99 protein-coding genes, 3 tRNA genes and 1 other RNA gene (1 of these 103 running past the window's edge) are annotated in these 115,343 nt (G+C 71.2%); 74 read left to right on the plus strand and 29 right to left on the minus strand.

Annotated elements, in window-relative coordinates; all coding sequences use genetic code 11:
* Positions 1-261: 261 nt before the first annotated feature.
* Genes lepA through hemW form a run of 3 tightly spaced genes read left to right on the plus strand, consistent with a single transcriptional unit; the run spans position 262 to position 4,120 of the window.
* Positions 262-2,112, plus strand: a complete 1,851-nt coding sequence (lepA, locus tag SZ60_RS00005) for a translation elongation factor 4 (RefSeq protein WP_043592550.1) — start codon at positions 262-264, stop codon at positions 2,110-2,112.
* Positions 2,113-2,117: 5 nt separating this feature from the next.
* Entirely contained in the window at positions 2,118-2,891 is a 774-nt protein-coding gene (locus SZ60_RS00010; protein ID WP_082059736.1) for a DUF1990 family protein, read from the plus strand.
* 2 nt (positions 2,892-2,893) lie between these two features.
* Positions 2,894-4,120, plus strand: a complete 1,227-nt coding sequence (hemW, locus tag SZ60_RS00015; protein WP_043592552.1) for a radical SAM family heme chaperone HemW — start codon at positions 2,894-2,896, stop codon at positions 4,118-4,120.
* A gap of 154 nt (positions 4,121-4,274) precedes the next feature.
* Here the strand turns inward: hemW and SZ60_RS00020 are convergent, their stop codons facing one another.
* On the minus strand, positions 4,275-4,766 hold the full coding sequence (locus SZ60_RS00020; RefSeq protein ID WP_231567002.1) for a DUF4870 domain-containing protein: 492 nt from the start codon (positions 4,764-4,766) through the stop codon (positions 4,275-4,277).
* A gap of 178 nt (positions 4,767-4,944) precedes the next feature.
* Between SZ60_RS00020 and hrcA the strand changes: the two genes are divergently transcribed.
* From hrcA to leuA, 13 genes are all read left to right on the plus strand, one after another.
* Positions 4,945-5,967 (plus strand): heat-inducible transcriptional repressor HrcA, encoded by a 1,023-nt coding sequence (gene hrcA / locus SZ60_RS00025; RefSeq protein ID WP_043592554.1) that lies wholly within the window; start codon positions 4,945-4,947, stop codon positions 5,965-5,967.
* A 107-nt stretch (positions 5,968-6,074) separates the two neighbouring features.
* Positions 6,075-7,190, plus strand: coding sequence for a molecular chaperone DnaJ (gene dnaJ / locus SZ60_RS00030; protein ID WP_043592555.1), 1,116 nt, complete (start codon positions 6,075-6,077; stop codon positions 7,188-7,190).
* A gap of 2 nt (positions 7,191-7,192) precedes the next feature.
* Entirely contained in the window at positions 7,193-7,936 is a 744-nt protein-coding gene (locus SZ60_RS00035; RefSeq protein WP_043592557.1) for a 16S rRNA (uracil(1498)-N(3))-methyltransferase, read from the plus strand.
* Between the two features lie 50 nt (positions 7,937-7,986).
* Positions 7,987-8,364: a histidine triad nucleotide-binding protein gene (locus SZ60_RS00040; protein WP_043592817.1), complete on the plus strand. Its 378-nt coding sequence runs from the start codon at positions 7,987-7,989 to the stop codon at positions 8,362-8,364.
* On the plus strand, positions 8,354-9,469 hold the full coding sequence (locus SZ60_RS00045; protein ID WP_043592558.1) for a PhoH family protein: 1,116 nt from the start codon (positions 8,354-8,356) through the stop codon (positions 9,467-9,469). Before SZ60_RS00040 ends, SZ60_RS00045 begins: the two co-directional genes overlap by 11 nt.
* Complete coding sequence (gene ybeY / locus SZ60_RS00050; protein WP_043592560.1) at positions 9,466-9,927, plus strand: rRNA maturation RNase YbeY; 462 nt, start codon at positions 9,466-9,468, stop codon at positions 9,925-9,927. Before SZ60_RS00045 ends, ybeY begins: the two co-directional genes overlap by 4 nt.
* Positions 9,928-9,934: 7 nt before the next feature.
* Positions 9,935-11,233, plus strand: a complete 1,299-nt coding sequence (locus SZ60_RS00055; protein WP_052505052.1) for a hemolysin family protein — start codon at positions 9,935-9,937, stop codon at positions 11,231-11,233.
* Positions 11,234-11,294: 61 nt separating this feature from the next.
* The gene (gene era / locus SZ60_RS00060) at positions 11,295-12,233 is read left to right on the plus strand and encodes a GTPase Era (protein ID WP_043592564.1); all 939 of its coding nucleotides are present in this window, start codon (positions 11,295-11,297) and stop codon (positions 12,231-12,233) included.
* A 135-nt stretch (positions 12,234-12,368) separates the two neighbouring features.
* Positions 12,369-13,631 (plus strand): sensor histidine kinase, encoded by a 1,263-nt coding sequence (locus SZ60_RS00065; protein ID WP_052505053.1) that lies wholly within the window; start codon positions 12,369-12,371, stop codon positions 13,629-13,631.
* The gene (locus tag SZ60_RS00070) at positions 13,628-14,320 is read left to right on the plus strand and encodes a response regulator (protein WP_369700673.1); all 693 of its coding nucleotides are present in this window, start codon (positions 13,628-13,630) and stop codon (positions 14,318-14,320) included. The genes SZ60_RS00065 and SZ60_RS00070 overlap by 4 nt, the downstream gene beginning before the upstream one ends.
* Before the next feature lie 238 nt (positions 14,321-14,558).
* A complete protein-coding gene (locus SZ60_RS00075) occupies positions 14,559-15,890 on the plus strand; it encodes an esterase family protein (protein WP_043592565.1) in 1,332 nt (443 codons plus the stop codon).
* Positions 15,887-18,487 (plus strand): DUF2156 domain-containing protein, encoded by a 2,601-nt coding sequence (locus tag SZ60_RS00080; RefSeq protein WP_052505054.1) that lies wholly within the window; start codon positions 15,887-15,889, stop codon positions 18,485-18,487. Before SZ60_RS00075 ends, SZ60_RS00080 begins: the two co-directional genes overlap by 4 nt.
* Before the next feature lie 207 nt (positions 18,488-18,694).
* Complete coding sequence (gene leuA, locus SZ60_RS00085) at positions 18,695-20,455, plus strand: 2-isopropylmalate synthase (protein ID WP_043592567.1); 1,761 nt, start codon at positions 18,695-18,697, stop codon at positions 20,453-20,455.
* 372 nt (positions 20,456-20,827) lie between these two features.
* Here leuA and SZ60_RS00090 read toward each other — a convergent pair whose 3' ends face one another.
* The gene (locus SZ60_RS00090; protein WP_043592569.1) at positions 20,828-21,490 is read right to left on the minus strand and encodes a trimeric intracellular cation channel family protein; all 663 of its coding nucleotides are present in this window, start codon (positions 21,488-21,490) and stop codon (positions 20,828-20,830) included.
* Between the two features lie 34 nt (positions 21,491-21,524).
* On the opposite strand from SZ60_RS00090, the gene recO reads away from it, so the two are divergent.
* Together recO and SZ60_RS00100 are read left to right on the plus strand one after the other, a co-directional pair.
* Positions 21,525-22,268 carry a DNA repair protein RecO gene (gene recO / locus SZ60_RS00095; RefSeq protein ID WP_043592571.1) on the plus strand — a complete coding sequence of 248 codons (744 nt, stop codon included), beginning with the start codon at positions 21,525-21,527 and terminating at the stop codon, positions 22,266-22,268.
* Positions 22,265-23,062: an isoprenyl transferase gene (locus tag SZ60_RS00100; protein ID WP_043592573.1), complete on the plus strand. Its 798-nt coding sequence runs from the start codon at positions 22,265-22,267 to the stop codon at positions 23,060-23,062. The genes recO and SZ60_RS00100 overlap by 4 nt, the downstream gene beginning before the upstream one ends.
* Before the next feature lie 11 nt (positions 23,063-23,073).
* Here the strand turns inward: SZ60_RS00100 and SZ60_RS00105 are convergent, their stop codons facing one another.
* Positions 23,074-23,745 (minus strand): hypothetical protein, encoded by a 672-nt coding sequence (locus SZ60_RS00105; protein ID WP_156155426.1) that lies wholly within the window; start codon positions 23,743-23,745, stop codon positions 23,074-23,076.
* 32 nt (positions 23,746-23,777) lie between these two features.
* Positions 23,778-24,734 (minus strand): LysR family transcriptional regulator, encoded by a 957-nt coding sequence (locus SZ60_RS00110; protein WP_043592577.1) that lies wholly within the window; start codon positions 24,732-24,734, stop codon positions 23,778-23,780.
* Positions 24,735-24,815: 81 nt separating this feature from the next.
* On the opposite strand from SZ60_RS00110, the gene SZ60_RS00115 reads away from it, so the two are divergent.
* The 5 genes from SZ60_RS00115 to SZ60_RS00135 all read left to right on the plus strand — a co-directional run bounded on the left by SZ60_RS00115 (position 24,816) and on the right by SZ60_RS00135 (position 29,455).
* Positions 24,816-25,856, plus strand: coding sequence for an aminotransferase class V-fold PLP-dependent enzyme (locus SZ60_RS00115; RefSeq protein WP_043592578.1), 1,041 nt, complete (start codon positions 24,816-24,818; stop codon positions 25,854-25,856).
* 78 nt (positions 25,857-25,934) lie between these two features.
* Complete coding sequence (locus SZ60_RS00120; protein WP_043592579.1) at positions 25,935-27,320, plus strand: glycine--tRNA ligase; 1,386 nt, start codon at positions 25,935-25,937, stop codon at positions 27,318-27,320.
* A gap of 245 nt (positions 27,321-27,565) precedes the next feature.
* Positions 27,566-28,525 carry a hypothetical protein gene (locus tag SZ60_RS00125; protein ID WP_052505055.1) on the plus strand — a complete coding sequence of 320 codons (960 nt, stop codon included), beginning with the start codon at positions 27,566-27,568 and terminating at the stop codon, positions 28,523-28,525.
* 85 nt (positions 28,526-28,610) lie between these two features.
* The gene (locus SZ60_RS00130; protein ID WP_043592581.1) at positions 28,611-29,279 is read left to right on the plus strand and encodes a DsbA family protein; all 669 of its coding nucleotides are present in this window, start codon (positions 28,611-28,613) and stop codon (positions 29,277-29,279) included.
* The gene (locus SZ60_RS00135) at positions 29,276-29,455 is read left to right on the plus strand and encodes a hypothetical protein (RefSeq protein ID WP_043592583.1); all 180 of its coding nucleotides are present in this window, start codon (positions 29,276-29,278) and stop codon (positions 29,453-29,455) included. Before SZ60_RS00130 ends, SZ60_RS00135 begins: the two co-directional genes overlap by 4 nt.
* Here SZ60_RS00135 and SZ60_RS00140 read toward each other — a convergent pair.
* The gene (locus SZ60_RS00140; protein ID WP_082059737.1) at positions 29,445-29,978 is read right to left on the minus strand and encodes an aminoacyl-tRNA deacylase; all 534 of its coding nucleotides are present in this window, start codon (positions 29,976-29,978) and stop codon (positions 29,445-29,447) included. The genes SZ60_RS00135 and SZ60_RS00140 overlap by 11 nt on opposite strands.
* A gap of 15 nt (positions 29,979-29,993) precedes the next feature.
* On the opposite strand from SZ60_RS00140, the gene dusB reads away from it, so the two are divergent.
* The 10 genes from dusB to SZ60_RS00190 all read left to right on the plus strand — a co-directional run bounded on the left by dusB (position 29,994) and on the right by SZ60_RS00190 (position 42,511).
* Positions 29,994-31,151, plus strand: a complete 1,158-nt coding sequence (dusB, locus tag SZ60_RS00145; protein ID WP_043592585.1) for a tRNA dihydrouridine synthase DusB — start codon at positions 29,994-29,996, stop codon at positions 31,149-31,151.
* A 47-nt stretch (positions 31,152-31,198) separates the two neighbouring features.
* Positions 31,199-32,470 (plus strand): deoxyguanosinetriphosphate triphosphohydrolase, encoded by a 1,272-nt coding sequence (locus tag SZ60_RS00150; protein ID WP_231567003.1) that lies wholly within the window; start codon positions 31,199-31,201, stop codon positions 32,468-32,470.
* Between the two features lie 112 nt (positions 32,471-32,582).
* Complete coding sequence (gene dnaG / locus SZ60_RS00155; RefSeq protein WP_043592586.1) at positions 32,583-34,490, plus strand: DNA primase; 1,908 nt, start codon at positions 32,583-32,585, stop codon at positions 34,488-34,490.
* A 228-nt stretch (positions 34,491-34,718) separates the two neighbouring features.
* Complete coding sequence (locus tag SZ60_RS00160) at positions 34,719-36,341, plus strand: ABC transporter substrate-binding protein (RefSeq protein WP_043592588.1); 1,623 nt, start codon at positions 34,719-34,721, stop codon at positions 36,339-36,341.
* A 158-nt stretch (positions 36,342-36,499) separates the two neighbouring features.
* On the plus strand, positions 36,500-37,594 hold the full coding sequence (locus tag SZ60_RS00165) for an ABC transporter permease (protein WP_043592590.1): 1,095 nt from the start codon (positions 36,500-36,502) through the stop codon (positions 37,592-37,594).
* A 2-nt stretch (positions 37,595-37,596) separates the two neighbouring features.
* Entirely contained in the window at positions 37,597-38,610 is a 1,014-nt protein-coding gene (locus tag SZ60_RS00170) for an ABC transporter permease (RefSeq protein ID WP_043592591.1), read from the plus strand.
* A complete protein-coding gene (locus tag SZ60_RS00175) occupies positions 38,607-40,349 on the plus strand; it encodes an ABC transporter ATP-binding protein (RefSeq protein WP_082059738.1) in 1,743 nt (580 codons plus the stop codon). Before SZ60_RS00170 ends, SZ60_RS00175 begins: the two co-directional genes overlap by 4 nt.
* Before the next feature lie 2 nt (positions 40,350-40,351).
* Positions 40,352-41,251, plus strand: coding sequence for an ATP-binding cassette domain-containing protein (locus tag SZ60_RS00180; protein WP_082452288.1), 900 nt, complete (start codon positions 40,352-40,354; stop codon positions 41,249-41,251).
* Positions 41,252-41,412: 161 nt separating this feature from the next.
* Positions 41,413-42,324, plus strand: coding sequence for an NAD(P)-dependent oxidoreductase (locus SZ60_RS00185; protein WP_231567013.1), 912 nt, complete (start codon positions 41,413-41,415; stop codon positions 42,322-42,324).
* Positions 42,325-42,438: 114 nt separating this feature from the next.
* Positions 42,439-42,511, plus strand: a tRNA-Asn gene (locus SZ60_RS00190).
* A gap of 157 nt (positions 42,512-42,668) precedes the next feature.
* Here the strand turns inward: SZ60_RS00190 and def are convergent.
* The gene (gene def / locus SZ60_RS00195; RefSeq protein WP_043592595.1) at positions 42,669-43,235 is read right to left on the minus strand and encodes a peptide deformylase; all 567 of its coding nucleotides are present in this window, start codon (positions 43,233-43,235) and stop codon (positions 42,669-42,671) included.
* 41 nt (positions 43,236-43,276) lie between these two features.
* On the opposite strand from def, the gene SZ60_RS00200 reads away from it, so the two are divergent.
* The 9 genes from SZ60_RS00200 to SZ60_RS00240 all read left to right on the plus strand — a co-directional run bounded on the left by SZ60_RS00200 (position 43,277) and on the right by SZ60_RS00240 (position 51,689).
* Positions 43,277-44,191: a DMT family transporter gene (locus SZ60_RS00200; protein ID WP_043592833.1), complete on the plus strand. Its 915-nt coding sequence runs from the start codon at positions 43,277-43,279 to the stop codon at positions 44,189-44,191.
* A 95-nt stretch (positions 44,192-44,286) separates the two neighbouring features.
* On the plus strand, positions 44,287-45,570 hold the full coding sequence (locus SZ60_RS00205) for a glycosyltransferase (protein WP_231567004.1): 1,284 nt from the start codon (positions 44,287-44,289) through the stop codon (positions 45,568-45,570).
* Positions 45,571-45,626: 56 nt separating this feature from the next.
* Positions 45,627-45,700 (plus strand) — tRNA-Ile (locus tag SZ60_RS00210).
* A gap of 112 nt (positions 45,701-45,812) precedes the next feature.
* On the plus strand, positions 45,813-46,154 hold the full coding sequence (locus SZ60_RS00215) for a hypothetical protein (protein WP_156155427.1): 342 nt from the start codon (positions 45,813-45,815) through the stop codon (positions 46,152-46,154).
* A 370-nt stretch (positions 46,155-46,524) separates the two neighbouring features.
* The gene (locus SZ60_RS00220) at positions 46,525-47,661 is read left to right on the plus strand and encodes an LLM class flavin-dependent oxidoreductase (RefSeq protein WP_043592598.1); all 1,137 of its coding nucleotides are present in this window, start codon (positions 46,525-46,527) and stop codon (positions 47,659-47,661) included.
* A 19-nt stretch (positions 47,662-47,680) separates the two neighbouring features.
* Positions 47,681-48,322: an FMN reductase gene (locus SZ60_RS00225; protein ID WP_043592600.1), complete on the plus strand. Its 642-nt coding sequence runs from the start codon at positions 47,681-47,683 to the stop codon at positions 48,320-48,322.
* Positions 48,323-48,427: 105 nt separating this feature from the next.
* Complete coding sequence (locus SZ60_RS00230; protein WP_043592602.1) at positions 48,428-49,285, plus strand: DUF1684 domain-containing protein; 858 nt, start codon at positions 48,428-48,430, stop codon at positions 49,283-49,285.
* Between the two features lie 42 nt (positions 49,286-49,327).
* A complete protein-coding gene (locus tag SZ60_RS00235) occupies positions 49,328-50,989 on the plus strand; it encodes a bifunctional 3'-5' exonuclease/DNA polymerase (RefSeq protein ID WP_043592604.1) in 1,662 nt (553 codons plus the stop codon).
* A 196-nt stretch (positions 50,990-51,185) separates the two neighbouring features.
* Positions 51,186-51,689 (plus strand): DUF3145 domain-containing protein, encoded by a 504-nt coding sequence (locus SZ60_RS00240; RefSeq protein WP_043592605.1) that lies wholly within the window; start codon positions 51,186-51,188, stop codon positions 51,687-51,689.
* Between the two features lie 102 nt (positions 51,690-51,791).
* Here the strand turns inward: SZ60_RS00240 and SZ60_RS00245 are convergent, their stop codons facing one another.
* From SZ60_RS00245 to aceE, 6 genes are all read right to left on the minus strand, one after another.
* Positions 51,792-53,030, minus strand: a complete 1,239-nt coding sequence (locus SZ60_RS00245) for a beta-ketoacyl synthase (protein WP_043592607.1) — start codon at positions 53,028-53,030, stop codon at positions 51,792-51,794.
* Between the two features lie 156 nt (positions 53,031-53,186).
* Complete coding sequence (locus SZ60_RS00250; RefSeq protein ID WP_043592609.1) at positions 53,187-53,435, minus strand: acyl carrier protein; 249 nt, start codon at positions 53,433-53,435, stop codon at positions 53,187-53,189.
* An 81-nt stretch (positions 53,436-53,516) separates the two neighbouring features.
* Positions 53,517-54,527, minus strand: coding sequence for a beta-ketoacyl-ACP synthase III (locus SZ60_RS00255; RefSeq protein WP_043592610.1), 1,011 nt, complete (start codon positions 54,525-54,527; stop codon positions 53,517-53,519).
* The gene (locus SZ60_RS00260) at positions 54,524-55,444 is read right to left on the minus strand and encodes an ACP S-malonyltransferase (protein ID WP_043592612.1); all 921 of its coding nucleotides are present in this window, start codon (positions 55,442-55,444) and stop codon (positions 54,524-54,526) included. The genes SZ60_RS00255 and SZ60_RS00260 overlap by 4 nt, the downstream gene beginning before the upstream one ends.
* Positions 55,445-55,550: 106 nt before the next feature.
* A complete protein-coding gene (locus tag SZ60_RS00265; protein ID WP_043592836.1) occupies positions 55,551-56,762 on the minus strand; it encodes a CdaR family transcriptional regulator in 1,212 nt (403 codons plus the stop codon).
* Between the two features lie 22 nt (positions 56,763-56,784).
* Positions 56,785-59,529: a pyruvate dehydrogenase (acetyl-transferring), homodimeric type gene (gene aceE, locus SZ60_RS00270; protein WP_043592614.1), complete on the minus strand. Its 2,745-nt coding sequence runs from the start codon at positions 59,527-59,529 to the stop codon at positions 56,785-56,787.
* A 264-nt stretch (positions 59,530-59,793) separates the two neighbouring features.
* On the opposite strand from aceE, the gene SZ60_RS00275 reads away from it, so the two are divergent.
* The 5 genes from SZ60_RS00275 to SZ60_RS00295 all read left to right on the plus strand — a co-directional run bounded on the left by SZ60_RS00275 (position 59,794) and on the right by SZ60_RS00295 (position 63,801).
* Entirely contained in the window at positions 59,794-60,267 is a 474-nt protein-coding gene (locus SZ60_RS00275) for a peroxiredoxin (protein ID WP_043592615.1), read from the plus strand.
* 84 nt (positions 60,268-60,351) lie between these two features.
* A tRNA-Val gene (locus SZ60_RS00280) sits at positions 60,352-60,424 on the plus strand.
* Positions 60,425-60,513: 89 nt separating this feature from the next.
* Positions 60,514-61,719: a hypothetical protein gene (locus SZ60_RS00285; RefSeq protein WP_156155428.1), complete on the plus strand. Its 1,206-nt coding sequence runs from the start codon at positions 60,514-60,516 to the stop codon at positions 61,717-61,719.
* Positions 61,720-61,898: 179 nt separating this feature from the next.
* Positions 61,899-62,759, plus strand: coding sequence for a hypothetical protein (locus SZ60_RS00290; protein ID WP_043592620.1), 861 nt, complete (start codon positions 61,899-61,901; stop codon positions 62,757-62,759).
* A 73-nt stretch (positions 62,760-62,832) separates the two neighbouring features.
* Positions 62,833-63,801, plus strand: coding sequence for an alpha/beta hydrolase fold domain-containing protein (locus SZ60_RS00295; RefSeq protein ID WP_231567005.1), 969 nt, complete (start codon positions 62,833-62,835; stop codon positions 63,799-63,801).
* Positions 63,802-63,909: 108 nt separating this feature from the next.
* Here the strand turns inward: SZ60_RS00295 and SZ60_RS00300 are convergent, their stop codons facing one another.
* The gene (locus SZ60_RS00300; RefSeq protein WP_043592839.1) at positions 63,910-64,191 is read right to left on the minus strand and encodes a GlsB/YeaQ/YmgE family stress response membrane protein; all 282 of its coding nucleotides are present in this window, start codon (positions 64,189-64,191) and stop codon (positions 63,910-63,912) included.
* 119 nt (positions 64,192-64,310) lie between these two features.
* Here SZ60_RS00300 and SZ60_RS00305 point away from each other — a divergent pair, with 119 nt between their 5' ends.
* On the plus strand, positions 64,311-64,979 hold the full coding sequence (locus SZ60_RS00305; RefSeq protein WP_043592622.1) for a DNA-binding response regulator: 669 nt from the start codon (positions 64,311-64,313) through the stop codon (positions 64,977-64,979).
* A gap of 35 nt (positions 64,980-65,014) precedes the next feature.
* Here SZ60_RS00305 and SZ60_RS00310 read toward each other — a convergent pair whose 3' ends face one another.
* On the minus strand, positions 65,015-65,656 hold the full coding sequence (locus SZ60_RS00310; RefSeq protein ID WP_197073468.1) for a histidine phosphatase family protein: 642 nt from the start codon (positions 65,654-65,656) through the stop codon (positions 65,015-65,017).
* A gap of 30 nt (positions 65,657-65,686) precedes the next feature.
* Positions 65,687-67,069, minus strand: a complete 1,383-nt coding sequence (locus tag SZ60_RS00315; RefSeq protein WP_043592626.1) for an NAD(P)/FAD-dependent oxidoreductase — start codon at positions 67,067-67,069, stop codon at positions 65,687-65,689.
* Positions 67,070-67,358: 289 nt separating this feature from the next.
* On the opposite strand from SZ60_RS00315, the gene SZ60_RS00320 reads away from it, so the two are divergent.
* Genes SZ60_RS00320 through SZ60_RS00340 form a run of 5 tightly spaced genes read left to right on the plus strand, consistent with a single transcriptional unit; the run spans position 67,359 to position 73,900 of the window.
* Positions 67,359-69,026, plus strand: coding sequence for an ABC transporter substrate-binding protein (locus tag SZ60_RS00320; protein WP_043592628.1), 1,668 nt, complete (start codon positions 67,359-67,361; stop codon positions 69,024-69,026).
* A complete protein-coding gene (locus tag SZ60_RS00325; RefSeq protein WP_043592630.1) occupies positions 69,023-69,970 on the plus strand; it encodes an ABC transporter permease in 948 nt (315 codons plus the stop codon). The genes SZ60_RS00320 and SZ60_RS00325 overlap by 4 nt, the downstream gene beginning before the upstream one ends.
* Positions 69,967-70,935, plus strand: a complete 969-nt coding sequence (locus SZ60_RS00330; protein WP_082059741.1) for an ABC transporter permease — start codon at positions 69,967-69,969, stop codon at positions 70,933-70,935. Before SZ60_RS00325 ends, SZ60_RS00330 begins: the two co-directional genes overlap by 4 nt.
* A complete protein-coding gene (locus tag SZ60_RS00335) occupies positions 70,932-72,677 on the plus strand; it encodes an ABC transporter ATP-binding protein (protein ID WP_043592631.1) in 1,746 nt (581 codons plus the stop codon). The genes SZ60_RS00330 and SZ60_RS00335 overlap by 4 nt, the downstream gene beginning before the upstream one ends.
* A complete protein-coding gene (locus SZ60_RS00340; protein WP_043592633.1) occupies positions 72,674-73,900 on the plus strand; it encodes an acyl-CoA dehydrogenase family protein in 1,227 nt (408 codons plus the stop codon). The genes SZ60_RS00335 and SZ60_RS00340 overlap by 4 nt, the downstream gene beginning before the upstream one ends.
* 40 nt (positions 73,901-73,940) lie before the next feature.
* On the opposite strand, the gene SZ60_RS00345 is transcribed toward SZ60_RS00340, so the two are convergent.
* Positions 73,941-74,309: a helix-turn-helix domain-containing protein gene (locus SZ60_RS00345; protein WP_082059742.1), complete on the minus strand. Its 369-nt coding sequence runs from the start codon at positions 74,307-74,309 to the stop codon at positions 73,941-73,943.
* A 91-nt stretch (positions 74,310-74,400) separates the two neighbouring features.
* Between SZ60_RS00345 and SZ60_RS00350 the strand changes: the two genes are divergently transcribed.
* The 4 genes from SZ60_RS00350 (at position 74,401) to SZ60_RS00365 (ending at position 77,503) form a co-directional block, all read left to right on the plus strand.
* Positions 74,401-75,258 (plus strand): NAD(P)H-binding protein, encoded by an 858-nt coding sequence (locus tag SZ60_RS00350; RefSeq protein ID WP_043592635.1) that lies wholly within the window; start codon positions 74,401-74,403, stop codon positions 75,256-75,258.
* Positions 75,259-75,392: 134 nt separating this feature from the next.
* Entirely contained in the window at positions 75,393-76,115 is a 723-nt protein-coding gene (locus SZ60_RS00355) for a histidine phosphatase family protein (RefSeq protein WP_043592637.1), read from the plus strand.
* A gap of 33 nt (positions 76,116-76,148) precedes the next feature.
* Positions 76,149-76,700, plus strand: coding sequence for a DUF3090 domain-containing protein (locus SZ60_RS00360; protein ID WP_043592638.1), 552 nt, complete (start codon positions 76,149-76,151; stop codon positions 76,698-76,700).
* A complete protein-coding gene (locus tag SZ60_RS00365; RefSeq protein WP_156155429.1) occupies positions 76,700-77,503 on the plus strand; it encodes an SCO1664 family protein in 804 nt (267 codons plus the stop codon). The genes SZ60_RS00360 and SZ60_RS00365 overlap by 1 nt, the downstream gene beginning before the upstream one ends.
* Here the strand turns inward: SZ60_RS00365 and SZ60_RS00370 are convergent.
* From SZ60_RS00370 to SZ60_RS16220, 5 genes are all read right to left on the minus strand, one after another.
* Positions 77,472-79,469, minus strand: coding sequence for a VWA domain-containing protein (locus SZ60_RS00370; protein WP_043592640.1), 1,998 nt, complete (start codon positions 79,467-79,469; stop codon positions 77,472-77,474). The two genes, SZ60_RS00365 and SZ60_RS00370, sit on opposite strands and share 32 nt — an antisense overlap.
* An 8-nt stretch (positions 79,470-79,477) precedes the next feature.
* Positions 79,478-80,863, minus strand: coding sequence for a magnesium chelatase (locus SZ60_RS00375; protein WP_043592641.1), 1,386 nt, complete (start codon positions 80,861-80,863; stop codon positions 79,478-79,480).
* Positions 80,864-80,962: 99 nt separating this feature from the next.
* Positions 80,963-81,541 carry a DinB family protein gene (locus tag SZ60_RS00380; protein WP_043592643.1) on the minus strand — a complete coding sequence of 193 codons (579 nt, stop codon included), beginning with the start codon at positions 81,539-81,541 and terminating at the stop codon, positions 80,963-80,965.
* A 75-nt stretch (positions 81,542-81,616) separates the two neighbouring features.
* Complete coding sequence (cls, locus tag SZ60_RS00385) at positions 81,617-83,086, minus strand: cardiolipin synthase (protein WP_043592645.1); 1,470 nt, start codon at positions 83,084-83,086, stop codon at positions 81,617-81,619.
* 75 nt (positions 83,087-83,161) lie between these two features.
* A complete protein-coding gene (locus SZ60_RS16220; protein ID WP_197073469.1) occupies positions 83,162-84,106 on the minus strand; it encodes a septum formation family protein in 945 nt (314 codons plus the stop codon).
* A gap of 168 nt (positions 84,107-84,274) precedes the next feature.
* On the opposite strand from SZ60_RS16220, the gene SZ60_RS00395 reads away from it, so the two are divergent.
* From SZ60_RS00395 to rnpB, 6 genes are all read left to right on the plus strand, one after another.
* Positions 84,275-85,414: an FAD-dependent oxidoreductase gene (locus SZ60_RS00395; RefSeq protein WP_043592647.1), complete on the plus strand. Its 1,140-nt coding sequence runs from the start codon at positions 84,275-84,277 to the stop codon at positions 85,412-85,414.
* Positions 85,411-86,217: an alpha/beta fold hydrolase gene (locus SZ60_RS00400; RefSeq protein ID WP_043592649.1), complete on the plus strand. Its 807-nt coding sequence runs from the start codon at positions 85,411-85,413 to the stop codon at positions 86,215-86,217. The genes SZ60_RS00395 and SZ60_RS00400 overlap by 4 nt, the downstream gene beginning before the upstream one ends.
* A 115-nt stretch (positions 86,218-86,332) precedes the next feature.
* Complete coding sequence (locus tag SZ60_RS00405; protein ID WP_043592652.1) at positions 86,333-87,724, plus strand: hypothetical protein; 1,392 nt, start codon at positions 86,333-86,335, stop codon at positions 87,722-87,724.
* Between the two features lie 9 nt (positions 87,725-87,733).
* Positions 87,734-88,549 carry a Nif3-like dinuclear metal center hexameric protein gene (locus SZ60_RS00410; protein ID WP_043592653.1) on the plus strand — a complete coding sequence of 272 codons (816 nt, stop codon included), beginning with the start codon at positions 87,734-87,736 and terminating at the stop codon, positions 88,547-88,549.
* Positions 88,550-88,661: 112 nt separating this feature from the next.
* Positions 88,662-89,405, plus strand: a complete 744-nt coding sequence (locus SZ60_RS00415; RefSeq protein ID WP_231567006.1) for a zinc ribbon domain-containing protein — start codon at positions 88,662-88,664, stop codon at positions 89,403-89,405.
* A gap of 71 nt (positions 89,406-89,476) precedes the next feature.
* An RNA gene (rnpB, locus tag SZ60_RS16225) (RNase P RNA component class A) lies at positions 89,477-89,857 on the plus strand.
* Between the two features lie 76 nt (positions 89,858-89,933).
* Here rnpB and ppgK read toward each other — a convergent pair.
* Together ppgK and map are read right to left on the minus strand one after the other, a co-directional pair.
* A complete protein-coding gene (gene ppgK / locus SZ60_RS00420; RefSeq protein WP_043592655.1) occupies positions 89,934-90,695 on the minus strand; it encodes a polyphosphate--glucose phosphotransferase in 762 nt (253 codons plus the stop codon).
* 13 nt (positions 90,696-90,708) lie between these two features.
* On the minus strand, positions 90,709-91,572 hold the full coding sequence (gene map / locus SZ60_RS00425; protein WP_043592656.1) for a type I methionyl aminopeptidase: 864 nt from the start codon (positions 91,570-91,572) through the stop codon (positions 90,709-90,711).
* A gap of 66 nt (positions 91,573-91,638) precedes the next feature.
* On the opposite strand from map, the gene SZ60_RS17015 reads away from it, so the two are divergent.
* A complete protein-coding gene (locus SZ60_RS17015) occupies positions 91,639-91,809 on the plus strand; it encodes an SPOR domain-containing protein (RefSeq protein ID WP_123570143.1) in 171 nt (56 codons plus the stop codon).
* Between the two features lie 47 nt (positions 91,810-91,856).
* Here the strand turns inward: SZ60_RS17015 and SZ60_RS00430 are convergent, their stop codons facing one another.
* The gene (locus SZ60_RS00430; protein WP_043592658.1) at positions 91,857-93,638 is read right to left on the minus strand and encodes an NAD+ synthase; all 1,782 of its coding nucleotides are present in this window, start codon (positions 93,636-93,638) and stop codon (positions 91,857-91,859) included.
* A 37-nt stretch (positions 93,639-93,675) separates the two neighbouring features.
* On the opposite strand from SZ60_RS00430, the gene SZ60_RS00435 reads away from it, so the two are divergent.
* The 5 genes from SZ60_RS00435 to SZ60_RS00455 all read left to right on the plus strand — a co-directional run bounded on the left by SZ60_RS00435 (position 93,676) and on the right by SZ60_RS00455 (position 103,141).
* Complete coding sequence (locus SZ60_RS00435; RefSeq protein ID WP_043592660.1) at positions 93,676-95,013, plus strand: glutamine synthetase family protein; 1,338 nt, start codon at positions 93,676-93,678, stop codon at positions 95,011-95,013.
* A 21-nt stretch (positions 95,014-95,034) separates the two neighbouring features.
* Positions 95,035-97,980 (plus strand): bifunctional [glutamine synthetase] adenylyltransferase/[glutamine synthetase]-adenylyl-L-tyrosine phosphorylase, encoded by a 2,946-nt coding sequence (locus SZ60_RS00440; RefSeq protein ID WP_043592661.1) that lies wholly within the window; start codon positions 95,035-95,037, stop codon positions 97,978-97,980.
* A 506-nt stretch (positions 97,981-98,486) separates the two neighbouring features.
* Positions 98,487-100,073, plus strand: coding sequence for a glycosyltransferase family 2 protein (locus tag SZ60_RS00445; protein WP_156155431.1), 1,587 nt, complete (start codon positions 98,487-98,489; stop codon positions 100,071-100,073).
* Positions 100,066-101,655: a glycoside hydrolase family 26 protein gene (locus SZ60_RS00450; protein WP_231567007.1), complete on the plus strand. Its 1,590-nt coding sequence runs from the start codon at positions 100,066-100,068 to the stop codon at positions 101,653-101,655. Before SZ60_RS00445 ends, SZ60_RS00450 begins: the two co-directional genes overlap by 8 nt.
* Positions 101,656-101,710: 55 nt before the next feature.
* Complete coding sequence (locus SZ60_RS00455; RefSeq protein ID WP_082059743.1) at positions 101,711-103,141, plus strand: UDP-glucose/GDP-mannose dehydrogenase family protein; 1,431 nt, start codon at positions 101,711-101,713, stop codon at positions 103,139-103,141.
* A gap of 187 nt (positions 103,142-103,328) precedes the next feature.
* Here the strand turns inward: SZ60_RS00455 and glnA are convergent, their stop codons facing one another.
* On the minus strand, positions 103,329-104,753 hold the full coding sequence (gene glnA / locus SZ60_RS00460) for a type I glutamate--ammonia ligase (RefSeq protein ID WP_043592663.1): 1,425 nt from the start codon (positions 104,751-104,753) through the stop codon (positions 103,329-103,331).
* A 138-nt stretch (positions 104,754-104,891) separates the two neighbouring features.
* On the opposite strand from glnA, the gene SZ60_RS00465 reads away from it, so the two are divergent.
* A complete protein-coding gene (locus SZ60_RS00465; RefSeq protein WP_043592664.1) occupies positions 104,892-105,335 on the plus strand; it encodes an RDD family protein in 444 nt (147 codons plus the stop codon).
* A 72-nt stretch (positions 105,336-105,407) separates the two neighbouring features.
* Here the strand turns inward: SZ60_RS00465 and SZ60_RS00470 are convergent, their stop codons facing one another.
* Complete coding sequence (locus tag SZ60_RS00470; RefSeq protein ID WP_043592665.1) at positions 105,408-106,130, minus strand: DUF4191 domain-containing protein; 723 nt, start codon at positions 106,128-106,130, stop codon at positions 105,408-105,410.
* Between the two features lie 122 nt (positions 106,131-106,252).
* Between SZ60_RS00470 and SZ60_RS00475 the strand changes: the two genes are divergently transcribed.
* A complete protein-coding gene (locus SZ60_RS00475) occupies positions 106,253-107,614 on the plus strand; it encodes a hypothetical protein (protein WP_043592666.1) in 1,362 nt (453 codons plus the stop codon).
* A gap of 23 nt (positions 107,615-107,637) precedes the next feature.
* Here the strand turns inward: SZ60_RS00475 and sucB are convergent, their stop codons facing one another.
* From sucB to SZ60_RS00490, 3 genes are all read right to left on the minus strand, one after another.
* Positions 107,638-109,113: a 2-oxoglutarate dehydrogenase, E2 component, dihydrolipoamide succinyltransferase gene (gene sucB / locus SZ60_RS00480; protein WP_043592667.1), complete on the minus strand. Its 1,476-nt coding sequence runs from the start codon at positions 109,111-109,113 to the stop codon at positions 107,638-107,640.
* Positions 109,114-109,204: 91 nt separating this feature from the next.
* Positions 109,205-110,578 carry a dihydrolipoyl dehydrogenase gene (gene lpdA, locus SZ60_RS00485; protein WP_043592668.1) on the minus strand — a complete coding sequence of 458 codons (1,374 nt, stop codon included), beginning with the start codon at positions 110,576-110,578 and terminating at the stop codon, positions 109,205-109,207.
* Positions 110,579-110,752: 174 nt separating this feature from the next.
* Positions 110,753-112,231 (minus strand): leucyl aminopeptidase, encoded by a 1,479-nt coding sequence (locus tag SZ60_RS00490; RefSeq protein ID WP_043592670.1) that lies wholly within the window; start codon positions 112,229-112,231, stop codon positions 110,753-110,755.
* Positions 112,232-112,316: 85 nt separating this feature from the next.
* Between SZ60_RS00490 and SZ60_RS00495 the strand changes: the two genes are divergently transcribed.
* The 3 genes from SZ60_RS00495 to SZ60_RS00505 all read left to right on the plus strand — a co-directional run.
* Positions 112,317-113,243 (plus strand): proteasome assembly chaperone family protein, encoded by a 927-nt coding sequence (locus SZ60_RS00495; protein ID WP_043592852.1) that lies wholly within the window; start codon positions 112,317-112,319, stop codon positions 113,241-113,243.
* 88 nt (positions 113,244-113,331) lie between these two features.
* Positions 113,332-114,687, plus strand: a complete 1,356-nt coding sequence (locus SZ60_RS00500; RefSeq protein WP_043592672.1) for a nitrate/nitrite transporter — start codon at positions 113,332-113,334, stop codon at positions 114,685-114,687.
* 240 nt (positions 114,688-114,927) lie between these two features.
* Positions 114,928-115,343, plus strand: partial view of an RNA polymerase sigma factor gene (locus tag SZ60_RS00505; RefSeq protein ID WP_043592854.1) — the 5' end (the start) only. It continues 844 nt past the right edge of the window; 416 of the gene's 1,260 nt are visible here — the first part of the coding sequence; it begins with the start codon at positions 114,928-114,930; its stop codon lies off the right edge, out of view.

A 115,343-nucleotide genomic window follows, 5' to 3' on the forward strand; every position in this document is an offset into this window, starting at 1 on the left:
GGCCGGCCCGCCCGGCCCGCCCGCCCGGCCCGCCCCGCCCGTCCCGCATCTCCCCACGTGCCCGCCTCCAGTCCCGGCCCCCGCGTCGGCAACTCCTGTCTGCCGTCGTGGCGCGAGCCGGAGATCGATGAGGTGCGGTGCCGTCCGTGGCACCGGGCAGGAGTCGTCGACGGGCGGGCCCCTCGCGGCTCGACGCCCGATCCGTCGCCCGGGCGTGGGAGAATCGTGCGGTACCCCCGCCCACCACCCCCAGAGGATCGTGTGAGTCCCCAAGCAACCCGCGCACTCGAGCCGGCGTCGACCGAGCCCGAGTCCCTCCGCAACTTCTGCATCATCGCGCACATCGACCACGGCAAGTCGACCCTGGCCGACCGCATGCTCGGCATCACCGGCGTCGTCGAGTCGCGCGCGATGCGTGCCCAGTACCTCGACCGCATGGACATCGAGCGCGAGCGCGGCATCACGATCAAGAGCCAGGCCGTCCGCATGCCGTGGGAGCGCAACGGCGAGACGTTCGCGCTCAACATGATCGACACCCCGGGCCACGTCGACTTCAGCTACGAGGTCTCCCGTTCGTTGGCCGCCTGCGAGGGCGCGATCCTGCTGGTCGACGCGGCCCAGGGCATCGAGGCCCAGACCCTGGCGAACCTCTACCTGGCACTCGAGAACGACCTCGAGATCATCCCGGTGCTCAACAAGATCGACCTGCCGGCGGCCGACCCCGACAAGTACGCCGCCGAGTTGGCCGGCCTGATCGGCGGCGACCCCGCCGACGTGCTGCGCGTCAGCGGCAAGACCGGCATGGGCGTCGAAGAACTCCTCGACCGCGTGGTCGACCGCATCCCCTCGCCCGTCGGCGTCAAGGACGCACCGCCCCGCGCGATGATCTTCGACTCGGTCTACGACAGCTACCGCGGCGTCGTCACGTACATCCGCATGATCGACGGCACCCTGCACCCGCGCGAGAAGGTGCAGATGATGTCGACGAAGTCGACGCACGACATCCTCGAGATCGGCGTCTCGTCGCCCGAGCCCGTCCCCAGCCAGGGGCTGTCGGTCGGCGAGGTCGGCTACCTCATCACCGGCGTGAAGGACGTCCGCCTCTCGAAGGTGGGCGACACCGTCACGACGGCGGCCAAGCCCGCGACCGAGGCCCTCAGCGGCTACACCGAGCCGCTGCCCATGGTCTTCTCGGGGCTCTACCCGATCGACGGCAGCGACTACCCCATCCTGCGCGAGGCCCTCGACAAGCTCAAGCTGTCGGACGCCGCGCTGGTGTACGAACCCGAGACCTCCGTGGCCCTGGGGTTCGGCTTCCGCTGCGGGTTCCTCGGCCTGCTGCACCTCGAGATCGTCACCGAGCGCCTCGAGCGTGAGTTCGGCCTCGACCTCATCACGACGGCGCCGAGCGTCATCTACGAGGTCACGACCGAAGACAAGCAGACCGTCACCGTCACCAACCCGAGCGAATTCCCGGGCGGCAAGATCACCAGCGTCAGCGAGCCCATGGTCAAGGCGGGCATCCTCGCGCCGAAGGACTACGTCGGCGTCATCATGGAGCTCTGCCAGCAGCGCCGCGGCACCCTGCTCGGCATGGAGTACCTCGGCGAGGACAGGGTCGAGATCCGTTACGCGATGCCCCTCGGCGAGATCGTGTTCGACTTCTTCGACAGCCTCAAGTCGAAGACGGCGGGCTACGCCAGCCTCGACTACGAACCCATAGGCGACCAAGAGGCCGACCTGGTCAAGGTCGACATCCTGCTGCAGGGCGAACAGGTCGACGCGTTCAGCGCGATCGTGCACCGCGACAAGGCCTACGCCTACGGGGTCCTCATGACGGGCCGGTTGCGCGAGCTCATCCCGAGGCAGCAGTTCGAGGTGCCCATCCAGGCCGCCATCGGTGCCCGGATCATCGCCCGCGAGAGCATCCGCGCCATGCGCAAGGACGTCCTGGCCAAGTGTTACGGCGGTGACATCTCGCGCAAGCGCAAGCTGCTCGAGAAGCAGAAAGAGGGCAAGAAGCGCATGAAGACCATCGGTCGGGTCGACGTGCCCCAAGAGGCCTTCATCGCCGCCCTCAGCGGTGACGTCGAGAAGAAAGACAAGAAGTAGGGCGCATGCGTCGAGCCACCCACACCGAGACCCGCACGACCTACGGCGAGGTCGGGGCGACGCAGGCCCCCGACCTCATGCAGTACCCGCCGAAGGGCTTCAAGCCGGCCGAGTACCGGGCGCGCGTCGGCCACGGCGACGCCCGCTTCGCCGCGGCCTGGATCGCCACGATGACCTGGCAGATCCAGGAACGCAGCGGCATCCGCGTCCGGGTCGACAGCGTGCCGCCGGCCGACGAGAGCGAGTACACGCCCGTCCAGTTCGACGAGCACGGGCAACCGGTCGACGCGGCCGAGTGGACGACCGCGCGCGACGAGTCGCGGTACTCGCCCGACGGCACACCCCTCCTCACGGCGGGCACGACGGCCACGCTCAGCATCGAGGCCTACGGGCGCACGGTCGAGGCGCCGGTCCGCGTCGTCTACGTCATCGACGAACCGAAGCGCAAGGGCTTCGCGTACGGAACCCTCGACGGCCACCCCGAGAGCGGCGAGGAATCCTGGATCGTCGACCAGACCGACGACGGTTCGGTCTGGCTGTCCATCAGGTCGTTCTCCAAGCCGTCGAGCGCGAAATGGCGCCTCGTGGCACCTTTCCTGCGACGCACGCAGGCGCAGTACACGAAGCGGTACCTGCGGGCCCTGAGCCTCAACGAGAAGGGCGAGCAGACCGACGAGGTCGTCGTCGTGGAGGACACCGAGGCCGGGGTCGGCGATCCCCGCGGCGACGACCGGCCCCCGACCGGTCCGCGCGGCGACGCCTCGGGAACCGGCGCCTGACGGTGCCCGGAGCCCTTCCCCTCGGCGATCCCGCCCCCGTCGACGGACGCCTGCCCGAGACCGTCGCGGTCGGCGCGGACGACCGCAACTTCGGGGTCTACCTGCACGTCCCGTTCTGCCGCGTGCGCTGCGGGTACTGCGACTTCAACACGTACACCGGCGACGAACTGCGGGGCGCACGCCGGGACGACTACGCCGGGCAGGCCGTCGCCGAGATCGAGCTCGGGGGACGTGTGCTGCGCGAGGCGGGTCTGCCGCCGCGCCGCGCCTCCTCGGTGTTCTTCGGCGGGGGCACCCCGACGATGCTGCCCGCGGGCGACCTGACGTCGATGCTGCACGCGATGGTCGACACCTGGGGTCTCGAGCCCGGCGCCGAGGTGACGACCGAGGCGAACCCCGACTCGGTCGACGCCGCGTACCTGCAGCAGCTCGCCGACGCCGGGTTCACGCGCGTCAGCTTCGGCATGCAGTCGGCCGTGCCGAGCGTGCTCGCCACCCTCGAGCGCACGCACGATCCCGAGCGCATCCCGTTCGTGGTGCGCTGGGCGCGTGACGCCGGGCTCGACGTCAGCCTCGACCTCATCTACGGCACGCCCGGCGAGACCCTCGACGACTGGAGGCGTTCTCTCGACGTCGCCCTCGAGCAGCAGCCCGACCACCTCTCCGCCTACTCGTTGATCGTCGAGGACGGCACGAAGCTCGCCCGCCAGATCAAGCGCGGCGAGGTCCCGATGCCCGACGACGACACCGCGGCCGACATGTACGAGATCGCTGACGACCGGCTCGCCGCGGCCGGGTACGACTGGTACGAGGTCAGCAACTGGTCGCGTGGCGTCGAGCACCGCTCCCGCCACAACCTGGCCTACTGGCAGGGCCACGACTGGTGGGGCGTCGGCCCGGGCGCGCACAGCCACGTCGGCGGCGTCCGGTGGTGGAACGTCAAGCATCCGGCTGCCTACCAACAACGCATGGCCGCGGGCGAGTCACCGGCCGCGGGGCGCGAGACCCTCGACGACGAGACCCGTCGGGTCGAGCGCGTCCTGCTCGGGGTGCGCATCCGCGAGGGGCTGCCGACCTCCGAGCTCGACGACGACGGGCGCCAGGCGGTCGCCGGCCTCATCGCCGACGGCTGGGTCGAGGGGCGCCCGGCCCTGCAGGGTCGCGTGGTGCTCACCCGTGAGGGTCGCCTCATGGCCGACTCCGTCGTGCGGCGCCTGCTGCCCGACTGACCCGGCGTGCCCGGATCGAGTCACGTTCTCGGTCGGCGCCCCGAGGCGACGGACCCGGAGGCACGGGCCCGGGAGGCACGGGCCCGGAACGCAGGAGGCGCGGCTCCCGGGGGAGTCGCGCCTCGCGTCGTGCCCGTCCGGGCCGGTCGACCGCCTACTTGATGAACTCGATGGTCAGCGGGTACTTGTACCACTGGCCCTTGTTGGCCGCGACGGCGGCGATGATCGAGAAGATGATGACGAGGATGCCGGCGACGAGTGCGAGCACGCCTCCGATGACGATGATCGACAGGATCGCCGAGATCACGTAGACGATGGCCATCGTGATCTGGAAGTTCAGCGCGGTCTTGGTGTGTTCCCGGATGAACGGGCCACGGTCCTTCAACACGAGGTAGCCGACGAGAGCCGGGACGAACGCGAAGATGATGCCGCCGAGGTGGATGAGCGTCGACCACAGCTTCTCGTCCTCGGGGCGCATCGGCTGGACGGGCTGCGGCTGGTAGCCGGGCTGCTGGCCGTAGCCGGCGCCGGGCTGCTGGCCCTGACCGGGCTGCTGGCCGTGGCCGTAGGGCTGGCCGGGCTGCCCGTTCTGGCCGGGTCGCCCGTTCTGCGGGCCGTTCGGCTGGGCGGGAGGGTTCTCGGTCATGGCTGCACCTGTTCGTGAGTGTCCTGCGGATGTCCCCGCCACCCTAGGGCAGCCGGGCGCGGCGCGAGTAGGCCTCGCGACGGAGGTGTCGTACGATTGGCAGTCCGGCACGACGAGTGCCAGGACCGGTCGCCCGGCGGGCGGACGACCCGGGGCGTCGAGCGAGGAGAGGTGCGTCATGGTCTCCGAACGCGGTCTCGAAGTCCTGCGCGTCATCGTGCACGACTACGTCGCGTCCCGTGAGCCCGTGGGCTCCAAGTCCATCGTCGAGCGACACCAGTTCGGCGTCTCGGCGGCGACGATCCGCAACGACATGGCGCTGCTCGAAGAAGAAGAGCTCATCGCGGCCCCGCACACCTCGTCGGGTCGGGTGCCGACCGACAAGGGCTATCGGCTCTTCGTCAACCAGCTCGCCGACCTGAGACCCCTCAGCGCCGCCCAGCGTCAGGCCATCGAGACCTTCCTCGGCGACTCCACCGACCTCGACGAGGTGCTCGGGCGGACGGTCCGTCTGCTGTCGCAGCTCACGAACCAGGTGGCGCTGGTGCAGTACCCCACCTTCTCCCGGGCCCGCGTGCGTCACGTCGAACTGGTCAGCCTGGGCGACGGCCGCGTCATGACGGTGCTCATCACCGACAGCGGCCAGGTCGAGCAGCGGGTCGTCGACATCCGCACGGCCGTCGACGAGTCCTTCCTGTCCGAACTGCGGGCCGCCATCAACGCCGCGGTCGGCGGACGGCCCCTCGGTGAGGCCTCCACGGCCCTCACCGACCTGCCGACGCGCTTCCGCCCCGATCTCGCGGCGGTCGTCGGCGTCGTCGTCGCGAGCCTCACCGAGCAGATCGCCGCCGGACGCCAGGACCGCCTCGTCATGGCCGGTGCGGCGAACCTGGTGCGCACGGGCGACGACTTCAGCGGTGACCTCTTCCCGGTGCTCGAGGCGATCGAAGAACAGGTCGCCCTGCTGCGGTTGTTCGGCGAGATGCAGCTCGACGCCGTCGACGTGGCCGCGAGCATCGGACGGGAGAACGCCTCGTTCGGGTTGTCGCAGGCGTCGGTGCTGGCCAGCGGGTACTCGACGCAGGGCAGCGAGATCGCGAGGCTCGGCGTCCTCGGGCCCATGCGCATGGACTACTCGACCAACATGGCGGCGGTGCGTGCCGTCGCCCGTTACCTGTCGTCGCTGCTCGCCGAGCGGTAGCCGACGCCGACGGCCCCGGCCGTCCCACGACCCCATCCCGTCCCGGTCCGCCGGGCCCGGCCCCGCCGGGAAGACCACCACACCACACCAGAGGCAGACGAGAACCAGTGGCAGATCATTACGACGTCCTCGGAGTCGACCGTCAGGCGACCCCGGAAGAGATCAAGAAGGCGTACCGCAAGCTCGCTCGCGAGCTGCACCCCGACGTCAATCCCAGCCCCGACGCGTCCGAACGGTTCAAGGACGTCACGCACGCCTACGACGTGCTCAGCGACCCGCAGCAACGCGAACGCTACGACCTGGGTCCGCAGCCCGGCTTCGGCGGCGGTGGCGGTGGCGGGGCCGCCGGCTTCGGCGACATCTTCGACGCGTTCTTCGGCGGTGGTGGTCAGGGCCAACGTCAGGGGCCGCGGTCCCGGCGCGAACGCGGGCAGGACGCGCTCCTGCGCCTCGAGGTCGACCTCGAGGACATCGTCTTCGGCACGCAGCGCGACATCGAGGTCGACACGGCCGTCCTCTGCGACACGTGCAGCGGCTCGTGCTGTGCACCCGGCACCTCGCCCCAGACCTGCGACATCTGCGGTGGCTCCGGGCAGATCCAGCGCACCGTGCGCTCGCTGCTCGGCAACGTCATGACGTCGAGCCCGTGCGGAACCTGCCGTGGGTACGGCACCGTCATCCCCAACCCCTGCCCGACGTGCCAGGGCCAGGGGCGCGTCCGGGCCCGGCGTTCGATCCCCATCGACATCCCCGCGGGCGTCGACACCGGGCTCAGGCTCCAGTTGCCCGGTCAGGGCGAGGTCGGCCAGGCCGGCGGCCCGAACGGCGACCTCTACCTCGAGGTCAAGGTGCGGCACCACGACACCTACAGCCGCAACGGCGACGACCTGCTGGCGACGCTCGAGGTGCAGATGACCGACGCCATCCTCGGCACGACGACGACGCTCACCGGGCTCGACGGCGAGATCGAGGTCGAGATCAGGCCCGGCACCCAGAGTGCCGACATCCTCACCGTGAAGGACCGCGGCATCACCCGACTGCGCGGAACGGGTCGCGGCGATCTCAAGATCGGCGTCCAGGTGGTCACCCCGACCAAGCTCAGCCACAAAGAGCGCGAGTTGATGGAGAAGTTCGCCTCGGGTCGGCGCTCTGCGGCTCCCGAGCTGTCGCACTTCCAGCAGGGCCTCTTCGGCAAGTTGCGCGACCGCTTCCTCAACTTCTGATCGTGGCGCACTTCTACCTGGTCGACGACCTGGTCGCCGCCGAGGTCGGTTCGACCGTCGAGCTGACCGGTTCCGAGGCGCGGCACGCGGTGACGGTCAGCCGTGTCCGGGTGGGCGAAGCGCTCACCCTCGGCAACGGTCGGGGCTTGGTGGTCCAGGGCGAGGTGAGCGAGGCGGCGCCCGAGCGGCTGGTGCTGCTCGCGACGCGGGTGGTGCGGCACGAGGCGCCGACGACGCGGCTGGTCCTCGCCCAGGCCCTCGCCAAGGGCGACCGCGACGAGCTCGCGGTACAGGCCGCGACCGAGCTCGGCGTCGACGAGATCGTCCCGTGGGCCGCGGCCCGCAGCATCTCCCGTTGGGAGGGTCCCAAGGTCGCCAAGGGGCTCACCCGCTGGTCGTCGATCGTGCGCGAGGCGACCAAGCAGTCGATCCGTCCGTGGGCGCCCGAGGTGTCCGGGCTCGCGACGACGCGGCAGCTGGCCGAGCGCGCCTCCCGCGATCTCGTCCTCGTGCTCGAGCCGTCGGCCGAGCAGGCGCTCACGGCGGTCGACCTCACCGCAGGAGGCGCGGTGCCCGACCGCGTCGTCGTGGTCGTCGGTCCCGAGGGCGGGGTGTCGCCCGCCGAGCTGCAGCAGCTAGCCGAGGCCGGTGCCCGCGCCGTGCGCCTCGGGGACGCCGTCCTGCGTACCTCCACGGCCGGTCCGGCCGCCCTGTCCGTGCTGAGCGTGCGTCTCGGCCGCTGGTGACCGCCACGCCCCCGGGGGTCGTGTCGGTGGTCGTCGCTACGATGGGCAGCATGTCCGAGACCTCCGACGAGCCCACCGTCTTCAGCCGCGTCGTCGCGCGCGAGATCCCCGCCGACATCGTGTTCGAGAGCGACACGGTCATCGCGTTCCGCGACATCGCGCCCCGGGCACCCGTCCACCTGCTCGTGGTGCCCAAGACCCAGGCGTACCGCGACGTCGTCGAACTCGCCGAGGGCGACCCCGCGCTGCTCGCCGAGCTTGTGGCGACCGCCTCCCGGCTCGCGGCCGACCCGGCGGCGTTCGGGGAACACTCCGGGTCCGAGTTCCGTTTGATCTTCAACACCGGCGCATCCGCCGGGCAGACCGTGTTCCACGTGCACGCCCATGTGCTCGGCGGACCCCTGGAGGAAGGCACCCTTGCCCACTAGCGACACGAACGCCACCGGCCCCTCGACACCGACGACGGGCGACGACGTCCGGCGCGTCGACGTCACCGTCGACGGCGTCGCCATGGTCCAGCTGCTGGGCCCGCAAGACCGCCTGCTGCGTGCGGTCGAGAAGCAGTACCCCGAGGTCCGCGTGCTCGTGCGCGGCAACGAGGTCACCCTCGAGGGGCCCTCGTCCGCGGTCGGCCGGGCCGAGGGGCTCGTCGACGAGCTCGTCTCGATGGTCCGCGGCGGCCACGACCTCGGCCCGGCCGAGGTCGCGACGTCGGCCCGTCTGCTCGACTCGGGGCAGGGCAGCCCGTCCGAGGTCTTCGGGCAGCCCATCGTCACCAGCCGCGGCAAGGGCGTGCGGGCGAAGACACCGGGTCAGAAAGAGTACGTCGACGCGATCGACCAGCACACCATCACGTTCGGCATCGGCCCGGCCGGTACGGGCAAGACCTACCTGGCCATGGCCAAGGCCGTCCAGGCACTGCAGCGCCGCGAGGTCCAGCGGATCATCCTGACGCGCCCCGCGGTCGAGGCCGGCGAGCGGTTGGGCTTCCTGCCCGGCACCCTCACCGACAAGATCGACCCGTACCTCCGACCGCTCTACGACGCGCTCAACGAGATGATGGACCCCGAGATCGTGCCCAAGCTGCTCGCGGCCGGCACCGTCGAGGTGGCCCCTCTGGCCTACATGCGCGGTCGGACGCTCAACGACGCGTTCGTCGTCCTCGACGAGGCGCAGAACACGACGCCCGAGCAGATGAAGATGTTCCTCACCCGGCTCGGCTTCGGCTCGCGCATGGTCGTCACGGGCGACGTCACCCAGGTCGACCTGCCCACGGGGGCCAGCGGGCTCCAGCTCGTCACGACGGTGCTCGACGGCATCGACGACATCCATTTCGCCCGCCTCACCAGCGACGACGTGGTGCGGCACACGCTCGTGGGCCGCATCGTCGACGCGTACACGACCTACGACGCCGAACGTCAGGCCCAGCAGCACCGCCGTCACGAAGCGGCGAACGACCAGGTCGAAGCGGGCAACCGCTCCGAGCGCCGGGCCGACGCCCGCGACCGCCTGCCGAAGAAGGGAACCCGGTGAGCATCGAGGTCGCCAACGAATCCGCCGTCGAGGTCGACGAGGCCACGATCCAGCGCCTGGCCACCTTCGCGCTCGACCAGATGCACGTGCATCCCGAGGCCGAGCTCGCGATCGTGTTCGTCGACGAGGCCGCGATGGAGCAACTCCACGTCCAGTGGATGGACGAACCCGGCCCGACCGACGTGCTGAGCTTCCCGATGGACGAGCTGCGTCCGGGCACCGAGGACGAGCCGACGCCGGCCGGCCTGCTCGGCGACATCGTCGTGTGTCCGCAGGTGGCCGTCGCACAGGCCGCCACGGCGGGGCACAGCCCCCTCGACGAGATGCTGCTGCTCACCTGTCACGGCGTCCTGCACCTCCTCGGGTTCGACCACGCGGAGCCCGACGACGAGCGCGAGATGTTCGGTCTGCAGCGCGAGATCCTCGCGGCCTTCGCCGCGGCCGACACGAGTCGGTGACGCCGTGATGGTCACGGTCTTCGTCGTCGTGGCGGTCTTCCTGGTGGTCTTCGGTGGCCTGTTGGCCGCGGCCGACTCGGCCCTCGGCGTGCTCAGCCGCCAGGACCTCCTCGACGAGGCCGACGACGATCCGCGCCACGCGACGGCGTTGACCGCCATCGCCGCCGACGTCGGGGCGCACGTCAACGCCGTCAACTTCGTGCGCATCCTGGCCGAGACGTCGGCGGCCGTCCTCGTGTCGCTGTCGTTCGCGTTCTCGGTCGAGCCCTGGTGGTTGGCCCTCCTGCTCTCGGCGCTCATCATGACGGTCGTGTCGTTCGTCCTCGTCGGCTCCAGCCCGCGCAGCGTCGGTCGCGCCCACGCTCGTGGTCTCGTGCGGCTCACCTCGGGGCTGGTGCGGTTCGTCCGGGTCGTCCTCGGGCCCCTGGCCGACGCCCTGGTGGCCGTCGGCAACCGGGTGACCCCCGGTCGTCCGCGCAGCGCGTCGTTCTCGTCCGAAGAGCAGTTGCTCAGCATGGTCGACGAGGCGACCGAGCTCGACGTCCTCGAAGAGGACGACCGCGAGCTCATCCACTCGATCTTCGAGTTCAGCGACACCGTGGTCCGCGAGGTCATGGTGCCCCGCACCGACATGGTCACCCTCGACGCCACCGCCTCCGTCGGATCGGCGATGAGCCTCTTCCTCGGCCGAGGCGTGTCCCGCGTGCCCGTCGTCGGCCGCGATTCCGACGACGTCGTCGGCATCGTCTACCTGCGCGACCTCGCCCGACGATTGCACGAGCACAGCGGCGACGACTCGGCTCCCGTCACGACCCTCGCCCGTCCGGCGGTCTTCGTGCCCGAGTCCAAGAAGGCCGACGACGCCCTCCGGCAGATGCAGCTCGACAAGAACCATCTCGCGATGGTCGTGGACGAGTACGGCGGCATCGCCGGCCTGGTCACGCTCGAGGACCTCATCGAAGAACTCGTCGGCGACATCAGCGACGAGTACGACCGCGAGGTCGCTCCGCAACGCGAGGTCTCCGCGGGGGTGTTCCGGGTGAGTGCCCGTCTCCCCGTCGACGAGCTCGGCGATCTCTTCGGCCTCGAACTCGACGACGACGACGTGGACTCGGTGGGAGGGCTGCTCACCAAGGTCCTGGGACGCCTGCCCGAGCAGGGCTCGGTCGTCCGCGTGTCGGGCCTCGTCCTCACGGCCGACCGAACCGAAGGGCGTCGGCACGACCTGCAGACCGTGCTCGTCGAGCGCGATCCCGACCTCGCGGACGCCCAGGCCGCGTTCGCCGACGCCGCTCGCGACGACTGAGCGTCCGGTCGTCGCGACCCTCCACCTCCCACCCGTTCCCGCACGTTCACGAAAGGCCCCCATGTCGACCACCGGAGACGACCTCACCCCCTCGGCCGCGCCTCCTCGGGGGTCGACCTACCGCGCGGGGTTCGTCTCGTTCGTCGGGCGGCCCAACGTCGGCAAGTCGACGCTGACCAACGCCCTCGTGGGGCAGAAGGTGGCCATCACCTCGTCGAAGCCGCAGACGACTCGACGAGCGATCCGCGGCATCGTGCACCAGGCGACCGGCCAGCTCGTCCTGGTCGACACCCCGGGCATGCACCGTCCGCGCACGCTGCTCGGCGAGCGGCTCAACGACATCGTCCAGACCACGCTCGGCGACGTCGACGTCATCGGGTTCTGCGTGCCGGCTGACGAGAAGCTGGGCCCGGGCGACCGGTTCATCAACGAGCAGCTCGACCAGTACCCGAGGGCCAAGAAGGTCGCGATCGTCACCAAGACCGACGCGACGTCGCGGCCGGCGGTCGCCGAGCAGTTGCTGGCGGTCAGCCGGCTGCGCGACTGGGAGGCCATCATCCCGTTGTCCGCCGTCAGTGACGTGCAGCTCGACGTCCTCACCGCCGAACTCATCAAACTCATGCCGGTGTCGCAGCCGCTCTACCCGTCCGACGCGGTGACCGAAGAGGGCCTGACCGACCGGGTGGCCGAGTACGTGCGTGAGGCCGCCCTCGAGGGCGTGCAGGACGAGCTGCCGCACTCGCTCGCCGTGACGATCGACGACATGGTCGAACGTGACGACAAGGACCTCCTCGAGATCTACGCGAACCTCTTCGTCGAGCGCGACAGCCAGAAGGCCATCGTCATCGGCAAGGGGGGTCAACGCCTGCGCGAGGTGGGTGAGCGTGCTCGGGCGCAGATCGAGCCGCTCATCGGCAAGCAGGTCTTCCTGTCGATCCGCGTGAAGGTCGCGAAAGACTGGCAGCGCGACCCGAAGCAGCTCGGTCGGCTGGGGTTCTGACACCCTCTCCCGGTCGCTCGGCGCGTCCCGGGCGGGCGGTTGGCCCTCGTCCCTGCGGATGATCGTGATGGTCCCGAGGTCGTTCACGCACGGCGGCCGGCCCGGACGGGCCACCGCAGGTCGTACGGTGGTCGGGTGATCTTCCGACGCCTCGCTCCCTACCAGGTCGCCGTCGACCTGTCGGCGGCGTTCCTGCTCGGCGTGGTCGGCCTGGTCTTGTCGGACGGCGTCGTGACGACCCCGTTCGTCGTGCTGGGCATGACGGTCACCTTCGCCCTGAGGCGGCTGTCGCCCGGGCTCGCCCTCACTCTTGCCTGGCTGGTCGCCGCGTCCCAGATGGTCACGGGCAGCACGCCCGGTGTCACGAACCTCGCGATCTGCGCGGTGCTGTACTCCACGGCCGCGTACGGCACCGACCGGGTCAAGTGGTCGGGCCTGGTCTCCGTGGGCGTGGGCGCCCTCCTGGGCACGTTCTACCTCTCGTTCGTGCAGCAGAGCCTGTTCGGCGTCGACTACGACATCTACGCGGTGACCGACGTCGTCCGCATCCTCCTGCAGCTGGGGATCAGCCTCCTCGGATTCCTCGCCCTGCTCGGTCTGCCCTGGGCCGGCGGGCTGCTGGCCCGGGCGAGATGGTCCGAGCGGCTCAGCCGTGAGGCGCGGCTCGTCGCCGAGCGCGAGACCGCCCGTGCCGAGAACGACGCCGCCCGGGCCGAGCGCGAGGCCGCCCGAGCCGAGCGGGACATCGCCGTCGAGCAAGAACGCAACCGGATCGCCCGGGACATGCACGACGTCGTCGCCCACTCGCTGGCCGTCGTGATCGCCCAGGCCGACGGGGCCCGTTACGCCGCCCGGGTCGACCCGACCTCGGTGGACGGGGCGCTCACCACCATCGCCACGACGGCTCGGGAGGCCCTCGGCGACGTCCGCGTGCTCCTCGGTCAACTGCGGCACAGCCAGGGAGAGGCGCCGCAGCCCGCCCTCGGCGATCTCGACCGGCTGCTCGACCAGATGCGCGGCTCGGGCCTCACGGTCGACCTGCGCGTGACGGGCGAACCCCAGGTGCTCGGGACCAACCGGCAGCTCGCCGTGTTCCGCATCGTGCAGGAGAGCCTGACCAACGTCCTCCGGCACGGTGCCGTCGACCAGCCCGTCGGCCTGCACTTCGACTGGCGCTACGAGGCCCTGCACCTGGTGGTCTCGAACGTCGTGCGACCGCCGACACGTCCGGTCGACACGACCGGCGACGAGCGGCGGGGCGGCCACGGGCTCGACGGCATGCGAGAGCGTGCCACCCTGGCGGGCGGCTCGCTCACCACCCAGAACGCCGACGGACGCTTCGTCGTCCACGCCATCGTGCCGACCCTGGCACTGACCCAAGAGGTACGCATCCGATGATCGACATGCCCGGCCGCTCGACGGCACCCATCCGCGTCGCGCTGGTCGACGACCAGGCACTGTTCCGTGCGGGCATCAAGATGCTGGTCGGCTCGCAACCCGACCTGAAGTTCGTGGGCGAGGCCAGCAACGGCGACGAGGGCGTGGCGATGGTCGCGCGCGCCACCCCCGACGTCGTCCTCATGGACATCCGCATGCCCGTCATGGACGGCATCGCCGCCACCACCGCCGTCCTGGCGCAGGCCGAGGCCGCCTCGCGCCGTCCGCCGCGCATCATCGTGCTGACGACGTTCGACCTCGACGAGGCCGCCACCCGCGCCATCCGCGGAGGCGCGAGCGGTTTCGTCCTCAAGGACGCCGACCCCGAGTTCCTGCTCGCCGCGATCCGCACCGTGCACGCGGGCAACGCCGTGATCGCGGCGTCCGCCACGCGAGAGCTCTTCGAGCACTTCGACGGGCGTGCCTCACGCGCCCGGGCCGTGCCCGAGTCGTTCGGCACCCTCACCACCCGGGAGCGGGACATCTTCGACCTCGCGGCGCGGGGCCTCAGCAACTCCGAGATCGCGTCGCGGGAGTTCCTCAGCGAGGCGACCGTCAAGACCCACATCAGCCGTGTGCTGTCGAAGCTGTCCCTGCGTGACCGGGTGCAGCTCGTGGTCTACGCGTACGAACACGGGCTCGCCGAGTAAGTCCGAGCGCGGGGCGAGTCCCTGGCCGACGTCGACAGGACGCCGGTCGGGCGCCGTGCCAGGGCCTTCACGCGTACCGGCGCCGGCACCGGCGCCGGCACCGGCACCGTGCAGAGACTGACCGCAACTGATGAGGATGCTGTGACCGAGCGGCGTGGCTCGTGTCGGCTCGCTCCGTGGCGGCAGAGTGTCACCTGGGTGGTCATCACCCCGATCCTCCGCCGAAAGAAGCTCTCGAATGAACTGGTTGCTGTCGGTCCCGTTGTTGTCGTCGACGTCGCTGCTGGTGGTGGACGTGGTCGCCGTCCTGATCGCGATCGCGCTCCTCGTCCGTCCGCGGACCCGACGGACGTGGTGGCGGTGGATCGCCCTCGCGGTCCTCGCCGGGGCCGGCCTGGGCGCCGTCGTCACCTGGTGGCTCGGCGACGTGCGCGACGTGCTGGGACTGTCGCCCACCTGGGTGGACCGTTTCTGGGTCGCCGCGGTGGTCGCCGGCCTCGGGGTGGTCGTCGTCAACCTCATCCGCACCCGGTGGTGGCGCAAGGTCGTGGCCGTCGTGGCGGTCCTGGTGTTCGCCCTGGCCGGCGGACTGGCGCTGAACCGGGACGGCAGCGTGTACCAGAACCTGTCGCAGGCGCTCGGCCTGGACGAGGTGCCGGCTCTTCCGGCGACCGCCACCGCGCCTCCGTCCGCGGCCTCCGCGTCGACGGAGTTCGACCCGACCCTCTGGTCGACCTGGAAGGCCCCGTCCGACCTGCCCGCCACGGGCCGGTACGGCAGCGTGTCCATCCCCGGCACGGTCTCGCACTTCCCGGCACGCGACGCCGTCGTCTACCTGCCTCCGGCGGCCCTCGTGGCGAACGCCCCCGCCCTCCCCGTGATGATCATGATGTCGGGGCAACCGGCCGAACCGAGCTCGGTGGTCACGGCCGGCCACCTCGTCGAGACGCTCGACGCCTTCGCGGCGAAGAACCATGGTCTCGCACCGATCGTCGTCGTCCCCGACCAGTTGAGTGCCGACGCGCACAACCCGATGTGCGTCGACGGCGTCCTGGGCAACAGCGCCACCTACATCACCACCGACGTGGTCGACTACATGACGAGCCACTTCCACGTGGCCTCCGGCCCGAGGGCGTGGGCGGTCGGCGGGTTCTCGCAGGGCGGTACCTGCTCGATCCAGTTCGCCGCGTCGCGACCCGACCTGTTCTCGACCTTCATCGACGTGTCGGGTGAACTCGGCCCGTCGATCGGCGACGAGAAGACCACGATCGACCAGGGCTTCGCCGGGAACCGAGCGGCCTACGAGGCGGCCCAACCGCAAGCGATCATGGCGAAGCACGGGCCCTACGCGGACACCGCGGCGTTCTTCGCCGTCGGTGCGACCGACGGCCCGTACGGTCAGATCATGACGGTGAACTCGGCGGCGGCGGCGAAGGCGGGCATGGCGGTGACGCGCTACGTCTCACCGGGCAGCGGACACGACTGGACGACCGCGACCAACGGCTTCGCCCACGGCATCGGGCAGTTCTACCCGCGCCTCGGCCTGAGCGCGGCGGTGCAGACCCCGTGAGCGCCGACGTGACCGAGGCCGGCCCGGACGCACCGACACCGCCCGATCCCCACGAGCCCGTGCCCCACGAGCCGGGGCGGGTGCGACAGGTCGCAGAGGGCATCGGCACCCGTGTGGTGGCGTTCGCCCGCGTCCGTCCCGTGAGTCTCGCGCTCGCGCTGCTGCTCGTCGTGCTGGCTCTCGCCTCGGGCAGCCTCACGCACGCTCCGAGCGAGCGGCTGCGGGAACTCGTCGGCGCGGGGCTCGACCCCTTCGAGGACCGCACCTCATGGCTGCTCGTCTTCGGGTCGGTGTTCTTCGCCGGCGGTCCCGCCCAACTCGTCCTGGCCGTGGTCGGCGTCCTCGTGCTCGTGGGCGCCGCCGAGCGCCGCATGGGCCCGCGCCGCACGGTCGCGGCCTACCTCGTGACGGCCGTCGTGGCGACCGGCGTCGGCGTCGCGGTCCAGGCCCTGGGGCAGGCGCTCGGCGAGACCTGGGCCGTCGAGGTGGCCGCCGAGTCCACCCTCCACCCGCTCACGCCGGCCCTCGGCACGATCATGACCGCCAGCGCGTTCTCCGGACCGCTCTGGCGACGCCGCATCCGGCTGGTCGGCTTCTCGTTCGTGTTCGCCTTCGTGCTGTACGACGGGCATCCCTCGGGTCTCTACGCGCTCCTCGGCGCCCTGGTCGGGCTCGCGTTCGGGGTGGTCCTGGCCGGCCGTCCCGCCGAGCGCGGATGGCTGCGCAGCTCGCACCACGAGGTGCGACGCCTCGCCTCGACCATAGTCGCCGTGACGGCCCTCGGTCCCGTCCTGACCCTGCTCACCCGCAGCCCCATCGGGGCGCTCTCGCCCCTCGGCATGCTGTTCCGTGACGTCCTGCCGGGGCGGTCGCTCTCGGCCGCCTGCGCGGCGGCGGGACAGGGCGCACCCGACCGGCACGCGCCCCCGATCGGGGCCTGCGCGCGGGCCGCGGCCCTCGCGGGCATCGACACCGTGCCGACGGTCCTGCTCAGCCTCCTCCCGCTGGCGGTGCTGCTCGTGTGCGCCTGGTACCTGCGGCGTGGTCGTCGCCTGGCCCTCGACGTGGCCGTCGCGGTCAACGGGCTGCTCGCCGTCTTCGCCGGTCTCTACTACGTGGTGCTCCCCGTCACGACCGATCCGGTCGTCGACCAGCCCCGCCACGTGGTCGAGAGGGGCGTGCTCGCCGTGCTGGCGGTCGCCGTGCCGGCCGCGGTCGCCGTCGGACTGTTCCTCCTCCGTCGTCACTTCGGCATCGGGGCCGAGGGGACGCGACGGCCGCGGTTCGCCCTCGTCGTCGTGCTGTCGGGTGTCGTGCTGGCGGTGACGTTCGCCGTCCTCGCGTGGCTGGGGCGCGCCTCCTTCGTGCCGACGATCGAACCGTGGACGCTGCTGCTCGACGTGCCCGAACGCTTCGTGCCGGTCGGTTTCGTCGGGCTCACCCGCATCGGGCCGGTGCCCGACGGCGGCGTCGTCCGGGCCGCGTTCGAGTGGGTGGGGCCGCTCTGGTGGCTCGTCGTGCTGGTCGGGCTCGTGGTGGGTGCGACACGGCCGGGGGACGTCCGTCCCGACGCGGCGCGTGCCCAGGTGCGCGAGATCGTCCACCGGGGTACGCCGGGCACGTTGTCGCACATGGCCTTGTGGGAGGGCAACCGGTACTGGTTCACGGCCGACGCTCGCGCGGCCGTCGCCTATCGCGTCGTCGCGGGGATCGCGGTCACCACGGGTGAGCCCTTGTGCCCGGCCGACCGGCTCCCCGAGGTCACGCGTGAGTTCGCGCGCTGGTGCGACGACCAGGGGCTCACCCCGGTCTTCTACAGCGTGAGGGGCGAACTCTCGCCCCTCTTCGCCGACATGGGCTGGTCGACGCTGCCCGTCGGCGAAGAGACCGTGCTCCACCCGGCCACCTTCGCCATGACCGGCAAGAAGTGGCAGGACGTCCGGTCGAGCATCAACCGCGCGACCAAGAACGGGGTCCGGGCCGAGTGGACCCGCTACGCGGAGCTCCGGCCCGCGGTCGCCCGCCAGATCGGCGAGATCAGCGAGCAGTGGGTCGCCGAGAAGAACCTGCCCGAGATGGGCTTCACACTCGGCGGCGTGGACGAGTTGCGTGACCCCGACGTGGCGCTGATGCTCGCACTGGACGAGGACGACTCGGTCCAGGCCGTGACGAGCTGGTTGCCCTCCTGGCGCGACGGAGAGGTCGTCGGCTGGACGCTCGACTTCATGCGACGCCGACCCGACAGCATGAACGGCGTGATGGAGTTCGTCATCGCCTCGTCGGCACTGGCCATGAAAGAGCAGGGGGTCGAGTTCCTCAGCCTGTCGGCGGCACCGCTCGCGACGAGCGCGTCCTCCGACGGCCCGGCGTCACAGACCGAACGTGTGCTCACCTTCCTCGGACGGGTGCTCGAACCGGCCTACGGCTTCCGGACCCTGCTGACCTTCAAGAAGAAGTTCCAGCCCGAGTTCGTGCCCCTCGTCATGGCCTTCCCCGATCCCGTGCAGCTGCCGGCCATCGGCACGGCCCTCGGTCGCGCCTACCTGCCCGACCTCTCGGTCGGTGCCGTCGTGCGGCTCGTCCGCACGGTGGTCTGATCGCGCGGGGGAGCCGAGGAGGCGCGGTGCCCGTCCGCGACGACCCGCGCCTCCTCGGTCGGTGCTAGCCTCGTCACGTGTTCACCGGCCTGCTCCTTCTTAGCTGCCGCGGCGAGTCCTGACCCAGGCCCCCCTCGTCGCGGAGTTCGTCGTCGGCCGACACCCCCGCGAAGAGCAGCCCCTCGAGGGCGAGAGAGACCACAGGACATGAAGAACGCACAGCAGCCGTCGGCCATGCCGATCCACAAGTACCGGCCCTTCCACGAGCAGATCGCCGTCGACCTGCCCGACCGCACCTGGCCCTCGAAGCGCATCACCGAGGCGCCGCGCTGGTGCGCCGTCGACCTCCGCGACGGCAACCAGGCCCTGATCGACCCGATGAGCCCCGAGCGCAAGCGCATCATGTTCGACCTGCTGGTCGGCATGGGCTACAAAGAGATCGAGGTCGGTTTCCCGAGCGCCTCGCAGACCGACTTCGACTTCGTGCGCAGCCTCATCGACGAGGGCGCCATCCCCGACGACGTGACGATCCAGGTGCTGACCCAGGCGCGCGAGCACCTGATCGCCCGCACCTACGAGTCGATCGCCGGCGCCAAGCAGGCCATCGTCCACCTGTACAACTCGACGAGCGTGCTGCAGCGCGACGTCGTGTTCCGCACCGACCGTCAGGGCATCGTCGACATCGCGCTCGAGGGCGTCCGGCTGTGCCTCGAGGCCGAGAAGACCATCCCCGAGACGGCCGTCTTCTACGAGTACTCGCCCGAGAGCTACACCGGCACCGAGCTCGACTTCGCGCTCGACATCTGCAACCAGGTGATCGAGGCCTTCGACGCGACGCCCGCGCGTCCCGTGATCGTCAACCTGCCGGCGACCGTCGAGATGGCGACCCCCAACGTCTACGCCGACTCGATCGAGTGGATGCACCGCCACCTGGCCCGTCGCGACAGCGTCATCCTGTCGCTGCACCCGCACAACGATCGGGGCACCGGCATCGCCGCCGCCGAGCTGGGTTACCTGGCCGGGGCCGACCGCATCGAGGGCTGCCTCTTCGGCAACGGCGAGCGGACCGGCAACGTCGACCTCGTCGCGCTGGGCATCAACCTGTTCACCCAGGGCATCGACCCGCAGATCGACTTCAGCGACCTCGACATGGTCAAGCGCACCGCCGAGCACTGCAACCAGCTGCCCGTGCACGAACGCAGCCCGTGGGCCGGCGACCTCGTCTACACGGCGTTCTCCGGCTCGCACCAGGACGCCATCAAGAAGGGCTTCGAGGCCATGGCCGCCACCGCGGCGTCCCGCGGGGTCGACGTCGACGAGCTGGAATGGGCCGTGCCGTACCTGCCGGTCGACCCCAAAGACCTGGGACGCAGCTACGAGGCGGTCATCCGCGTCAACTCGCAGTCGGGCAAGGGCGGCGTGGCCTACCTGCTCAAGGCCGACCACGCCATCGACCTGCCCCGCAAGCTGCAGATCGAGTTCAGCGGCGTCGTCCAGTCACGCACCGACGAAGAGGGCGGCGAGATGACGAGCGCCCACATCTGGTCGATCTTCCAGGACGAGTACCTGCCCGCCGACGAGGCCGACGACAAGTGGGGCCGCTTCGAGCTGACCCGCACGAGCACCGCGAGCGACATGTCGGGCGAGACCGTGCTCGACGTCGACCTGCGGGTCGGCGAGACGGTCGAGTCGACGTCGGCCCGTGGCACGGGGCCCATCGCGGCGTTCATCGCCGTCCTCGCCGAGCAGGGCGTCCAGGTCAAGCTGTACGACTACGTCGAGCACACCCTCAGCGCATCGGGCGACGCTCAGGCCGCTGCCTACGTCGAGCTCGACGTCGACGGCACCCGGCTCTGGGGCGTCGGCATCGACGCCGACATCTCGACGGCCTCGCTCAAGGCCATCGTCTCGGCCGTCAACCGCGCCATCCGCTCGACGACCGACGTGCTCGAGCTCGCCTCGGTCTAGGCGGCCCGCTCCGTCCCGACCCGCCCCCGGTGCCCTCGGCGCCGGGGGCGTCGTCGTGTGGCCGGAGGTGTCGTGCGGCCGGACGTGTCGTGTGGCCGCAGGTGTCGGCAACTCCTGGCTGGTGTCGCGCGCGGGTGCGGTTCTGCGGCGTGTCGGGGTCCGCTGGCGCAGGGTGCAGGAGTTGCCGACGGGGGCGGGCAACTCCGGGCTGGGGTCGCGCGCGGGTGCGGTTCTGCGGCGTGTCGGGGTCCGCTGGCGCAGGGTGCAGGAGTTGCCGACGAGAGCGGGCAACTCCTGCCTGGTGTCGCGCGCGGGTGCGGCGGCGCGGCCGGCGGCGTGCCGGTACAGAGAGCCGAGCGCCGGCGGCCGGGGTCAGCGGGGCCGGCGCCAGCGGGGGAGCCGGCTGAGGGCGCGCTGCTCGGGCAGGGTCCAGCCGAACCGCACGGCCAGCATCCGGATGACCAGCGTGATCGACGTGCCCGCGATGGCGGACACGGCCACGGGTGCGCCGAGCGACACCGCCACGACCAGCACGATGGTCCCTCCGGCCGCCGCGACGGCGTAGAGCGAACCGACGTGCATCATCGCGATGGTGAGGTTCATCAGCAGGTCGCGCAGCACCGAACCGCCGACGGCGGCGATGACCCCGACGAACACGGCAGGGATCTCCGGCAGTCCGAGCGAGAGTGCCTTGGTCGACCCGATCGCACCGAGCAGTCCGATCGTCAGGGCGTCGAGCACGGTGATGACTCCGGCCAGCCGGGTGAACACCCGCTGCAGCGCCATGCCGACGATCGCGGCCGCGACGGCGACGAGCAGGTACCAGTTGCTCGTCATGGCCCGTGGCACCTCGCCGAGCAGGACGTCGCGCAGCACGCCGCCGCCGAGACCGGTGGCGATGCCGATGATGGCGATGCCGAGCAGGTCGAGACGACGGTCCTTGTACTCGGACGCGAACATCGCCCCCTGCAGGCTGCCGATGCCGACGGCGAGGAGGTCCACCCACAGGGGTACGGCGAAGGCTGTGGCGTGCACCTGACGTTTGTACCACGCGTGCGATGCTTGGTCGGTGCCCGTCTACCGTGATGAATGCGTCGTGTTGCGCACCCACAAGCTGGGTGAGGCCGACCGCATCCTCACGATGCTCAGCCGCAACCACGGCAAGATCCGGGCCGTGGCCAAGGGCGTCCGGCGGACGGCCTCGAAGTTCGGCGCGCGCCTCGAGCCGATGATGGTCGCCGACCTCCAGCTGTACGAAGGCCGCTCGCTCGACATCGTGCAGCAGGCCGAGTCGCTCGGCTCGTACGGCGCCGTGATCGCGGCCGACTACGAGAGCTACACGGCCGGCAGCGTCATGGTCGAGACGGCCGACAAACTGACCGAGGCCGAGGCGGGTCTGCAGCAGTACCTCCTGCTCGTCGGGGCCCTCCGTTCGCTTGCGCGGCACGAGCACGCCCCCCAGCTCACGCTCGACTCGTACCTCCTGCGTGCGCTCAGCATCGCGGGCTGGTCGCCGAGCTTCGGCGACTGTGCCGTGACCGGTGCCCCCGGGCCGCACTCGGCCTTCGTCGTCCAGCTCGGTGGCGTGGTGACCGACTCGCACGCGCCTCCGGGCGCTCCGCGGTTGACGCAGGAGGCGCTGGCCCTGTTGGGCGCGCTGCTCACGGGGGACTGGGACCACGCCGAAGACGCGCCCGACGCGACCCGCAACCAGGCGAGCGGCGTCGTCGCCGCCTACACGCAGTGGCACCTCGAACGGGGACTGCGATCGCTGCAGCACGTCGACCGGGTGCCCGGAAGGGAGAGACAGTGAAGAAGACCCACCGCGACGCCGCCGACTTCCGCCCCCTCGACTGGACCGGCGTCCACCCGCCGGCGATGCCGCGGGGCGCCGTGCCCGAGCACGTCGCGATCGTCATGGACGGCAACGGCCGCTGGGCGAACGGGCGGGGGCTCACCCGCGTCGAAGGGCACAAGGCCGGCGAGATGTCGCTGCTCGACGTGGTCGCCGGGGCGATCCAGATCGGCGTGAAGCACCTCAGCGTCTACGCGTTCTCGACCGAGAACTGGAAGCGCTCACCCGACGAGGTGCGCTTCCTGATGGGGTTCAACCGCGACGTCCTGCACCGTCGACGCGACCAGCTGAACGCCTGGGGAGTGAGGGTCCGCTGGGCCGGGCGGAAACCGCGGCTGTGGGGGTCGGTGATCAAAGAACTGCAGTTCGCCGAAGAGCTGACCAAGGGCAACGACGTCCTGACGCTGACGATGTGCGTCAACTACGGCGGGCGGACCGAGATCGCCGACGCGGTGCGCTCCATCGCCGACGACGTCGCTGCCGGGCGGCTCAAGCCCTCGGCCGTCGGCGAGAAGCTGATCCAAAAGCGGCTCTACGCGCCCGAACTGCCCGACGTCGACCTGTTCGTGCGCAGCTCGGGCGAGCAGCGCACGAGCAACTTCATGCTCTGGCAGTCCGCCTACGCCGAGATGGTGTTCCTCGACCGACTGTGGCCCGACTTCACCCGCACCGACCTGTGGCAGGCCGTCGAGACGTACGCCTCGCGCACCCGACGGTTCGGGGGAGCGGTGGACGCCCCCAGCCCGGCCTGACCGGACGTCCGTCAGAACTGGATGTTCGCGCCCAGGAAGATCCGCTCGGCCGGCCACAGGAACTGCAGGGTCAGCGGTCCGTCGCTCGCCCGGTGGAACCAGGCGTTGGCGAAGACCGTGGACTCGCCGGGCAGCAGGTACCAGTTCGCGCTGTCGGCCGGGAACTTCGACTCGAGCGAGGTCTCGTAGCCCATCTCGGTCAAAAGGTCCTGCCCGGCGAAGACGTCCTGCGTGGCGAGGTCGTTGCCGTACGACGAGTAGTCGGCGCTCAGGTCGGTCAGGTCGAGCCGACGCTGCGAGTTGTTCGTCAGGACGTATGCCGTGACCTGGACGTCGGTGCCCGCCGGGTAGGGGTCGGTGCCGTCGGGGCGGGCGTAGATCGAGGGTGCCGAGGTCGTCAGCTCGCCGACGCCGTAGACGTAGATCGTGAGGTCCTTGTAGTTGACCTGGCCGAGCAGCGTGCCGCCGGGGGCGAGGGCGTCGGGTTGCGACCCCGAGCCGCCTCCGGTGCCGGGGGCGCCGGTCACCTGGGGCTGCGGCGCGCCGGTGGCACCCGGGCCCGAGGTCGGCGCCGACCCGCCTGCGCCGACGGGCGTCAGGTCGTCGAGGCTCGGGAAGCAGCCGGTCAGCCCGACGAGGGCCAGCACCGAGACGGCGATGCCGACGGTCAGTCTTCTGCGCACGACCTGCACCTCTCCTGGTTCGTCGGGCCAGCCTAACCCGGCGCCGTCGACGGCTCGCCCCGACGGACCGGCACGAGGCCCAGCGCGTCGCCGTCCACCTGCTCGAAGGCGTCGAGGACCGCCCGCACGCTCGGCACCCGGTCACCCCCGCGCCCGTGGACGACGTGCACCACCCGGGCGAGACCCTCGTCCAGTCCGACCACGCGCACGCCGGGAGGCACGGCGGCGGACACCAACGACAGCCCCGGCAGCAGGGCGACGCCGAGCCCCGCCGCGACGAGACCGAGCACGGCGAGGGCGTTGTCCGTCTCGAGCACGATCTCGGGCTCGAACCCCGACGCGGCACAGGTGGCGAGCAGATGGCCTCGGCAGCGGGGACAGCCGCCGATCCACCTCTCGTGCGCCAGACCCGCGAAGGCGTCGCCCCGGGCGAACGGGTGCGCCGTCGGCAGGGCCAGCACCGTGCGGTCGACGAAGGAGGCGCGGTGCAGCAGCCCGTCGAGGTCGCGTTCGCCCCCGGCGTCACCCCCGTGGCGGAAGGTGATCGCGACGTCCGCCGAGCCGTCCCGCAGTCGTGCCAGCGCCTCCGGCGGTTCCGCCTCGACGTAGTCGACCGTGAGGCCGGGGTGCCGGTCGCGCAGGCGCGACAGCACGTCGGGGACGATCGTGGACGACGCGCTGGGGAAGCCTGCCAGCGTGACGCGACCCGTGGCGACGCCGCCCAGGGCGTCGAGGTCCTGCCGCGCGGCGTCGAGGGCCGCCTGCACGTGGACGGCGTGGGCCGCGAGCCTCCGTCCGGCGTCGGTGAGCGCGACACCGCGTCCTGCCCGCAGCACGAGCGGCTGACCGACCTGGCGTTCGGCCCGCCGGAGCTGCTGGCTGACGGCGGGTTGGCTGTAGCCGAGCAGGGCGGCGGCCGCCGTGATCGTGCCGGTGTCCGCGACGGCGCGGACGACGCGCAGCGACGCGAGGTCGAGATCGTCGGTCATGCTCGAATCATAAGTCGTCGTGATGGATGACCTCAGACACTGGCGGTTGTCCTGCGATCTCGACGAGAGGAGCCTGAGGACATGACCGAGCCCCGTCCCGACCTCTTCGCCCCTGCCCCGGGCTACCTCGCGGCCTGCACCATGGGCCTGCCGATGCGGTCGACGGTCGAGGCGTTGCGGGCCGACCTCGACCGGTGGTCGTCCGGTCGGGCCGGTCCCGTCGCCTACGGCGCCGTCGTCGAGGAGGCGCGCGCGGCCTTCGCCCGGCTGGCCCGGGTCGACGTCGGCCGCGTCGCCATCGCGTCCCAGACGTCGGCGATGGTCGCGGTGGTCGCGGCCTCGGTGCCGGACGGTGCCGAGGTGCTCGTGCCCACGGGCGACTTCAGCTCGATCGTCTACCCCTTCGTGGTGCAGGAGGCGCGAGGCGTCCGGGTGCGGAGCGTGCCGCTCGACGAGCTGGCCGGCTCCGTCGGGCCCGACACGCACCTCGTGGCCTGGTCGGCCGTCCAGTCCGCCACGGGCGAGGTCGCCGACGACGCGGCCGTCGTCGCCGCGGCGGCCCGCCACGGGGCGCTGACGCTGTGCGACCTGACCCAGGCCGCCGGCGTGCGACCCGTCGACGCCTCACGGTACGACGCCAGCGTCACGCACGCCTACAAGTGGTTGTGCTGCCCGCGCGGGGTGGCGTTCCTCACCCTGGGGGAGCGGCTGCAGCGCATGACGGTGCCGGCGCAGGCCGGTTGGTACGCGGGCGACGACGTGTGGGGCTCGTGCTACGGCCCCGAGATGCGGCTCGCCGCGGACGCCCGGGCGTTCGACGTCTCGCCCGCCTGGCAGGCCTGGGCCGGAGCGCTTCCCGCGCTCCGCACGTTCGCCGGGCTCGACGCCGACGAGACCTGGGCGCACGCCGCCGGGACGGGCGACGCGCTCTGCGCGCGGCTCGGGATCGAGGCGCAGGGCCGAGCGATCGTGACCTGGGCCGATCCCGACGGACGCGACCAGCGCCTCCTCGGCGACGCCGGTCTCGTGGTCTCGGCACGCGCCGGTCGCGTCCGCGTGGCGTTCCACCTCTGGAACGACGAGAGCGACGTCGAGGCCGTCGCCGCCGCGCTCGGCCGGTGACGCTCCGCCGCTAGAGTTGCCGGGTACCTCGACCGACCGGGCACCCAGCTCGCGCCTCAACTCATCGGAGCATCACACGTGGCAGCACCCAACCGTCTCGATTCCGTCATCGCCCTGGCCAAGCGCCGCGGCTTCGTCTTCCAGTCGGGAGAGATCTACGGCGGTTCGCGCTCGGCCTGGGACTACGGGCCCCTCGGCGTCGCTCTGAAGGAGAACATCAAGCGCCAGTGGTGGCAGACCATGGTGCAGGGCCGCGACGACGTCGTCGGCCTGGACTCGGCGGTCATCCTGCCGCGTCAGGTGTGGGAGGCCTCGGGTCACGTCGAGGTCTTCAGCGACCCGCTGGTCGAGTCGCTGCACACCCACAAGCGCTACCGCGCCGACCACCTGCTCGAGGCGTACGAGGCCAAGCACGGCCACCCGCCCGAGAACGGCCTGGCCGACGTCCGCGACCCCGACACCGGGCAGCCCGGCTCGTGGACCGAACCGCAGAACTTCTCGGGCCTGCTCAAGACCTTCCTCGGTCCGGTCGACAACGAGCAGGGCATGGCCTACCTGCGACCCGAGACCGCGCAGGGCATCTTCACCAACTTCGACAACATCCTGCAGTCGTCGCGCATCAAGCCGCCGTTCGGCATCGGCCAGATCGGCAAGAGCTTCCGCAACGAGATCACGCCCGGCAACTTCATCTTCCGCACGCGCGAGTTCGAGCAGATGGAGATGGAGTTCTTCGTCGAACCCGGCAGCGACGAAGAGTGGCACCAGTACTGGATCGACCAGCGGTTCCAGTGGTACGTCGACCTCGGCATCGACCCCGAGAACCTCCGCCTCTACGAGCACGCCGCCGAGAAGCTCTCGCACTACTCGAAGCGCACCGTCGACATCGAGTACCGCTTCCGGTTCGCCGGCGGCGAGTTCGGCGAGCTCGAGGGCATCGCGAACCGCACCGACTACGACCTCAAGACCCACGCCGCCGCCTCGGGCAAGGACCTGACCTACTTCGACCAGGCCAAGAACGAACGCTGGACGCCCTACGTCATCGAGCCCGCGGCCGGTCTGACCCGCTCGCTCATGGCCTTCCTCGTCGACGCGTACACCGAGGACGAGGCGCCGAACGCGAAGGGCGGCGTCGACAAGCGCACCGTCCTGAAGCTCGACCGGCGCCTGGCCCCGATCAAGGTCGCCGTCCTGCCGCTCAGCCGCAACGAGCAGCTGTCGCCCATGGCCCGCGGGCTCGCCGCCGACCTCCGCAAGTACTGGAACATCGACTTCGACGACGCGGGAGCCATCGGCCGCCGCTACCGCCGGCAGGACGAGATCGGCACGCCGTTCTGCGTCACCGTCGACTTCGACTCGCTCGACGACGACGCGGTGACCGTGCGCGAGCGCGACACCATGGCCCAGCAGCGCATCCCGCTGGCCGGATTGCGGGCCTACCTGGCCGAGCAGCTGCTCGGCGCGTAGCCGCCCGCGTCGTGTACCCGCCGGGCGTCGCACCGACCTTCGTCGGCAACTCCTGCCTGCTGCTGCGACCTGACCCCAGCACGCGGCGTGTCGTCCGTCGACGACGCACGAGGCAGGAGTTGCCCGCGCCCGACTGGCGCTCCGTGCGACGAGGACTCGCCCCCAGGGTTCCCGGGCGAGGCCGCCGTCCCCATGCCGCCCGTACTGCCCACGGCCGGCGGGCACCGCTCGGGACGCTGTGGGGCATGACCACGATCTCCGAACTCGTCTCCGACGCCGGTGGCTTGCTGCACAAGCGTGATCTCGTCGCGCTGGGTGCGACGGACCGCCATCTGACCGTCGCCGTCCGCTCCCGCGCGGTCCGTCGCCCGCGACGCGGCTGGTACTCGACGTGGCCGCGCCATGATCCGCGTTTCGTGGCCGTCGCGGTGGGGGGACGCCTCACCGGTGCCGCCGCCCTGCACCAGCTCGGGGCGTGGTCGTGGCGACGTCCGCCGATCACGGTCTCGGTGCCCGAGACCGCGTCCCGCCTCCGACGGCGACGGGGCGTCCGCATCGTCTGGGACTCCGTCGAGCTCGGGTCCCGTGGCTCGACCTGGGCGGTGGACCCGCGAGTCGCCCTCGCCCGCGCGGTGGTCGAAGCGGAGTCCCTCGAGGACGCGGTCATCTTGGTCGACTGGGCACGGAGCGTCGGTGTCGTGACCGACGACGAGGACGCCGCCGAGGTCCTGGCGCGGAAACGCGCCGACGCTGCTGGGCTGGTGGCCTGGAGCGACGGGGGAGCCGAGAGCATCCTCGAGTCGACGGCCGGGACGAGGCTCCGTCGGGCCGGGCACCACGTCGTGCGACAGGTGCCCGTCGGCACCACGGGCAAGATCCTCGACATGCTCGTCGACGGTGTCGTCGGTCTCGAGACCGACGGTCGCGTGCACCACGAGAGCCGCTTCGACCGGGACCGCCTCAAGGACGCCGACATCGCCCTCGACGGACATGTTCCGTTCCGGGCGGGGACGATCATGGTGCGTGACCTGTGGGTCCGCACGTCGGCCGCGATCGAGGCCCTGATCACCACGGCGGGCGGCCCGAGACCGCCGTCACGTGTCGGCAACTCCTGCCTCCCGCGAGTGCTCGGGCCCCGAGGCCGCAGGAACTGGCGGCTCGCGCCACCGGGCCGACGCAGGGGGCAGGAGTTGCCGACAGGGTGAGGCGGGTGAGGGCGAGGCGCGACGGGGCGATGGAAGTGCCGAGGGCGCGGGGAATGGGGAGGGCCCGGCACGAGTTGGGCCTGCCGTGACCGTAGACTCCGCCACCCCGTCCGCGACCGTCAAGGTCGACATCTGGTCCGACATCGCCTGCCCCTGGTGCTTCATCGGCAAGCGCAAGTTCGAGGAGGCCGTGCGACGCTTCGGCGGCCCCGTCGAGGTCGAGTACCACTCGTTCGAGCTCTCTCCCGACACCCCGGTCGACTTCGAGGGCGACGAGGTCGACTTCCTCTCGAAGCACAAGGGCATGCCCGCCGACCAGGTCCGCGGGATGCTCGACACCGTGGCCGGCATCGCGTCCGAGGTCGGCCTCGCCTACGACTTCGAGCACCTGCAGCACACCAACACGGTCAAGGCGCACGAGCTCCTGCACTTCGCCAAGGCGAACGGTCGTCAGACCGAGATGAAGGAACGCCTGCTCCACGCCTACTTCGAGGAGGGCCGACACGTGGGCCGCGTCGACGATCTCGTCGCGCTGGCCGTCGAGGTCGGCCTGGACGAGCAGGAGGCGCGCGAGGCACTCGAGACCGGGCGTCACCTCGACGACGTGCGGGCCGACCAGGCCCAGGCGCAGGCCTTCGGCATCACCGGAGTCCCGTTCTTCGTCCTCGACGGCAAGTACGGCATCTCGGGCGCCCAGGCTCCCGAGACCTTCGTCCAGGCCCTTGAGCAGGTCGCCTCCGAGGTGGCCCGATGAGAGAGCCCGTCGGGGTCGAGGTCGATACGCCGACCACGACGTTCACCATGCTCGGCTCACCGGACGCCGCCGCCTGCGAGGGGGACTCCTGCCTCGTCGTCCCGCCCGGCATCGCCGACACGTCCGTCGACCGGACCTCGGACGACGAGCCCGGGAGGCGCGGCGTCAGTCGGTGATGTCGGCCACGGTCGCGTCATACCCGGCGACCAGGTCGTCGGCGTCGACGAAGGCGCTGAAGCCGTGGGCTCCGGCACCCAGGGCGACGCGCCTCCCCACGATGCGGGAGTCCGCGACCACCGGCCAGGCTGTCGAGCTGCCCAGGGGAGTGATCGTGCCCCGTTCGTACCCGGTGACCTCGAGGGCGACGTCGGCGCTCGGCATCGACAGCTTGTTGACGCCGACGACCGCTCGGAGCTTCGCCCACGAGATCTGCCGGTCGCCCGGGACGAGCGCGAACAGGAACGACCCGTCGTGTCGCTTGACGACGAGGCTCTTGACGATGTCGGAGGACCGCAGTCCGAGCAGCGCGGCAGCGGCCTCGAGCGAGTCGGCCGCAGGACGCGCCACGATCTCGACGGCGAGACCGCGGGCGGCGGCGTCCGTGCGCACCCGCCCCGTGCCGTCGACCGACCTCGGGGCGCCCCCGGCACCCCCGACGTCCGCGTCGTCCACACCACTCGTCAGCCCGCCGTCGCTCATGGGAGAATCGTAACGATGTCCACCACCACCCTGCCCTCGCGCGGCCTCTCGATCGGACCGATCGACGTGGCCTCGCCCGTCGTGCTCGCCCCCATGGCCGGCATCACCAACACGGCCTACCGCCGCCTGTGTCGCGAGTACGGCGCCGGTCTCTACGTGAGCGAGATGATCACGAGTCGGGCTCTGGTCGAGCGCACGCCCGAGTCGATGCGCCTCATCCAGCACCACGAGTCCGAGACCCCCCGCAGCATCCAGCTCTACGGCGTCGAGCCCAACACGGTGGCCGAGGCGGTCACGATGCTCGTCGCCGAGGACCGCGCCGACCACATCGACCTCAACTTCGGCTGTCCGGTCCCCAAGGTCACCCGCAAGGGCGGCGGCTCGGCCCTGCCCTGGAAGATCGGCCTCTTCCGCGAGATCGTCGAGGGTGCGGTCAAGGCCGCCGGTGACATCCCGGTGACCGTCAAGATGCGCAAGGGCATCGACGACGACCACCTCACCTACCTCGAGGCCGGTCGAGCCGCGCAGGGCGCTGGTGTGGCGAGCATCGCGTTGCACGCGCGCACGGCGGCCGACTTCTACTCGGGCACGGCCGACTGGTCGGCCATCGCGACCCTGAAGCAGACGATCACCGACGTGCCGGTCCTCGGCAACGGCGACATCTGGTCGGCGACCGACGCCCTGCGCATGGTCGACGAGACCGGCTGCGACGGTGTGGTCGTCGGCCGGGGCTGCCTCGGCCGCCCGTGGCTGTTCGGTGACCTCGCCGCGGCCTTCCGCGGCGAAGACCTGAAGGCCGAGCCGACCCTCGGCGAGGTGGGTCGGGCCTTCCGGCGTCACGCCGAGCTCATGGTCGAGTTCTGGTCGGGCGACGAGGGGCGGGCCTGCCGTGACATGCGCAAGCACGTCGCCTGGTACTTCAAGGGTTACCCCGTGGGCGGCGAGGTCCGGGCGGCTCTCGCCCTGGCCGACTCGCTGCAGCAGATCGACGACCTGCTCGCCACGATGGACCCCGACGAGCAGTACCCCGGCGAGGCGGCCGAGGGGCCGCGGGGGCGCGCAGGCAGCCCCAAACGTCCTGCTCTTCCCGACCGGTGGCTCGAGAGCCGCGACCTCGACGATGCCTTCAAGGCCGAGCTCGCCGCCGCCGAGCTGCACCACAGCGGCGGCTAGGCACACCCGTCCCCGACATCCCTTCCCGTCCCGACCGAGAGGCCCCGGTGTCCACCGAAGCCCTGCCGAGTGCTGCCCCCGGGTACGACCCCGCCGACTCCGAGCGCTGGTTGCCCGAGCAGCACTCCAACCGGCGCAGCGACTTCGCCCGCGACCGGGCCCGTCTGCTGCACTCGAGCGCGCTGCGCCGCTTGGCGGCCAAGACGCAGGTGCTCAGCCCCACCGCCGGCCTCGATTTCGCCCGCAACCGGTTGACGCACTCGCTCGAGGTCGCGCAGGTCGGTCGTGAGCTCGCGACGAGCCTCGGCCTCGACCCCGACGTCGTCGACACGGCCTGCCTCGCGCACGACCTCGGCCACCCGCCGTTCGGGCACAACGGTGAGCGAGCCCTGAACGAGTGGTCGTCCGACATCGGGGGCTTCGAGGGCAACGCGCAGACCCTGCGGCTGCTGACCCGCATCGAACCCAAGGTGATCGACGCGACCGGGCGGAGTTTCGGGTTGAACCTGACCCGCGCGAGCCTCGACGCCAGTTGCAAGTACCCGTGGCCGGCAGCGCAGGGCATCCCCGACCCGGGCGGTCGCATGAAGTTCGGCTTCTACGACGACGACACGGCCGCCTTCGAGTGGCTGCGCCGGGGCGCCCCGCGTCGGCGACGGTGCGTCGAGGCCCAGGTGATGGACCTCAGCGACGACATCGCGTACTCCGTGCACGACTTCGAGGACGCCGTCGTCAACGGGTACGTCGACGTCGCGGCCCTGGGGGCCCGGGTCGACCACGACTCGCTCGTCACGGCCATGCACGCGTGGGTCGGCGGCGAGCTCAGCCGCGACGAGCTGACCGAGGCCTTCGACCGGTTGCAGGCACTGCCGTTCTGGCTCGAGTCGTACGACGGCAGCCGGTTCGCGCAGGCCCGCCTCAAGAACCTCACGAGCCAGCTGATCGGCCGGTTCGCCGGTTCGGCCACGCAGGCGACCCGCGACTCGTATCCCGGTGACGCCCTGATGCGCTTCGGTGCCTCGGTCGTCGTGGCCCCCGACGTGATCGGCGAGATCGCCGTGCTCAAGGGCATCGTCGCGGCGTTCGTCATGACGAGCGACGACCGGCAGCCGATCTACCTGCGGCAGCGCGAGGTGCTCACCGGCCTCGCCGACGCCCTCTGGCAGGCGGGCCCTTCCGAACTCGACCGGGGGTTCGCGGCCGACTGGGCCTCGGCCGACGACGACGCCGCGAGGCGTCGCGTCGTGGTCGACCAGGTCGCCTCCCTGACCGACCAGAGCGCCACGGCCTGGCACGACCGGCTGACCGCCGACCGCTGAGGCGACCCCCCAGGAGGCGCGGGTCCTCCCCAGCCCCGCCGCGCCTCCTCGTCCTCCCGCGGTCGGCCCTCCCGGGGTCGGTGCGGTCGGTGGCGCGACCTAGAATCGACAGGTGCCCGGCCTGATCAAACGCAACGACATCGACGAGGTCCGGTCGCGCACCAACATCGCCGACATCGTGGGCGACCACGTCACGCTCAAGGGCGCGGGCGTGGGGTCGCTCAAGGGCCTCTGCCCGTTCCACGACGAGCGCAGCCCGAGCTTCCACGTGCGGCCCCAGGTGGGTCGGTACCACTGCTTCGGTTGCGGCGAGGACGGCGACGTCTTCAGCTTCGTGATGAAGACCGACCACACGACCTTCCAAGAGGCGGTCGAGCGCATGGCCGCGCGCATCGGCTTCGAGCTGCACTACGAAGACGGCGGTCAGGCCAGCGACCACGGCAACCGGGCGCGGCTGATCTCGGCGAACGAGGCGGCTCGAGAGTTCTTCGTGGACCACCTGACGGCCGCCGACGCCGAGCCCGCCCGGCGGTTCCTCGGCGAGCGGGGTTTCGACCCGGCCGCGGCCGAGCGGTTCGGCGTCGGCTTCGCCCCCAAGTCGTTCGACGCCCTGCGGTCGCACCTCAAGGGGCTCGGCTACCGCGACGACGAACTCGTCACCGCGGGGCTGTTGAGCCAGGGCGACCGCAGCCCCTACGACCGCTTCCGGGGGCGGCTGGTGTGGCCGATCCGCGACGTCACGGGGTCGACCATCGGGTTCGGCGCCCGTCGGTTGCTCGAGGACGACAAGGGGCCGAAGTACCTCAACACCCCCGAGACGCCGATCTACCACAAGTCCCAGGTGCTCTACGGGCTCGACCTCGCCCGCCGGGACATCTCGAAGGGCAAGCAGGTCGTCATCGTCGAGGGCTACACCGACGTCATGGCCTGCCACCTGGCCGGGGTCACGACGGCCGTGGCGACCTGCGGCACCTCGTTCGGCGTCGACCACATCAAGGTGCTGCGTCCCATGCTCGGCGACGTCAGCGGGGCCGACACGTCGACCGGCGGCGAGGTCGTCTTCACCTTCGACCCCGACGAGGCGGGCCAGAAGGCGGCGTCCCGCGCGTTCGCCGAAGAGCAGCGGTTCGCCGCACAGACCTTCGTCGCCGTCGCACCCGACGGGCTCGACCCGTGCGACCTGAGGCTGAACCGCGGCGACGACGCCGTGCGCCGCCTCATCTCGACCAAGCGGCCGATGTTCGAGTTCATGATCCGTCGACTGATCGACGGGCACGACCTCGAGACCGTCGAGGGCCGGGTGTCGGCGCTCCGGGCGGCCTCCCCGGTGGTGGCCGGCATCCGTGACCGGTCGATGACGCAGGGCTACGTGCGGTCGCTGGCGGGTTGGCTGGGGCTCGACCCGGCGGACGTGGCGCGGTCCGTCGACGACGCGGGTCGCGCCTCCTCGGCCCAGAACGCGCTCGAACGGTCACAGCCGAAGAGCGTCTCCGACGGTCGGCAGTCGATCACGAGCCTGCCCCCGGTGCCCGACGAGCCGGCCGGTCCGAGCCTGTTGACGCTGCCGGCCGACCTGACGACCCGTACCGAGCGCGACGCGCTCATGGCGATGCTCCAGCACCCGGCGACGGTCGGCTTCGAGCTCATGCAGCGTGCGGCCCGGGCGCGCATCGAGAACAGCGCCCTGGCGGTCGTCCGGGACGCGATCGGGGCGAGCCTCGACCGCTTCGACTCGGCCGACTGGCTCGACGTCGTGCTCGGCCAGACCCCGTCGCCGTTCGACACCCTCGCCAAAGAGCTCGCCGTCGCCCCGATCCCCGAGCGCGAGGGGCGCGAGATCACGACCTACTGTCGGGGCATCGTCGTCTCGATCGTCGAACGCGACCTGATCCGCGAGAAGTCCGAACTGCTCGGGCAGTCGTTCCGCACCGACATGAAGACCGAACCCGAACGCTGGCGCGAGATCCAGGTGCGCATCGCCGCGGTCGAGGCCGAGCGCCGGTCCGTCCGACAAGAGTGAGGTCGGCGGCCGTCACGTGGTGCCCGGGCCTGAACGCGCATACATCGCGACGATGCGCCGCCGGCCCCGAGACGACCAGTTGGCAAGGGTTCGTTGCGGGCCTGTAAACAGTTGCGCGATGAGCCCGTCTCAGGCTCACGTGTGTGTTACCAATGGACGTTCCCTGAAACGGCCGCGTCCACAGCACGGCCCGGGGCCCCTTGCACACAGAGAAAGAGGTAACCGGATATGACATCCGACTCCACGCTCGCCCGACGCGCCCTCGCCGTCGTCGGTGGCGCCGCTGCCACCGCACTCGTCCTCTCGGGCTGCGCCTCCGGTGGTGACGCGACCGACGCCCTCGACGGTCTCAGCATCGGCACGACCGACGTCATCACGTCGCTCGACCCGGCCGGTTCGTACGACAACGGCTCGTTCGCCGTCCAGAACCAGGTGTTCGGGTTCCTGACGAACGCCCCGTACGGCAGCCCCGACGTCGAGCCCGACCTGGCCGAGTCCGCCGACTTCACCAGCCCGACCGAGTACACGGTCACGCTGAAGGACGGACTGACCTTCGCGAACGGCAACGCGCTCACCTCGAGCGACGTCAAGTTCAGCTTCGACCGCCAGCTGGCCATCGCCGACCCCAACGGCCCGTCGTCGTTGCTCGGCAACCTGGCCAGCACCGACGCGCCGGACGACACGACCGTCGTCTTCACGCTCAAGTCGGCCGACCAGACCTGGCCCCAGGTGCTCTCGAGCCCCGCCGGCCCGATCGTCGACGAGGACGTCTTCTCGGCCACCGGGCTGACCGACGCCGACGACATCGTCAAGGGCAACGCCTTCTCGGGTCAGTACACGATCACCGACTACTCGCAAAACGAGACGATCGCCTACGCGGCGAACGACGCCTACGACGGCGTGCTCGGTGCTCCGAAGACCGACTCGGTCACGGCGACGTACTACACCGAAGAGACCGACCTGAAGCTCGCCGTCCAGAACGGCGACGTCGACGTCGCGAACCGCAGCCTGAGCCCGACCGACCTGGCCGACCTGGCGAAGGACGACGCGCTCACGGTGCACAACGGCCCCGGCGGCGAGATCCGCTACCTGGTGTTCAACTTCAACACCATGCCCTACGGCGCCACGCAGCCCGACGCCGACCCGGCCAAGGCCCTGGCCGTCCGTCAGTCGGTGGCAGACACGGTCGACCGTGCCGCCCTCGCCAAGGACGTCTACAACGACACCTACACGCCGCTCTACTCGGTCGTCCCCGACGGCCTGACCGGTGCGACCAAGCCCCTCGAGAGCCTCTACGGCGACGGCCAGGGCGGCCCCGACGTCGACAAGGCCGCCGCGGCCCTGTCGGCCGCCGGCGTCAGCACCCCGGTGTCGATCGACCTGCAGTACAGCCCCGACCACTACGGGGCGTCGAGCGACGAAGAGTACGCCCTGATCAAGTCGCAGCTCGAGGCGAGCGGCCTGTTCACCGTGAACCTGCAGTCGACCCTGTGGGACACCTACAGCACCGAGCGCCGCGAGGACGCCTACCCCGTGTACCAGCTGGGTTGGTTCCCCGACTTCTCGGACGCCGACAACTACCTGACGCCGTTCTTCAGCGCGGACAACTTCGTCGGCAACCACTACGACAGCCCGACCGTCCAGGGTCTGCTGACGCAGGAGATCGGTGAGCAGGACGCCTCGGCCCGCGAGGCGACCATCGGCCAGATCCAGGACGCCGTCGCGGCCGACCTGCCCACGCTGCCGCTCTTGCAGGGCACGCAGGTCGTCGTCTCGCAGTCCGACGTGAAGGGCGTGGACGACACGCTCGACGCGTCGTTCAAGTTCCGTTACGGTGCGCTGAGCCGCTGACGCGCCTCCCTGGTCCCTGAGCCCCGCCGGTCCGCCGGCCGGGCTCGGGGGCCGGGGGACTCCGCACCACGGCCGCACGCCGAGGGGGCGACCCGCGACACCGCGGGGCGCCCCCTCCGGCCTGCGACCGGCACCACACCATCGAAAGGCCCAACGACGTGACCCTGATCACCGACGGCTCCCTCACGGCGCCGCCCACCTCCAGCCCCGGGAAGTCCCGAAGTTCCGGGGGCGGCGGCCTCGGACGCTACATCGTGATCCGCGCGATCCTGATCGTGCCCACCGTGTTCATCCTCGTCACGCTCGTGTTCTTCCTGATGCGCGTGGTCGGCAACCCGATCACCGCCTCCGTCGGCGGCCGTCTCACCGAGGCCCAGCTGCAAGAGCGTCTCGCCGCCGCCGGCTACGACCGACCCGTGATCGTCCAGTACCTCGAGTACCTCGGCCAGATCGTCCGGGGCGACTTCGGCACCACCGCCACCGACAACCGCGAGATCAGCGGCATCCTGCTCCAGTACGGCAGTGCCACCATCGAACTCGTCTTCTACGCGCTGATCGTCGCGCTCGTGCTGGGCATCCCGCTGGGCATGCTCGCCGCCTACGTCCGTGACCGCTGGCCCGACGCGATCCTGCGCGTGCTCGCGATCCTCGCCTACGCCACCCCGGTGTTCTTCGCCGGCCTGCTGCTCAAGCTCACCTTCTCGGTCTGGCTCGGCTGGCTGCCCCTCGGCGGTCGTGCCAGCACTCGGGTCGCCATCGCCCTGGGGCGCATCGACCACCCCACGGGCATCTACATCGTCGATGCCCTGCGCACCGGCAACTCGACGATCATCGTCGACGTCCTCTCGCACGCCGTGCTGCCCGCCCTCGCGCTCGGCGTCCTGACCGCCGGCATCTTCCTGCGACTCGTGCGCACCAACGTCATCGGCACGCTCGGGTCCGAGTACGTCGACGCGGCCCGCTCGCGGGGCGTCAGCGAGTTCCGGCTCGTCCGGGCGCACGCGCTCAAGCCCGCCCTCATCCCGATCATCACCGTCATGGGCCTCCAGATCGCGATGCTGCTCGGCGGCTCGGTGCTCACCGAGACGACCTTCGGCTGGCGGGGGCTCGGCTTCCAGTTGCAGCAGTACCTGTCGGCCCGCGACTTCATCGCCGTGCAGGGCATCGTCGCCGTGCTCGCCGTCATCGTCGCCGTGACCAACTTCGTGGTCGACGTGATCGCCGCCCTGATCGACCCCCGCGTGAGGTACTGACCATGACCGATGCAGCCGTCGCGGCCGACCGCCGCGAACCCCTCTACAAGCGCCTTCCCGTCGTCGCCCAGATCCGCCGCTCGGTGGGACTGCAGCGCGGCATGTTGCTGACCGGCGTCGTCATCGTCGCCGTGTTCGTGCTGCTGGCGATCTTCGCCCCGCTCATCGCGCCCTACGGCTTCGGCCAGCTGCGCGGTGCCACCGAGGCCTTCCCGCGCCAGGCGCCGCCCTCGGCCGAGCACCTGTGGGGCACCACGGTCGGCGGCTACGACGTGTTCAGCCGCGTCATGTGGGGCACCCGCACCGCCGTGGCCGTGGTCATCGTGGCCGTCGTGCTGTCGATCACGATCGGCGTGACGCTCGGCCTGATCTCGGGCTACCTCGGCGGGTGGCTCGACCGGGTGCTCGTCGTCATCGCCGACGCGGTCTACGCGTTCCCGTCGCTGTTGCTCGCCATCGTCGTCTCGATCGTCATCAGCGGGGGCCAGTCCAGCCTCTGGGGTGGCATCGTCTCGGCGGGCATCTCGATCACCGTGGTCTACGTCCCGCAGTACTTCCGGGTCGTCCGTGCCGAGGCCACGAGGCTCAAGGCCGAGGCGTTCGTCGAGTCGGCGAAGGTGAACGGCAGCAGCACGGGCCGCATCATGTTCAAGCACGTCCTGCGCAACGCCACGCGCAGCCTGCCCCTGATCCTCACGCTGAACGCGTCCGAGGCGATCCTGACCCTGGCGGCCCTCGGCTTCCTCGGCTTCGGCATCGGCCCGACCGCGGCGGCCGAGTGGGGCTACGACCTGAACCGCGCCCTGTCCGACACGGCCAGCGGCATCTGGTGGACCGGCGTCTTCCCCGGCGCGGCGATCGTCCTGATGGTGCTCGGCATCACGTTGATGGGCGAGAGCCTGAACGACCTGGCCGACCCGCGCCTCCGGACCCGCCGTCGCGCGAAGCGCAAGACGAAGGCCGGCCGCGGTGCCGAGCAGGCACCGACCACGACGAACGACGAGGTGACCGCATGAGCGCCGACACGACCACGACCGGCCGACCGGCGGCCCCGCGCGACGAGCGCCCCGTCGCCGTCGGCATCACCGACCTCGAGGTCACCTTCGCGACGGACGGCGGTGACGTCGCCGCCGTGCAGGGCGTGACGCTCGACGTCCGCGCGGGCGAGGTGCTGGCGATCGTCGGCGAGTCGGGCAGCGGCAAGACCGTGACCGCCAAGACGATCCTCGGCCTGTTGCCCGAGACGGCGGTCGCCACCGGCGCGGTGCTGCTCTCGGGGCAGAACGTCCTCGAGGTCGGCCCCAAGAAGGTCCGCGAGCTGCGCGGCACCGACGTGGCCATGGTCTTCCAAGAGCCGTCGACCGCACTCAACCCCGTCTACACGGTGGGTTGGCAGATCGCCGAGGGCCTCCGGGCCCACGGCAAGGTCGGACGCAAGGAGGCGCGGGTCAAGGCGATCGACATCCTGCGTCGCGTGGGCATCCCCGACCCCGAGGCCCGCGTCGACTACTACCCGCACCAGTTCTCGGGCGGGCAGAAGCAGCGCGTGGTCATCGCGATGGCGCTCGTCCTCGACCCGTCGGTGATCGTCGCGGACGAGCCGACCACGGCCCTCGACGTGACCGTGCAGGCCGAGATCCTCGACCTGCTGCGCCGCTGCCGCGACGAGTTCGGCACGGCCATCGTGCTGATCACGCACAACATGGGCGTCGTCGCCGACCTCGCCGACCGCGTCGCCGTCATGTACCTCGGCAAGGTCGTCGAGCAGGCCCCGGCCGTCGAGCTGTTCGCGAACCCGCAGGACGACTACACCAAGCGCCTGCTCGGCTCGGTCCCGAAGCTCGAGGCCCGCGGTCACACGCAACAGGAGCAGCCCGCCGACAGCGAGGTCGTCGTTCGTGCCCGGGGACTCGAGATCGAGTACCCCGGTCGCCTCGGCCGCGGCGGCTTCCGGGCCGTCAAGGGAGTCGACTTCACCATCGCCCGCGGCGAGGTCCTCGGCCTGGTCGGCGAGAGCGGTTCGGGCAAGACGACGATCGGACGGGCCATCGCCGGGCTGACGAAGGTCACCGGCGGGTCGCTCGAGGTGCTCGGCATCGAGATGAACGGGGTGCACGAGCGCGACTTCAAGCGGAAGCGCGCCGACATCGGCTTCGTCTTCCAGGACCCCGCGTCGAGCTTCAACCCGTTGCTGACCATCGCCGAGTGCGTGGCCGAGCCGCTCATCGTGCACGGCCGTGCGAAGGACGCCCGGGCCGCCCGTCCGCGCGTCGACGAACTGCTCGAGGCGGTGCAGCTGCCGAAGTCGTTCGCCGACCGCTACCCCCACGAGCTCAGCGGCGGGCAGCGTCAGCGGGCGAGTCTCGCCCGGTCGCTCGCCCTCGACCCGACGTTGCTGATCGCGGACGAGCCCACCAGCGCCCTCGACGTGTCGGTGCAGGCCCGCGTGCTCGAGCTCTTCACCGAGTTGCAGGCGCAGCTGGGCTTCGCCGCCCTGTTCATCAGCCACGACCTGGCCGTCGTCAACATGCTGGCCGACCGGATCGGCGTGCTGTTCCACGGCGACCTGATCGAGAGCGGTCCGAACGACCAGGTCCTCGGCGCACCCGAGCACCCCTACACGCAACGCCTGCTGGCGTCGTTGCCGGTGCCCGATCCGATCGAGCAGGCGTCTCGTCGTGAGCGCCTGGCCGCCCTGGACCGCCGCGCGGCGGGCGACGCCGCCCTCGGAACCACGACCGGCGGGGTGGCCTGACGGTGCCGGGCCGCGAGCTCGACCTCGACCAGCCGGTCGTCACCGACGACCTGTCGCTGCTCTACCCGGCGCGGGCGGGCCACCCGGCCGTGCGGGCCGTCGACGGGGTGACCCTGCGGGTCGAGCCGGGCGAGATCGTCGCCGTGCTCGGCGAGAGCGGCTCGGGCAAGTCGACGCTCGCGATGGCCCTGGCCGGGCTGACCGGCACGGGACGCGTCGACGAGGGGCGACCCCGTCTGGTCGGTGGCACCGCGCGCGTCTTCGGCCAGGACGTCGGCAAGCTGTCGGGCCGGCGACGCGACCGGCTCTCGGCCATGGTCGGCTATCTGGCGCAGGACGACGGCGAACGGCTCAGCCCCGACCTGACCGTCGGCGAGGCCATCGCCGAACCCATCTACCTGCGCGACCGGAAGTTCGACCGCACCGAGGCCGGACGCATCGTCGCCACGCTCGTCGACGGCGTGCACCTGCCGCTCGGCACCATGCTCAAGCAGACCTGGGAGCTCAGCTCGGGTCAGCGGCAGCGTGTCGCCCTGGCTCGCAGCCTCGTCCTCGAGCCGCCCCTCCTGATCGCCGACGAGCCCGCTCGCGGGGTGGACGTGCTCGTCCGCCAGGCCGTCCTCGACGTGATCAAGAACCTGCACGAGGGGCGTCAGTTCTCGGCTCTCGTGGTCACCTCGTCGGTGGCCGAGGCGCGGGCGATCACCGACCGCGTCGCCGTCATGCGGGGCGGTCGCCTGGTCGGGCTGGGCGACATCGACGACGTGCTCCGGACCGGCATCGACCCGTACGTCAAGGTCCTCTCGCAGACCACGCCCATCGACATCATCCGCCCCGAAGAACGTGAGTCCGGGCGTCCGCTCGATCCCGACGCCGAGCCCCGCGGCGAGCAGGCACCGTGACCACCGAGCCGGCCTCGGGCCCTGCCGCGGCGGACGCCGCCCCCGCCTCGGCGGACGCCGCCGTCGTGACCAGCCCGGGAGGCGCGCGCGGCCACCGCGCGGTCGTCACCCCGGGTCCCGTCCTCGCGCCGGGGCGTCGTCCGACCCCGGGCGCCGTCTCGGTGGCCCCCCGTCCGACCCCGGTCTTCGTCGACGCCGTGCGTGCCGGGGGAGCGGACGTCGTCCCGCTCGGCCCGGACACCCGCGGCCTCGTCTGGCTCTCGTACCGCGACCCCGACGGCCTCGCGCGGGCCCTCGACGAGAACCCGGGCGTCGAGTGGGTGCAGCTGCCCTACGCCGGGGTCGACGCCTTCGCCGAGGTCATCGCCGCACGGGCCGACCGCGCGCTGCCGCTCTGGACCAGCGCCAAGGGGGCGTTCGCCGAGCCCGTGGCCGAACACGCCCTCATGCTGGTGCTGTCGTTGCTGAGGGTCGTGCCCCAGCGCGTGCGCGCGACGTCCTGGGCCACCGAACAGCAGGGCCGCTCGCTCTACGGCCGGCACGTCGTCGTCGTCGGCGCCGGCGGCATCGCGATCGAGCTGATGCGCCTCCTGGCCCCGTTCGACGTCCGGGTGACGATCGTGCGCCGATCGGACGAGCCCGTGCCCGGAGCAGACCGGACGCTCTCGGTCGGGCGCCTGGACGAGGTGCTGCCCACCGCCGACGTCCTCGTCCTCGCCGCCGCCGCGACGCCCGGGACGGCAGGCCTGCTGGACGCGCGTCGGCTCGCCCTGCTGCCGTCGACGGCCGTGGTCGTGAACGTCGCCCGGGGCAGCCTGGTCGACACGGACGCCCTCGTCGAGGCGGTCAGGGCGGAGCGTCTCTGGGGCGCGGGGGTGGACGTCACGACGCCCGAGCCGCTCCCCGACGGCCACCCGCTCTTCGGCGAGCCGCGCGTCATCGTCACGCCGCACCAGGCGGACACCCCCGAGATGACGGCCCCGCTGCTGGCCGAGCGCATTCGCCACAACGTGCGGGCCTTCCTCGGCGACGGCGACTTCGTCGGGGTCGTCGACCCGCACGACGGGTACTGACGTCGCGGTCGCGGACGTCCGACGCGCCGCGTCACCACCGTGGTCCGTCGGGGCCTCAGATCTTTGCTAGTGTTGTCTCCGCTGTCACGGACGAAAGTCCGGGGCGGTTGCCATTCCTCGATAGCTCAATTGGCAGAGCAGCCGGCTGTTAACCGGCAGGTTGTTGGTTCGAGTCCAACTCGGGGAGCGAAGGCCCAGAGGCTCCACCCTCTGGGCCTTTTCTCTTGCCCGGCCCGTCCCGGGTCGTTCTTCACGCCCGGTCCGTCCCGGGCCGAACGCGAAGGAGGCGCGTCCTGCTGTTCGCAGGACGCGCCTCCTTCGTCCAGGGGCGGCTCGGTCCGAGGTCAGTCCTCGAGGTGGTCGACTCCCGGCAGCCAGGTGCTGCCCGGCTGGCCCCAGCCCTTCTTGCGGACGGCCTTGGCGGCCGCCTTGTGGAACGGGTGCTCGAGCCGGTCCGCGTACAGGATGCCGTCGAGGTGGTCGTACTCGTGTTGGAAGATGCGGGCGAGCCAACCCCAGGCCTCGATCTCGACCTCGTCGCCGTCGAGGTCGGTGGCCCGCAGCACGACGCCGTCGGCGCGGCGCAGCGGGAACCTCTCACCCGGCACCGACAGGCACCCCTCGGACTCGGAGTCGTCGTCGAGCGGCTCGATCGAGAGCGGGCTCTGCCACAGCGTCGGGTTGATCGCGACGCCCCGCCACAGCTCGCCGTCGTCGTCGGTCCACGAGTAGACGAACAGGCGCTTGCCGACGCCCACCTGAGGGCCCGCGAGGCCGACGCCCGGGGCGGCGTCCATCGTCTCGAACATGTCCGCGACCAGCGTGCGCAGCTCGTCGTCGACGACGGTCACCTCGGAGGCGGGGGAGTGGAGCACGGGGTCACCCGTGATGGAAATGGGTCGAACGGCCATTCGTCCAGACTATCCAGCGCCACGGCGCTAGCGTGGACGCCGTGACGACGGACATCGGGGAGCTCACCCAGCAGGTATCCCTGACCCCCTATCAGGCGCTCGGCATCCCCATCGCCCTGATCGGTGCGGTGTTCCTCTCGATCGGCGCGCAGCTGCAACACCAGGGCGTCGCGAAGGTCGAGCGGCGGATCGGTGCGGCCAAGAGCGGCATGAACGTCCGTCAGGTGCTCGCCCTGGTCGGCCGCCCCTCGTGGGTGCTGGGCACGCTGATGCTCGGCCTCGCCATCCTGTTCCAGTTGACCAGCCTGCGCATCGCGCCGTTGCTCGTGGTGCAGCCGCTCGGCGCGGTCGCACTGGTGATCACGGCGATCCTCAACTCGCGGTCCACCGGTCGACGACTCGACCGCCGCGCCAAGCGGGCGATCCTGTTCTGCGTCGGCGGGGTCGGGCTCTTCGTCACCGTGGCGGCCTTCACGGCCATCGAGCCCGAGATCACCACGCGGCAGCTCGTCACCGTCCTCGTGATCCTCGCCGTCGTCGGCTCCGTGCTGGGCGTCGCCTTCGCCCTGTTGCGCCGTCGTCGCAGCGCGCTGTTCTACATCATCGCGGCGGGCGTGCTCTACGGCTTCGTCGCGACCCTCGCCAAGGTCGTCCTCAACCGGGTCTTCGCCGGCAACTTCGACTGGTTGACGATCGTCTGCATCGTCTTCCTGCTCGCCGCGGGTCTGCTCGGCGGGTACTTCGTCCAGAACGCCTACTCGTCCGGCCCGCCCGACCTCGTCATCGCCGGCCTCACCGTCGTCGACCCGCTCATCGCGGTCGGCATCGGCATCGTCGTGCTCGGCGAGGCACAGAACGCCCCCGCGATCGCCGGGGTCTTCTTCGTCGTCGCGGCCGCGATCGCGGTCTACGGCGTGTTCCAGCTCGCCAAATACCATCCCCAGACCCGAGCCTGAGCTAGCGTGGGGTCGTCTCGTCCGTCGATCTCACGACCGTTCGGATGCCTGACGCGACGCACACCTCACCGAGCACGAGAAGGACGCCACGACCCGTGACACCTGCCCCGACGCCCTCGGAACCCGGCCGACCCGACGACGCGACGTCGGCTGACGCCGCGACCCGCGCCTCCTCGGGGTCGTCCGGCCGGCTGACCGTCCTCATCGCGGGCGACACGTTCCCGCCCGACGTCAACGGTGCCGCCAACTTCACCGAGCGGCTCGCCGTCGGTCTCGCCCGGCGTGGGCACGACGTCCACCTCATGGTGCCGGCGGCCAGCCGCCACCACGGCACCTTCCTCGAGCAGCACGGCGGCGTCACGTTGACCGTCCACCGGCTCTACTCGACGCGCTGGCCCCTGCACGACTGGCTGCGCTTCGCGACCCCGTGGCGCGTGCAAGAGCACGCCGAGAAGATCTTCGACGAGATCCACCCCGACGTCGTGCACATCCAGTCGCACATCGTGATGGGCCGCGGCGTGGCGCAGGTCGCCGAGCGCCGGGGCGTGCGCATCGTGGCGACGAACCACTTCATGCCCGAGAACCTGCTCGAGCACACCGGCCTGCCCAAGGGGCTGCGCGCCAAGGCGACCCAGATGGCGTGGAACGACGCGAGCAAGACCTTCCGCAAGGCCGCGGCCATCACGACACCCACACAGAAGGCCGCGACCTTCCTCGAGAAGTCGGTCTCGGTCACCGGTGTGCTCGCCGTCTCGTGCGGCATCGAGGCCGGCCACTACACGGCCCTCGACACCCGCCCCGAGACGAACCGCATCGTCTTCGTCGGCCGGGTCACGGCCGAGAAGCAGATCGACGTGCTGCTCAAGGCGATGACCCTCCTCGACCCGGCGCTCGGCGCCACCTTGACGATCGTGGGCGGGGGAGATCTGTTCAAGCAGCTCCAGACGACCAGTCGCGACCTGGGGCTGGCCGACGTGGTCACCTTCGCGGGCTATCTGTCCGACGACGAGTTGCGCCACACGCTCACCGAGTCGACCGTGTTCGCGATGCCCTCGATCGCCGAGTTGCAGAGCATCGCCAGCCTCGAGGCGATGGCGTCCGGGCTGCCGATCGTCGTGGCCGACGCGATGGCTCTGCCGCACCTGGTCGACGAGGGCGAGAACGGCTACCTCTTCCGTCCGGGCGACAGCCGCGACCTCGCCGACAAGCTCACGACGGTGCTGACCGCACCCGACGACGAGTACCTCGCCATGCGCCGGGCCAGCCTGAAGATGATCGAGGGGCACGACATCGAGCGCACGCTCAGCGTGTTCGAGAGCCTGTATCGTGGTCAGCCGGTGGTTCCCTCCACCGACGCGGCGTCCGACCGCGCGCACTGACGGTCGACCGCGGCTCCGCCCCGGCCGGCCCCGGCTCGCACCGGTGGCCGTCGCGAGGGGCGGTAGCTCAGCCGGTTAGAGCAGTCGACTCATAATCGATCGGTCACGGGTTCAAGTCCCGTCCGCCCTACAGGGTCTCCGGGCGCGGTCCTTCGTGTCCCGGCGAGCCGCGGCCTCCGGGCCTGCTGTGAGCGCGGCCGCGTCGTCGCCCGGCGCGCGTCGTGCGTGGCACGATGTCGTCCATGTTCACCAAACGGCCCCGACAGCCGGAACCCGAACCCGACGCCTGGGGCGGCGATTCCTCCGACGGCGACGGTCGATCCGGTCCGGCGCGCATGGGCGTGGGTGCGCAGGTGTACGTGCTCGACTCGGACGAGGACCCGGCCACGCCGTTCCCGTACGGCCCGACCGGCATCGTGGTCCGGGCCGGCGGCAGCGCCTGGCAGGGAGTGTCGGCGATCGGCGGATCGGCCCGCACCTGGTGGGTCGAGTTCGACTCGCCCCAGATCGACCGCGACGGCGACGGGCCCGTCTCGCAGGCCCAGGTCGCGGAGCGCTGGCTGCGCCTCGCCCCCCTCGCCTGAACCGCCGCCCGGCAGCGACCGCCCGCCACCGCGCGTGCTGTCGCCGAGAGTGCCGCGCTTCTCGCACGACGTCCTGCCGCGGTGGCTTCGGCCACCCCGCCGCGTGGTCGGCAACTCCTGCCCCCTGCTGCGTCGTTCCTCGGCGGCCCCGTGTTTCCGGGCCCTGACTTCGGCGGTGCAGCACCAGCCCTGAGTTGCCGACACGTCGCACGTCGCCCGCCGCTCGCCGAGGTCGAGGTCGAGGTCGAGGTCGAGGCCACGACGGCCGCGACACGTTCCTGTGTCTGTCGCACGGTCCGGGAATGCCACGCCCCACCCTCCGGTTCACCGAAGTGCATGCAAACGCATGCAGATGTTCTAAGGTGGAGCAATGCAGTTCGGAATCTTCAGCGTCGGCGACATCACGACCGACCCCACCACCGGTGCCACCCCGACCGAGGGCGAGCGCCTCCAGGCGATGGTCACCATCGCGAAGAAGGCCGAAGAGGTCGGCCTCGACGTCTACGCCGCAGGCGAGCACCACAACCCGCCCTTCGTGAACTCGAGCCCGACGACCCTCCTCGCCTACATCGCCGCGCAGACCGAGCGCATCGTGCTCAGCACGGCCACGACCCTCATCACCACGAACGACCCGGTGAAGATCGCCGAGGACTTCGCGATGCTCCAGCACCTCGCCGGTGGCCGGGTCGACCTCACGCTCGGCCGCGGCAACACGGGCCCGGTCTACCCCTGGTTCGGCAAGGACATCCGCCAGGGCATCAACCTGGCGATCGAGAACTACGCCCTGCTGCACCGTCTCTGGCGCGAGGACGTCGTCGACTGGAAGGGTCACTTCCGCACCCCGCTGCAGGGCTTCACGTCGACCCCGCGTCCGCTCGACGGCGTCGCGCCCTTCGTCTGGCACGGCTCGATCCGCAGCCCCGAGATCGCCGAGCAGGCCGCGTACTACGGCGACGGATTCTTCGCCAACCACATCTTCTGGCCCGCCTCGCACACGAAGCAGATGGTCGAGCTCTACCGCAGCCGCTTCGAGCACCACGGCCACGGGCGTGCCGACCAGGCGATCGTCGGCCTCGGCGGTCAGGTCTTCCTGGCCAAGAACTCGCAGGACGCCAAGCGCACCTTCCGTCCCTACTTCGACAACGCCCCGGTCTACGGCCACGGCCCCTCGATGGAGGACTTCACGAGCCAGACCCCGCTCACCGTCGGCAGCCCGCAGGAGGTCATCGACCGCACCCTCGGCTTCCGCGACTACGTCGGCGACTACCAGCGCCAGCTCTTCCTCATGGACCACGCCGGCCTGCCCTTGAAGACGGTCCTCGAGCAGCTCGACATCCTCGGCAGCGAGGTCGTACCGGTCCTGCGTCGCGAGTTCGCCGCGAACCGTCCGGCCGACGTGCCCGACGCCCCCACGCACGCCTCGCTCGTCGAGGCCGCGACCCGGGCATCGCAGTCCACGACCGAACCCACCGCGCACGACGCGCTCACCGCGTCGTCCGCCCGCTGAGACACGCAGGAGGCGCGCCATGAGCACCAAGAAGATCGTCGCCCTGTCCGCGGGGCTGAGCCAGCCCTCGTCCACCCGTCTGTTGACCGACCGTCTGGTCGAGGCCACCACGCGCGACCTCGTTGGCCGCGGCTCGTTCGTCGAGGTCGAGGTCGTCGAGCTGCGTGACCTCGCGCACGAGGTGACGGACGCGATGCTCACCGGCTTCGCGCCTCCTGCCCTCGCCGAGGCGCTCGAGAAGGTGTCGAGCGCCGATGGCGTGATCGCGGTCACACCCGTCTTCTCGTCCTCGTACAGCGGCCTGTTCAAGTCGTTCGTCGACGTGATGGACCACAAGGCGCTCACGGGCACGCCCGTGCTGATCGGGGCGACCGGAGGCACGGCCCGCCACTCGCTCGCCCTCGAGTACGCGGTGCGACCGCTGTTCGCCTACCTCCAGGCCGTCGTCGTGCCCACCTCGGTGTTCGCGGCGTCCGAGGACTGGGGAGAGGGCGACGGCACCTCGACCACGCTGCCCGAGCGCGTGACGCGGGCCGCGGGGGAGTTCGCCGAGCTCGTCGCCCGGCACGAGGGCGCGCTCGACGACCCGTTCGCCGCGGTCGTCCCCTTCGACGAACAGCTGCGACGCCTCGCCGTGGGCGGCGACGACCCGCAGCCCTGAGACGCCGGACGAGGAGGCGCGGTGCCGGTCTCGACCACGTCCCGCCCGTCGGGGCATGAACCGCGCCTCCTCGGCGTTGCCCATCGTCAGACCCCAGGAGGACCGATGACCGACAGCACCGCCGACACCACCCGCACGCCCGACGACGCCGCGCAGGCCGAGCTCGACCGATTCCACGCCCTGCGGAGCACCCGTGTGGTGTCGCCGCAGGGGCCGCTCGCCCTGACCGGAACGCAGTGGGTCGACCTCGAGCAGACCGTCTGGGGCGTGCCGGGCCGTTGGGCGCCGACCCCGCAGGGCGTGTCGGGGTTGGCACTGACGGCGGTCGCCGCGGACGGCATCCACGTCGACGGCGATCTGGTCGACGGCACCGTGATCGTGGCGGGCGACGACGCGACGGCCCCGAGCAGCCTCCGGTTCTCCGAGACCACGACCGGCACGGTGATCGCGAACGACGACCACACCGGGTACGCCCTGCGCGTCTGGGACTCCGCGTCGGACGCCGTCACGGGGTTCGGCTCGATCGACGCCTTCCCGTTCGACCCCGACTGGGTCGTCACGGCCGAGTTCGTGCCGACCGCGCCCGACACCCAGGTCGACATCCGCCACCAGGCGGACCTCGAGCTCAGTCGGCCCAAGCCGTTGCCCGGGCTCATCCGCTTCACCCGCGACGGGGTGGACCACGAACTCGCGGCGTTCCCGTCGGGTGACGGCGATCGGTTGCAACTCGTCTTCGGCGACGCGACCAACGGCGACAGCACGTACTCCGTCGGCCGGTTCCTCTTCCCGACCCCGAACGGCGACGGCACCATCACGCTCGACTTCAACCGGGCCGTCCTGCCGCCCTGCGCCTTCTCGTACGCCTTCAACTGCCCGATCCCGCCGGCCCAGAACCGGTTCGCGTCGCCGATCGAGGCCGGCGAGAAGAACGTCCTCGACTCCGCCGGGCACCCGCTGCACTAGGCACGGGCCGACGGTGTCGGTGCGGGGTGGGATGATCAGGCGGTGTTCTTCCTGCTGCGTCGCCTGCCCGACGGCGACGTCGAGCTGACGCGGTACGAGCGCGGCGCGTCGGGGCGACTCGAGGCGGCAGGGGTCGACGTCATCCCCGCGGCCGACCTGCCGGGGCGCGTGGCCGCCCTCGAGCGCGAGGCCTCGCCCCGCTGGGTCTGGGACGACACCCCGCGGTGGTACCCGCGCCTCCTCGACGCCGGGGTCACGGTGGCCCGCTGCGTCGACCTCCGGCTCGTGCACGCCATCCTGCGGCGCTCGACGGCGGCCCCCGGCTTCCCGGTCGGAGGTGCGGCTCCCGGGCCGTGGGACGTCCCCCAGGCGGCGCCGGGGGAGTCCGACGGCCTCTTCGAGGTCGTCCCCGACTCGCTGCCGGACCCGGCCGCCGAGTTCCTCGCCCAGCGCGACGCGGTCGAGGCCTCTCCGACCCGGGGTCGACTCGAGCTGCTCGTCGCCGCCGAGTCCACCGGCGCGTTGATCGCGGCCGAGATGCGCCACCGGGGCATCCCGTGGTCGCCTCGGGTGCACGACGAACTGCTGACCGCCGCCCTCGGGCCGAGGCCCACCCCGGGTGAGCGACCGGCCCGCATGCGCGACGCCCTCGACGAGGTGCGGCAGGCGCTCGAGGCGCCCGACCTCAACCCCGACTCGCCGGCCGAGCTCATCAGGGCACTGAACCGCGCGGGCGTGCTCGTGCAGTCGACGCGTCAATGGGAACTGCAACGGCACGAGCACCCCGCGATCGAACCCCTGCTCCGCTACAAGAAGATGCAACGACTGCTCGTCGCCAACGGCTGGGCCTGGCTCGACGCCTGGGTGCACGGCGGGCGCTTCCGCCCCGACTACGTGCCGGGCGGAGTCGTGACCGGCCGCTGGGCCACGAGCGGAGGAGGCGCGCTGCAGCTTCCGCGGGCCGTCCGCGGCGCCGTCGTGGCCGACCCGGGCTGGAAGCTCGTGGTCGCCGACGCCTCGCAACTCGAGCCGCGCATCCTGACCGGGTTGTCGGGCGACCGCTCGATGGCCCGGGCCGGATCGGGCGACCTCTACGAGGGCATCGTCGCCAGCGGAGCCGTCGCGACCCGCGCCGAGGCCAAGGTCGCGATGCTCGGTGCGATGTACGGCGCGACGCAGGGCGAGAGCGGCCGCCTCGTGCCCCGCCTGGCCCGACGGTTCCCCGACGCCATGGCACTCGTCGAGTCGGCGGCCCGCACGGGTGAGGCCGGGGGAGTCGTCGACACCCTGCTCGGTCGGAGTTCGCCGCGTCCGTCCGACGACCCGGCCGCTTCCGGGGGCGCCGGGGCGGGCGCACTGCCTCCCGAGATGGGCGTGCGGCCCGCCGATCGCGACGCGCGCTCGTGGGGGCGGTTCACCCGCAACTTCGTCGTCCAGGGCACGGCCGCCGAGTGGGCCCTGTGTTGGATGGGTGCCCTGCGCCGACGCCTGCACGAGAGGTGGGGGGCCGGCGTCCCGGCACCCCACTTCGTGTTCTTCCTGCACGACGAGGTGGTCGTGCACGCACCGGCCGCCGCCGCCGACGAGGTCGCCGCGCTGGTCGCCGAGAGCGCGGTCGAGGCCGGTCGACTGCTGTTCGGCGACGCCCCGGTCGCCTTCCCGGTGACGGTCGCCGTCGTGGACGACTACTCGCAGGCGAAGTGAGCCTCCGGGTACAGCGAGACTCCGCGCCATTCGCAGGTGTTACACAGTTGTGATTTCCCAGCCCGGTCGGTCATAATTCACAGAACGGGCACCGTCCCGCGTACCACCGGGCTCCGGCCCGCACAATCGAAGAACGCACACGAATCACGTCTGACAGGTCGATGGGGAAGTCGCACCTGAACCAGATGGAGGAATCGTGGCTGCTGCAATCGCTCGGGGAGTGCTCTACGTGCACTCGTCCCCTCGTGCACTGTGCCCACACGTCGAGTGGGCCGTCGGTCGTGCCCTCGGGCACGGCGTGAACTTCGCCTGGGTCGACCAGCCCGTGCTGCCCGGCGCCCGCCGCACCGAGTTCTCGTGGCAGGGCGACGAGGGCTCCGGCGCCCGCATCGCCTCCGCCCTGCGCGGGTGGGAGCACCTGCGCTACGAGGTGACCGAAGACCCGGGTGAGTCCCACGACGGCGGTCGCTGGATGCACTCGCCCGACCTCGGCGTCTTCTTCGCACAGACCGACACGGCCGGCAACACGGTCATCCCGGAGGACCGCATCCGCTACGCGATGGAGATCGCGGGGTCGAACACCCTCGAGCTGCACCGCGAGCTGCGTCTCGCCCTCGGCCAGGCCTGGGACGACGAACTCGAACCGTTCCGTCACAGCGGCGAGGGCAACCCCGTCGTCTGGCTGCACAAGGTCGGCTGACCCGCCCCTCGGGCTCGGTGCGCGCCGGGCCACCCCGGTGACGACGAACGAGGCGCGGGTGGCGTGATCACGCCACCCGCGCCTCCTGCGCTGCCCGCCCGGTCAGACCGAGCGGAAACCGACGACGGCGTTGTGGCCGCCGAAGCCGAACGAGTTGCTGATCGCGACGATCTCGCCCTCGGGCAGGGGGCGGGGTTCGCCGACGACGACGTCCATGTCGATCTCGTCGTCCATCTGCGTGACGTTAATCGTCTGCGGTGCGAGGCGCTCGTGCAGGGCCTTGACCGTGAACAGCGCCTCGATGCCGCCCGCGCCGCCGAGCAGGTGGCCCGTGGCCGCCTTGGTCGCCGAGACGATCAGCTTCGAGGTGTGGTCGCCGAAGACGCGCTTGATGGCGTGGTACTCGGCGATGTCGCCGACCGGGGTGCTCGTCGCGTGGGCGTTGACGTGGACGACCTGGTCGCGGTCGACCCCGGCGTTCTCGAGCGTCGCGATGACGGCCCGGGCGGCGCCGGTGCCCTCGGGGTCGGGAGCGGTGATGTGGTACGAGTCGCTGGTGACCGCACCACCGATGAGCTCGGCGTAGATGCGGGCCCCGCGGGCCAGGGCGTGCTCTTCCGTCTCGAGGACGAGCGCAGCACCGCCTTCGGCGAGGACGAAGCCGTCGCGCGTGACGTCGTAGGGACGGGATGCCGTGGCGGGGTCGTCGTTGCGCTTCGAGAGAGCCTGCATGGCGGCGAACGAGGCCAGGGGCATCGGGTGGATGGCCGCCTCGGAGCCGCCGGCGACGGCGATGTCGGCCAGGCCGGACTGCAGGTGCTCGTAGGCCATGGCGATCGACTCGGTGCTGGAGGCGCAGGCCGAGACGACCGTGCGGGCTCCGGCGCGCGCACCCAGGCTCATCGAGATGGCGGCGGCGGGACCGTTCGGCATGAGCATGGGGACGGTCATCGGCAGGACGCGTCGCGGGCCCTTCTCGCGCAGGGTGTCCCACCCGTCGAGCAGCGTCCAGACGCCGCCGATGCCGGTGGCCCAGTCGACGATGAAGCGCTCGGGGACGACCTCGGGCGAGCCGGCGTCGGCCCAGGCCTCGCGGGCGGCGGTGAGCGCGAACTGGCTCGACGGGTCGAGGCGCTTGATCTCTCGACGGTCGAGCACGTCGGCCGAGGGGGTGCGTGCCTGGCCGGCGAAGGTGACGGGCAGCTCGTACTTGGCGACCCAGTCCTGTTCGAGCGTGGTGATGCCCGACTGGCCGGCGAGCAGGTTCTGCCAGCTCTCGGTGGCGGTGCCACCGAGCGGACTCGTGGCGCCGAGTCCGGTGACGACGATCTTCTTGGTCATTGACGTTCCTTCTGGGAGGGCCGGTCGGTGGGCTGTGCCGATGTACGACGACGCCGTGACCCGGGCTGCAGCCGAGGCTGGTGGCGTGGGGTCGACGGCGTCGAGGGCACAGCGGCGGGGCCCGATCGCCCTCAAGGCGACCGGGCGGCCGACGTCTTAGTTCTGCGCCTTGTGGATGTACGTGACGGCGTCGCCGACGGTCTTGAGGTTCTTGACCTCTTCGTCGGGGATCTTGACGTCGAACTTCTCTTCGGCGTTGACGACGATGGTCATCATGGAGATCGAGTCGATGTCGAGGTCGTCGGTGAACGACTTGTCCATCTCGACGGTGTCGGTGGCGATCCCGGTCTCGTCGTTGACGAGCTCGGCGAGGCCGGCGAGGACTTCTTCGGTGGACAGTGCCATGGTGTTGTCTCCTTGAGGGGGTGTCGATGTGACCGGGGTAAAGCCTATACAGCGCCCCGCGGTCGGGCGGGCAGCGGCGCGCTAGGGCAGCACGACCACCTGGGCGCCGAACACGAGTCCGGCACCGAAACCGATCTGCAGGGCGAGGCCGCCGCTGAGCTCGGGGTGCTCGTCGAGCAGTCGGTGGGTCGCGAGCGGGATGCTCGCGGCCGAGGTGTTGCCGGTGGTCGCGATGTCGCGACCGATCACGACGGACTCGGGCAGGCCGAGCTGCTTGGCGAACTCGTCGATGATGCGCATGTTGGCCTGGTGCGGCACGAAGGCCGAGAGCTGGTCGGCGGTGATGCCCGCGCGGTCGAGGGCCTCTTTCGCGACCTTCGCCATCTCCCAGACGGCCCAGCGGAAGACCGTCTGACCTTCTTGGCGGAGGGTCGGCCAGGGGACCTCACCCGCGCCCTCGCGGTATTCGGCCATGGTGTTGGTCATGCCGATGGCGTCCCACTTGGAGCCGTCGGAGCCCCAGACCGTCGGGCCGATGCCGGCACTGTCGGACGGACCGACGATCGCCGCACCCGCTCCGTCGGCGAGGAGGAACGAGATCGTGCGGTCGGTCGGGTCGATGACGTCGCTGAGCTTTTCGGCACCCACGACGAGGACGTACTCGGCGAGGCCCGACTTGACGAACGAGTCCGCCTGCGCGATGCCGTAGGTGAAGCCGGCACAGGCTGCCGAGATGTCGTAGGCGGCGGCCGGGTTCGCACCGACGCGTTCGGCGAGCAGCGAGGCTACCGACGGAGTCACGACGCCGGCACCGATGGTCGACACGAGGACGGCACCGATCTGGTCGGGGCGGATGCCGGACTTGGCGATGGCCTCGGTGGCGGCGGCCTCGGCGAGGTCGACGACCTTGACGTCCTTGCCCGCGCGGCGACGGGTGATCACTCCGGTGCGCTGCTGGATCCACTCGTCGCTGGAGTTGATCGGTTCGATGATGTCGGCGTTCGGCACCACGTTCTCGCCCCGGGCGGCGCCGAGTGCGTAGATGCGGGTGAACTGCGCACCGGTCGTCTGGTTGAGCTGGGGGGTGGTCATGCTGCTCCCTCGATGAGGTCGACGGCGGCCTGCAGGTCGTCGGGTGTCTTGACGGCGACCGAGGGGACACCCCTCAGCGCACGCTTGGCGAGACCGGTGAGGGCTCCCGCCGGGGCGAGTTCGATGATTCCCGTGACGCCGGCGTCGGCGAACGAGCGCATGGTCGCGTCCCATCGGACGGGGGACGAGACCTGACCGACGAGCAGCTCGACGAAGCGGGCGCCCGAGGTGACCGCGCTGCCGTCGTGGTTGGTCCAGAGCGTCGTGGACGGGTCGGCGGCCGCGACCGAGGCGGCGGCTGAGCGGAGGCGGTCGACGGCGGGCTGCATGTATCGCGTGTGGAAGGCGCCGGCGACCTGGAGGGGCACGACGCGGCTCTTGACCGGCGGGTCGGCCGCGAGCTCGGCGAGGGCGGCGGTCTCGCCGGCGACGACGATCTGGCCGCCACCGTTGTAGTTGGCGGGGAAGAGCCCGAGGGCGTCGAGACGGGCGAGCAGTTCGGCCTCGTCGCCTCCGAGCACGGCGCTCATGCCCGTCTCGACCAGGGCGGCGGCGTCGGCCATGGCCCGGCCCCGTTCGGCGACGAGCGTGACGGCGTCGACGTCGCTCAGCACGCCGCTGACGGCCGCGGCGGTGAACTCGCCGACCGAGTGGCCCGCGACGCCGGCGACCGCGGAGCGGTCCACGCGGTGGAAGAGGGCACGGGCGGTCAGGACGCCGGCGGCGACGATGAGGGGCTGCGCGACGGCGGTGTCGCGGATCGTGGCGGCGTCCGACGTCGTGCCGTGTGCGACGAGGTCGACGCCGGCCGCGTCGGAGAGCGACGTCAGCAGGTCACGCTGGTCGGGTTCGGCCAGCCAGGGTTCGAGGAATCCGGGAGTTTGGGAGCCCTGACCGGGCGCTACGACAACGATCACTGGTCCATCATGCCAATGAGTAGCGGGTCTGCGGTGTAGCAACTCGACCAAAGATGGGCGGGAACGTTGTCGAAGCGCACAGACGGACCCCAGGGATGGCCGACGATCACTTGCGGCGGACCCCGGACCCGTCGGGGTCGGCGATCGATCCGAGCACGAGTGCGGATTGCAGGATGAGCGCCTCGCGCGCACCCGTGGCGTCCCACCCGATGACGTCCGTGACGCGCTTGAGACGGTAGCGCACGGTGTTCGGGTGCACGAAGAGTTCGCGAGCCGTGGCCTCGAGCGAGCGCCCGTTGTCGAGGTAGCACCACAGGGTGGTCAACAGCTCGGTGGAGTGCGCCTTGAGTGGCTTGTAGATCCGGTTGACGAGCGTCGATCGCGCCACCGGGTCGCCGGCGAGGGCACGCTCGGGCAACAGGTCGTCAGCGAGGACGGGGCGGGGTGCGTTCCGCCAGGCCCGGGCGACGGCAAAACCGGCGAGGGCGGCCTTCGCGCTCTTCGAGGCGTCGACGAGGCTCGGCACTTCGTGGCCCAGCACGAGGTGCCCGTCACCGAAGCCGGGTTCGAGGGCGTGCGCGATCTCGGTGAAGCTGGGGTGGGTCGAGGAGGTGCTGCTCTCGTCGAGAGGGTCGGCCCGCCCGATGACCAGCACCAGTCGGCTGCCCTGCACTCCGATCAGCACGTCGGCTTCTCGGTGCCGGGCGGTGCGCCGCAGCATGTCGACGTCGAGCATCCGAGGGGCCGTGCCGACGAGGACGGCGACCTCGCCGTGACCGTGCCAGCCGAGCGCGGCGATGCGGCTGGGCAGCTCGTCGTCGTACTCGCCGCTGAGGATCGAGTCGACGACCAGGGCTTCGAGACGGGCGTCCCAGAGTCCGCGGGCCTCGGCGGCCCGGGCATAGACGTCGGCTGAGGCGAAGGCGATCTCGCGAGAGTAGAGCAGGATCGCCTCGCGGAGCGAGTCGTCCCCGTCCTTGACACGTTCTTCGACCACCTCGACGGTGATGCGGATGAGCTGCAGCGTCTGGGTCAGGCTGACCGAGCGCAGCAGCTCACGCGGGGCGGCGCCGAACACGTCCGCCGCGATCCAGGGGGTGGACCGGGGGTCGGCGAACCAGCTGATGAACGAGGTGATGCCGGCCTGGGCGACGAGCCCGACCGCCGAACGGCGCCCCGGGGGCATGTCTCCGTACCACGGCAGCGTCTCTTCGAGGCGCTTGATGGTCGCGGTGGACAACTCGCCCGAGACCGTCCGCAGCCACGCGAGCGTGCGCTCTTTCGTGGCCGCGGACGGCTGGAGGGGCGAGGTGGGCACCCGCTCGGTGCTCACGGGGTCGTCAGGCCTCCCCACCGGCGGTGCCGCTGGTACCGGCGGTGACGTCGTGCAACTGGTACCGGTCGATCGCTTGCTGGACGACGCCCGGGTCGACCTCGCCCCGGCGGGCCAGGGCCTGCAGGGTGCGGACGACGACCGACGGGCCGTCGATCTTGAAGAAGCGGCGGGCAGCCGCCCGGGTGTCGCTGAAGCCGAAGCCGTCGGCACCGAGCGTCAGGTAGTCGCCGGGCACGTACTCGCGGATCTGGTCGGGCACGGCCGCCATGAAGTCGCTGGTGGCGATGAACGGACCCTCGGCACCCTGCAACTTCTCGGTCACGTAAGGCGTCTTGGGCTCGTCGTTCGGGTGCAGGAAGTTGTGCTCTTCCGCGGCCAGGCCGTCGCGGCGCAGTTCGGTCCAGCTGGTGACGCTCCAGACGTCGGCCGCGACGTTCCAGTCGTCGGCGAGCAGCTGCTGGGCCTCGAGCGCCCACGGCACACCGACGCCCGACGCGAGCAGCTGGGCACGGGGGCCCAGGTTCTCGGCGTCCTTGAGCTTGTAGATGCCGCGCACCACACCGTCGACGTCGAGGCCCTCGGGCTCGACGGGCTGGGCCATCGGCTCGTTGTAGACGGTGATGTAGTACATGACGTTCGGGTCGGTGTGCGACGCGTTGCCGTGCTCGTCGGTGCCGTACATGCGGTCCATGCCCGACTTGACGATGTGGCCGAGCTCGTAGCCGAAGGCCGGGTCGAACGAGACGACCGCGGGGTTCGTCGAGGCGAGCAGCGGCGAGTGGCCGTCGGCGTGCTGGAGGCCTTCGCCGGTCAGTGTCGTGCGCCCGGCGGTGGCGCCGATGATGAACCCGCGGGCCATCTGGTCGCCGGCTGCCCACATGGCGTCGCCGGTGCGCTGGAACCCGAACATCGAGTAGAAGACGTAGACCGGGATGAGCGGTTCGCCCTGCGTGGAGTACGAGGTGCCGACGGCGGTGAAGGCCGCGAACGCACCGGCCTCGTTGATGCCGACGTGGATGATCTGGCCCTGCGGGCTCTCCTTGTAGGCGAGCAGCAGTTCGCGGTCGACCGACGTGTAGTGCTGGCCGTTCGGGTTGTAGATCTTGGACGTCGGGAAGTAGGCGTCCATGCCGAAGGTGCGGGCCTCGTCGGGGATGATCGGCACGATGCGGTGCCCGAAGTCGGGCGAGCGCAGCAGGTCTTTCAGCAGGCGGGCGAACGCCATCGTGGTGGCGACCTCTTGCTTGCCCGAGCCCTTCTTGACGACGTCGTACGTCTTCGCCTCGGGGACGGCGATCTGCGTGTACTTGCTGCGGCGCTCGGGCACGTAGCCACCGAGCGCGCGACGACGCTCTTGCATGTACTGGATCGCGTCGTCGTCCTGGCCGGGGTGGTAGTACGGCGGCAGGTACGGGTTCTCGTCGAGCTGGGCGTCGGTGATCGGGATGCGGAGCTCGTCGCGGAACTGCTTGAGGTTGTCGAGCGTGAGCTTCTTCATCTGGTGGGTCGCGTTGCGGCCCTCGAAGGACTTCCCGAGGCCGTAGCCCTTGACCGTCTTGGCGAGGATGACCGTCGGCTGGCCCGTGTGCTCGGTCGCGGCCTTGAACGCGGCGTAGACCTTGCGGTAGTCGTGGCCGCCGCGCTTGAGGTTCCAGATGTCGTCGTCGGAGTAGTCCGCGACGAGTTCGAGCGCGCGGGGGTCGCGGCCGAAGAAGTTGTCGCGGACGTAACCGCCGCTCTCGGCCTTGTAGGTCTGGAAGTCACCGTCGGGCGTGGTGTTCATGAGGTTGAGCAGCGCGCCGCTCGAGTCGTTGGCGAGGAGGGAGTCCCACTCGCGACCCCAGACGACCTTGATGACGTTCCAGCCGGCGCCGCGGAAGAACGACTCGAGCTCTTGGATGATCTTGCCGTTGCCGCGGACCGGACCGTCGAGGCGCTGCAGGTTGCAGTTGATGACGAAGTTCAGATTGTCGAGGCCTTCGTTGGCCGCCACCTGCAGCTGACCGCGGCTCTCGACCTCGTCCATCTCGCCGTCGCCGAGGAACGCCCAGACCTGCTGGTCGCTGGCGTCCTTGATGCCGCGGTTGGTGAGGTACTTCGCGACCTGCGCCTGGTAGATGGCGTTGATCGGCCCGAGGCCCATCGACACGGTCGGGAACTGCCAGAACTCGGGCATGAGGCGCGGGTGCGGGTACGAGCTGAGTCCGCCGGAGGCGTGCGACTTCTCCTGGCGGAAGCCGTCGAGCTGGTCGGTGCCGAGACGGCCCTCGAGGTAGGCGCGGGCGTACATGCCGGGGGAGGCGTGGCCCTGGAAGAACACCTGGTCGCCGCCACCGGAGTGGTCCTGACCGCGGAAGAAGTGGTTGTTGCCGACCTCGTACAGGGCGGCCGACGAGGCGTAGGTCGAGATGTGGCCGCCGACGGAGATGCCGGGGCGCTGTGCGCGGTGCACGGTGATCGCGGCGTTCCAGCGGACCCACTTGCGGTAGCGGCGCTCGAGTTCTTCGTCACCGGGGAACTCGGGCTCGTCTTCGGGGGCGATGGTGTTGACGTAGTCCGTCTTGGGGACCATCGGCACGCCCAGGTGCAGCTCGCTCGACCGGGTGAGCAGGCTCTTCATGATCTCGCGGGCACGTTCGTGACCCTGCGCCTTCACGAGAGCGTCGAGCGACTCGCGCCACTCGGCGGTCTCTTCGGGATCGCGATCGGCCTTGTCGACCGTGTACGGGTCCTGATCGTTAACCGTCACCCTTGACCTCAATCATCTGTGTGGAGCAGCCGTCTCTTGGAGGGCCACCGCGTGGAGTGGACAAACAGATGTCAGGCCCGTCGTGCCCGGGTTCCGAGACGCACTCCGCCTGACCAGCCCACTCTAGTTGCCCGGACCGATGCAGGCTCGGCACGCGCTGGGAACGCCCGGCCACGCCGCCGCTTGAAATCCGACGCGTGAGGCGTAGGATCGGCGATCGTGTCAGTCGCCGACCGCCCGGGTCGACGCGAAAGGAACGCACCCATGGCTCTGGAGAACGCCATCCAGGCTCCCGACTTCGACCTGCCGAACCAGTTCGGCGAGCGAGTCCGGTTGAGCGACTTCCGGGGCGTCAAGCCCGTGGCCCTGGTGTTCTTCCCCCTGGCGTTCAGCAGCACCTGCACCAAAGAGCTCTGCACGTTGCGCGACAACCTCGCGATGTTCCAGGACCACCGCGTCGAGTTGCTGGTCGTCTCCGTCGACTCCAAGGCCACGCTGCGCGCCTTCGCCGAGGAGAAGGGCTACGACTTCACCCTGCTGGCCGACTTCTGGCCGCACGGCGAGGTCTCGAAGGAGTACGGCGTCTTCCTCGAGAACAAGGGATTCGCGACCCGCACCACCTTCCTGATCGACGTCGACGGCGTCATCCGCGAGCACTTCGGCACCGAGCCCGGTCAAGAACGTTCGCTCGCCGACTACCGCGCCGCGCTCGACCTCCTCGTCCCCGTCACGGCCTGAGTCCCCGGGCCACTGCCCAGGAGGCGCGGGTCGGCTCGTCCACCCGCTAACCTGTACTCGCTCGCCCGGCTCGTCCCGGTGCGAGGGCCTTTAGCTCAGTTGGTAGAGCGCCACGTTTACACCGTGGATGTCATCGGTTCGAGCCCGGTAGGGCCCACCCTGAGACGTGCTGGTCAGCAATGACCCTCTGAGCAAGACGACCGTGAGCACATTCGGGAAGCGGCCACTGGCATCGCGCTTCAGGAAGTGGCTGACGAACGTGACGTCGTCACACACAGCCACGGTGGTGTTCTCGACGAGTACCTCGGCCGAATCGGGGCGGAGCTCGAGGACTTTCTGGCCTGGCATAGTCGATTCATGTGGTGGAGGAAGACGAGCGACGAGGGAGCGGTCCCGGCCGTCTCGCTGGAGACTTCCCGTCACACGGCTGTCCCGGCGGCGCACCCGTTCTTCACCGGTGACGGGTTCACCCTGTCGAACCCGGAGCGGGAGACCATCGTTTACTCGGAGGGCGACCGGCGCTGGTCGCTGCTGGCGGCGTGGGGTGTGTCGCCTCCGGAAGTCCGTGTCCCACGTCCCGAGGTGTGGGACGCGGTCGTCCCGCCGTGGCTCCGCGGCCGGCACGACATCGTCACCAGCCGGCTCATCGAGCATTCGGGTCACACGGTCGTGTTCGACCCTGACTCCTGGTACGACGAGACGCTGCAGTTCGTCGGCATGGAGACCGGCGGCACCCGGCAACCATGCCCGTGCTGCGACGCGGAGGCCATGACGGTCGAGCAGACGTACCCATCCGGGCAGGTCGCCCTCGAAGTCGGACCGACGCAACGTGCCATCGAAGAGCGTCTGTCCGATGGCCGGTTCGAGGTCATCCGCGCCGACGTCCCTGTCGACGAGATCGTCGACTTGCTGATCAGCGACACGAAGTACACCATCATCACGTACCTGCGCTGCACCGTGTCGAACGAGACCATCCTGTGGGGCCTCGCCATCCGCGGCACCCCCATCTACCAGCACGTCCTGCCCATGGCGCCGTTCGTCCGGCGCTGGGAAGACGGCTACCCGCGCGTGGACAACGCACCCGACCGGCCGACGCTGAACCCCGACGCGAAAGTCTCCCCGGGCGTGCTTCCGGTGCCTGTACCGCCGTCGCGTCCGAGGCTGGCCGGCACCCGTCCCGGGGCCGACAGAGACCTCCACATCGGTGTCGGTTACTCCATCGCCGAGGCGAGCGACGGCGTCGCCTACCTTGTGCCGTTCCGCGGCCGTCACGTGTTCCCGACCCGGTGGACCGGCCGGAGGCCTGCTGTGCTCCTGCCCCGGCCCGAGCTGTGGGACGCGAATGTCCCACGGTTCCTTCGTGGGAGACGGGAGATCGTCGCCGCGCGGCTGCAGGAATGGAGCGGCCACGACGTCGAGTCCGTCACCGACGGCGTCGACGTCGAGGAGTGACACCGCACGTCAGGTGACCTGTCGGGGGTCGTCGTCGCGGCAGTCGTCGGATGTCCGACCGGTTGTCGCCGGGGCCACGTCGACGTGGTCGTCGCGACCCACGCCGGTCAGGAGGAGTGTCCCGCAGTCCTTCGTCTCGATGGACCAGGATGGGCTGAGGACGTCGACAGGGGGCTGGGATGGACGGACGACCACAGGAGCCGGTCGACGGGGCGCAGGTCGAGGGCGCAGCGACCGAGCACACGACGACGACCGGTCGGGGCAGCGGCGTCGCGGTCGCCCTGACGTTGCCGGTGGCCCTCGTCGTGGGCTGGATCGTGCAACTCGCGGCCGTCCTCTCGCGCCTCCTCGAGCCGACCGACGATCCGACGGGCGGCTTCGGCCTCACCGGGTGGCTCGTCGTCGGTGCCGCGATCGGCGTCGGCGTGCCGCTGGTCGTGTTCGTCGGGCAGGTGCGCGCCCGGCGCCGCGACCCGTCGCTCTCGGGCGTGGCCTTCGTCGTGGCCACCCTCGTGCTCGTGGTCGGACTCGTGACCTGTGGACTCGCCGTCGTCCTGCAGTTCTCCTCTGTGGCGGCGGACCGGTACCGGACGGCGCAGCCGCCGTCCGTGGCCGAGCAGCGGTACACGGGCGAGGAGGCCGGCGACGAGCTGCGCGCGCTCGGTGACGACACCGTCCGAGCCCTCGGCGGCGATCCGACCGAGGGCTTGCGCGCCGACGGCTCGACCGTCCGGGCGTACAGCGAGGAGTGCCTCCTCGACAACGACAATCCCGGGGTCGTGTGGAGCTACTCGTACTCCGCGGACGGCCTCGTCGACGCGTCCGGCGGACCACTGCTGCCCGACGGGGTCCACGTGCTGCCGGGCACCCGCACCGACCTCGACGGCGTGCGCGAGCTCTGGTCGAGCGAGGGGATCGGGGCCGAGCAGGACCTGGTCGACTTCGACCAGATCGTCCCCGAAGCCGACTGGCTCGAGCGGTGGTCGTATGTACGGGCCGGGCCGACGGTCGACATCACGACGATCTGCCTGGTGCCGTGACGGTCGAGTCCGGTCCGGCGCCGGCGCGCTGATCGGCACTCACCCGGGCGGCAGCCGGGGTATCGTCGCGGCCGTGACCACGCGCCTCCCTCGGATGCCCTCCCGCGCCTCCCGCACCTCCCGCGAGACCGTCCGGGTGCCCCTCGCCGCGAGGCTCGTCCTGCCCCGGGCGGCGGTCCCGGCGTTCCTGCGGGCGACGGGGGCGAACCGCACCTTCGTCACCGAGGCCGGGGCGCGTCGGCGCATCCGTCGGTCGTCCCTCCGCCCGGCACCGTACGGCCCGCCTGCCGTCCTCCGGGACGACGTCCGGGTCGACGTCGAGCAGCGCGGCGGCTGGCCGGTCTACACGATCACGCGGCGTGACGGTGCGTCGCGCGGCACCGTCGTATACGCCCACGGCGGCGGCTGGGTGGGCGAGATCGTGTCGCAGCACTGGCACCTCGCCGCCCAGCTCTCCGCCGAGGTCCGCACGACGGTCGTCCTGCCGATCTACCCGCTGGTCCCGTACGGGACGGCCGAGGAGGCGCGGGTCGGCATCCTCGACCTGGTCGCGTCGGCAGACGGCCCGGTCGCCCTCGCCGGGGACTCGGCCGGCGGCCAGATCGTGCTGTCGGCCGCCCTGTCGTTGCGTGACGCGGGCGTCGTCGTCGCCCGCACGGTGCTGATCGCCCCCGCGCTCGACCTGACCTGGGGCAACCCCCGCATCCCCGAGGTGCAGCCGTCCGACCCGTGGCTCGGGACGCCCGGCGGACGCGTGCTCGCCGAGCACTGGCGGGGCGAGCTCGACCTGCGCGACCCCGTCGTCAGCCCCTTGTTCGGCGACCTCTCGCGGCTGGGCCCGGTGACGGTGTTCACGGGGACGCGGGACGTCCTGAACCCCGACGCGCACCTCCTTCGCGACCGTGCCGCGGCGGCCGGCGTCGAGCTCGAGTGGCACGAAGGGGAGGGCGACGTGCACGCCTACCCGCTGCTGCCCACTCGATCGGGTCGTGCCGCCCGGGCGCAGATCGTCCGGACGCTCCGCCGCTCGCTCGCGTCCTGACCCGGGGGCGAGTACCGATCGGGTCGGCCCGACGGTGCGGTGCGCGTGCTCCTGCGTCGGTGCGACCCGGGGCGGCCGTGGCACAGCCACCCCGGCGGCGACCGGGGGTCAGCGGCGAGCGGCGCCGCGGCGACCCGAGACGGCGACCCAGATCACCAGGACGACGATCGCGCCGATGATCGAGCCGATGATGCCGGCGGGCTGGAAGAACCCGTCCGTGGGGTCGTGCTGGAACAGCAGGAAGCCGAGGAACCCTCCGACGAACGAGCCGATGATGCCGAGCAGGATCGTCATGGCGATCGACAGGCTCTGGCGACCCGGGACGACCGCGCGGGCGATGAACCCTGCGATGAGGCCGACGACGAGCAAGCTGATGATGAGACCGATCATGGTGTTCTCCTTCCGGGAGAGGTGGGCGACCGGCACCGTCGGTGCCGTGGTGTCGCAGGACCCAGCAGACCACCCCTGGAGGTGTGGCGGCACACCCCTCGGGGTGGGATGGTGTCCTCATGCCCCTCGCTCCGACCCGGTCGATCACCGTCGCACTCGTCGACGACTACGACGTCGTGCTCGCCGGTCTCGCCCACATGTTCGACCGCTACCGCGACAGGGTCGTCGTCGCCGAGATCGACGCCACGACGTCCCTGTCCGACCGGGTCGACGTCGTCCTCTACGACTCGTTCGCCCAGCCGGAGTCCGACCACCACGAGCTCGCCGAACTGGTCGCCAACCCGGCGGCCGGCAAGGTCGTCGTCTACACCTGGAACTTCCACCCCGAGCTCGTCGAGTCGGCTCTCGCGCAGGGCGTGCACGGGTACCTGTCGAAGACCCTCGGTGCCCGCGAACTGGTCGAGGCGCTCGAGGCGGTCCACCGGGGCGAACGGGTCGTCAGCGAGGTGCGGGGGCGGGCACCGAGTGCGCCGGGCCTCGACTGGCCCGGCCGCCGCGAGGGCATCACCGACCGCGAGTCCGAGATCCTGGCCCTCATCACCCAGGGGAAGAGCAACGCCGAGGTCGCAGCGCTCACCTACCTCAGCCCGAACACGGTCAAGTCCTACATCCGATCGGTCTACCGACGGATCGGCGCGACGAGCCGGACGCAGGCCGTGCTGTGGGGCGTCCAGAACGGCTTCCGCCCGGACCACCACCGCATCGACCACTGGCTCGGCGGCCCGTAGGAGGCGCGCTGCGGTCTGGTCGTCGGACGCGCGGCTCAGTGCGCCAGGGGTTCGCCGTCCCACGAGACGGCGACCCAGCCGCCCTCGGTGGAGCCCTCGAGGACGACCGAGCCGGTGTTGCGGAGCCCGTGGGTGCGACTGAACGCGGCGTCGAGGTTGCGGGCGGTGTCCGCCGCCCAGACGCAGATGGCGGCTTCGTGCGAGACGAGGACCGCGGTCGAGTCGGCCGGTGTCGCGGCGACGACCCGATCGACCGCCGCACGGAACCGGGCCGTGAACTCGGTGCCGCTCTCGCCTCCCGGGATGCGCGCCTCCGGATCGGTCCACCACCTCTGCATGGTGCCGGCGTACCGGGGCAGGGCCTCGGCGTAGGGCAGCCCCTCCAGGTCGCCGGCGTCGATCTCGTGGGCACCGTCCACCTCGTGGTGAGGGAGCCCGAGGCCGTCGGCGACGATCACGGCGGTCTCGCCGGCCCGGCGCAGGCGCGACGAGTGCACGGCGACGATCGGTTCGTGGGCCAGGGCCGTCGCGAGGTCGGCGGCCTGTTCGTGGCCGAGCGGAGAGAGCGGCGGGCCCGGAGGTCGCGAACCGATGGTGCGGGCGACGTTGTCGGCGGTCTCGCCGTGGCGGATGAGGAGGAGGCGCATCGTGGCTTTCGGTCGGGGCGGGTGATCCATCGTGCCACGATGACCACCGCCGACCTGCTCCTAGCGCACGGCCCGGGCCGCCATGCCGATCACCGCGCTGTAGGTGGGATAGGCGAAGCGCACGTCGGCCAGGGTGGCGACGTCGACACCGCCGGCCATGGCGGTGGTGACCGCCTGGACCACCTCGACGGCGTTCTCGCCGACGGCATGGGCGCCGAGCACGAGTTCGCGCCGACGGTCGGCGATCAGCTTGAGGAACCCCGTCTCGCGATCGTCGATCACGGCCCGGTCCACGGTCGAGTACGGGATCGTGACGACCACGCACGACTCGTCCGCCTCACGGGCCTGTTCTTCGGTGAGGCCGACGCCGGCGTAGTCCGGGTCGGTGAACCCACCGGCCGGCAGGAGGTGGTGCGGCGTGCGGCGGTTGGCGCCGAGGACGGCGTTCTCGGCGGCGGCCTCGCCCTCGAACTGGGCGGCCTGGACGAGCATGTCGCGGCCGTTGGCGTCGCCCACGGCGAACACGTGCGGCACGACGGTCCGGAAGTACCGGTCGACGGGGATCGACGAGCGCTCCACGTCGATGCCGGCCTTCTCGAGACCGAGGTCGTCCACGTCGGCGGGCCAGCCCGTGGCCATGACGACGACGTCGAAGTCGGCCGAGGACGTCGTGTCGTCCTGCCGCCAGGTCAGGGTGATCGAGCCGTCGTCGGCGCGGGCGAGGCTCTCGACGCCGTCGATGCCCGTCCGGACGTCGATGCCCTGATCGGTGAAGGCACCGGCGACGACCTCGGAGACGGAGGCGTCGGACGCCATCAGGACCCGCGGCGCGAGGTCGAGGAGCGTGACCGCACTGCCGAACGCGTCGAACACGGTGACGAGCTGCGCGCCCGTGTTGCCCGCACCGATCACGGCCACCCGTCGGGGGAGGGCCGGCAGGTCCAGGACGTGTTCGGGCACGGTGGCCAGCTCGCGGCCCGGGATCGGCAGCCGGCGCGAGTGGCCACCGACGCAGATCAGGATCGACGAGGCCGAGATCGTCCGCCCGCTGCCGAGGACGAGGGTCGAGTCGTCGACGAACCGGGCCCGGCCCTCGTGCACCAGCTCGACCCCTGCGGCCTCGAACCGCTCGGCCTCCCGCTTGATCGACCGGACCTTGTCGACGCGCTCCCGGACGCGCGCGACGGTCGACGCCCAGTCGATCGCCGGGGGCGCGACGTCGACGCCGTAGACGTCGGCATGTCGGGTCTCGCGGATCAGCCGGGCCGTCTTGGCCAGCACCCGCGTGGGCACGCACCCGGTGTTCACGCAGGTGCCGCCCTCGCGCCCCGCCTCGAGGACGACGACGCGAGCCCCGAGCTCGGCCGCCCGCAGGGCTGCCGCGGTGCCCGCCGGACCGGCACCGATGACGGCCACGTCGTAGTCCTTCTCCGAGATGCCCATGTGCTGCCTGCCCCTTCGTCGCGTCGGTCGTCTGGGCGAACTCAACCAGGTGCGGATGGGCGGAAGCCGTCGACGACAGCCGAGGCTAGGGAGCGTCCCGGGCCGGAGGTGCCGGACGGGGATGCCGGATGGTCGACACCGTGCCCGTCACGCACACCGCGCACGAGGGCCCACCGCAAGTCCCGGGGGCGCGTGTGACGGTTTGAGACGACGGGTGTCGCGTGGCGTCACGTGACTGGTCGGGCGGCCGAGGCGTCCGTAGGTTCGGGCCTCGACGAAAGGTTCGCCCATGTTCCGACCTCCCTCCCGACGCCTCCCCGTGGCCACCACGGCCGCCACTGCGCTCGTCGCGCTGCTCGCCGGCTGCTCGGGCGCGGCCTCCGCCGAGGTCGTCGACCGTGGCCCCGTCCGCGGCGGCACCCTGGTCTACGCCACCGACCGCGAGCCCACCTGCCTCGACCCGCACAACTCGGGGGACATGCCCCAGACCTACGTCGCCCGGCAGTACCTCGACTCCCTCGTCTCGCTGCAGGCGGACGGCAGCGTCGTGCCCTGGCTCGCCACCTCGTGGACGATCTCGGACGACGGCACGCAGTACGACTTCACCCTGAAGGAGGGCGTCGAGTTCCACGACGGCACCCCGCTCGACGCGCAGGCCGTCGTCGACAACTTCACCCAGATCCTCGACCCGGCCACGCAGTCGTCGACCGACCTGCTCTACCTGACCGGGTACTTCGAAAGCGCGACCGCCCTGTCCGAGCACGTCGTCCGGATCGACCTCTCCCGCCCCTACTCGCCGCTGCTCGCCGCCCTGTCGCAGGCGTTCTTCGGCATCGAGTCGCCGAAGGCGATGGCGCGCGGCCTCGAGGAGAACTGCGAGTCGCCGGTCGGCACCGGACCGTTCGAGGTCGTCGCGTGGAACCACGGCCGAGACGTGCAGCTCGTGCGCAACGACGACTACGACTCGGCCCCCGCCGACGCGAAGCACCAGGGCCCCGCCTACCTCGACGGCATCACCTGGCGGTTCCTCAAGGACAACACCACCCGGTACGGCGCGCTCGGCTCGGGCGAGGCCGACGTCATCTTCAACGTGCCGCCCGAGAGCCAGCAGCTCGCCGAGGCCGACCCCGCGATCAGCCTGCAGGAGTTCGTCCACTCGGGCTCGCCGTTCAGCCTCGACCTCAACACGACCAGCCCGGTGTTCGACGACATCCGCGTGCGGAAGGCCTTCGTCCACGCCTCCAACGCCCGTGCCGCCGTCGAGAGCGCCTACGCCGGCGTGTTCCCGTACGAGGGCGACGCCGTCTCGTCCGGTACGCCGCACTACGACGAGACCTTCCACGAGCCGTTCCCGTACGACCCCGACGAGGCGAACCGCCTGCTGGACGACGCCGGGTGGACCGGCCGCGACGAGGACGGCCACCGCACCAAGGACGGAGAGAGCCTGACCGTGCGCCTGCCCTACAACGCGGACGGTGCCGAGACGCCGCCCGCCGACCTGACGATCCTGCAGAACATCCAGGCGATGGAGAAGGAGGTGGGCATCGAGGTCGACCTCGAGGCGCTGGACTCCGCCAGCATGAACGCCGTCTGGGGCGATCCCGACGCGTACGACCTCATCGGCAACTACTGGAACAGCCCGACGCCTCACGTGATGTACATCAAGTACTCGAAGGCGACCCTGGACGTCGGCAACGGTCAGAACTCGGCCTTCGCCTCCGACGACGAGCTCGACCGCGTCCTGATCGCGGGCACGGCCACCACCGATCCGACCGAACAGGCGGCGCTCTACTCCGAGGCCCAGCGGATCCTCACCTCGAAGGCCTGGAGCCTGCCGCTCTACCCGATCCAGACCCGGCTGGGCATCTCCAACCGGGTGAAGGACGTGTGGATCGAGCCCTCCGAGGGCGAGCCGGTGCTGTCGGACGCCTACTTCGTGGACGGCGGCGACCGATGAACTCCTGGGTCCTCCGCATCGCCCGTCGCGTCGCCGAGTCGATCGTCCTGCTGCTGGCCGTCGGCACCATCGTGTTCTTCCTCGAGCACGCCGTGCCCGGCGACCCCGCCGTCGCGATCCTCGGGGGCGCGGCCGCCCACCCGACACCCGAGGCCGTCGCCGCCGTGACGGCCCAGTACGGGTTCGACCGTCCCTTGCTCGCGCAGTACGGGTCGTTCCTGCTCGGCCTCGTCCGGCTCGACTTCGGCGAGTCGTACACGCTCAAGCAGTCGGTCGTCAGCGTCATCGGCGGCCAGCTCGGCTCGACCCTTGCCCTCACGGCCACCGCGCTCGGTCTCGCCTGGCTGTTGTCGATCACGTCGACGTTGCTCACCGCCGGGAGGCGCGGCCTCCTGGGCCGGATCGGCTCGGTCGTCGAGACGGTCGCGGCCGGTCTGCCGCAGTTCTGGCTCGGCCTCGTCCTGTTGCTCGTCTTCGCGGTGCGCCTCGGCTGGTTCCCGGTGATCGGCACGGGACTGCCCGGACTCGTCCTGCCGGCCCTGACCCTGGCGATCCCGCTGGCCGGGTTCCTCGGGCAGGTGACGCGCGACGAGTTCGAGGACGCCCAGGACCAGCCGTTCGCCCTCTCGGCACGGGCTCGTGGCTTGTCCGAGGCGGCCGTCCGGGCACGGCACCTCCTCCGCCACGCCGCCCTGCCGGGCATCACCCTCTCGGGGTGGGGCCTCGGCTCGCTGATCTCGGGCGCGGTCGTCGTCGAGGTCGTCTTCGCCCGCCAGGGCGTCGGCCAGGTGCTCGTCACCGCGGTGAACGCGCAGGACCTCCCTCTCGTCATCGGCATCACCTTCGTCGTGGCCCTCGTCTACGTCGTCGCGAACGTCCTCACCGACGTCGCGTACGTCGCCGTCGATCCCCGGCTGCGCACCACGATCGGAGCACCCGCATGAGCACCACTTCCACCGCCACCGCGGCGCCCCCCGTCCCCGCCGCGACCGACCGGCCGACCGGTCCGCACGACGCCGGTCCGCACGAGGTCGGTCTGCACGACGCCGACCCGGCGGCCACCGCGCCCGGTCCGCGTCGCGTGCGCCGCGCCTCCCACCCGCTCCGCCGGGTCTCGACCTGGGTGGCCGTCGCCTTCATCGCGGCCGTCCTCCTCGCGGCGGTCTGGCCGAGTCTGCTCGCGCCGGCCGACCCCCTCGCGATCGACCTCGCGAAGAGCTTCGCGGCGCCGAGCGCCGAGCACGTGTTCGGCACGGACCAGTCCGGGCGCGACGTCTACTCGCGCGTCGTGCACGGGGCCGGGCAGTCGGTGACGATCGGCGTGGGGGCGACCGCCCTCGGGCTGGCCGGCGCCACGTTGCTGGGCCTGCTCGGGGGACTCGGCGGTCGGGCCGTCGACGCGGTCGTCACCCGCGTGATCGAGGTGCTCTACGCGTTCCCCGGCATTCTGCTCGCCCTCGTCCTCGTCGCGATCGCCGGCAACTCGGCCGGAACGCAGATCCTGGCCGTCGGCGTCGCCACGATCCCCGGCTACGCCCGGATGGTCCGGGGTCAGGTGCTCGCCGTGCGGGACTCGCCCTACGTCCAGGCGGAGCGCGCCCTGGGCCACGGGCCGGTCCACGTGCTCGTCCACACCCTGCTGCCCAACGCGTTCCGGCCGTTGACCGTGTTGGTCACCCTGGGCATCGGCCAGGCGATCGTCTGGGCGTCGGCGCTGGGCTTCCTCGGCATGGGCGTCCAGCCCCCGGCCCCGGAGTGGGGCGCGATGCTCAACGCCGGCCGCAACTACCTGCAGCAGGCCTGGTGGCTCGACTTCTTCCCCGGCGTCGTCATCGTGTTGCTCGCGTTGTCGCTGACGGCCGTCGGCCGCAGCATCCAGACCCTCACCACCCCGGGAGGCGCGCGATGAGCCCCGAACCCGTCCTCGACCCCAAGGCCGTGCGACTCGACACGGCCGGCCCGCTCGTCGACGTGCGGGGCCTGTCGGTCGCGTTCGGCGGCAGCACGGTCGTCCGCGACGTCTCGTTCACCGTCGAGGCCGGGCGCTGCACGGCCATCGTGGGGGAGTCCGGCTCGGGGAAGAGCGTCACGGCCAAGGCGCTGCTCGGACTGAACGGCCACACCGCCGCGACGACCGCCTCGACCCTCCGGCTCGCCGGTCGCGACCTCACCGACCTCGGCGACCGCGACTGGCAGCGCTTGCGCGGTCGTGAGATCGGGTACGTCCTGCAGGACGCCCTCGTCTCGCTCGACCCGCTGCGCCGCGTCGGGGCCGAGATCGCGGAGCCCCTCCGCGTCCACCGGTACGGCGATCGGCGGGCCCGCGAGGCCAGGGTGATCGAGCTGCTCGAACGGGTCGGCGTCCCCGAACCGCGCCTCCGGGCCCGCCAGCTGCCCTCGCAGCTGTCCGGAGGCCTCCGGCAGCGCGCACTGATCGCCGCGGCCGTGGCCCTCGAGCCCGCGGTCCTGATCGCCGACGAGCCGACCACCGCGCTCGACACGACCGTCCAGGCGCAGATCCTCGCCCTGCTCGACGAGTTGCGCACCGGCGGCGCGGGGCTCGTCCTCATCAGCCACGACCTCGGTGTGGTCGAACGACTCGCCGACGAGGTCGTGGTCATGCAGCACGGCGTCGTGGTCGAGCAGGGGCCGACCGACCAGGTGCTCGGGGCGCCGAGCCACCCCTACACGCAGCGCCTGCTGGCGGCGATCCCCACGGCGCACGCCCGCGGCAGCCGCCTCTCGTCGGCGGCACCGGCGACCCTGGCGGCACGTCCCGTGGACCGGCCCGTCCCCGCCCCGGGCACCCCCGTGCTCGAGGTGCGTCACGTCACCAAGCGCTACCGGGGGTCGGACCGCATCACCCGCACGGTCGTCGACGACGTCTCGTTCACCCTGCACGCGGGCGAGACCCTCGGCATCGTCGGCGAGTCGGGCTCGGGCAAGTCGACCACCGCCGCGATCGCCCTGGCCCTGACGGCCCCGGACGAGGGCGAGGTGCTGTTCGAGGGCCGGCCCTGGTCCGCCCTGCACGAGCGGGAGCGGCGACCCGACCGGCCGCGCATCGCGACGGTCTCGCAGGACCCCCTGAGCTCGTTCGACCCTCGTCGGTCGGTCGGCCAGCTCGTCACGGGAGCCCTCCGCGCCGCGGCGAGCGCGCGGGGCGGTCGGGGTGCCGCGGAGACGGACGCCCGTGCCCGCGTCGACGACCTGCTCGTGGGGGTCGGGCTCGACCCCCACCTGGCCGGCCGACACCCGTCGACCCTCTCGGGTGGCCAGCGCCAGCGGGTGGCCATCGCCCGCGCGTTGGCCACCGACCCGGACGTGCTCGTCCTCGACGAGGCCGTCAGTGCCCTCGACGTGTCGGTGCAGGCGCAGGTTCTCGACCTGTTGGCCGACATCCGCGCCCGCTACGGCACGTCGACCCTGTTCATCTCGCACGACCTCGGCGTCATCCGGCACGTGAGCGACCGCGTGCTCGTCCTGAAGGACGGACGGGTCGTCGAGGAGGGGCGGGTCGAGCAGGTGCTCGAACGTCCCGTCGCCGAGTACACGCGCCGTCTGCTCGCCGCCGTCCCCGGTGGTGGCCTGTCCGCCACCACCACACGTCCCACCACGACCACCACCGATCCCACCGGAGGCCCCCGATGACCGACACGACCACCATCGCACCGACTCCCACGCCGACCCGCGAGGACCTGCTCGCCCGGTTCGAGCCCGTGTTCGACCGCATCGCCGAGGGCGCCGTCGACCGCGAGCGCAAGCGCGAGCTGCCGTTCGAGCAGGTGCGGCAGCTGGCGGAGTCCGGCTTCACGGCCGTCACCGTGCCGGTCGGGCTCGGTGGTTCCGGCGCCCGGCCGTCCGACCTGTTCGCCCTGCTCGTGCGCCTGGCGCGGGCCGACTCGAACCTGCCGCAGCTGCTGCGGGCGCACTTCGCCTTCGTCGAGGAGTTGCTGCTCGACACCTCGGACGACCTCGTGCGGCGCGGCCCCTGGCTCGAGCAGGTCGCGGCGGGCGAGGTGTTCGGCAACGCGAGCCACGAGCGCAGTGCCGCCCGGGTGGGGTCGCTCGTGACGCACCTCGTGCCGGACGGGGACGGCTGGCGGCTGCACGGCGAGAAGCACTACAGCACGGGCACGCTCTTCGCCGACTGGACGACCGTGACCGCGACGACGCCGGCCGGCCGGGTGGTCGGGGTGACGGTGCGGGTCGACGACGAGGGGGTCGACGTCCGCGACGACTGGAACGGGTTCGGCCAGCGGCTCACCGGCAGCGGGACGACGCGCTTCGAGGGCGTGCGGGTCGAGCCGTCCCAGATCAGGCCCCAGCGCGACGAGCGTCGCACGCCCTTGCCGGCCTTCCTGCAGACCGTGCTATTGGCCTCGCTGGCCGGCGTCGCGTCGGCGGCGGAACGCGATGCCGTCGAGTTCGTGCGCACCCGCACCCGCGCCTACAGCCAGGGCGTCGCGGCGACGGCCGCCGCCGACCCGTTGGTCCAGTCGGTCGTGGGGCGGGTCTCGGCGGACGCCCTCGCGGCCGAGTCCCTGGTGCAGAGCGCGGCCGCGGCGATCGACCGTGCCCACGACGCCGTGGTGGCCGGAGACCCGGACGCGTTCGACCGCATCGAGACGGCCGAGCTCGTCACCATCCGGGCGCAGGTGACGGTGGTCGAGGTGGCCCTGCGCGCGACGACCACCCTGTTCGAGGTCGGCGGAGCCAGCGCCACCGACCGCGACCGGGTGCTCGACCGTCATTGGCGGAACGCGAGGACGCTCTCGTCGCACAACCCCGTGGTGCTGCAGCAACGGGTGATCGGCGACCGTCTCGTCAACGACGCCCCCTTGACCTACTTCTGGTCCACCGGGCAGGCCTGAGCGGCCGGCCCGCGCGGGGCGCAGGTGAGGCGGCGACCGGTCACCGGCCCGCGACGATCTCGTCGGCGTTGTCGAGGATCCAGTCCATCAGGGGCACGAGGCGCGCGGCGAGGTCGGTGCCGCGCTCGGTCAGCGAGTAGTCGACCCGCGGCGGGATCGTCGGCTGGGCGGCGCGGTGGACGATGCCGTCGGCCTCGAGGGTCTTCAGGGTCGAGGCGAGCATCTTCTCGCTGACGCCCTCGATCTCTCGTCGCAACTCGCCCCACCGCATCGGCCCGCGTTCGAGCGCCAACAGGATCAGAACGCCCCACCGACTCGTCACGTGGGTCAGCACCACGCGGCTCGGGCACTCCGCCGGGAAACGACCGGAGGGGGCAGGGCGGGCAGCATTCACGATTCCGACGTCCACGTCAGTAGCTTACGAAAAGGTGCGTACCTGCAGATGGGAAGTCCTGGTGGATCGTCGTCGTTGTCCCGGGCACGCAACCGAAAGGAACACCATGTCCACGATCGTCACCGCCGCCTCCGGCCAGCTCGGCCGCCTCGTCGTCGAGGCCCTCCTCGCCCGCGGCGCAGCTCCCGAGAGCGTCGTCGCCACGTCGCGCGACGTCTCGAAGCTGGCCGACCTCGCCGAGCGCGGCGTCCGCACCGCCGAGCTCGACTACACCCGACCCGACACGATCGCGGCCGTCATCGGCGCGGGCGACGTCGTCGTCCTGATCTCGAGCGACGCGGTGGGCCAGCGGGTCCCGCAGCACGCCGCCGTGATCGACGCCGCGAAGGCCGCCGGTGCCGCCCGCATCGTCTACACGAGCGTCCTCGCGGCCTCGACCTCGCCCCTGATCCTCGCGCCCGAGCACAAGGCGACCGAGGAGCACCTCGCCGCCTCCGGCGTGCCCGTCACGCTGCTGCGGAACGGCTGGTACACCGAGAACTACGTCGGCGAGATCGCCACCGCCCGCGACTCCGGCGTGGTCGCCGCGAGCGTGGGGGACGGCCGTCTCGCCAGCGCCAGCCGTCGGGACTACGCCGAGGCCGCCGCGGTCGCGGCCCTCGACGAGTCGACCGCCGGTCGCACCTTCGAGCTGTCCGGCGACCACGCCTGGGACTTCGACGAGTTCGCCGAGGCGCTCACGACCGTCACGGGCCGACCCGTCCGCTACGAGTCGCTCACGCCCGAGCAGCACGCCGAGCGCCTGCGCGGCTTCGGCCTGGACGAGGGCACGGTCGGCTTCGTCGTCGCCCTCGACGGCAACATCCGCGACGGGCTGCTCGCCGACACGAGCGGCGACCTGTCCGGTCTGATCGGCCGCCCGACGACCCCGCTCGTCGAGGCGCTCACCGCCGCCTCGGCGTAGTCACGCCGACCGCCGGGCGGGAGACCGCAGGAGGCGCGGTGCCGGGACATGGGCACCGCGCCTCCTCGTCGTCCTGGGTACGCACGGGGGCGGTCGCGCCCCCGCCGCGAGCGTCGGTGTCTAGGCTCGGGGGCATGGCCACCCTCGTCCTCGTCCGACACGGACGCACCACCGCCAACGCGAGCGGCGTGCTCGCCGGACGGACGGCGGGCGTCCGGCTCGACGACGTCGGACGCGAGCAGGCGCGGCGGACGGCCGAGCGGCTCGCGGTCGTGCCGCTCGTCGGCGTCGTGTCGAGCCCCCTCGAGCGCTGCCGTCAGACGTCGAGGGCGATCCTCGACCGCCAGTCCGGCAGGCCGGCGACGCCGATCGACCGGGGCATCACGGAGTGCGACTACGGCGACTGGCAGGGTCGGCCCCTCAAGGAGCTCGCGGGCGAGTCGCTCTGGTCGGTCGTGCAGAACCAGCCGTCGGCCGCGGTATTCCCCAGTGGCGAGTCGCTCCAGACCATGCAGGCCCGGGCGGTCGCCGCGGTCCGTCGTCACGACGCCGCGTTCGAGGCCGAGCACGGTCCGGGTGCCGTGTGGGTCGCGGTCAGCCACGGCGACATCATCAAGTCGATCCTCGCCGACGCCTACGGCATGCACCTCGACCTGTTCCAGCGCATCAGCGTCGGCCCGGCCTCGGTGTCGATCGTCCGGTACGGGCCGAACCGACCCGACGTCGTCGCGACGAACACCGACTCGGGCGACCTCTCGTGGCTGCGGCAGGCGGCTCCCGCCGCCGACGCCGCCGTCGGGGGAGGCGCAGGTCCGGCGAGCGGCGCGGCCGGTGGCGACGAGCCTCCCGCGACCTGAGCGTCGGCGGCGGGGCGCTCGTAGACTCGCGGCATGCCCTCCATCGTCCACACCTTCGACTGGCCGGACCGAGTCGTCGTCGGGACCGTCGGTCGTCCCGGTTCCCGTGCGTTCTACCTCCAGGCCCGTGACGGGGCGCGCGTCACGAGCGTCGGCCTCGAGAAGATGCAGTCGGCCGCCCTCGCCGAGAAGATCGACGAGATCCTCGACCAGGTGATGGCCGCCGACGGCAACCCGGTCAGCGTGCCCACCGGCATCCCGGTCGAGCTCGTCGACAACGAGCCGCTCGACCAGCCCGTCGAACCCGAGTTCCGGGCCGGGGCCCTCAGTCTCGGCTGGGACCCGTCCACCGCCCAGGTCGTCATCGAGGCGTTTCCGCTGGTCGAGGTCGACGACGACACCGAGGCCGACGAGGCCGAGCTCGAGCCCGACGAGGTCATGGTCGTCCGCATCCCCGTCGGCACGGCGAGGGCCTTCGCGGCGCGCACCCTCGAGATCGTCGGGGCCGGTCGGCCCCTCTGCCCCTTCTGCGGCCAGCCGATCGACCCCGAGGGTCACGTCTGCATCCTGTCCGGCGAGGCCTGATGTCCTCGGCGTCGACCGAGGACGCGCCGGCCGACGTGCCCGACGCGGTTCCGTCCGACGACGTCGATCTCGAGCTCACCGGACGCATCCGCACGGCGTCCAACGCGTCCTTCCTGGCCCGCCTCGGCGACGTGTCGGTCATCTACAAGCCCGTCGCCGGCGAACGGCCGCTGTGGGACTTCCCCGACGGGCGGCTCGCCGATCGTGAGGTCGCGGCCTACCTCGTCTCCGAGGCCCTGGGCTGGGGGGTCGTGCCGCGTACCTGGCTCCGTGACGGTCCGCTCGGCGAAGGCATGGTCCAGCTCTGGCAGGACGTCGACCCGGAGCAGGACGCGGTGGACCTCGTCCCGACCGACGACCTGCCCGACGACGGATGGCGTCTCGTCCTCGAGGGGGACGGCGACGACGGACCGGTCGCCCTGATCCACGAGGACACCGAGGCGCTCCGCCGCATGGCCGTGTTCGACGTCGTGGTCAACAACGCCGACCGCAAGGGCGCCCACGTGCTCGCGCTGCCCGACGGGCGACGGCACGGCGTCGACCACGGCCTCACGTTCCACGCCGAGCACAAGCTGCGCACGGTGTTGTGGGGGTGGATCGGCGACCCGTTGACCCCGGACGAGATCGACGGGGTCGGCCGCGTCCGATCCGCCCTCTCGGGCTCGCTGGGCTCGACCCTGGCTCCTCTCCTCACCCCCGGCGAACTCGAGGCGCTCGACGAGCGCTGCGCGCGCCTCCTCGCGTCGCCCGTCTTCCCCGAGCCGCACGGTCCTATGCCGGCGGTTCCGTGGCCCGTGTTCTGACGTACGACCCGACGACGGCCGCCCCGAGGTCGTCCAGATCGGGGGCGGTGACGGTGCCGTCGACGCGCCGCGCCATGCCCTCGACGAAGCGGGCGAGCCCCGGGTCGTCACCGAGCCGGAAGAACGTCGTGTGCGCGCCGAGGCGGCGGGCCACGTCGAGTTGCTCCACGGCCCGCAGGATCGTCACGGGGTGCGGCGGGTAGTCGAAGAAGACCTCACCGCCGGGCTCCAGGTGCGAGGTCGGCTCGCCGTCGGTGACGATCAACAGGACGGGTTGCGCGGTCGGGTGCTGACGGAAGTGCCGGTTCGCCAAGAGAAGGGCGTGGTGGAGGTTCGTACCCTTGTCCCACTTCGCGTCGAGGGCGACGAGCTGCTCGATCGGCATGACCTCGGCGTACCGGCCGAACCCGATCAGCTGCAGGTCGTCGCCGCGGAAGCGCGACGTGATCAGGGTGTGCAGGGCGAGTGCGGTGCGCTTCATCGGCACCCAGCGGTCCTCCATCGCCATCGAGAACGACGTGTCGACGAGCAGGGCGACGCAGGCCTGCGTCCGGGCGTCGGTCTCGTGCACCTCGACGTCGCCGATCTCGATCCGCACCCCGCCGTCGGTGCGGCCGCCGCCGGCGGCGGTCCGCGTGACCGCGTTCGTGATCGTCCGGGTGACGTCCCACGGCTCGGTGTCGCCGAAGGCCCATTCACTACTCGCGCCGGAGCGGTCGCCGAGGGCTCCCGCGGACCGCAACTCGCGCCTCCCGGCTCGTCCCGACATCTTCGCCGCGACGTCGCGCAAGAGGTTCTTGCCGAGCTGTCGCATGGCCCGCGGAGTCAGGGCGAGCGTGCCGTCGGCGCGACGGCGGAGGGCACCCGAGTCGCGGAGGGCCTTCTCGAGCCGCCGCAGGGCCGCGGCGTCGACGGCGGCCTGCTCGCCCAGTTGGCGGCGCAGGGCGTCGAGGTCGACGTCGTCGAGCGAGGAGCCGCTCGACTGCTGGGCCAGCTGTTCGGCGAGCGCGTCGAGGTCGGCGAGGTCCTGGAAGACTCCCGTGCCTTCGCCGAGCCCGAGGCCCTGTTCGCCGTCCAGGCCTTCGGAGCCGCTCCAGTCCTGCCCGGGTCGCAGCGATCGCAGGGTGCCGTCGAGCTGTTCGAGGGACTGCATCAGGTCGGGCGAGCCGAAGGCCTGTCGGGCCAGGGCGTCGAGCTCGGCCCGTTGCTCGGCCGTCATCGAGTTGCGCAGCCGCTGGGCGGCCGCGGCCCGCGCGGCGAGGGCGTCGATCAGCTCGTCGACGTCGCCCGGTTGCTCGGGGAACGAGTCGCCGTGCTTCGCCATGAAGTCGTCGAACTGCTCAGGAGTGTCCTCGCCACGGGCGTGCGCGTCGAGCAAGGCGTTGAGGTCGCGCAGCATCTCGGCGACGGCCTCGCGGTCGGCGTCGGTCGCGCTCTCGAGGGCGCCCTTCATCCCCGCGAACCGCTGGTCGAGCAGTTCGCGACCGAGGAGGTCCTTGATCTGCTCGTACGCCTGACCCGCCTCACCGCTCTGCCAGCGGTAGTCCGACAGCTCGGCGACGGCGCCGGCCGGGGACGGCGGCAGACTGTCGAGCTGGAGCTGGGCCAGGGCGCGGTCGCCGTCGTCGAGGTCGACGTCGCGGGCGAGCTGGGCGCGTTCGGCCCTGAGGGCCCGGTCGAGCAGCTCGCGGACCTCCTGCAACGTGCCGTCGAGGTGGTGGTCCCGGGTCAGGGCCCGCCGGCGTTCGGCGACCTGCCGGGCGAGGTCGTCGAGACCGGTCCGGTCGCGGCCCCCGCGGCGGAGGAACTCGCGGAGTGCCGCCTCGGCGCTCGAACCGGCCATGACGTCGCGCCCGACGGCATCGAGCGCCTCGGACAGGTCGGCAGGAGGCGCGAGCGGGTCGGGACCGTCGGCGTACCTCTGGTACCGCGCGGCCCGGTGCAACCGCCGGTTCGCCCTAGCCACGTCGCACCTCAGAACCCGTAGGCCGCTTCACCGTCGCCGCTCTCCTTGCTCACGCGCCGGGCCAGGAAGAGGCCCTCGAGCGCCAGTTCGATCGCCCCGGCGCGACCGCCGTCGGTCGTCGCGCCGAGCCGTTCGGCGACGCGGTCGTAGAGGTCGTCCTCACCGAGCGAGGGCAACCCGGCCAGGAAGTCCCGGGCGGTGACCTGCTCACCGGTCGTCACCATGACGCCCGACTCGAGGGCGTCGACGAGGGCGTCGAAGTCGAGCCCGCGGAAGTGGGCACGGACGGTCTCGGCGGTCGCCGTCCGCAGCAGGTGTTCGAGGACCTCCTCGGCCCGGTCCTCCTCGCCCGACTCGAACTCGATCTTGCCGCCGAGCACGTCGACGGCCGTCTCGAGGTCGATCGGGCGAGCGACGGCCTCGTCCTCGCCCTGCCGGGTCGCGCGATGCAGCGCCGCGGCCGCGATGGTCTCGGCGCCGGCGATCGCGAACCGGGCGCTGACGCCGCTGCGCTGGTCGACCGAGGGCGATTCACGGAGGGCGCGGGTGAACCGGGCGAGGATCTCGACGAGGTGGTCGGGCACCTCGGCGACGAGGTCGGCCTCCTGGCGGACGACCGCGACCTCGTCGGCCAGCTCGGTCGGGTAGTGCGTCCGGATCTCGGCGCCGAAGCGGTCCTTGAGGGGCGTGATGATCCGCCCGCGGTTGGTGTAGTCCTCGGGGTTGGCGCTGGCCACGACGAGCACGTCGAGGGGCAGTCGCAGGACGTACCCGCGGATCTGGATGTCGCGCTCCTCCATCACGTTGAGCATCGCCACCTGGATGCGCTCGGCGAGGTCGGGCAGCTCGTTGACCGCGACGATGCCTCGGTGGCCGCGGGGGATGAGCCCGAAGTGGATCGTCTCGGGGTCGCCCAGGCTGCGTCCCTCGGCCACGCGCATCGGGTCGACGTCGCCGATCAGGTCGGCGACGCTCGTGTCGGGCGTCGCGAGCTTCTCGACGTAGCGCTCGTCGCGTCCCCGCCAGGCCACCGGCAGGTCGTCACCGAGGTCGGCGGCTCGACGACGGCTCTCGCTCGTGATCGGCTCGAACGGGTGCTCGCCGAGTTCGGACCCCTCGATGACCGGGGACCACTCGTCGAGCAGACCCGCGAGCGTTCGCAGCAGACGGGTCTTGCCCTGACCGCGTTCACCCAGCAAGACGATGTCGTGGCCCGCGATCAACGCCCGTTCGAGTTGGGGGATGACCGTCGACTCGAAGCCGTGGAGTCCTGGCCAGGGGTCGCGGCCCTCTCTCAGGGCGTCGAGCAGGTTGTCTCGGATCTCGGTGCGGAGGGGCTTCGGGACGTGGCCCGAGCGCCTGAGTTCGCCGACGGTTCTCGCGGAGGGAGGCATCACCCCGGCGACGCTACGCTCCCGACCCGGACCCCGCGAGGGGCGCCTCCTGCGAGCTTGCCGAGACGTCACGATTCGACGACATCCGTCGCGCGACGGTCAGCGGCCGGCGGCGCGGGCGGCGGCCTCCACACGGTCGTGGTGTCGACGCCATCCGTCGGCGTCGCGGTCGGGCAGGTTCGGATCGGCGGGACCGTTGCCGAGGCCGCCGTCGATCAGCTCGCGGACGACGTCGGCGTGGCCGGCGTGCCGGGCGGTCTCGACGGTCAGGTGCACGAGGATCTGGTGCAGGGTGACGGCGCGGCGGTCGGATCCCCACCAGGGGACGTCGCCGGGCGCGTCCAGCGACAACGCCCGGATCGTCTCGTCGGCGTGGGCGTTCGACCGCTGCAGGAGGTCGACGACGAAGGCGCGGCTCTCGTCGGGTGTCGCCCACAGGTCGGCTTCGGGCTCGCTCTCGTCGGTCAGCCACGGCGTCTCGATGCCGCTCGGCCGCCCGAAGACGTCGCCGAGGTAGCCGAGCTGCACGGTGGCGACGTGCTTGACCAGCCCGAGCAGGTTGGTGCCGCTCGGCACCAGCGGTCGACGGACGTCGTACTCCGACAGTCCGTCGAGCTTGCGCACCAGGTCGTCGCGCGAACGGGTCAGGTACCGGCTGAGGTGTTCCTTCTGGTCCATGCCGACACTCTGCCCCTCGTCGAGCCCACCGTCCACCGACCGACCGCCCCTCGCCGCGCCGCCGCGAAGAGGGACCTACTGCACCGCCGCCGTGAGGCGCGCGACGTTGTCGAGCACCTGGAGGGGAGCGGGTCGCGTGAGCCAGCCGGCGAGCGTGATCTCGTGCGATTTCGCGCGGTAGTCCGCCTCGATCTCGCGGACCTGGTCGACGAAGCCCGCTCCACGCACCATGAGCGACACCTCGAAGTTGAGGCTGAACGAGCGCATGTCCATGTTGCTCGAGCCGATCACCGCCACGTCGTCGTCCACCGTGAAGTGCTTCGAGTGCAGGACGATCGGCTTCTCGTAGAGGAAGATCCGCACCCCGGCCCGCAGCAACGTCTCGTAGTACGACCGCTGCGCGTGGTAGACGAGGAACTGGTCGGCGACCTCGCAGGCGAAGAGTTGCACGTCGACCCCGCGCTCCGCCGCGGTGGTGATGGCGTAGAGCATCGACTCGTCGGGCACGAAGTAGGGGCTCGCGATGATGAGGCGTTCCTGCGCGCCGTAGACCAGGGCGTTGAACAACCGGAGGTTGTTCTCCCCGTCGAACCCCGGCCCGCTGGGTACGACCTGGCACTCGTAGGCGTCGTCGCCCGTGCGGCGTTCGACGAGCGGCTCGGCCTCGGCGTCGGTGGGCAGCTCGTCGGTCTCGCTGTACCAGTCGGTGATGAAGAGGGCGTTGAGGCCGACCGCGGCGGGCCCGTCCACGCGCACCATGAGGTCCTTCCACTGCAGGCCCCGTCGGATGTTGCCGCGCTTGTTGTAGCTGGGATCGGTCATGTTCTGGGAGCCGGTGAACGCCACGTCGCCGTCGACGACCACGATCTTGCGGTGGTTGCGCAGGTCGGGTCGCCGCCACATGCCCTTGGTGGGGTGGAACGGCAGCATCTCCTCGAAACGGATGCCGGAGTCACGGAGCCAGGTGCGCGTCACCCGGCCCTGGGGGTTGCGGATCGTGGCCCAGTGGTCGTAGAGCACCCGCACCTTCACGCCACGGTCGTGGGCACGCTTGAGGGCGTCGAAGAAGAGGAAGGTCGATTCGTCGCGCGTGAAGATGTAGAACTCGACGTGCACGTACCGTTCGGCCGCGTCGACGGCCTCGGTCATGGCCGCGATCGATCCGGCGTAGTCCGGCAGCAGCCGAGTCGTGTTGCCCGGGATCAGGGGCATGGCACCGAGCGTGCGGTTCAGCTGGACCACCGTCCCGAACCACGGCGGCTGGGTGTCGGTGGGCACGCGGTTGTCGAGCCCCTGCGTGTTCTCGAGGATGAGCGAGTTGATCTCGCGCTGTTTGTCCCGCCGGTCCTTCGGCAGCTTGGTGCTGCCGAGCAGGCCGTAGAGGACGCTGCCCGGGATGGGGGCGACGAAGATCGCCAACAGCCACGCCATGGCCGAACTCGGACGCCGGTTGCGCGGCACGACCGCCACCGACACGATCCTGATGAGGATGTCGACCACCAGGATCACGGTGGGGAACGCCTTGAGGAGCTTGCGCCAGGTCATCCGCCGATCATCCCAGGTCGAGGGTGGACGGGGCCGCCCCCGTTCGTGTCGCGGGTCCGACCCCGGCCCCGCAGGTCAGCGCCCGCTGCCCGCCAGGCTGGCCGACTCGCCCTCGGGCGCGGTCGCGAGGTAGCAGGTGACCTCGCGGTCGCCGGTGGCCCAGGTGTCCTCGGTCGGCGTGAACCAGCCGTAGTCGAGGGCCGAGTCCTCCCAGGTCGACCCGACGTAGTCGTCGAAGACCTCGTAGCACGCGTCGTCTCCGAGCTGTGCGACCTCGTCGTCGCCCGGGAACGCGTCGTCGTCGAGGACCGGTTCGGCGAACACCTCGAAGTGGTGCACCTCGCCGCAGGCGGTCACGTCGACGAAGGTCTGGTAGTCGTCGTCGATCCCGTTGGTCATGTCGAAGCAGTCCCCGGTCGTGAGCTCGCTCACGAGCTCGGAACCGGTCTCGATGACGCCCCCTTCGCCTCCGTTGGCCTGATACAGCGCGAAGGACACCCCGCCGAAGGCGAGGACCCCGACCGCTCCCAGCACCCCGAACAGCACGCCTCGCGATCGCTTCGGAGCCGGGACGCCCGCCACGGCACCGGGGGCGAACGCCTGCGGCGCGGGCCAGGCCGTGCCCAGGCGCGACTCGGGCGGGACCAGGGCGGCCCAGCGCCGCACCGTGGCCGAGGCCGCGTCGAGCACCACGGACGTCGTCTCACCGACGCCGACGCCGATCGGGTCACGTCGCCGCTGGTCGAGGGGCGTGGGCCCCGACGCGTCGATGCGCAGGGGCACCGCGAACCAGTGCGATCCGTCGTGCCCCAGGTCGACGAACTCGGTCGCGCCCAGCCGGACGCGCAGCATCTCGGGGTGGCCGGCTCCCGGCACGTCGACGGCGCCGGCGGGGTAGTCGCTGGGCAGGACCCGCATCTCGAGCGGCCCGAACCGCTGCACGAGTCCTTCGGCCACGACGGACACGAGTGTCGTCCCTGAGGGGCCCGCGGGCATCGCCTGGTCGTTCGGTCGGTCCACGAGGTCCCCCTGTTGCTGTGCGCACCGCATCCCGTGGCGGCCGTCGAGGGATGCTACCGGCACCCGGAGCGAGGGCAGCAGCCCCCGTCGGCGGGCCAGGGAGGCGGGCGTGCCCCGAGGACGCGAGCCGGCGGGGCCGGGCCGCACCGCGCCTCCTATGCTCGGGGGATGTCGTCCGGTCACTCGAGTCCGCCCCGCGCCGACGTCGACCTGGTCGTCGTCGGCGGAGGCGCCATGGGCCTCGCGACGGCCTGGCAGGCCGCGTCGCGCGGGCACGAGGTCGTGCTCGTCGAGCGGTTCGAGCAGGGGCACCACCGGGGTGCCTCGCACGGCGCGACCCGCAACCTCAACGTCGCCTACGACGACGCCGACTACGTCGCCCTCGTGCAGGAGGCGCGGGTGCGGTGGGACGCGCTGGCCGACGAGACCGGCACCCCGCTCCTCGACCTCGTCGGTGTGGTCAATCACGGTCGCCCGGCGATGCTCCGTCGGATGCGCGCCCTGCACGTCGACGCGGGCGTCCCCGGCGAACTGGTCGGCGCCCGGGAGGCGGGGGAGCGATGGACGGGCATGCGCTTCGAGACCGAGGTGCTGCACGTGCCCGGCAGCGGCCGCATCCGGGCCGCCGACGCCCTGGCGGCCCTCGCCCGGGCCGCGACGGCCCACGGGGCGCGACTGCGCTGGTCGACGCCGGTCACGGGACTCCACGTCGAGGGGCCCGAGCGCGTCCGCGTCGTCACGGACGACGACGAGATCGTCGCCCGCCGCGTGGTGGTGACGGCGGGTGCCTGGACGGAGGACGTCGTCGGCGGTCTCGTCCGTCTCCCTCGGCTCACCGTGACGCAGGAGCAGCCCGCGCACTTCGCCGTGACCGACCCCCAGGCCGTGTGGCCGAGCGTCAACCACCGTCCCGACCCCGACCGACCCACCGAGTCGTGGTGGCCGGGCGTCGTCTACGGCATGCTCACGCCGGGCGAGGGCGTCAAGGCGGGCTGGCACGGAGCCGGCCCCGTCGTGCACCCCGACCGCCGGTCCTTCGAGCCCGACCCCGAGCAGCTCGAGCAGCTGCGGCGCTACGCGCGGGAGTGGCTGCCCGGCGTCGACGCCGAGACGGCCGACCCGATCAGCTGCACGTACACGACGACCGACGACGAGGACTTCGTGCTCGACCGGATCGGCCCCGTCGTGGTGGGGGCGGGCTTCTCGGGGCACGGCTTCAAGTTCACGCCGCTCGTGGGGTCGATCCTGGTCGACCTCGTCGAGGGTGGCGAGGCCCCCACGCGGTTCCGCGGGCTGGGTCGACCGTGACCAGCCGGGCCGCGACGACCCGCGGCACCGTGGCGGGCCAGCCCTTCGTGCGCCGGGGAAGCGGCGCGCCCACGATCCTCCTGCCCGGGGTCGGGCCGGGTCGCCACCACCCCTCGGCATGGGACCGCACCCTGCTGCGGCTCGAGACGGCGCCGCTCGTCCGCGAACTCGACCTGTGGACGCTGGGCCGTCGCCGTGGACTGCCCGAGGGCACCACGATGAGCGAGCTCGCCGACGACGTGGCCCGGGCCGCGGCCGAGATCGTGGACGGCCCGGTCGACGTGGTCGGCACGTCGACGGGCGGCAGCATCGCCTTGCAGCTGGCCGTCGACCACCCCGGGCTGGTGCGGCGACTGGTCCTCGTGTCGTCGGCCCACCGGTTGGGCGACGGCGGGCGCGAGGCCCAGCGGCGCACGGCCGAACGCCTCCGGGCAGGCGACGCGCGAGGAGCCTCGGCCGCCATGCTCGGTCAGACGACCACCGGCGTCCCCGCCTCGAACGCCCTGCGGCGCCTCGGACGCGTGGCGCACCACGTCGTCGTCGGCGACCGGCACGACGACCTGGTCGTGACGCTCGACGCCGAGGACTCGTTCGACGTGGGTGACCGCCTCGGCGAGGTCGCGGTGCCGACGCTCGTCGTGGCCGGGGGCGCCGACGGTTTCTACCCGCTCGACCTCGTGGCACGCACCGTGGCCGGGCTGCCCGACGCCACGCTCGCCGTGCATCCCCGGTCGGGTCACCTCGGCCTGGGGTCGCGCGGGGTCGCGCGCGAGGTGCTCGCCCACCTGACCCGCGCCTCCTGACGCTCCGATCGTCGCGGGCGCCGAGCGGTCGGCCGATCGGCCCGGAACGGGGAATGTGCCGGTCGGACCGGCGAGTCCGCCCGGTGCGAGGCCGTTCGTCACCTACCATCCGAGCATGGCCGACAACGTGCAGACCGCGAGCGTCGGGGGCATCGCACCCCTCGACGACGACGTCACGTTCCACCGGCGCCGTGTGACGTTCGTCGCACCTCTCGACGACACCGTCCCCGAGTCCTCCGCTCGCCCGGACCAGCAGGAGCACCACCCCGTGAACCAGACCCTCGCCCCCGTGGCCCCCGCCGACCGCCTCGACGCGCCGACCGAGATCGTCCCCCAGGCCGAAGCCGAAGCCGAAGCCGCGTCCGAAGCCGCGACGGCCCGAGCGCCCCGCCCCGTCTCGATCCCCTCGCACCGCGCCGACGTCGCCCTCGACGACGTGGTGCCCACCGACGTCTTCGAGGCCCGGCCCGCGAGCGTGGCCCGCCACTCGGTCGACACCTCGGCGATCACGCTGCCGGTGCTCGCCGTGTCGGTGCCCGACGACCTGCCCCAGCCTCCCGAGCGGATGACGCTCGACGACGAGGTGCTCGCCCGCCTGGTCGAGAAGCGCTTCGAGGACACCGCGACCATCGACCTGATGGCCGTCGTCCAGGCCCAGCTCGCCCTGCGCGAGGTCGAGGCCGCGCGCTTCGCCTCGTGGGAGGACGAGATCACCCGCGTCGGCACGGACGAGGCGGCCCGCGCACTCGAGGCCACCCGCCTCCGCTTCACCGGGGTCGTCCCCGTCGTGGGCCCCGGGGCGATCCGTGAGGCGCGTCCCGTCGTCGAGGCCGGCCACGCACCGCACGTCCCGCTCACCCCCGGCTCGGACGGCGACCGCGCCGCTGCGTCGGCCCCGACCTCCTCTCCCGTCGTCGTCACGTCGACCGGCCCGCAGGGGCTCGGCGTCGACGCAGCCTCCCCGACCGAGGTCCCAGACGAGCAGGCGGCAGCCGACCAGGAGGCGCTGGTCGCGCCGACCACGCCGGCCCCCGCCCCGCAGGCGGTCGCCTCCGCCCCCGTCCCGCCCCTGCTGCGCCGTCCACTCGCGCTCGTGGTCGCCGCCACGGCCGCGCTGGTCGTCGTGGCGGCCGTCGTGCTGGCCTTCGTCCCCGCCTTCGCCGTCGCCTCGGCCGTCCTCGCGACCGTCGCCGTCCCCGTCGCGACCGGCCTCGTCGGCCTGACCGCGCTCGCGTCGGTCTCGACCCGCCCCGACGACGCGACGCGTGTCGCCCGCCGCGGACCGATCGGCGTCGTGGCCGGCGTCGTCGTCGGCACCGTCCTGGGCTTCGGGCTGCTGCTGAGCGACCTCGGCTCGTTCGCCTGGCAGGGCTTCCTCGTCCGTGCCGTGGGCCTGACGGGCCTGTCGACGTCGGTCTCGGTCGTCGTCGCCCTGCTCGGCGCCGCGGTCGTGGCGTTCATCGTCGCGGTCATGATCACGGGGTTCCGCTCGACGGCTCGCGACTAGGCTGTCGAGGTGTCCACCCTCGCCTCGGTCAACTCCGTCATCGAACGTCTCTGGCCTCTCGCGTGTGCCTCGTCGTGGGACTCACCCGGCCTGGTCGTCGGTGATCCCGACCAGCCCGTCACGCACGTGCACCTGGCCGTCGACGCCGTGCTCGACACCGTCGACGAGGCCGTCGGCATGGGCGCCGACCTCTTGCTCGTCCACCACCCGCTCTTGTTCCACGGCGTCTCGACGATCTCGGAAGACACGACCAAGGGCGCCGTCATCGCGCGGCTCCTGCGGGCCGGATGCGGTCTCGTCGCCGCGCACACCAACGCCGACGTCGTCGAGACCGGCACGTCCCGCGTGCTCGCCCACCAGCTCGGCCTCGTCGAGCAGCGCCCGATCACGCCGGGCACGACCGAGGGCACGGGCCTCGGCATCGTCGGTCGTCTGCCGCACGCGATGACCCTCGTGGCCCTCGCGCGCCAACTCGGGGACGTGCTGCCCCCGACCGCGTCCGGCATCCGCGTGGCCGGCGACGCCGACCACGTCGTCGAGACCGTCGCTCTCTGCGCCGGTGCCGGCGACTCGCTCTTGGCCGACCCGGCGGTGCTCGCCGCCGACGTGTACGTCACGAGCGACCTGCGGCACCACCCCGCCTCCGACGCTCGCGAGCTGATGAGGCTGGGTCGGGGCCCCGCCCTCGTCGACGTCTCCCACTGGGCCGCCGAGTGGCTCTGGCTCGACACGGCGGCGGCGCAGCTCCGCCGCGAGCTGCACGACGTCGAGGTCACCCTCAGCGACCTGCGCACCGACCCGTGGGACTTCGCCGTCGTGCAGTGAGCACCTCGAGCCGCCCATCGCGACGACGCCGGGCCGCGACCCGTGAGACCTCGCGACCCGCGCCTCCTCGTCGCCCCGTCCCCGCCTCCCCCCGACCCCGAGAAGAGTCCCCATGCCCCTGATGAAAGCCAGCTACGAGCACCAGGCCCTGCTGCTCGACCTGCAGCAACTCGACACCGCGCTGCGCCAGATCGCACACAAGGGCGCCAACCTGCCCGAGATCGCCGTCCTCGCATCGCTCGAAGGTGACGGCTCGCGCCTGCGCAGCCGCCTCGCGACCGAGCAGGGCGCGTGGGAGGACGCGCAGAGCGAGCTCAAGCGCATCGAGTCCGACGTCGCCGTCGTCGAGGCGCGCGTCGCCCGTGACGAGCAGCGCATCGCGTCGTCGTCGTCCACGAAGGACGTCGCCGCCCTCGAGGGCGAGCTCGCCGCCCTGGCCAAGCGTCGCTCCGACCTGGAGGACCTCGAGCTCGAGGTGATGGAGCGCGTCGAGAGCCTGGGTGCCGTCGCCGCCGTGACCCGGGACGAGCTCGACCAGCTCGACACCCGCCGCGTCGACGCCGAGACCGGACGCGACGCCAAGCTCGCCGAGCTCGAGGCCGACCGGGCCGAGGTCGTCGCCAACCGCGAGACCATCGCGGCGACGGTGCCCGCCGACCTGCTGGCCCTCTACGAACGTCAGCGCGACCGCTACGGCGTGGGTGCGTCCCTGCTGCGCGGCGGCGTGTCGAGCGCCAGCGGCGTGGCCCTGACCGGCAGCGACCTGGCGGCCGTGCGCGCCGCGGCCGAGGACGACGTCGTGCTCTGCCCCGACAGCAACGCCGTCCTCGTCCGCACCTACGAGTCGGGCATCTGACCCCTGCCGGCGCTCCGCTCGCCCCACGGCACCACGGGCGGCCGCGGCACCGCTAGGCTCGGTGTCGCGAATGGGTCGACAAGACGGTCGCGTCGGCGGGTGCAGATCCGCCGCCGAGGAACGTCCGGGCTCCACAGAGCAGGGCGGTGGGTAACACCCACCCGGGGCAACCCGCGAGAAAGTGCAACAGAGAGCAGACCGCCACGGGTCGCACCCTCGGGTGCGACACGGGGTAAGGGTGAAACGGCGGTGTAAGAGACCACCAGCGGCTCGGGTGACCGGCCGGCTATGTAAACCTCGCCCGGAGCAAGGTCAAAGAGGGGACGACGAGGCTGCTCGCCGAGTCCCCGGGTAGACCGCTGGAGAGCTGCGGCAACGTAGTTCCGAGAGAGATGGCCGTCCATGGTGCTTCGGCACCGGGACAGAACCCGGCGTACCAGTCGGCCCATTCGCCTCGTACGAAAGAGACCCCGGGTCAGGAGGCGCGCCTCCTGGCCCGGGGTCTTCTCGCGTCGGTCGTGCCTCGCCTCAGAACGCCGGGTTCGAGTCGGCGGCCAGGGCCGCGGCACCCATGATGCCGGCGTTGTTGCGGAGCTTGGCGGGGACGATCTCGGCCCGCAGGTCGAGCAGCGGCAGGAACTCGTCGTGGTGCTTCGAGACGCCGCCCCCGACGATGATCAGGCGCGGGTAGAGCAGGGCCTCGAGGTGCGAGTAGTACTTCTGCAGGCGCTTCGCCCAGTGCTTCCAGCTGAGGTCGTCGCGCTCCTTCGCCGCGAACGAGGCCTTGGTCTCGTAGTCCTTGCCCCCGATCTCGAGGTGCCCGAGCTCGGCGTTGACGATGAGCACGCCGTCGTTGATCAGGGCGGTGCCGATGCCCGTGCCGAGCGTCGTCATGATGACGAGGCCCTTCACGTCTTTCGCGGCCCCGAAGCGCGTCTCGGCGTAGCCGGCGGCGTCGGCGTCGTTGACGAAGTGGATGCCCCGGCCGAGCGTGGTCTCGAAGAGCTTCTCGGCCTCGAAGCCGATCCACTTCTTCGACACGTTGGCGGCCGAGAGGGTCTTGCCGTCCATGATCGCGGCGGGGAAGCAGACGCCGACCGGCACCGAGGCGTCGTCGAGGCCCAGTTCGTCGACGATCTGCTGGACGACCGCGACGATGGCGTCCGGCTCGCCGCCCTCGGGGGTGCTCTTCTTGATGCGGTCCGAGAGGAGCTCGCCACTGTCGAGGTCGACGATCGCCCCCTTGATGCCTGTGCCGCCGATGTCGATTCCCACTGCGGTGCGTGCCATGGGTGGTCCTTTCTCAGGAGAGCGTGAGGATGTCGGCACCGCGTTCGGTGACGACCAGGGTGTGCTCGAACTGGGCCGTGAGGCTCTTGTCGCGGGTGGTGACGGTCCAGTCGTCGTCCCAGACGTCGGCCTCGATGCCACCGAGGGTCAGCATGGGCTCGATGGTGAACACCATTCCGACCTCGATGACGTCGTCGTACTGCGGGGCGTCGTAGTGGGGGATGATCAGGCCCGAGTGGAAGGGGCGGCCGACGCCGTGGCCGGTGTAGTCGCGCACGACGCCCAGGCCGAAGCGCTTGGCGTACGACTCGATGGCCCGACCGATCACGTTGACCTGGCGGCCCGGGGCGACGGCCTTGATGCCGCGGCGCAGCGCTTCGCGGGTGCGGTCGACCAGCTCGACGGTCTCGGGGGCGCCCTCGCCGACGACGAAGGTGCGGTTGAGGTCGCCGTGCACGCCGTTCTTGAAGGCCGTGATGTCGATGTTGATCAGGTCGCCGTCGACGAGGACGGTGTCGTCGGGGATGCCGTGGCAGATCACCTCGTTGACCGAGGTGCAGACCGACTTGGGGTAGCCGCGGTACCCGAGGGTCGAGGGGTAGGCGTCGTGTGCGACGACGAAGTCGTGGGCGACGCGGTCGAGTTCGTCGGTGGTGACGCCGGGGCGGAGCGCGGCCTCGACCGCGTCGATGGCCTGCGAGGCGATGCGTCCGCTCTCGCGGATGAGCTCGACGGTCTCGGCGTCGTACACGTCGCCGTCGGTGTACTCGGCGGGGGCGGCCTTGCCGACGTACTCGGGTCGGGCGATCGACGGGGGGACCGGACGCTGCGCTGAGAGCCGGCCCGGGGTCAAGAATCCGTGGGAGTCCCGGGGCATACGATCAAGCTTAGGGGGAGCGCGACGGGCTCGCGTTCTCGACAGCCGCACCGAGAGGACGACACCATGGCCGAGTTCTGGTTCAACACGAAGACCCACGAGGTCGAAGAGGGCAAGGTCTCGCCCGCCGTCGACCGTGCCGGGCCCTACGCCACGCGCGACGAGGCGGCCCGGGCGATCGAGACGATCAAGGCCCGCAACGCCGCCCTCGACGCCGAAGAGGCCGCGAACGACTGACCGGATCGAGCGTCCCGTCGGCGGCCGGCCGACGGGACGCTCGGGCGTCAGACCGTCGTCGGCCGGTAGGTGATCGGCAGTCGGCGGTCGCGACCGAAGGCCATGCCCGAGATCTTCGGACCGATCGCCCCCTGGCGGCGCTTCCACTCGGACCGGTCGACCAGCTTCGTGATCTCGGCCACCGTGTCGGCGTCGTAGCCGAGGGCGACGACGTCGGCCGCCCCGAGCGCGTTCGTGATGTATCCCTCGAGGATGCCGTCGAGCACCTCGTACGGTGGCAGCGAGTCCTCGTCCTTCTGGTCGGGACGCAGCTCGGCCGACGGCGGCTTCGTGATCGAGTTCTCGGGGATGGGCGCGGTCTCGCCGATCGACTCGGCGTGGGCGTTGCGCCACCGGGCGAGCTCCCAGACCATCGTCTTGGGGACGTCCTTGATCGGGGCGAACCCGCCGACCGAGTCGCCGTAGATCGTCGAGTAGCCCACGGCCAGCTCGGTCTTGTTGCCGGTGGTCAGCACGAGGTGGCCGTGCAGGTTCGACAAGCCCATCAGCACGAGCGCCCGGGCGCGGGCCTGCACGTTCTCGGCGGCGAGACCCGTGAGGTGCAACTGCTCCTCGAACGGCGCGACGAGGTCGGCGATCGGCTCGGTCGAGTACCGCACGCCGATCCGCTCGGCGACGTCGTCGGCGTCGCTGCGGCTGTGCTCGCTCGACCACTGGCTGGGCATCGACACGCCGTACACGGCGTCGGCCCCGATGGCGTCGGCCGCGATCGCCGCGCACACGGCCGAGTCGATGCCGCCCGAGAGGCCGAGGATCACGCTGCGGAACCCGTTCTTCCGCACGTAGTCGCGGGTGCCGAGCACCAGGGCGTTCCAGAGCTGTTGCCGATCGTCGGGCAGTTCGGCGACGTCTCGTTCGATCGTGGACGAGGAGGCGCGGACCGCGTCGGACCCGGAGCCCCCGGCGCCGTCGCCGGTCCCCTCGGTCGCTGCCTCGAGCTCGACGCGGCGGATGCCCTCGGGCAGCTCGGTGTCGGTGGCCGGCTCGGGGTCGAGGTCGACGACCAGCAGGTGCTCGTCGAATTGCGGGGCCCGGGCCAGGATCGTCCCGGTGCCGTCGACCACCACGCTGTCGCCGTCGAAGACCAGGTCGTCCTGACCGCCGACGATGTTCACGTAGGCGACCAAGGTGTCGTTCTCGACGGCCCGGCGGGTGACGAGCGGGAGGCGTACCTCGTCCTTGTCGCGGACGAACGGGCTCGCGTTGATCACGAGGAGCAGACCCGCGTCGGCGTGCAGCACACGCTCGACCGGGCCGCCGTCGCGCCAGAGGTCCTCACAGATGACGAGGGCGACGTCGACGCCGGCCACCCGGACGACGAGCAGCTCGTCGCCGGGGATGAACACGCGGTACTCGTCGAAGACCGAGTAGTTCGGCAGGTGGTACTTCGCGGTCGTCGTCACGACACGCCCGCCCTGCAGGACGCTCGCGCAGTTCTTCGCGATGGCCGTCGGGGCGTTGCTCGTGCCCAGCAGGCGGGGCTCGAACGGGCCGTCGGCGTGGCCGACCACGACCGGCAGATCGCCCAGGCCCTCGGCCTGGAGGGTCTCGGCCAGCACCTCGACGGCGTGCCGGCTGGCCTGGAGGAAGCTCGGCCGGCTGGCGAGGTCTTCGATCGGATAGCCCGTGACGCTCATCTCGCCCGCGGCGAGGAGGTCGGCACCGGCGGCACGGGCCCGACGGGCCGCTTCGACGATCTGGGCGGAGTTGCCGGCGAGGTCGCCGACGACGGGGTTGGTCTGCGCGAGCGCCAAGCGGAGTCGGGGCATGTCCACTACCGTAGTGGCGGAGCAGAAAGGCCGTGGCATGGACAAACAGAGGGACTTCGTCCTCCGCACGATCGAAGAGCGCGGCATCAAGTTCATCCGCCTCTGGTTCACCGACGTGATCGGCACCCTCAAGTCCGTCGCCATCGCCCCGGCCGAGGTCGAGGGGGCTTTCGCCGAGGGCATCGGCTTCGACGGCTCGGCCATCGAGGGCCTGACCCGGTCGTACGAGGCCGACGTGCTCGCCCAGCCCGACCCGACGACCTTCCAGATCCTGCCCTGGCGGGGCGAGATCGATCCGACCGCTCGCATGTTCTGCGACATCACGACCCCCGACGGCCAGCCCGCCGTGGCCGATCCGCGCAACGTCCTCAAGCGCACGCTGGCCCGGGCGGGCGAGCGCGGCTTCACCTTCTACACGCACCCCGAGGTCGAGTTCTACCTGCTGAAGAGCGCCCAGCTCGGCGCCGACGGCCCCCAGCCGGTCGACTCGGCCGGCTACTTCGACAACGTCCCCGGCGGCACCGCCCACGACTTCCGTCGCCGCTCGGTCCGCATGCTCGAAGACCTGGGCATCTCGGTCGAGTTCAGCCACCACGAGGCGGGGCCCGGTCAGAACGAGATCGACCTGCGCTATGCCGACGCGTTGACGACGGCCGACAACATCATGACCTTCCGCACGGTCATCAAAGAGGTCGCCATCGAGCAGGGCGTCTTCGCCTCGTTCATGCCGAAGCCGTTCAGCCAGCACCCCGGCTCGGGCATGCACACGCACATGTCGCTCTTCGAGGGCGACTCCAACGCCTTCTACGAGGCGGGGGCCGAGTACCAGCTCTCGACCATCGGTCGTCAGTTCATCGCCGGCCTGCTCAAGCACGCCCCCGAGATCACGGCCGTGACGAACCAGTTCGTCAACAGCTACAAGCGTCTCTGGGGCGGCGACGAGGCACCGAGCTTCGTGACCTGGGGCCACAACAACCGCTCGGCGCTCGTGCGCGTCCCGCTGTACAAGCCGAACAAGGGCAACTCGAGCCGCGTCGAGTACCGCGCCATCGACTCCGCCGCGAACCCGTACCTGGCCTTCTCGCTGATGCTGGCAGCGGGCCTCAAGGGCATCGAAGAGGGTTACGAACTGCCGGCCGAGGCAGAGGACAACGTCTGGGGCCTGAGCGACGCCGAGCGTCGCGCCCTGGGTTACCGTCAGCTGCCCGCCAGCCTCGACCACGCCCTGTCGATCATGGAGAACAGCGAACTCGTCGCCGAGACGCTGGGCGAGCAGGTCTTCAACTACGTGCTGCTCAACAAGCGACAAGAGTGGAAAGAGTACCGGGCACAGGTCACGCCGTTCGAGTTGCGCTCGAACCTCGAGATCCTCTAGCCGACCGGCCGCCCCGCCCTCATGCCCCGATCCGCGACCGGTCTCTCCGAGCTGGCGCGGCTCGGGTTCTCCGACCTCGGCGCCGGGCGCGACCGGCTCGACCGCCTCGTCGACGAGGTGCCCCAGGTGCGCGACCTCGTCCCGTGGTTCGCCACGGTGGCCGACCCGGACGCGGCTCTGGTGCACCTCGAGCGGTCGGTCGAGCGTGATCGTGCCGGCGTGGTCGAGTTGCTCGACGGCGAGGCCGGCCCGCGCCTCCTGAGGGTCCTCGGTGCCTCCGAGGGGCTCGCCGACTTCGTCGCGCGTCGCCCCTCCGAGGCGACCGTCCTGCTCGAGCCCCTGGACGAGCCACCGTCGGCCGCGACGTACCGCGACGACGTCCGACGAGCGGCGACCGGGCTGACCGGCGACGAGGCCCGCGTCGCTCTGCGGGTCAGGTACCGACGCCACCTGCTGCAGCTGGCGTCGTACGACCTCGAGGCCGACGACCCCGTCGAGATCCTGCCCCGGGTGGCCGCCGCCCTCGCCGACCTCGCGGGCGCAGCCCTCGACGCCGCGGTCGACGTGGCCCGACGCGAGGTCCCGTTCCCTGCCGCCGACGTCGAGCGCACCCGTCTGGCCGTCATCGGCATGGGCAAGGCCGGGGCCCGTGAGCTGAACTACCTCAGCGACGTCGACGTGGTCTACGTCGCCGAGGGGGCCGACGGGCTCGAGAACGGGCGGGCCGTCGAGATCGGCAGCCGTCTCGCGATGCACGCCGCCCGGGCGATCTGCGACCTCGCCGTCGAACCCGACCTCTGGGAGGTCGACGCGAACCTCCGCCCCGAGGGCAAGGACGGCGCCCTCGTCCGGACGCTCGAGTCGCACGTCGCCTACTACGAGCGCTGGGCGAAGGGGTGGGAGTTCCAGGCCCTGCTGAAGGCACGGCCCCTGGCGGGTGACGTCGACCTCGGCGAGCGCTACGTCGCCGCCGTCGCCCCGTTCGTCTGGTCGGCCGCCTCGCGCGAGAACTTCGTCGAGTCGGTCCAGGCCATGCGTGAACGGGTCACGGCCCTGATCCCCGCCGGCGAGGTCGACCAGCAGCTGAAGCTCGGACCCGGCGGGCTGCGCGACATCGAGTTCACCATCCAGCTGTTGCAGCTGGTCCACGGGCAGGCCGACGACCGCGTCCACCAGCGCTCGACGCTCGACGCGCTCGGCGCCCTGGCAGCGCGGGGGTACGTCGGACGGGCCGAGGCCGCCGAGTTCGACCGCGACTACCGCGTGCTGCGGTTGCTCGAGCACCGCATCCAGCTGACGCGGCTGCGGCGCACGCACCTCATGCCGACCGACGAGAACGCGCTCCGGGTCCTCGCCCGCGGCACCGGCCTCGCGCCGGGCGCGGCACGGCTCGTCGATCTGTGGCAGGGGGTCAAGCGCCGGGTCCGCACGTTGCACGTGCGCCTGTTCTACCGTCCTCTCCTCTCGGCCGTCGCGGCCCGTCCCGAAGAGGACCTCGCGCTCAGCTCCGACCAGGCGACGGCCCGGCTCGCGGCCATCGGGTTCGCCGACCCGAAGGGCGCGCTCGGTCACATCGCGGCCCTGACGGCCGGTGTCTCGCGCCGGGCGAGCATCCAACGCCACCTGCTGCCGGCGATGCTGCAGTGGTTCGCCGACGGCACCGACCCCGACCTCGGCTTGCTCGCCTTCCGGCGCCTGAGCGACGGTCTGGGTGAGTCGTACTGGTTCCTCCGCATGCTGCGCGACTCGTCGGGGGCCGCCCACCGCCTGACGACCGTCCTGTCGTCGTCGACCTTCGCGGCCGACCTCCTCGAGCGCATCCCCGAGGCCGCGGCCTGGCTGGAGAACGACGCCGAGCTCCGGGCCCGCCCCCTCTCGAGCCTCCTCGACGAGACCGCCGCCACACTCGCGCGACATCGCTCGCCCGACGCGGCGGCGACCGTCCTGCGTCAGGCGCGGCGCCGCGAGATCCTCCGGCTCGCCGTCGGCGGCATCCTGGGCATCCTCGACATCGACACCCTCGCCCGGGGCCTGACCGCGGTGACGACGGCGTCGGTGACCGGGGCGTTGGCCCTGGCCCGCCGGGACGCCGACGATCTCGAGTTCGCCGTGATCGCCATGGGGCGGTACGGGGGAGAAGAGCTCGGGTTCGGTTCGGACGCCGACGTGCTCTACGTCTACCGGGCTCCCGAGGGCGACGAGACGGCCCACCGTCGTGCCCTCGCGGTGGCCGCCGAGATGAGCCGACTCACCTCGGACGCGCTCGTGCCGTTCGATCTCGACACGGGCCTGCGTCCCGAGGGGAAGAACGGGCCGGTGGTTCGGTCGTTGTCGTCGTACCGTGCCTACTACGCCCGCTGGTCCCTCACGTGGGAGGCCCAGTCGTTGCTGCGCGCACGACCCGTGGCCGGCGACCAGGCCCTCCTCGACGACTTCATGGTCGTCGCCGACTCGGTCAGGTACCCCGCCGAGCTGACCGAGCAGCAGATCCGCGAGGTGAAGCGCATCAAGGCCCGGGTCGAGTCCGAGCGCCTGCCGAAGGGGGCCGAGCCCTCGCGCCACCTGAAACTCGGGCGGGGGTCGCTCAGCGACGTCGAATGGTTCGTCCAACTGCTGCAGCTCCAGCACGGGGTCGACGTACCCGGCCTGCGCACCCCGTCGACGCTGGACGCCCTCGCCGCGGCCGTCGAGGCGGGCCTGGTCGCCGACGACGACGCCCGGCGGCTGCACGAGGCCTGGATCATGGCGTCGAGGGCGCGGTCGGCGGTCACCCTCTGGACCTCCCGGACGCAGGACGTGCTGCCGCGGGACCGGCGTCAACTCGAGGGCGTCGCTCGCCTGATGGAGTACCCCCCGGGCTCCGCCACCACCCTTGAAGAGGACTACCTCGCCGCCACCCGTCGGTCGCGCGCCGTGTTCGAGCGCGATTTCTACGGCATCGAAGAGACCCCCGAACCCCTCGGCTGATCGTCCCGGGACAGCGCGACACGCCCGGGTTGCACCGTGGCCCCCGATTGGTGGAGCTCCGTGTCGCCCTCTTCTCTTGTACCCCGTTTGACCCACCTGTACCCCGAGCCGTGTGTCCAGCGCATTTCGGATGGGTGACCCACGTGTGGGGGTCGGTCGACGTCCGGGACTCCGGCGTCATTCGTTGCCCATTGGGCAAGCTGGACGGGACGTGCTGATTAGCAGCCCGTGATCAGGGCAATTGACGGAATCCTGCTGAAACTCCGGCATCGGACCGTCGATCCGACCGAACCGTAAGGTTCGGCAGCCGCGGCCTCTCGTGGGTGTCGGCACTTCTGTCGACAGCACCTTGTCGGACTCGACGTACCCCGACCCGGCCGATCCTCGACCCACGCTCGGGGGGTGGTTGTGAGCCGCCCGCCTGTGACTGAGAATTCCCTCAACCCGATAGACCAATTCCCCAGCGTTGCGGAAGCCGATCCCTTCTCACACCTCAGGTGGCCATCGTGTTGACCTTCATCCTGCAGATCCGATCCATGGCGGGCGGATACCCCGAGATCTACCTCTTCGCCGCCTACAGCGCCCTCATCTGGGTGCTCTGGATCATCAAGGTCCTGCTCTCTCGCCGCTACCGCCCCTTCACGGGCGAGTTCCGCGGCACCACCAGCGTCGTCGTCCCCGTCGTGGACGAGCCGCTCGACCTCTTCCGGGACGTGATCGGCCGCATGGTCGAACAGGGTCCCGGCGAGATCATCGTGGTGATCAACGGCAAGCCCAACCCCGAGCTCGCGGCCGTCTGCGAGGAGTTCGGCCCCCTGGTCCGCTGGGCCCACACGCCGATTCCCGGAAAGCGCAACGCCGTCATGATCGGCACCGAGCTGAGCCGAGGAGACATCACCGTCCTCGTCGACTCCGACACGGTCTGGACGCCGGGCACCCTCTCCGAGCTGCTCCGCCCGTTCGCGCAGGAGAACGTCGGGGGAGTCACCACCCGCCAGCGCATCCTCGAGCCCGAGCGCAGCTGGATCACGCGCTGGGCCGACTGGCTCGAGAACTCGCGGGCGCTCTACTCGATGCCGGCGCAGAGCGTGCTCGGTCAGATCGGCTGCCTGCCGGGCCGCACGATCGCCTTCCGCCGCGAGATCCTCGTGCGGGTCATGGACAAGTTCATGACGGAGAAGTTCATGGGCGTGTTCCTCGAGGTCAGTGACGACCGCACCCTGACGAACCTCACGCTCAAGGAGGGCTACCGCACCGTCTACCAGCACACCAGCCTCGTCTACACGGACGCCCCCCTCCAGGTGAAGAAGCTCTACAAGCAGCAGCTGCGGTGGGCTCGCGGCAGCCAGTACAACACCCTCCGCATGATGCCGTGGATGGTCGGGCACGCCCCGTTGCTCGCGTTCTTCTTCGCGATGGACATCGTGCTGCCCTTCATGCTCATGGGCGTGATCGGTGGCTGGATCTACCGAGGGATCACCGGCCAGGGCGTGAACCTGTACCGCGGCATCCTCGAGGAGTACGGCGTGCAGACGGGCCTCATCAGCATCGTCGTCCTCATGGTGGTCTCGTCGGTCCTCAGCATGTCGATCCGTCAGATGCGCCACCTGGCCGAGAAGCCCTCCGACTTCTTCCGCCTCCCGGTCTTCATCATCGTGTCGACGTTCTTCCTCATGCCCATCCGGGTCATCGGGTTCTTCCGCATGGGTCACGCCAGCGGCTGGGGTACCCGGGCCGGGGCGTACGCAGGAGGCGCGGCGAACGACGAGATGCAGGGCGCGCTCGACGAGGTGGCCGAGGAGGCCCCCATCGACGCCCTCGAACGGCAGTTCCGCGACGGCGTCGACCCCGGGGTCGACACGCTCTTCGACTTCGGCTCGGCGACCGACGAGACCGACGAACAAGGAGCGGTCCTCGTCAAGAGCCGCAAGGCGGCCCTGGCCGCCGAGGCCGACGGGGCGACCGCTCCGGCACCGGTCGCGGCCGTGGCCACCGCCCCCGCGCCTCCTCGTCGCCGCCTCAACCCCAAAGCCGGATTCCCGTACCTGATCGGCGCCGCCATCATCGCCCTGGAGGTCTTCTTCATTGTCTGACTCGACGCAGGACTTCGTCACCCCCGTCCACATGCAGTCGGGAGCCTGGTGGGCGACCTCCCACGGCAACGCCCGACGCACCGCGCTCGGGGCCACCGCCGTCGTGGTGCTGCTCGCCATGATCTCGTGGCTCATCTGGGTCTCGCCGTCCGACAACATCGTCCGCAGCGCCGTCACCGAGGTCACGGGCGTCGACCCGTCGATCAACGTCTCGTCGCTCAAGGCCGACCGATCCGCCCTGCTCGACCAGCTGGTCTCCGCCAAGAAGCAGCTCGCCGAGAGCAAGGCCGCCCTGGCCGACGTGCAGCAGCAGGCCTGGACGTCCGAGGGTCAGTTGACCGCGGCCCAGGCGAAGCTCGCCTCCGCCGAGTCGGCTCTGGCCCAGGCACAGTCCGCCGCGGAGGCGGGCCAGGGGGCGGGCTCGGGCGCCGCAGGCACCGCGGCCGGGGGACGAGGCGGGGGGAACGGTGCGTCCGGCGGCTCCGGATCGGGAGGCACCGGCTCGAACGGTTCGACCGGTGGGGGCGCCACGGGCCCCGTCACGGTCGAGACGCCCTCCCTCGCCTCGATCGTCGATCCCGAGTCGCGCTACTTCGGGCTCTTCACGGATCAGGCGCCGTTCAACTGGGCGACCTACGACGCGCAGGAGGCGGCCGTCGGTTCCGAGGCGAACATGGTGGGCTACTTCCAGGGCTTCGACCAGGAGTTCCGGGCCGACGCCGTCCGGTCGTCCTGGTCGCGGGGCAAGCTGCCCGTGCTGACCTGGGAGTCCCAGCCGATCAAGGCCGGCAACAACGAGCCCGAACAGCCCGACTACAGCCTGACGAAGATCATCGACGGCAGCTTCGACTCGTACCTGACCACCTACGCCGACGACATCGTCGCGAACGGGATGCCGTTGGCCCTGCGGTTCGACCACGAGATGAACGGCACCTGGTACCCCTGGAGCACCGACTACGGCAACAGCAAGGGTGCCGTCAACGGCAACGGGCCGGACGACTACGTGAAGGCCTGGCAGCACGTCCACGACCTGTTCGAACGGCAGGGAGCGAACGACCTGGTCGCCTGGATCTGGGCGCCCACGCGCATCGACCGTCTGGCCACCGGCAAGACCGGCGGCAGCGACCACACGACGCAGGCCTTCCTCGAGAGCCTCTATCCGGGTGCCGACTACGTCGACATCGTGGGCATGTCGGGGTACTACCGCCCGCCCTACGACGACAAGTCGAAGCCGACGTTCGACAGCACCTTCGGCGCCACCCTGAAGCAGCTCAGGGCCATCGCACCGGGCAAGAACATCCTGCTCGCCGAGATCGGCGCCAGCGAGACGGGTGGCTCGTCGGATCCGACGGCAACGAGCGAGAAGGCGCAGTGGTTCAACTCGCTCTTCGAGGCGCTGGCCGATCCCGCGAACGACGACATCATCGGGTTCTCGTACTTCGACCTCGTGGCCACCACGGTCGTCGACGGGGTGCGCTCGACCAACGACTGGCGTCTCACGTCGCGGTCCGACAGCCTCGCCGCCTTCACCGCGGGGATCACCCGACGCGACGTGGGTTACGACCTGCAGCCCTCGCCGTGACGACCCCCATGACCTTCCCCTTCCCTCGCCTCTTCCTCATCCCCAGGAGCGCATCATGACGAACGACGCCACCACCCCCCAGCCCGCCGCCACCGAGACGGCAGCCGACGTCGCCTCGGTCAAGCCCCGCATCAGCGTCATCGGCACCGGCTACCTCGGCGCCACGCACGCCGCGGCCATGGCCGAGATGGGCTTCGACGTGATCGGGGTCGACACCGACCCCGCCAAGGTCGCGGCCCTGGCCGAGGGGCGCGTGCCGTTCTTCGAGCCCGGCCTGCCCGAGCTCATCCTGGAGCACGTCGGCTCGGGCCGGCTCACCTTCACGACCGACCTCGCCGAGGCCGTCGCCCTCTCGGACGTGCACTTCATCTGCGTCGGCACGCCGCAGCGCCGGGGGAGCCACGCCGCGAACCTCTCGTACGTCGAGGAGGCGACCCGCAACGTCGCCGCCGCCCTGAGCCACGACGGCCTGATCGTCGGCAAGTCGACCGTCCCGGTCGGAACGGCGGCGCACCTGCGCGAGATCGTGGCCGGCGTCGTGCCCACCGGCATCACGGCCGACCTCGTCTGGAACCCCGAGTTCCTCCGCGAGGGCCACGCCGTCGAGGACACCCTGCGTCCGGACCGCATCGTCTTCGGCGGGACCGACGTCCGCACCGAGGCCCTGATGCGCCAGGTCTACGCGATGCCCATCGCCACGGGCACGCCGGTCATCTCGTGCGACCTGCCGACCGCCGAGCTGGTCAAGGTCAGCGCCAACGCGTTCCTCGCCACGAAGATCTCGTTCATCAACGCGATCAGCGAGTTGTGCGAGGCGGCCGGCGCCAACGTGTCGACCCTCGCCGACGCCCTCGGCTTCGACGACCGCATCGGCCGCAAGTTCCTCAACGCCGGTCTCGGCTTCGGCGGCGGCTGCCTGCCCAAGGACATCCGGGCCCTCATGTTCCGGGCCAACGAGCTGTCCGCCCACCGCGTCGTCGGGCTCATGCAACAAGTCGACGAGATCAACATGGCGCAGCGCCAGCGGGTCATCGACCAGGCGATCGACGCCTGCGGCGGTTCGGTGCTCAACCGGCGCATCGCCGTGCTCGGGGCGGCGTTCAAACCGCACACCGACGACGTCCGCGACTCGCCGGCCCTGAACGTCGCGGCCGCGCTGCACCTGCGCGGCGCCCAGGTGCTCGTGGTCGACCCCGAGGCCACGCAGACGGCCCAGCGAAGCTTCCCGACGTTGTCGTTCGCCGACTCGGCCGCCGAGGCCGTGACGGACGCCGACGCGGTGCTGCTCCTGACCGAATGGCCCGAGTTCGTCGGGGCGGACGCGGCCGGGCTCGCCGAGCTCGCCGCCAACCCCGTGGTGATCGACGCCCGCAACGTGCTCGATGCCGAGATCTGGTCGGCCGCCGGGTGGGAGGTCCGTCCGCTGGGCGGCCGTCGCACGCCGGCCCAGCGTCGCGTGCTGACGCCGACCGCCGTACCCGCCTGACCGGATCGTCGGGCACGGGCTGACGGGCCGCCTCCCTCGGGAGGCGGCCCGTCCTGCGTCCGCTGCCGCGCCTCCTGGTGTCGGGTGCCTCCGAGGAGGCGCGGGTCGCCTCCCCGAGGACCTCGCACCGGCGACGCGAGAGGCCCGCACCCCCTGGGGGATGCGGGCCTTCGGTGGTGCGATCGGATCAGACGCCGAAGTACAGCTCGAACTCGAAGGGGTGAGGACGCTGCGCCATGGGCAGGATCTCCTTCTCGCGCTTGTACGCGATCCAGGTCTCGATGAGGTCCTCGGTGAAGACGTTGCCCTTGGTCAGGAACTCGTGGTCGGCCTCGAGCGCGTCGAGCGCACCCTCGAGCGACGCGGGCACCTGCGGGATGTTCTTCGCTTCTTCCGGGGGCAGCTCGTACAGGTCCTTGTCGACCGGCTCGTGCGGCTCGATCCTGTTCTGGATTCCGTCGAGGCCGGCCATCAGCTGCGCGGCGAACGCCAGGTACGGGTTCGAGGCGGCGTCCGGGACGCGGAACTCGATGCGCTTCGCCTTCGGGTTCGTGCCGGTGATGGGGATGCGGATGGCCGCCGAGCGGTTGCCCGCCGAGTACACGAGGTTGACGGGAGCCTCGAAGCCCGGGATCAGACGGTGGTACGAGTTGATCGACGGGTTCGTGAAGGCGAGCACGGCGGGGGCGTGCTTGAGCAGGCCGCCGATGTACCAGCGCGCGAGGTCGGACAGGCCGCCGTAGCCGTTCTCGTCGTAGAACAGCGGCTTGCCGTCGTTCCAGAGCGACTGGTGGGTGTGCATGCCCGAGCCGTTGTCGCCGAAGAGCGGCTTCGGCATGAAGGTCGCGACCTTGCCCCACTGCTCGGCCGTGTTCTTGACGATGTACTTGAACTTCAGGATGTCGTCCGCGGCGTGGACCATCGTGTCGAACTTGTAGTTGATCTCCTGCTGGCCGCCGGTGCCCACCTCGTGGTGTGCACGCTCGAGCTCGAGACCCGAGTCGATCAGCTTGAGGCTGATGTCGTCGCGCAGGTCGGCCGTCTTGTCGACCGGGCTGACCGGGAAGTATCCGCCCTTGTAGGCCGTCTTGTTGGCGAGGTTGCCGCCCTCCTCGACGCGGCCGGTGTTCCAGGCGCCCTCTTCGGAGTCGACGCTGTAGAAGCTGGCGTTCTGCTTCACCTCGTAGCGGACGTCGTCGAAGATGTAGAACTCGGCCTCGGGGGCGAAGAACGCGGTGTCGGCGATGCCGGTCGACGCGAGGTACTTCTCGGCCTTCTTGGCGACCTGACGCGGGTCACGGCTGTAGAGCTCGCCGTTCCGCGGGTTGAAGATGTCGAACACGAGGACGAGCGTGCGCTCGGCGCGGAACGGGTCGACGTACCCGGTCGTGACGTCGGGGATGAGCTGCATGTCCGACTCGTGGATGGAGGCGAAGCCCCGGATGGAGGACCCGTCGAAGAGCTGTCCGACGGAGAAGAACTCCTCGTCGACCGTGGAGGCGGGGATGTTGAAGTGCTGCTGGACACCGGGAAGATCGGTGAAGCGGATGTCAAGGAACTTGACGTCGGTGTCCTTGATGAACTTCAGCACCTCGGAAGAATCAGTGAACATCTAGATGTCTCTCCAATGGGCTTGGAACGGATCGGATGCGGGACGCAGCCTCCGACGAGGCTACGGAGGGGCCGTTTCGCTGCGGTGTCCCTCATGTTTCCGGCATGTTACGGCTCGGTCCCTCGGTAGGCTCGGGACATGCCCGATCGCACCGCGCCTCCTTCTCGCCCCGCCTCCGTGGGCGGCCCCGACGACGGAGCACAGCGCTGGCCGGGCGAGCGGCTGGGGCTGCCCGAAAAGGGCCCGCGCTCCGTGGCCCGGCTCGGGCGGCGCGTCGCCGGGCTCGCCGTCGACTGGGCGATCGCCTACGCCGTGGCCGCACTCTTCTTCGGTGGCGAGGGCCTCGCCATCACCGGGGTGTTCCTGCTCATGCAGATGCTCTTCCTCGTGCTGTTCGGAGGCTCGCTCGGGCACCTCGCCCTGGGCATGCGTCTCGTGCCGATGGCCGGCGGCCGCATCGGTGTGGGGCGTCCCGTCCTGCGGTCGGTGTTGCTCGTGCTCGTCATCCCGGCCGTCGTCTGGGACCTCGACCAGCGAGGTCTGCACGACCGCGTCGCCGGGACGCTCCTCGTCCGCGTCTGAGACGCCCGACGGCCCCCCTCCTGGTCGGAGGGGGGCCGTCGTCACGTCACGTCGAGGTGAATGTCGCCGGGGTCAGCGCGGACGACCCGACCGCACCTTGAAGGGGTCGACACCCTTGGGGATGGGCAGGCCGTTCTGACCGAGGGACTGGAGGCGGTTGCTGACGGCCAGCACCTCGTTGCGGTTGATGGACGACTTGAGCTTGTTCATGCGCCCGGCGAGCTTGTGGAGGGGCACGGAGTCCGCATCGGGGCCGACGTTCAGCACGTGGACCGGCACGTTCGGCAGGATGCGCGTGACCTTGCGACGTTCTTCGTCGACGAGTCGGCGGGTCTGGCCGGCGCCGCCTTCGGCGACGAGCACCACACCCGGCCGGCCGACCGCGCGGTACACCGCGGCCTGACTGCGCCCCTGGACGGCCACGGGCATCTCGGCAGCGCGCCACGCACGACGCAGGCCGCTCTTCATGACCGCACCGACGGCACCCGGCTGCCCCTCGATCTGCGAGTAGGCCGCGCGCTCGGCCTTCCGACCCAGCACGATCAACAGCAGCAGGAATCCGAGCATGACGCCGACGACGATGTAGAGCACCAGCGCGAGCACGTTGCCACCCGTGAGCAGCAGCGCCGCGACCACACCGAGCAGCACGGGCACGAAGAACGCCAGCAGCATCATCGGCAGCGCCGTCTTGTCGACGCGGCGGGTCATCTGGAAGACCTGCCACATCTGCTTGAGACGGCCGGGTTCCTTCGGCGGTTTCGGGGACGTGTTCTCGGGGGGCGTACGACGAGCCATGTGGACCAGGATACGGGGTAAGCGGTCCCGACGAATCCTCCCCAGGGACTCGCATCCGTCGACGGTCGACAGTGTTCCCCCGCGGGACGACGCCGTCCGGCACGGGACGACACCATCGGCTCATGACGAACGAGTCGATCGGCCCCTACCGCGTGCTCTCCCGACGCCTCGACGGTGCGGTGGAGCGCATCCTCGCCGAGGCACCCGGTGGGTCACGCGTCGTGCTCAGGAGGCGCGGGTCGGGCTCGGCGGGACGCTCTCCCGTCGCCGAGGCGGTCGCCTTCGCACGCGCCGACCATCCGCACGTCGCGACCCTCGTCGACGTGCTGACGAGTCCGTCGGGCGAGCTCGTGCTGGTCTTCCCGGACGTCGGCGGTGACCCGCTCGCGTCGTGGCTCGCCGCCCGGGGGCGTCCCGAGCCGGGGGAGGTGATCACCCTCGTCGTGCCCGTGCTGGGCGCGGTCCAGCACCTGGCCCGTCGGGGGACGGCCATCGGTGCTCTCGACGTCGACGACATCGAGATCGATGCTCGCGGGGCACCCGTGCTTGTCACCGTGCCGCAAGCGGCCCTCGGTCCGGACGCCGAGCGCGCGTCGTTGCCCGCGGCGGCGCAGTTCGCCCGGGCTCTCGTCGAGCGGGCGGCGCGACCGGCGTCCCGTGATGCGGCGCCGACCCTGGACGCGTCGAGCTTCGAATCACTGGTCGAGTCGGTCTTCGACCTCGGCGAGGCCGTCCCCCTCTCGAGCATCGACGCCGTGGTCGACGGCGTCGACGGCGGCCTCGTGCGAGACCCCCTCGTGTCGGCCCCCGAGGACGAGCAGACCATGCGGGGCTGGCTCACCTTCCTGCCCGAATCCGAGGCACTCGACCGGGCGATCGCCGGTGTGCGGGACCTGCGGCCACGGCAGGTCGTCACAGCCCTCGGGACCGTTCGACGGCGCTACCGACTGCTCGCGGTCGTCGCGGTCGTCGTCGCCGGTGCGGCGATCGTCGTCGGGCCGGCTTCCTCGGCACGCCATGACGGCTCCGACGACGACGTGGGTGCTGTCTCGGCCGGGCGCGATGCCTCGACGCCGGGGAGTCCTGCGAGCGACTTCCCGGGGGCCACCACGGCCGCACCGTCCCGGTCGGGCGGTACAGGGTCCTTCGACGAAGCCGGGGCACTCGTGGTCGGTGACGATCCCGTCGCAGCTGCCGAGGTGCTCCTGGCGGCTCGTCGGGAATGCCTGCGCGACGTGACACGCAGCTGTCTCGAGGTGGTCGACCAGCCGGGTTCACCGATCGCGCTCCGGGACGATGCCGTGCTCGACGATCCCTCGCTCGCCGGTGCGGCGACGGACGATCTCGAGTTGACGGGAGGGGCGTCACGAACCGGGGGGACGGTCCTGCTCGGGGCGACGGGCCCCGACGGCGAACCGGCCTCGGTCCTCGTGATGAGGACCGAGGCCGGTTGGCGGCTTCGCGACGTGATCGTCGATCGGTGAGGGCGGGCCTCACCCGACGAGCGTCAGATGCCGAGCTTGGACGTGAAGTCCCCGCCCTCGAGACGCTCCTTGACGGCGACCAGGAAGCGGGCGGCGTCGGCACCGTCGACGATGCGGTGGTCGTACGACAGGGCCAGGTAGACCATGGACCGGATCGCGATGGACTCCGACCCGTCGGCCTTGATGACCACCGGGCGCTTGACGACGATGCCGGTGCCGAGGATGGCCACCTGCGGCAGGAAGACCACCGGGGTGTCGAACAGGGCTCCGCGCGAACCCGTGTTCGTGACGGTGAACGTGCCACCGGCCAGCTCGTCGGGCTTCAGCTTGTTGTCACGAGTGCGCTGCGCGAGGTCGGCGATCTGACCGGCGATGCCCGCGAGGTCGAGGTCGGACGCGTTCTTGATGACCGGCGTCAACAGGCCGCGCTCGGTGTCGACCGCCATGGCGACGTGCTCGTGGTCGGGGTAGACGATCGAGTCACCGTCGACGGTGGCGTTCAGCTTGGGGTGAGCCTTGAGTGCCTCGGCGGCCGCGAGCGTGAAGAAGGGCAGGAAGGACAGCTTGTTGCCGGTCTTCTCGAGGAAGGCACCCTTGTTCGCGTCGCGGAACGCGGCCACCTTGGTGACGTCGACCTCGACGACGCTGGTGAGCTGGGCCATGGCCTGCATCGACTGGACCGCGCGCTCGGCGACGACCTTGCGGAGGCGTGACATCGGGACGGTCGTGCCACGCAACGGCGAGACCTCGATCGGAGCGGGACCGGCGGAGGCCGGTTCCGACGTGGCCGAGGACGCGGCGGCCTCGGCTGCGGCGAGGACGTCCTCCTTGCGGATGCGACCTCCGACGCCACTGCCCGTCAGGGTCGAGATGTCGACGCCCTTCTCGTTCGCCAGCTTGCGGACGAGCGGGGTGACGTAGCCGACGGGCGCACCGCTGCTCGGGGCCGGGGTGGCAGGTGCCGAGGTCTCGGACGAGCCCGTCGCAGGCGAAGGGGTCGGTGCCGACGGGGCGGGCTGCTCACTGCTGGGCTGCGTGGCCTCGGGCTGCGCTGCGGCGGGCTCCTGGCCCGCAGCGTCCTGCTGTGCCGCAGGCGCCGGGTCCACCGCGGGGGCGGGCTCGGGCGCGCTGGCCGCGGAGTCCTCGCCGGGGGCAGGGGCGGCCGACGAGGCGACCTCGGGCTCCTCGGCCTCGGCTTCGGTGGGCGCCTGCTCGGGCTCCGCGGCGGCCTCGGGCTCGTCCGCGGGGGCCTCGGATGCGCTGCCGTCTCCGATGCGGACGAGGGCGGTGCCCACCTCGACGGTCTCGTCCTCGGCGACGAGGATCTCTTCGATCACACCGGCGACGGGCGAAGGGATCTCGGTGTCGACCTTGTCGGTCGAGACCTCGAGCAGCGGCTCGTCGACCTCGACGCGGTCACCGACGTTCTTCAACCAGCGGGTGACCGTACCCTCGGTGACACTCTCTCCGAGTGCCGGGAGGTTGACGGATTCGCTCATCTGTGGGGCTCCTTTGACGACATGTGTGTGTCTGTGATTGCTGTGGTTGTGATGCGGGCCCCTGCTTCGCAGGAGCGATGGTGCTCGGGATCTACATCGCGTGGAGCGGCTTGCCCGCGAGGGCCAGCATGGCTTCGCCGAGTGCTTCGTTCTGGGTGGGGTGGGCGTGGATCAGGGGGGCGACGTCTTCCGGGTAGGCCTCCCAGTTGACGGCGAGCTGTGCCTCACCGATCAGCTCTCCGACGCGGGCACCGATCATGTGGACACCCACGACGGGGCCGTCGACCACGCGGACGACCTTGACCGAACCGCTGGTGCCGATGATGTGGCTCTTGCCGTTGCCCGCGAGGTTGTAGTCGTAGCTGGTGACCTTGTCGGCGCCGTACTGGTCGGCGGCCTTGACCTCGGTCAGGCCGACCGAGGCGACCTCGGGGTCGGAGTAGGTGACCTTGGGGATGTTCACGTCGGAGATCACCTGCGGCTTGAGGCCCGCGATCTCTTCGGCGACGAAGATGCCGTGCTGGAAGCTGCGGTGGGCGAGCTGGAGGCCGGGCACGATGTCGCCCAGGGCGTAGACGCCGGGGACGTTCGTCGCGAGGCGCTCGTTCGTCAGGACGAAACCGCGGTCCATCGTGATGCCGACCTCTTCGTAGCCGAGACCGGCGGTCGAGGGGCCACGGCCGACGGCGACGAGCATGAGGTCCGCCTCGAAGGTCTTGCCGTCCTCGAGTGTGACGACGACGCCGTCGTCGTTCTGCTCGACACCCTGGAACCGAACACCGAGCGAGAAGGCGATGCCGCGCTTGCGGAAGGCGCGCTCGAACTGCTTCGAGATGGACTCCTCCTCGTTGGGCACGAGGTGGGGCAGGGCCTCGACGATGGTCACGTCGACGCCGAAGCTCTTCCAGACGCTGGCGAACTCGACGCCGATGACACCGCCGCCGAGGATGACGACCTTGTTCGGCACGTGGTCGAGCGCCAGGGCGTGCTCGCTGGTGATCACCTTGCCGCCGATCTCGAGGCCGGGGAGGCTGCGCGAGTACGACCCCGTGGCGAGCACGACGTTCTTCGCCTTGAGCGTGGTCTCGCCGACCTGGACGGTCGACGGGGAGGTGAGCTTGCCCTCGCCTTCGACGGTCGTGATGCCGCGAGCCTTGACGAGTCCCTGGAGACCCTTGTACTTGCTGGCGACGATCCCCTCGCGATACGAGGTCACCGCGGCGATGTCGATGCCGTGGAAGTCGGTGTTGACGCCGTACTTGGCGGATTCACGCGAGACGTCGGCCACCTCGGCCGAGTGCAGCAGTGCTTTGGTGGGGATGCAACCACGGTGGAGGCAGGTGCCCCCGACCTTGTCCTTCTCGACGAGTGCGACGCTCAGGCCCAACTCGCTCGCTCGCAGCGCTGCGGCGTATCCGCCGCTCCCGCCACCGAGCACCACCAGGTCAAAATTCTGTTCCGACACCCAGCAACTCCCTCGTGCGTCCGCGGAACCCCGACGCCGAGGCGGGGCCGTCGCGGTGGCGACGACGCCCGTCCCCGAACCGACCGCACCGTTCGGCGGCGTCGTCGTGACGCACGTCGGCGGATGCCCTCGGGGGACCGATCTCAGCGGGTTTCTCCCGCCCCCACGACCCTACTACGCAGCGGAAAACTTGTCGGCCAGCTCGATCAGGGTGCGGACGGTCACACCCGTCGAGCCCTTGGCCGTGTAGCCGTAACCGCCGCCCTTGTTGTTCGACGGCCCCGCGATGTCGAGGTGCGCCCAGGGGATCGGCGTCGACGTTCCCTCGCGCGACCCGACGAACTCGTTGAGGAAGACGCCGGCCAGCAGCATGCCGGCCGCCGTGTTGCCCGGGGTCGCGTTCACGAGGTCGGCCACGTCGGAGTTCAGGCGCGCCCGCAGTTCGGCGGCGAGCGGCATGCGCCAGAACGTCTCGCCCGCCGCGTCGGCGAGCGACACGATCTCGGACGCGAGGTCGTCGTTGCCCATGACGCCGACGTAGCGCATGCCGAGGGCGACGACCTGGGCGCCCGTGAGGGTGGCCACGTCGACGATGGCGTCGGGCTGCTCGTCGCTCGCCGCGACCAGGCCGTCCGCCATGACCAGACGGCCCTCGGCGTCGGTGTTCGTCACCTCGACGGTGGTGCCGCCCTTGATGGTGAGGACGTCGTCGGGTCGGATCGCCGTGCCGCTCGGCATGTTCTCGGCGATGCAGAGCCAGGCGGTCAGTCGAACGGGCAGCCGCAGCTTCGCTACGGCGACCGTCACGGCGAGGACCGTCGCGGCACCCGTCATGTCGTCCTTCATGCCGAGCATGCTCGCGGCGGGCTTCAGCGACAGTCCGCCCGTGTCGTACGTGATGCCCTTGCCGACCAGGGCCAGGTGCTTCGCTGCCCCGGCGGGGGAGTACTCGACCTTGACCAGCCGGGGTCCACGACTCGACCCCTGGCCGACGCCGAGGATGCCCCCGTACCCGCCGTCGCGGAGACCGTCCTCGTCGAGGACGGTGACCGAGAGGGCGTCGTCCGCGGCATGCGCCACGGCGAAGTCGGCGAGTGCCTGGGGGTACATCTGCTGCGGGGGAGTCGTGGCCAGGTCGCGGACGGTGTGCACGGCCTCGGCCACCACGGCCGCGCGCTCGAGGGCGGAGTCCTGGACGTCGGCCGACGTCGCCAGGGCGATGTCACGGGCGTGTCGACGGGTGTCGGACGCCGAGGAGTGGCGGAAGGCGTCGAACTCGTACGACGCGATCGCGGCGCCTTCGAGCGCGGCCAGGGCGCCGGCGGCGTCGCCCACGGGCAGGGCCAGGACGACCCGGTCGACCGCGGTGAGTTGACGGACGGCCGACCCCGCGGCGTAGCGGAGGCTCTCGGCCGTGACGGAGTCACCCAGGCCGACCAGGGCCACGATCGAGGCGGTGACGCCGGCCGCGGGGACCTTGACGAGTTCGTCCCGGGCGCCGGTCACACCCAGGGCGGCGAACGACTCGGCGAGCCCCGGGACCTCGAGGGTCGGTTCGGGGCCGTCGGCCCCCTTCAAGACGCCGACGACGAGGACGTCGGCCTCGGCGGCGATCGGATCGGACGGCAGGACGGAGAGCGTGGCGACGGTCATCGGCCCATCGTATCGACCGTGGTGTTCGCTCTCGGCACGTGGTCGGGGCACCTTCCGTCGACGCCCGGTGCCTAGCATGGAGACCATGCACGACCCCGCAGCCCTCTACGACATCACACCCGACGCCGACGACGTGCCCGAAGGCCTGCCGCTCGTCGCCGGCCTGACCGGGTTCGCCGACGCGGGCTCGGCGGTGAGCCAGCTGGCGGAGTACGTCCTCGACACCCTCGACCACACCCTCGTGGCGACCTTCGACGCCGACGAGCTCCTCGACTACCGTGCCCGTCGCCCGACCTTCACCTTCGACCAGGACCACATCTCCGAGATCGAGCCCTCGACCCTGTCGCTCTACCTCGTCCACGACGACCTCGGTCAACGGTTCCTCCTCCTCGCGGGGTTCGAACCCGACTTCCAGTGGCAGCGCTTCACCGCGGCCGTCGTGCAGCTCGTCGAGCGCTACCGCGTCTCCACCACGACGTGGGTGCACTCCATCCCCATGCCCGTGCCCCACACGCGTCCGATCGGGGTGACGGTGAGCGGCAACCGCTCCGACCTGGTCGAGGCCATGTCGGTGTGGAAGCCCGTCACCCAGGCCCCTGCCAACGCGTTGCACCTCGTCGAGCACCGCCTCGGCGAGACGGGGCACCCCACCGCGGGGTTCGTCCTGCTCGTGCCCCACTACCTGGCCGACACGGAGTTCCCCGACGCCGCCGTGGCGGCGTTGTCGAGCATCAGCGCTGCGACGGGTCTGATCTTCCCGACCGACCGCCTCCGCGAAGAGGGCCGCGACTTCATGGTCAAGGTCGACGAACAGGTCGCGGGCAACCACGAGCTCTCCCGCCTGGTGGCCACCCTCGAGGAACGTCACGACACGTACATGCAGGGCAACCCCCTGCCCTCCCCGCTGACCGACCAGGACGGCCAGGTGCCCTCGGCCGACGCCCTCGCCGCCGAACTCGAGAAGTTCCTCGCCACCCGGCGGGTGGACGGCGAGGGCGACGACCGCTCCTGACCGACGCCGCGCCTCCCGGGTCCGTTCCGATCCGGGAGCGCAGGAGGCGCGGGCCGGCGGCCAGCCCCCGGTCGGCTAGGGTCGCGGGGTGAACTCCGCGCGTGCCTGGCTCGTCTGGGGCGCCGCCGTGTTCGCCTACGTCGTCGCCGTCCTGCAGCGGTCGTCGCTCGGGGTCTCGGGTGTCGAGGCGCAGCACCTCTTCGGCGTCTCGGCCTCGACGCTGTCGACCCTGGCCGTCGTGCAGCTCGTCGTCTACGCCGGGCTGCAGATCCCGGTCGGCGTCCTGCTCGACCGGGTCGGGCCCAAGAGACTCATCGTCGCCGGTGCCGTCCTGTTGGCCGCGGGCCAACTCGTCGTGGCGCTCTCGCCGCCGACCATCGGCGTGGCCGTCGCGGGCCGCGTGCTCGTGGGCGCCGGCGACGCGATGACCTTCATCTCGGTGATCCGTCTTCTGCCTTCGTGGTTCCGCGGGCCGATCCTTCCGCAGGTGTCGCAATGGACCGGCAACGTCGGACAGATCGGCCAGGTGCTGTCGGCCGTGCCGCTCTCGATCGTGCTTCACGGGGCGGGGTGGGGTCCGGCCTTCCTCAGCGCGGCGTCCCTCTCGGTCGTGGCCGCCGTGGTCGTCGTGCTGGTGGTCAAGGAGTCCCCGGCCGGCCGCATCCGCTCCGAATCGGTCCTCAGCTGGGCCGACGCGGGCCGACAGCTCGGGCAGAGCGTCCGTCGTCCGGGGACCCGGCTGGGGTTCTGGTCGCACTTCGTGACACAGTCGTCGGGCACGGTCTTCAGCCTGCTGTGGGGCGTTCCGCTGCTGGTGGGCGGTCTCGGCTTCTCGACCGGCGAGGCCTCGGGCATGCTTTCGCTGCTCGTGGTGTCGGGTGTCGTGGCGGGGCCGATCCTCGGCGTGCTGGTCGCGCGCTACCCGATGCGACGGTCCAATCTCGTCCTCGGCATCGTCACGGTGCTGGCCGTCGTCTGGACGACGTTGCTGGCGTGGCCCGGGACGCCTCCGCACTGGCTCGCGTACGTGCTGGTCGTCGTCCTCGGGGTGGGCGGTCCGGGCTCCTTGATCGGCTTCGACTTCGCGCGGACGTTCAACCCGCTCCGCAGTCTGGGGGTGGCCAACGGCGTGGTCAACGTCGGCGGCTTCCTGGCGAGCTTCGTCATGATGTTCCTGATCGGCGTCGTCCTCGACCGACTCGACGCGGCCCGCGTCGCCTCGGGGCAACCGAGCGACCTCTTCGCCTTCGAGTCGTTCCGCATCGCCCTGCTCGTCCAGTACGTGGTCGTCGGCGGTGGCGTGGTGGCCTTGCTCGTCGAGCGCCGACGCACCCGTCGTGGCCTTCGGCTCGAGGAAGGAATAGAGGTGGCGCCCCTCTGGGTTGCCCTGAACAGGAGATGGCAGGCCGCGCGCAACCGGCCCCGACGGGACCCACACGCCTGACGTCGCCCGTGTCGCCCGGCACCGGCCGGACGTGCAATAATGGGATACGGACCCGTTCATGTCCATCGATCGAGTTCACGAGTCGGCACAGTCGACGCGCTTTCGATCGAGGACTTGACATGGGTCCTAGTACTGCCCGAATTCGGCCGACGCCCAGTGCCGGTCGACGTCCCCACCGGCGCACGTGAACGCGACGATCGCGTCCGGTCCGGAACGTACCGAGAACTGAAAGGTGTTCGCATGGCTACACGCAGCAAAGCGACCACGGCCCCTGACGAGGCCGTGACCGACGACACGGCCGTCGAGGCCGAGACCACGGCTCCCGTCGCCAAGAAGGCCCCGGCGAAGAGGGCTCCCGCCAAGAAGGCGGCGGCCAAGGCGCCGGCCAAGACCGCAGCCGCCAAGAAGGCCGCCGCGGCCGAATCCGCCGACGACGAGGTCGACGCCGAGGCCGCCGTCGATCCGGCTGCAGGCGACGACGCCGAGGCCGAGGGTGCGAAGCCCGCACCCGAGATCTTGCCGACGGGTGCGCTCGTCATCTCGCAGGACGACGACGACGAGATGCCCGTCTACTCGACGACCATCACGGGTGCGACGGCCGACCCCGTCAAGGACTACCTGAAGCAGATCGGCAAGGTCGCCCTGCTGAACGCGGC

It is taken from the genome of Frigoribacterium sp. MEB024, from assembly GCF_000878135.1.
Taxonomy (GTDB): Bacteria; Actinomycetota; Actinomycetes; order Actinomycetales; family Microbacteriaceae; genus Frigoribacterium.

Bases quoted from the DNA above. Each gene is read 5' to 3' on its own strand.
- SZ60_RS00140 (WP_082059737.1), bottom strand. From the start codon at position 29,978: ATGAGCGACGGCGGGCTGACGAGTGGTGTGGACGACGCGGACGTCGGG.
- SZ60_RS00330 (WP_082059741.1), top strand. From the start codon at position 69,967: ATGAGCACCACTTCCACCGCCACCGCGGCGCCCCCCGTCCCCGCCGCG.
- SZ60_RS00360 (WP_043592638.1), top strand. From the start codon at position 76,149: ATGCCCTCCATCGTCCACACCTTCGACTGGCCGGACCGAGTCGTCGTC.
- SZ60_RS00300 (WP_043592839.1), bottom strand. From the start codon at position 64,191: ATGATCGGTCTCATCATCAGCTTGCTCGTCGTCGGCCTCATCGCAGGG.
- SZ60_RS00290 (WP_043592620.1), top strand. From the start codon at position 61,899: ATGGACGGACGACCACAGGAGCCGGTCGACGGGGCGCAGGTCGAGGGC.
- SZ60_RS00375 (WP_043592641.1), bottom strand. From the start codon at position 80,863: ATGCCTCCCTCCGCGAGAACCGTCGGCGAACTCAGGCGCTCGGGCCAC.
- SZ60_RS00355 (WP_043592637.1), top strand. From the start codon at position 75,393: ATGGCCACCCTCGTCCTCGTCCGACACGGACGCACCACCGCCAACGCG.
- SZ60_RS00215 (WP_156155427.1), top strand. From the start codon at position 45,813: ATGTTCACCAAACGGCCCCGACAGCCGGAACCCGAACCCGACGCCTGG.
- dusB (WP_043592585.1), top strand. From the start codon at position 29,994: ATGTCCACCACCACCCTGCCCTCGCGCGGCCTCTCGATCGGACCGATC.
- SZ60_RS00405 (WP_043592652.1), top strand. From the start codon at position 86,333: ATGGCCGACAACGTGCAGACCGCGAGCGTCGGGGGCATCGCACCCCTC.
- map (WP_043592656.1), bottom strand. From the start codon at position 91,572: ATGCCCCGGGACTCCCACGGATTCTTGACCCCGGGCCGGCTCTCAGCG.
- SZ60_RS00475 (WP_043592666.1), top strand. From the start codon at position 106,253: ATGACGAACGAGTCGATCGGCCCCTACCGCGTGCTCTCCCGACGCCTC.
- SZ60_RS00020 (WP_231567002.1), bottom strand. From the start codon at position 4,766: ATGACCGAGAACCCTCCCGCCCAGCCGAACGGCCCGCAGAACGGGCGA.
- SZ60_RS00430 (WP_043592658.1), bottom strand. From the start codon at position 93,638: ATGCCCCGACTCCGCTTGGCGCTCGCGCAGACCAACCCCGTCGTCGGC.
- SZ60_RS00250 (WP_043592609.1), bottom strand. From the start codon at position 53,435: ATGGCACTGTCCACCGAAGAAGTCCTCGCCGGCCTCGCCGAGCTCGTC.
- SZ60_RS00010 (WP_082059736.1), top strand. From the start codon at position 2,118: ATGCGTCGAGCCACCCACACCGAGACCCGCACGACCTACGGCGAGGTC.
- sucB (WP_043592667.1), bottom strand. From the start codon at position 109,113: ATGAGCGAATCCGTCAACCTCCCGGCACTCGGAGAGAGTGTCACCGAG.
- SZ60_RS00470 (WP_043592665.1), bottom strand. From the start codon at position 106,130: ATGGCTCGTCGTACGCCCCCCGAGAACACGTCCCCGAAACCGCCGAAG.
- SZ60_RS00075 (WP_043592565.1), top strand. From the start codon at position 14,559: ATGAACTGGTTGCTGTCGGTCCCGTTGTTGTCGTCGACGTCGCTGCTG.
- def (WP_043592595.1), bottom strand. From the start codon at position 43,235: ATGGCCGTTCGACCCATTTCCATCACGGGTGACCCCGTGCTCCACTCC.
- SZ60_RS00055 (WP_052505052.1), top strand. From the start codon at position 9,935: ATGGTCACGGTCTTCGTCGTCGTGGCGGTCTTCCTGGTGGTCTTCGGT.
- SZ60_RS00325 (WP_043592630.1), top strand. From the start codon at position 69,023: ATGAACTCCTGGGTCCTCCGCATCGCCCGTCGCGTCGCCGAGTCGATC.
- SZ60_RS00495 (WP_043592852.1), top strand. From the start codon at position 112,317: ATGCACGACCCCGCAGCCCTCTACGACATCACACCCGACGCCGACGAC.
- SZ60_RS00490 (WP_043592670.1), bottom strand. From the start codon at position 112,231: ATGACCGTCGCCACGCTCTCCGTCCTGCCGTCCGATCCGATCGCCGCC.
- SZ60_RS00245 (WP_043592607.1), bottom strand. From the start codon at position 53,030: ATGACCAAGAAGATCGTCGTCACCGGACTCGGCGCCACGAGTCCGCTC.
- SZ60_RS00415 (WP_231567006.1), top strand. From the start codon at position 88,662: ATGCCCCTGATGAAAGCCAGCTACGAGCACCAGGCCCTGCTGCTCGAC.
- SZ60_RS00440 (WP_043592661.1), top strand. From the start codon at position 95,035: ATGCCCCGATCCGCGACCGGTCTCTCCGAGCTGGCGCGGCTCGGGTTC.
- SZ60_RS00320 (WP_043592628.1), top strand. From the start codon at position 67,359: ATGTTCCGACCTCCCTCCCGACGCCTCCCCGTGGCCACCACGGCCGCC.
- hrcA (WP_043592554.1), top strand. From the start codon at position 4,945: ATGGTCTCCGAACGCGGTCTCGAAGTCCTGCGCGTCATCGTGCACGAC.
- SZ60_RS00380 (WP_043592643.1), bottom strand. From the start codon at position 81,541: ATGGACCAGAAGGAACACCTCAGCCGGTACCTGACCCGTTCGCGCGAC.
- SZ60_RS00040 (WP_043592817.1), top strand. From the start codon at position 7,987: ATGTCCGAGACCTCCGACGAGCCCACCGTCTTCAGCCGCGTCGTCGCG.
- SZ60_RS00455 (WP_082059743.1), top strand. From the start codon at position 101,711: ATGACGAACGACGCCACCACCCCCCAGCCCGCCGCCACCGAGACGGCA.
- SZ60_RS00110 (WP_043592577.1), bottom strand. From the start codon at position 24,734: ATGACCGACGATCTCGACCTCGCGTCGCTGCGCGTCGTCCGCGCCGTC.
- ppgK (WP_043592655.1), bottom strand. From the start codon at position 90,695: ATGGCACGCACCGCAGTGGGAATCGACATCGGCGGCACAGGCATCAAG.
- SZ60_RS00305 (WP_043592622.1), top strand. From the start codon at position 64,311: ATGCCCCTCGCTCCGACCCGGTCGATCACCGTCGCACTCGTCGACGAC.
- SZ60_RS00275 (WP_043592615.1), top strand. From the start codon at position 59,794: ATGGCTCTGGAGAACGCCATCCAGGCTCCCGACTTCGACCTGCCGAAC.
- SZ60_RS00465 (WP_043592664.1), top strand. From the start codon at position 104,892: ATGCCCGATCGCACCGCGCCTCCTTCTCGCCCCGCCTCCGTGGGCGGC.
- leuA (WP_043592567.1), top strand. From the start codon at position 18,695: ATGAAGAACGCACAGCAGCCGTCGGCCATGCCGATCCACAAGTACCGG.
- SZ60_RS00340 (WP_043592633.1), top strand. From the start codon at position 72,674: ATGACCGACACGACCACCATCGCACCGACTCCCACGCCGACCCGCGAG.
- SZ60_RS00220 (WP_043592598.1), top strand. From the start codon at position 46,525: ATGCAGTTCGGAATCTTCAGCGTCGGCGACATCACGACCGACCCCACC.
- SZ60_RS00160 (WP_043592588.1), top strand. From the start codon at position 34,719: ATGACATCCGACTCCACGCTCGCCCGACGCGCCCTCGCCGTCGTCGGT.
- SZ60_RS00310 (WP_197073468.1), bottom strand. From the start codon at position 65,656: ATGGATCACCCGCCCCGACCGAAAGCCACGATGCGCCTCCTCCTCATC.
- SZ60_RS00175 (WP_082059738.1), top strand. From the start codon at position 38,607: ATGAGCGCCGACACGACCACGACCGGCCGACCGGCGGCCCCGCGCGAC.
- SZ60_RS00435 (WP_043592660.1), top strand. From the start codon at position 93,676: ATGGACAAACAGAGGGACTTCGTCCTCCGCACGATCGAAGAGCGCGGC.
- SZ60_RS00135 (WP_043592583.1), top strand. From the start codon at position 29,276: ATGAGAGAGCCCGTCGGGGTCGAGGTCGATACGCCGACCACGACGTTC.
- era (WP_043592564.1), top strand. From the start codon at position 11,295: ATGTCGACCACCGGAGACGACCTCACCCCCTCGGCCGCGCCTCCTCGG.
- glnA (WP_043592663.1), bottom strand. From the start codon at position 104,753: ATGTTCACTGATTCTTCCGAGGTGCTGAAGTTCATCAAGGACACCGAC.
- SZ60_RS17015 (WP_123570143.1), top strand. From the start codon at position 91,639: ATGGCCGAGTTCTGGTTCAACACGAAGACCCACGAGGTCGAAGAGGGC.
- SZ60_RS00395 (WP_043592647.1), top strand. From the start codon at position 84,275: ATGTCGTCCGGTCACTCGAGTCCGCCCCGCGCCGACGTCGACCTGGTC.
- SZ60_RS00365 (WP_156155429.1), top strand. From the start codon at position 76,700: ATGTCCTCGGCGTCGACCGAGGACGCGCCGGCCGACGTGCCCGACGCG.
- SZ60_RS00350 (WP_043592635.1), top strand. From the start codon at position 74,401: ATGTCCACGATCGTCACCGCCGCCTCCGGCCAGCTCGGCCGCCTCGTC.
- SZ60_RS00230 (WP_043592602.1), top strand. From the start codon at position 48,428: ATGACCGACAGCACCGCCGACACCACCCGCACGCCCGACGACGCCGCG.
- cls (WP_043592645.1), bottom strand. From the start codon at position 83,086: ATGACCTGGCGCAAGCTCCTCAAGGCGTTCCCCACCGTGATCCTGGTG.
- SZ60_RS00335 (WP_043592631.1), top strand. From the start codon at position 70,932: ATGAGCCCCGAACCCGTCCTCGACCCCAAGGCCGTGCGACTCGACACG.
- SZ60_RS00125 (WP_052505055.1), top strand. From the start codon at position 27,566: ATGACCACGATCTCCGAACTCGTCTCCGACGCCGGTGGCTTGCTGCAC.
- SZ60_RS00315 (WP_043592626.1), bottom strand. From the start codon at position 67,069: ATGGGCATCTCGGAGAAGGACTACGACGTGGCCGTCATCGGTGCCGGT.
- SZ60_RS00255 (WP_043592610.1), bottom strand. From the start codon at position 54,527: ATGACCACCCCCCAGCTCAACCAGACGACCGGTGCGCAGTTCACCCGC.
- SZ60_RS00170 (WP_043592591.1), top strand. From the start codon at position 37,597: ATGACCGATGCAGCCGTCGCGGCCGACCGCCGCGAACCCCTCTACAAG.
- SZ60_RS00225 (WP_043592600.1), top strand. From the start codon at position 47,681: ATGAGCACCAAGAAGATCGTCGCCCTGTCCGCGGGGCTGAGCCAGCCC.
- SZ60_RS00070 (WP_369700673.1), top strand. From the start codon at position 13,628: ATGATCGACATGCCCGGCCGCTCGACGGCACCCATCCGCGTCGCGCTG.
- SZ60_RS00115 (WP_043592578.1), top strand. From the start codon at position 24,816: ATGACCGAGCCCCGTCCCGACCTCTTCGCCCCTGCCCCGGGCTACCTC.